Origin of the sequence: Pseudomonas sp. TWR1-1-3, from assembly GCF_049896805.1 — a bacterium.
Lineage (GTDB): Bacteria > Pseudomonadota > Gammaproteobacteria > Pseudomonadales > Pseudomonadaceae > Aquipseudomonas > Aquipseudomonas bubulae.
On the sequence record NZ_JAFCUZ010000004.1, the window covers coordinates 512,838 to 599,077 of the forward strand.

General features: G+C 57.7%; 80 protein-coding genes, 3 tRNA genes, 1 rRNA gene and 1 pseudogene (1 of these 85 only partly in view). 44 read left to right on the forward strand and 41 right to left on the reverse strand.

From position 1 onward, the window contains the following. Both ACP7BE_RS18080 and ACP7BE_RS18085 read right to left on the reverse strand, forming a co-directional pair. On the reverse strand, window positions 1-190 hold the start of the coding sequence (locus ACP7BE_RS18080) for an AEC family transporter (RefSeq protein WP_095023081.1). The gene continues 752 nt to the left of window position 1, outside the view; 190 of the gene's 942 nt are visible here — the first part of the coding sequence; it begins with the start codon at window positions 188-190; its stop codon lies beyond the left edge, outside the window. A gap of 64 nt (window positions 191-254) precedes the next feature. Then, a complete protein-coding gene (locus tag ACP7BE_RS18085) occupies window positions 255-812 on the reverse strand; it encodes a hypoxanthine-guanine phosphoribosyltransferase (RefSeq protein WP_426106733.1) in 558 nt (185 codons plus the stop codon). Between the two features lie 164 nt (window positions 813-976). On the opposite strand from ACP7BE_RS18085, the gene upp reads away from it, so the two are divergent. Beyond that, window positions 977-1,615 (forward strand): uracil phosphoribosyltransferase, encoded by a 639-nt coding sequence (gene upp, locus ACP7BE_RS18090; protein WP_095001117.1) that lies wholly within the window; start codon window positions 977-979, stop codon window positions 1,613-1,615. A 1-nt stretch (window position 1,616) separates the two neighbouring features. After that, a complete protein-coding gene (locus ACP7BE_RS18095; protein WP_095001116.1) occupies window positions 1,617-2,894 on the forward strand; it encodes a uracil-xanthine permease family protein in 1,278 nt (425 codons plus the stop codon). 106 nt (window positions 2,895-3,000) lie between these two features. Here ACP7BE_RS18095 and hemH read toward each other — a convergent pair whose 3' ends face one another. Both hemH and ACP7BE_RS18105 read right to left on the reverse strand, forming a co-directional pair. Then, on the reverse strand, window positions 3,001-4,026 hold the full coding sequence (hemH, locus tag ACP7BE_RS18100) for a ferrochelatase (RefSeq protein ID WP_095001115.1): 1,026 nt from the start codon (window positions 4,024-4,026) through the stop codon (window positions 3,001-3,003). Between the two features lie 13 nt (window positions 4,027-4,039). After that, complete coding sequence (locus ACP7BE_RS18105) at window positions 4,040-4,942, reverse strand: TIGR01777 family oxidoreductase (RefSeq protein WP_095001114.1); 903 nt, start codon at window positions 4,940-4,942, stop codon at window positions 4,040-4,042. Window positions 4,943-5,134: 192 nt separating this feature from the next. Here ACP7BE_RS18105 and ACP7BE_RS18110 point away from each other — a divergent pair, with 192 nt between their 5' ends. The 10 genes from ACP7BE_RS18110 to ACP7BE_RS18155 all read left to right on the forward strand — a co-directional run bounded on the left by ACP7BE_RS18110 (window position 5,135) and on the right by ACP7BE_RS18155 (window position 14,764). Continuing rightward, window positions 5,135-6,121, forward strand: a complete 987-nt coding sequence (locus ACP7BE_RS18110) for an NAD(P)/FAD-dependent oxidoreductase (protein ID WP_095001113.1) — start codon at window positions 5,135-5,137, stop codon at window positions 6,119-6,121. A 172-nt stretch (window positions 6,122-6,293) separates the two neighbouring features. Next, window positions 6,294-7,262, forward strand: coding sequence for a YbgA family protein (locus ACP7BE_RS18115; protein WP_426106737.1), 969 nt, complete (start codon window positions 6,294-6,296; stop codon window positions 7,260-7,262). Window positions 7,263-7,264: 2 nt separating this feature from the next. Next, window positions 7,265-8,203 (forward strand): MerR family transcriptional regulator, encoded by a 939-nt coding sequence (locus tag ACP7BE_RS18120; protein ID WP_323165835.1) that lies wholly within the window; start codon window positions 7,265-7,267, stop codon window positions 8,201-8,203. Window positions 8,204-8,211: 8 nt separating this feature from the next. Continuing rightward, window positions 8,212-9,657 carry a deoxyribodipyrimidine photo-lyase gene (gene phrB, locus ACP7BE_RS18125; RefSeq protein ID WP_095018250.1) on the forward strand — a complete coding sequence of 482 codons (1,446 nt, stop codon included), beginning with the start codon at window positions 8,212-8,214 and terminating at the stop codon, window positions 9,655-9,657. After that, entirely contained in the window at window positions 9,650-10,420 is a 771-nt protein-coding gene (locus ACP7BE_RS18130; RefSeq protein WP_095001109.1) for an SDR family NAD(P)-dependent oxidoreductase, read from the forward strand. Before phrB ends, ACP7BE_RS18130 begins: the two co-directional genes overlap by 8 nt. After that, window positions 10,417-11,664: an NAD(P)/FAD-dependent oxidoreductase gene (locus ACP7BE_RS18135; RefSeq protein WP_426106740.1), complete on the forward strand. Its 1,248-nt coding sequence runs from the start codon at window positions 10,417-10,419 to the stop codon at window positions 11,662-11,664. Before ACP7BE_RS18130 ends, ACP7BE_RS18135 begins: the two co-directional genes overlap by 4 nt. Then, window positions 11,661-12,461 carry a DUF1365 domain-containing protein gene (locus ACP7BE_RS18140; protein ID WP_426106742.1) on the forward strand — a complete coding sequence of 267 codons (801 nt, stop codon included), beginning with the start codon at window positions 11,661-11,663 and terminating at the stop codon, window positions 12,459-12,461. Before ACP7BE_RS18135 ends, ACP7BE_RS18140 begins: the two co-directional genes overlap by 4 nt. Beyond that, window positions 12,448-13,719 carry an SAM-dependent methyltransferase gene (locus ACP7BE_RS18145; RefSeq protein WP_150628590.1) on the forward strand — a complete coding sequence of 424 codons (1,272 nt, stop codon included), beginning with the start codon at window positions 12,448-12,450 and terminating at the stop codon, window positions 13,717-13,719. The genes ACP7BE_RS18140 and ACP7BE_RS18145 overlap by 14 nt, the downstream gene beginning before the upstream one ends. Continuing rightward, window positions 13,712-14,218, forward strand: a complete 507-nt coding sequence (locus tag ACP7BE_RS18150; RefSeq protein ID WP_133144317.1) for a DUF2878 domain-containing protein — start codon at window positions 13,712-13,714, stop codon at window positions 14,216-14,218. Before ACP7BE_RS18145 ends, ACP7BE_RS18150 begins: the two co-directional genes overlap by 8 nt. Window positions 14,219-14,458: 240 nt before the next feature. Beyond that, complete coding sequence (locus tag ACP7BE_RS18155) at window positions 14,459-14,764, forward strand: YkgJ family cysteine cluster protein (protein WP_095001104.1); 306 nt, start codon at window positions 14,459-14,461, stop codon at window positions 14,762-14,764. A 10-nt stretch (window positions 14,765-14,774) separates the two neighbouring features. On the opposite strand, the gene ACP7BE_RS18160 is transcribed toward ACP7BE_RS18155, so the two are convergent. The 6 genes from ACP7BE_RS18160 to hemA form a co-directional block, all read right to left on the reverse strand. Continuing rightward, complete coding sequence (locus ACP7BE_RS18160; RefSeq protein WP_095001103.1) at window positions 14,775-15,293, reverse strand: acyloxyacyl hydrolase; 519 nt, start codon at window positions 15,291-15,293, stop codon at window positions 14,775-14,777. 82 nt (window positions 15,294-15,375) lie between these two features. Further along, the gene (murI, locus tag ACP7BE_RS18165; RefSeq protein WP_426106745.1) at window positions 15,376-16,167 is read right to left on the reverse strand and encodes a glutamate racemase; all 792 of its coding nucleotides are present in this window, start codon (window positions 16,165-16,167) and stop codon (window positions 15,376-15,378) included. Next, window positions 16,160-16,915: a molybdopterin-synthase adenylyltransferase MoeB gene (locus ACP7BE_RS18170; protein WP_426106747.1), complete on the reverse strand. Its 756-nt coding sequence runs from the start codon at window positions 16,913-16,915 to the stop codon at window positions 16,160-16,162. The genes murI and ACP7BE_RS18170 overlap by 8 nt, the downstream gene beginning before the upstream one ends. Next, entirely contained in the window at window positions 16,909-17,739 is an 831-nt protein-coding gene (gene prmC / locus ACP7BE_RS18175) for a peptide chain release factor N(5)-glutamine methyltransferase (protein WP_095003172.1), read from the reverse strand. Before prmC ends, ACP7BE_RS18170 begins: the two co-directional genes overlap by 7 nt. Next, the gene (prfA, locus tag ACP7BE_RS18180; protein WP_095003173.1) at window positions 17,740-18,822 is read right to left on the reverse strand and encodes a peptide chain release factor 1; all 1,083 of its coding nucleotides are present in this window, start codon (window positions 18,820-18,822) and stop codon (window positions 17,740-17,742) included. It abuts the gene before it with no gap. Window positions 18,823-18,824: 2 nt separating this feature from the next. Next, window positions 18,825-20,108: a glutamyl-tRNA reductase gene (gene hemA / locus ACP7BE_RS18185; RefSeq protein WP_095003174.1), complete on the reverse strand. Its 1,284-nt coding sequence runs from the start codon at window positions 20,106-20,108 to the stop codon at window positions 18,825-18,827. Between the two features lie 201 nt (window positions 20,109-20,309). Here hemA and ACP7BE_RS18190 point away from each other — a divergent pair, with 201 nt between their 5' ends. The 18 genes from ACP7BE_RS18190 to hrpT all read left to right on the forward strand — a co-directional run bounded on the left by ACP7BE_RS18190 (window position 20,310) and on the right by hrpT (window position 34,945). Continuing rightward, window positions 20,310-22,034, forward strand: a complete 1,725-nt coding sequence (locus ACP7BE_RS18190; RefSeq protein ID WP_426106750.1) for a tetratricopeptide repeat protein — start codon at window positions 20,310-20,312, stop codon at window positions 22,032-22,034. A 3-nt stretch (window positions 22,035-22,037) separates the two neighbouring features. Beyond that, window positions 22,038-22,664, forward strand: coding sequence for a lipoprotein insertase outer membrane protein LolB (gene lolB / locus ACP7BE_RS18195; RefSeq protein ID WP_095023089.1), 627 nt, complete (start codon window positions 22,038-22,040; stop codon window positions 22,662-22,664). A 1-nt stretch (window position 22,665) separates the two neighbouring features. Next, window positions 22,666-23,526, forward strand: a complete 861-nt coding sequence (ispE, locus tag ACP7BE_RS18200) for a 4-(cytidine 5'-diphospho)-2-C-methyl-D-erythritol kinase (protein WP_426106753.1) — start codon at window positions 22,666-22,668, stop codon at window positions 23,524-23,526. Window positions 23,527-23,563: 37 nt separating this feature from the next. After that, window positions 23,564-23,638 (forward strand) — tRNA-Gln (locus ACP7BE_RS18205). A 45-nt stretch (window positions 23,639-23,683) separates the two neighbouring features. Further along, window positions 23,684-24,625, forward strand: a complete 942-nt coding sequence (locus ACP7BE_RS18210; RefSeq protein WP_019825119.1) for a ribose-phosphate pyrophosphokinase — start codon at window positions 23,684-23,686, stop codon at window positions 24,623-24,625. Between the two features lie 139 nt (window positions 24,626-24,764). Continuing rightward, window positions 24,765-25,352, forward strand: a complete 588-nt coding sequence (locus tag ACP7BE_RS18215) for a 50S ribosomal protein L25/general stress protein Ctc (protein WP_426106755.1) — start codon at window positions 24,765-24,767, stop codon at window positions 25,350-25,352. A 166-nt stretch (window positions 25,353-25,518) separates the two neighbouring features. After that, entirely contained in the window at window positions 25,519-26,103 is a 585-nt protein-coding gene (pth, locus tag ACP7BE_RS18220; RefSeq protein ID WP_426106757.1) for an aminoacyl-tRNA hydrolase, read from the forward strand. A 23-nt stretch (window positions 26,104-26,126) separates the two neighbouring features. After that, entirely contained in the window at window positions 26,127-27,227 is a 1,101-nt protein-coding gene (ychF, locus tag ACP7BE_RS18225; RefSeq protein ID WP_086798695.1) for a redox-regulated ATPase YchF, read from the forward strand. 136 nt (window positions 27,228-27,363) lie between these two features. Next, on the forward strand, window positions 27,364-28,428 hold the full coding sequence (locus ACP7BE_RS18230; protein ID WP_095003178.1) for an FUSC family protein: 1,065 nt from the start codon (window positions 27,364-27,366) through the stop codon (window positions 28,426-28,428). Between the two features lie 250 nt (window positions 28,429-28,678). Next, window positions 28,679-29,596 carry a sigma 54-interacting transcriptional regulator gene (locus tag ACP7BE_RS18235; RefSeq protein ID WP_133144320.1) on the forward strand — a complete coding sequence of 306 codons (918 nt, stop codon included), beginning with the start codon at window positions 28,679-28,681 and terminating at the stop codon, window positions 29,594-29,596. A 296-nt stretch (window positions 29,597-29,892) separates the two neighbouring features. Further along, a complete protein-coding gene (locus tag ACP7BE_RS18240; protein ID WP_095003180.1) occupies window positions 29,893-30,120 on the forward strand; it encodes a hypothetical protein in 228 nt (75 codons plus the stop codon). 97 nt (window positions 30,121-30,217) lie between these two features. Continuing rightward, window positions 30,218-30,586: an EscI/YscI/HrpB family type III secretion system inner rod protein gene (locus ACP7BE_RS18245; protein WP_218723674.1), complete on the forward strand. Its 369-nt coding sequence runs from the start codon at window positions 30,218-30,220 to the stop codon at window positions 30,584-30,586. A gap of 8 nt (window positions 30,587-30,594) precedes the next feature. Further along, complete coding sequence (gene sctJ / locus ACP7BE_RS18250) at window positions 30,595-31,350, forward strand: type III secretion system inner membrane ring lipoprotein SctJ (RefSeq protein ID WP_095019656.1); 756 nt, start codon at window positions 30,595-30,597, stop codon at window positions 31,348-31,350. Further along, on the forward strand, window positions 31,347-31,892 hold the full coding sequence (locus ACP7BE_RS18255) for a type III secretion protein (protein ID WP_426106762.1): 546 nt from the start codon (window positions 31,347-31,349) through the stop codon (window positions 31,890-31,892). Before sctJ ends, ACP7BE_RS18255 begins: the two co-directional genes overlap by 4 nt. Further along, the gene (sctL, locus tag ACP7BE_RS18260) at window positions 31,870-32,484 is read left to right on the forward strand and encodes a type III secretion system stator protein SctL (RefSeq protein ID WP_426106764.1); all 615 of its coding nucleotides are present in this window, start codon (window positions 31,870-31,872) and stop codon (window positions 32,482-32,484) included. The genes ACP7BE_RS18255 and sctL overlap by 23 nt, the downstream gene beginning before the upstream one ends. 21 nt (window positions 32,485-32,505) lie before the next feature. Continuing rightward, window positions 32,506-32,724 (forward strand): type III secretion protein HrpF, encoded by a 219-nt coding sequence (locus ACP7BE_RS18265; protein WP_095019658.1) that lies wholly within the window; start codon window positions 32,506-32,508, stop codon window positions 32,722-32,724. Window positions 32,725-32,792: 68 nt separating this feature from the next. Beyond that, a complete protein-coding gene (gene sctC, locus ACP7BE_RS18270; protein WP_426106766.1) occupies window positions 32,793-34,745 on the forward strand; it encodes a type III secretion system outer membrane ring subunit SctC in 1,953 nt (650 codons plus the stop codon). Continuing rightward, complete coding sequence (hrpT, locus tag ACP7BE_RS18275) at window positions 34,742-34,945, forward strand: HrpT family type III secretion system protein (protein ID WP_095003187.1); 204 nt, start codon at window positions 34,742-34,744, stop codon at window positions 34,943-34,945. The genes sctC and hrpT overlap by 4 nt, the downstream gene beginning before the upstream one ends. A gap of 132 nt (window positions 34,946-35,077) precedes the next feature. Here the strand turns inward: hrpT and ACP7BE_RS18280 are convergent, their stop codons facing one another. From ACP7BE_RS18280 to sctW, 12 genes are read right to left on the reverse strand one after another with little or no spacing between them, the layout of a single operon-like run. Beyond that, window positions 35,078-39,439 (reverse strand): AvrE-family type 3 secretion system effector, encoded by a 4,362-nt coding sequence (locus ACP7BE_RS18280; RefSeq protein WP_426106769.1) that lies wholly within the window; start codon window positions 39,437-39,439, stop codon window positions 35,078-35,080. A gap of 26 nt (window positions 39,440-39,465) precedes the next feature. Beyond that, on the reverse strand, window positions 39,466-40,563 hold the full coding sequence (gene sctU / locus ACP7BE_RS18285; protein ID WP_095003188.1) for a type III secretion system export apparatus subunit SctU: 1,098 nt from the start codon (window positions 40,561-40,563) through the stop codon (window positions 39,466-39,468). Then, window positions 40,560-41,357 (reverse strand): type III secretion system export apparatus subunit SctT, encoded by a 798-nt coding sequence (gene sctT, locus ACP7BE_RS18290; protein WP_095003189.1) that lies wholly within the window; start codon window positions 41,355-41,357, stop codon window positions 40,560-40,562. The genes sctU and sctT overlap by 4 nt, the downstream gene beginning before the upstream one ends. A gap of 12 nt (window positions 41,358-41,369) precedes the next feature. Next, window positions 41,370-41,630 carry a type III secretion system export apparatus subunit SctS gene (gene sctS, locus ACP7BE_RS18295; RefSeq protein ID WP_095003190.1) on the reverse strand — a complete coding sequence of 87 codons (261 nt, stop codon included), beginning with the start codon at window positions 41,628-41,630 and terminating at the stop codon, window positions 41,370-41,372. 7 nt (window positions 41,631-41,637) lie between these two features. After that, window positions 41,638-42,291: a type III secretion system export apparatus subunit SctR gene (gene sctR / locus ACP7BE_RS18300; protein WP_095003191.1), complete on the reverse strand. Its 654-nt coding sequence runs from the start codon at window positions 42,289-42,291 to the stop codon at window positions 41,638-41,640. Beyond that, the gene (locus tag ACP7BE_RS18305; RefSeq protein ID WP_426106773.1) at window positions 42,288-43,277 is read right to left on the reverse strand and encodes a FliM/FliN family flagellar motor switch protein; all 990 of its coding nucleotides are present in this window, start codon (window positions 43,275-43,277) and stop codon (window positions 42,288-42,290) included. The genes sctR and ACP7BE_RS18305 overlap by 4 nt, the downstream gene beginning before the upstream one ends. Beyond that, the gene (locus tag ACP7BE_RS18310) at window positions 43,277-43,663 is read right to left on the reverse strand and encodes a type III secretion system HrpP C-terminal domain-containing protein (protein ID WP_426106775.1); all 387 of its coding nucleotides are present in this window, start codon (window positions 43,661-43,663) and stop codon (window positions 43,277-43,279) included. Before ACP7BE_RS18310 ends, ACP7BE_RS18305 begins: the two co-directional genes overlap by 1 nt. Further along, the gene (locus tag ACP7BE_RS18315; protein ID WP_095003193.1) at window positions 43,642-44,088 is read right to left on the reverse strand and encodes a YscO family type III secretion system apparatus protein; all 447 of its coding nucleotides are present in this window, start codon (window positions 44,086-44,088) and stop codon (window positions 43,642-43,644) included. The genes ACP7BE_RS18310 and ACP7BE_RS18315 overlap by 22 nt, the downstream gene beginning before the upstream one ends. Next, window positions 44,075-45,433 (reverse strand): FliI/YscN family ATPase, encoded by a 1,359-nt coding sequence (locus ACP7BE_RS18320; RefSeq protein ID WP_426106777.1) that lies wholly within the window; start codon window positions 45,431-45,433, stop codon window positions 44,075-44,077. Before ACP7BE_RS18320 ends, ACP7BE_RS18315 begins: the two co-directional genes overlap by 14 nt. Beyond that, window positions 45,430-46,347 (reverse strand): FHA domain-containing protein, encoded by a 918-nt coding sequence (locus tag ACP7BE_RS18325; protein WP_426106779.1) that lies wholly within the window; start codon window positions 46,345-46,347, stop codon window positions 45,430-45,432. Before ACP7BE_RS18325 ends, ACP7BE_RS18320 begins: the two co-directional genes overlap by 4 nt. Before the next feature lie 35 nt (window positions 46,348-46,382). Then, window positions 46,383-48,476, reverse strand: a complete 2,094-nt coding sequence (sctV, locus tag ACP7BE_RS18330) for a type III secretion system export apparatus subunit SctV (RefSeq protein WP_426106781.1) — start codon at window positions 48,474-48,476, stop codon at window positions 46,383-46,385. After that, window positions 48,473-49,504: a type III secretion system gatekeeper subunit SctW gene (sctW, locus tag ACP7BE_RS18335; RefSeq protein ID WP_426106783.1), complete on the reverse strand. Its 1,032-nt coding sequence runs from the start codon at window positions 49,502-49,504 to the stop codon at window positions 48,473-48,475. Before sctW ends, sctV begins: the two co-directional genes overlap by 4 nt. A 330-nt stretch (window positions 49,505-49,834) precedes the next feature. Between sctW and ACP7BE_RS18340 the strand changes: the two genes are divergently transcribed. Next, window positions 49,835-50,359 carry an RNA polymerase sigma factor gene (locus ACP7BE_RS18340; RefSeq protein ID WP_095019668.1) on the forward strand — a complete coding sequence of 175 codons (525 nt, stop codon included), beginning with the start codon at window positions 49,835-49,837 and terminating at the stop codon, window positions 50,357-50,359. A gap of 80 nt (window positions 50,360-50,439) precedes the next feature. On the opposite strand, the gene ACP7BE_RS18345 is transcribed toward ACP7BE_RS18340, so the two are convergent. Next, window positions 50,440-51,657 carry an MFS transporter gene (locus tag ACP7BE_RS18345; protein ID WP_095003198.1) on the reverse strand — a complete coding sequence of 406 codons (1,218 nt, stop codon included), beginning with the start codon at window positions 51,655-51,657 and terminating at the stop codon, window positions 50,440-50,442. A gap of 172 nt (window positions 51,658-51,829) precedes the next feature. On the opposite strand from ACP7BE_RS18345, the gene ACP7BE_RS18350 reads away from it, so the two are divergent. Together ACP7BE_RS18350 and ACP7BE_RS18355 are read left to right on the forward strand one after the other, a co-directional pair. After that, a tRNA-Met gene (locus tag ACP7BE_RS18350) sits at window positions 51,830-51,906 on the forward strand. 349 nt (window positions 51,907-52,255) lie between these two features. Further along, the gene (locus ACP7BE_RS18355) at window positions 52,256-53,698 is read left to right on the forward strand and encodes an ArnT family glycosyltransferase (RefSeq protein ID WP_426106786.1); all 1,443 of its coding nucleotides are present in this window, start codon (window positions 52,256-52,258) and stop codon (window positions 53,696-53,698) included. Here ACP7BE_RS18355 and ACP7BE_RS18360 read toward each other — a convergent pair. From ACP7BE_RS18360 to ACP7BE_RS18375, 4 genes are all read right to left on the reverse strand, one after another. Next, window positions 53,695-54,039 (reverse strand): cupin, encoded by a 345-nt coding sequence (locus ACP7BE_RS18360; protein ID WP_095019690.1) that lies wholly within the window; start codon window positions 54,037-54,039, stop codon window positions 53,695-53,697. The genes ACP7BE_RS18355 and ACP7BE_RS18360 overlap by 4 nt on opposite strands. Before the next feature lie 156 nt (window positions 54,040-54,195). Then, window positions 54,196-54,271 (reverse strand) — tRNA-Phe (locus tag ACP7BE_RS18365). Window positions 54,272-54,370: 99 nt separating this feature from the next. Then, window positions 54,371-55,771, reverse strand: a complete 1,401-nt coding sequence (locus ACP7BE_RS18370; RefSeq protein ID WP_095019670.1) for an FAD-binding oxidoreductase — start codon at window positions 55,769-55,771, stop codon at window positions 54,371-54,373. Between the two features lie 102 nt (window positions 55,772-55,873). After that, the gene (locus tag ACP7BE_RS18375) at window positions 55,874-59,128 is read right to left on the reverse strand and encodes a response regulator (RefSeq protein ID WP_426106789.1); all 3,255 of its coding nucleotides are present in this window, start codon (window positions 59,126-59,128) and stop codon (window positions 55,874-55,876) included. Between the two features lie 281 nt (window positions 59,129-59,409). Here ACP7BE_RS18375 and ACP7BE_RS18380 point away from each other — a divergent pair, with 281 nt between their 5' ends. The 6 genes from ACP7BE_RS18380 to ACP7BE_RS18405 all read left to right on the forward strand — a co-directional run bounded on the left by ACP7BE_RS18380 (window position 59,410) and on the right by ACP7BE_RS18405 (window position 65,378). Beyond that, window positions 59,410-59,991 (forward strand): fimbrial protein, encoded by a 582-nt coding sequence (locus ACP7BE_RS18380; RefSeq protein WP_095019672.1) that lies wholly within the window; start codon window positions 59,410-59,412, stop codon window positions 59,989-59,991. Between the two features lie 75 nt (window positions 59,992-60,066). Then, entirely contained in the window at window positions 60,067-60,765 is a 699-nt protein-coding gene (locus ACP7BE_RS18385) for a fimbrial biogenesis chaperone (RefSeq protein WP_095019673.1), read from the forward strand. 35 nt (window positions 60,766-60,800) lie between these two features. Then, window positions 60,801-63,422, forward strand: a complete 2,622-nt coding sequence (locus ACP7BE_RS18390) for a fimbria/pilus outer membrane usher protein (RefSeq protein WP_095031443.1) — start codon at window positions 60,801-60,803, stop codon at window positions 63,420-63,422. After that, window positions 63,415-64,341, forward strand: coding sequence for a fimbrial protein (locus ACP7BE_RS18395; protein WP_426106792.1), 927 nt, complete (start codon window positions 63,415-63,417; stop codon window positions 64,339-64,341). Before ACP7BE_RS18390 ends, ACP7BE_RS18395 begins: the two co-directional genes overlap by 8 nt. Window positions 64,342-64,360: 19 nt before the next feature. Then, window positions 64,361-64,852, forward strand: a complete 492-nt coding sequence (locus tag ACP7BE_RS18400) for a fimbrial protein (protein ID WP_095019676.1) — start codon at window positions 64,361-64,363, stop codon at window positions 64,850-64,852. A gap of 7 nt (window positions 64,853-64,859) precedes the next feature. Next, on the forward strand, window positions 64,860-65,378 hold the full coding sequence (locus tag ACP7BE_RS18405) for a fimbrial protein (RefSeq protein ID WP_232527630.1): 519 nt from the start codon (window positions 64,860-64,862) through the stop codon (window positions 65,376-65,378). Window positions 65,379-65,387: 9 nt separating this feature from the next. Here the strand turns inward: ACP7BE_RS18405 and ACP7BE_RS18410 are convergent, their stop codons facing one another. The 7 genes and pseudogenes from ACP7BE_RS18410 to ACP7BE_RS18440 form a co-directional block, all read right to left on the reverse strand. Further along, window positions 65,388-66,032, reverse strand: coding sequence for a response regulator (locus ACP7BE_RS18410; protein ID WP_095019691.1), 645 nt, complete (start codon window positions 66,030-66,032; stop codon window positions 65,388-65,390). A gap of 36 nt (window positions 66,033-66,068) precedes the next feature. Then, window positions 66,069-66,716 (reverse strand): response regulator, encoded by a 648-nt coding sequence (locus ACP7BE_RS18415; protein WP_095003207.1) that lies wholly within the window; start codon window positions 66,714-66,716, stop codon window positions 66,069-66,071. A gap of 90 nt (window positions 66,717-66,806) precedes the next feature. Beyond that, window positions 66,807-68,003: an EAL domain-containing response regulator gene (locus ACP7BE_RS18420; protein ID WP_095021239.1), complete on the reverse strand. Its 1,197-nt coding sequence runs from the start codon at window positions 68,001-68,003 to the stop codon at window positions 66,807-66,809. An 11-nt stretch (window positions 68,004-68,014) separates the two neighbouring features. Then, window positions 68,015-70,783 (reverse strand): ATP-binding protein, encoded by a 2,769-nt coding sequence (locus ACP7BE_RS18425; protein WP_095021246.1) that lies wholly within the window; start codon window positions 70,781-70,783, stop codon window positions 68,015-68,017. A 96-nt stretch (window positions 70,784-70,879) separates the two neighbouring features. After that, complete coding sequence (locus ACP7BE_RS18430; RefSeq protein ID WP_130871970.1) at window positions 70,880-71,761, reverse strand: Dyp-type peroxidase; 882 nt, start codon at window positions 71,759-71,761, stop codon at window positions 70,880-70,882. Between the two features lie 97 nt (window positions 71,762-71,858). Beyond that, window positions 71,859-72,290, reverse strand: coding sequence for a methyl-accepting chemotaxis protein (locus tag ACP7BE_RS18435; protein ID WP_371928120.1), 432 nt, complete (start codon window positions 72,288-72,290; stop codon window positions 71,859-71,861). Between the two features lie 108 nt (window positions 72,291-72,398). Then, window positions 72,399-73,388, reverse strand: a pseudogene (locus tag ACP7BE_RS18440) (PAS domain-containing protein); the annotation flags it as partial. Between ACP7BE_RS18440 and ACP7BE_RS18445 the strand changes: the two are divergent. Then, a complete protein-coding gene (locus ACP7BE_RS18445) occupies window positions 73,387-74,805 on the forward strand; it encodes a short-chain fatty acid transporter (RefSeq protein ID WP_095003210.1) in 1,419 nt (472 codons plus the stop codon). The pseudogene ACP7BE_RS18440 and the gene ACP7BE_RS18445 sit on opposite strands and share 2 nt — an antisense overlap. Window positions 74,806-74,925: 120 nt before the next feature. On the opposite strand, the gene can is transcribed toward ACP7BE_RS18445, so the two are convergent. Next, the gene (gene can / locus ACP7BE_RS18450) at window positions 74,926-75,570 is read right to left on the reverse strand and encodes a carbonate dehydratase (RefSeq protein ID WP_095003211.1); all 645 of its coding nucleotides are present in this window, start codon (window positions 75,568-75,570) and stop codon (window positions 74,926-74,928) included. Window positions 75,571-75,721: 151 nt separating this feature from the next. Between can and ACP7BE_RS18455 the strand changes: the two genes are divergently transcribed. Then, a complete protein-coding gene (locus tag ACP7BE_RS18455; RefSeq protein ID WP_169916771.1) occupies window positions 75,722-76,105 on the forward strand; it encodes a serine kinase/phosphatase in 384 nt (127 codons plus the stop codon). 114 nt (window positions 76,106-76,219) lie between these two features. Here the strand turns inward: ACP7BE_RS18455 and rimI are convergent, their stop codons facing one another. Both rimI and ACP7BE_RS18465 read right to left on the reverse strand, forming a co-directional pair. After that, complete coding sequence (gene rimI / locus ACP7BE_RS18460; protein WP_016781701.1) at window positions 76,220-76,672, reverse strand: ribosomal protein S18-alanine N-acetyltransferase; 453 nt, start codon at window positions 76,670-76,672, stop codon at window positions 76,220-76,222. Continuing rightward, window positions 76,665-77,438, reverse strand: a complete 774-nt coding sequence (locus ACP7BE_RS18465) for an energy transducer TonB (RefSeq protein WP_426106799.1) — start codon at window positions 77,436-77,438, stop codon at window positions 76,665-76,667. The genes rimI and ACP7BE_RS18465 overlap by 8 nt, the downstream gene beginning before the upstream one ends. A gap of 144 nt (window positions 77,439-77,582) precedes the next feature. On the opposite strand from ACP7BE_RS18465, the gene mksB reads away from it, so the two are divergent. The 3 genes from mksB to mksF are packed head-to-tail and all read left to right on the forward strand — an operon-like array spanning window position 77,583 to window position 82,334. After that, window positions 77,583-78,860, forward strand: a complete 1,278-nt coding sequence (gene mksB / locus ACP7BE_RS18470; protein ID WP_426106801.1) for an Mks condensin complex protein MksB — start codon at window positions 77,583-77,585, stop codon at window positions 78,858-78,860. Continuing rightward, entirely contained in the window at window positions 78,850-79,497 is a 648-nt protein-coding gene (gene mksE, locus ACP7BE_RS18475) for an Mks condensin complex protein MksE (RefSeq protein WP_095003214.1), read from the forward strand. The genes mksB and mksE overlap by 11 nt, the downstream gene beginning before the upstream one ends. Then, window positions 79,494-82,334 carry an Mks condensin complex protein MksF gene (gene mksF / locus ACP7BE_RS18480; protein ID WP_426106803.1) on the forward strand — a complete coding sequence of 947 codons (2,841 nt, stop codon included), beginning with the start codon at window positions 79,494-79,496 and terminating at the stop codon, window positions 82,332-82,334. The genes mksE and mksF overlap by 4 nt, the downstream gene beginning before the upstream one ends. Window positions 82,335-82,391: 57 nt before the next feature. Here the strand turns inward: mksF and ACP7BE_RS18485 are convergent, their stop codons facing one another. From ACP7BE_RS18485 to rrf, 4 genes are all read right to left on the reverse strand, one after another. Further along, window positions 82,392-84,695 carry a PqiB family protein gene (locus ACP7BE_RS18485; protein WP_095003216.1) on the reverse strand — a complete coding sequence of 768 codons (2,304 nt, stop codon included), beginning with the start codon at window positions 84,693-84,695 and terminating at the stop codon, window positions 82,392-82,394. After that, window positions 84,688-85,311: a paraquat-inducible protein A gene (locus tag ACP7BE_RS18490; RefSeq protein WP_095003217.1), complete on the reverse strand. Its 624-nt coding sequence runs from the start codon at window positions 85,309-85,311 to the stop codon at window positions 84,688-84,690. The genes ACP7BE_RS18485 and ACP7BE_RS18490 overlap by 8 nt, the downstream gene beginning before the upstream one ends. After that, window positions 85,298-85,957, reverse strand: a complete 660-nt coding sequence (locus ACP7BE_RS18495; RefSeq protein WP_095003218.1) for a paraquat-inducible protein A — start codon at window positions 85,955-85,957, stop codon at window positions 85,298-85,300. Before ACP7BE_RS18495 ends, ACP7BE_RS18490 begins: the two co-directional genes overlap by 14 nt. A gap of 189 nt (window positions 85,958-86,146) precedes the next feature. Next, window positions 86,147-86,240 (reverse strand): 5S ribosomal RNA (rrf, locus tag ACP7BE_RS18500); the annotation flags it as partial.

Consider the following 86,240-nt stretch of genomic DNA (forward strand, 5'->3'; position numbering starts at 1 on the left):
CAGCCCTGAGGTCGGCGTGCAAAATACCCAAAAACAACAACGCCGGCATGGTGACGTTAAACACCAATGCCGACGCCGTATGGATAAAGTTGTCATTGATCCAGCCCACGCGCTTGAGCACCACGCCTAAAAACAGCATGGCAAACACGGGAGCCGTAATGGAGAGCGTCTGAAGGAATATAGCCAGCATGTCGGCGCTCTCGTGAAGACAGGACAGGTTGAAGCCTTCCAGGGGTCAGCTTCAACGACCTTTATTACATACCTTTGACGGCATAAATGCCGGCAGCATTACGCCAGTAGCCTTTGTAGTCCATACCATAGCCAAACACGTAACGGTCAATGCAAGGCAAGCCCGTGTAGTCGGCCTTCAGGTCAGGACGCGCCTTGCGGTCATGTTTCTTGTCGATCAATACCGCGGTATGCACCTGACGGGCACCGGCGTGTTTGCAGAAATCAACGATCGCGCTCAGGGTGTGACCTTCATCGAGGATGTCATCGATGATCAGTACATGACGGTCTATAAACGAGACTTCAGGCTTGGCTTTCCAGAACAGGTCACCACCCGTGGTTTCATTGCGATAGCGTGTCGCATGCAAATACGACGCTTCAAGCGGAAATTGCAGATGGGTAAGCAGCTTGCCGGAAAAAATCAGGCCGCCGTTCATCACACAAAATACCACTGGATTGGTCTCGGCCATTTCAGCCGTGATTTGCGCGCCAACGCGGGCAATGGCTGCCTCGACTTCAGCTTCGGTGTACAGGCAGTCAGCCTCTCGCATGATTTGACGGATATGCTCGAGATCAGCAGACATGACGCTCTCCAGGGGGTGTTGTGCAAGAAAAGCGGGCAAAGGTACGCATCCGCTTGGCTCAGATCAAGCATTTATGGACTAACGTGCAGTAATGTCTGTAGGACATCACCCCGGATTAGATTAATCTAGGCCGGTTTTTTTGCCTGCCCCCGGAGTTTTTCCCTATGCCTATCCGTGAGATACGCCATCCGCTAATCCGTCACAAACTCGGCCTGATGCGTCGTGCTGACATTAGCACGAAGAATTTCCGCGAGCTCGCTCAGGAAGTCGGCGCGTTGCTGACCTATGAAGCCACCAGTGACCTGACCCTCGAAACCTACGATATCGACGGCTGGTGTGGCACTGTTCAAGTTGAAAAAATCGCCGGTAAGAAAATTACCGTCGTCCCGATCCTGCGTGCAGGTATCGGCATGCTTGAAGGCGTCCTTAGCCTGATCCCGGGCGCCAAGGTCAGTGCTGTCGGCATTGCCCGCAATGAAGAAACCCTCCAGGCCCACACTTACCTGGAAAAACTGGTACCGGAAATCAACGAGCGTCTGGCGATGATTATCGACCCGATGCTGGCCACCGGTTCCTCGATGGTTGCCACCATTGATCTGCTGAAAAAAGCAGGCTGCAAGGAAATCCGCGCCATGGTGCTGGTTGCTGCGCCTGAAGGGATTGCAGCTGTTGAAGCCGCTCACCCGGACGTGACCATCTACACCGCCTCCATTGATGAGCGTTTGAACGAGCACGGCTACATCATTCCGGGCTTGGGTGATGCCGGCGACAAGATCTTCGGCACCAAGCAAAAGGACATTTAACATGCAGGACGAGTTCAACGACCCGCTCTGGCGCCAGATCATATCTGGCGCGCAGATGCTCTTCGTGGCCTTTGGCGCGTTGGTGTTGATGCCTTTGATTACAGGCCTGGACCCTAACGTTGCGCTGTTCACGGCGGGTCTCGGGACTCTGCTGTTCCAGATCGTGACCCGGCGCCAGGTGCCGGTCTTTCTGGCTTCGAGTTTCGCTTTCATTACTCCGATCATTCTCGCCAAGGGTCAGTTCGGCCTGGCCGCGACCATGGGCGGCGTGATGGCAGCCGGTTTCGTGTACACCTTTCTCGGTTTCGCGGTAAAGCTCAAGGGCACCGGTTTTATTGACCGCCTGCTGCCACCCGTGGTGATTGGCCCGGTGATTATCTCGATCGGCCTCGCGATGGCACCCATTGCCGCACACATGGCCATGGGTCGCGCTGAAGATGGCACCGAGCTGATTCACTATCAGACGGCCATGCTGATCTCGATGCCAGCACTGCTGACCACCTTGATCGTGGCCGTATTCGGCAAAGGGATTTTCCGTCTGGTGCCGATCATTGCCGGCGTGCTGGTAGGTTTTGGCATGGCGTTCTACTTCGGTGTTGTCGACACCGCCAAGATCGCCGCCGCCCCCTGGTTTGCGCTACCGCACTTCACCGCGCCCGAGTTCAACTGGCAGGCGATTCTGTTTATCGTCCCCGTGGCACTTGCCCCGGCCATTGAACATATCGGCGGTGTCATTGCCGTAGGCAGCGTAACCGGTCGCGACTACCTGAAAAAACCGGGCCTGCACCGCACACTGTTCGGTGACGGCATTGCCACCACTGCAGCCGGCTTGCTGGGTGGCCCACCCAACACCACGTACGCCGAAGTGACAGGCGCGGTGATGCTGACCAAGAACTACAACCCGAAAATCATGACCTGGGCGGCGATCTTCGCCATCAGCCTGGCATTTATCGGCAAGTTCGGCGCACTGCTGCAAAGCATTCCAGTGCCGGTGATGGGCGGGATTCTGTGCCTGCTGTTCGGTTCGATTGCGGCGGTGGGCATGAACACCCTGATCCGCCATCAAGTCGACCTGAGCGAAGCACGCAACCTGGTAATCGTCTCGGTGACCCTGGTATTCGGGATTGGCGGCGTACTGATCGGTACGGGGATGGGGCCTGAGGACTTCGGTCTCAAAGGCATCGCGCTGTGCGCCATTGTGGCGATTGCGCTGAACCTGATCCTGCCGGGCAATGACAGCTGGAAGCACAAGAAAAAAGGTGACGGGCCCGTCATCTGACCTGTAATCCTTGTGGGAGCGGGCTTGCTCGCGATGGCATCACCTCTATCCAACAGATAGACCGCGTTGACTGCATCGCGAGCAAGCCCGCTCCCACAGGGGTTTCCTACAGGGCCAGCGGCGCCCTCTCACACAACGTGTTCAACGCCTGCGCCCACTGCGGGTGGTCATTGAGACACGGCACCAGCACCAACTCCTCGCCCCCCGCCTCGATAAACTGCTCGCGTCCGCGATCGCCAATCTCTTCCAGGGTTTCAATGCAATCGGCCACAAACGCCGGGCACATCACCAGAATTTTCTTCACCCCTTGCTTGGCCAACGCATCCAGACGCGCCTCAGTGTAGGGTTCAATCCACTTGGCCCGGCCCAGACGGGACTGGAACGCCACCGACCACTTCCCTTCAGGCAAGCCCATGCGCTCGGCAAAGGCCTGTGCGGTGCGCAGACACTGCGCCCGATAACAGGTGGCAAGTACCGCAGGCGATGCATTCTTGCAGCAGTCATCATTTTTGAAGCAGTGATTGCCGGTCGGATCGAGCTTGTGTAAATGCCGCTCGGGCAAGCCGTGAAAGCTCAGCAGCAAGTGATCGTAATCCTGCTCCAGATGCGGTTGGGCACTTGCCACGAGAGCATCGAGGTATTCGGGCTGATCATAGAACGGTTGCAGGATGGAGAACTGGACAGGCAGCTTTTTGGCCTTTACCACCCGCTTGGCCTCTTCAATCACCGTGGTCACGGTGCTGTCGGCGAACTGCGGGTAAAGCGGCGCCAGAGTGACCTTTTTGATGCCCTGCGCAGCAATACGGGTCAACACGGTTTCAATCGATGGCTCGCCGTAACGCATTGCCAGCTCGACCGGGCCCTGGCTCCACTCTTTGGTCATGGCCTGTTGCAAACGGCGGCTCAGTTCCACCAGCGGCGAACCTTCCTTCCACCAGATCGAGGCATAGGCATGGGCCGATTGCTCGGGCCGCTTGATCAGAATCAGCGACACCAGCAAGCGTCGCACCGGCCACGGCAGATCGATGACGTACGGGTCCATTAAAAACTGATTCAAGTAGCTGCGTACATCCGCTACCGAAGTAGACGCCGGCGAACCCAGGTTAACCAGCAACAGCGCGTGATCGGTCATGCAACTTCCTATTTCAGGGGCGGGCGGCGACATCTTCGAGCGCCGCACGCAAATCGGTGAACTGAAAAGTAAAACCCGCTGCCAGCAGTTTTGCCGGTTGAGCCCGCTGACCACCCAGCAACAAACCGGCCATCTCGCCGAGCAGCACACGTAACACAAAGGCAGGCATGGGCATAAAGGCCGGGCGGTGCAACACGCGACCCAGCACCTGAGCAAATTCGCCATTGCGCACCGGATGCGGCGCGCAGGCATTATAAGGACCGCTTGCGGCATTCTCATGCACAAGAAAATCAATCAGGGCGATTTGGTCATTGATATGAATCCACGGCATCCATTGCCGACCATTGCCTATCGGCCCGCCCAGCGCCAGCTTGAACGGCAACAACAGGCGCGACAAAAAGCCGCCTTCGGCCGCCAGCACCAGCCCCGTGCGCACCAGGACCACGCGCACCCCCAGAACCTGTGCCCGCTGAGCAGTCTCTTCCCAGGCAATACACAAGTGGCTGGCGAAATCCTCACTCACCGTCGGCGACTCTTCTGTCAGCTCGCGCTCACCACCGTCGCCATACCAGCCCACCGCCGAACCCGATACCAGCACTGAAGGCTTTTGCGCACGACTTTGCAACCAACCCACAAGGGTCTCGGTCAAGGTGATGCGGCTGCTCCACAACAAAGCCTTGCGCTTGCGGGTCCAGGGCCGATCGGCAATCGGCGCGCCGGCCAGGTTGATCACCGCATCAATCGGCTCCTCACCAAGCTCTTCAAGCAGGGCAATCCCTTTGACCTGGGCACCGCATAATTGAGCCACCTGTTCGGGGCGACGGCTCCACACACTGAGGCGATGGCCTTGCGCCAGCCAGTGACGACAGAGCTGACGCCCTATCAAGCCTGTACCGCCGGTCAGCAAAATGTGCATGAGTTGATCCTCACAAGGAGTTTTATCGGGAGCACTGGTCTATTTTTATATAAAGACCTTTTATCGGTCGTTGAGCTGATTTAAGAATAGGCCACATGGATCTGGAACAAACACTAAAACCTATACTAAAAAACATAATTGTACAGGTATTGCCGACGGCGTAGTCTGTGCAAACAGAGATCGGGGGCCACAATGACTGTACCCATCGCAATTATCGGTGCCGGCATAGCCGGGCTGTCAGCCGCAAATGCCCTGCACAAGGCGGGGCACGCAATTCAACTGTTCGATAAAAGCCGGGGCAGCGGTGGACGCATGTCGAGCAAGCGCAGTGATGTCGGAGTACTGGACCTGGGGGCTCAGTATTTCACCGCACGCGACCGCCGTTTTGTCGATGAAGTCCAGCAATGGCAAGCCGAAGGCTGGGCCGCCGAGTGGGAGCCGCACCTGTACCACTATAAAAATGGCCTGTTAAGCCCCTCACCCGACGAGCAAACCCGCTGGGTGGGCACGCCGCGAATGAGCGCCATTACCCGAGGCCTGCTGGGCCATTTGCCCGTGAGTTTCTCCTGCCAGATCACCGACCTTATACGCGGCGAAAAACGCTGGCACTTGCTGGATGCCGAAGGTGAGGAACACGGCCCGTTCAGCCACGTCATCATCGCCACTCCGGCACCACAAGCCACGTCCCTGCTGGCCAGCGCACCCAAGCTCGCAAGCGCTGCTGCCGGTGTGAAAATGGAACCGGCCTGGGCCGTGGCACTGGCGTTCGAATCCCCCCTCGACACGCCCATGGAAGGCTGCTTCGTGCAAGGCAGCCCGCTGGACTGGCTGGCCCGTAACCGCAGCAAACCGGGGCGCGACAGCCAGCCTGACACCTGGGTCCTGCACGCCACCAGTGCCTGGAGCAAACAGAACCTCGACCTGCCCAAAGAGTCGGTGATCGAACATCTGCACGGCGCATTTGCCGAGTTGATGCACTTCCCTACTCCCGCACCGATTTTCAGCCTGGCCCACCGCTGGCTCTACGCCCGCCCTGCTGCGGCGCATGAATGGGGCGCGCTGGCCGACTCCGATCTGGGCCTGTATGCCTGTGGTGACTGGTGCTTGTCAGGTCGCGTGGAAGGCGCCTGGCTCAGCGGCCAGGAAGCTGCGCGACGGCTGATCGAGCATCTGGATTGAAGCCGCAACACGCGCCGCAGCAGCTGCCGCAGGAACGAGCAGCTGCTACGCGGGATTAACAACCCTCCAAATACCTGTACAAGAAATTTGACTTGTACAACATCTGGCATATGATGAACTCAAGTTGTACATCACCAAAAAGATGTACAAGTAATTCTTGGAGGTTCGTCACATGTCCAGCCCCGCATCTGCCCGGCACAAACCCAAAATAGCCGTCAGCGCCTGCTTGTTGGGGGCTGAAGTGCGGTTCAACGGCGGGCATAAAGAGTCACGCCTGTGCAGCCAGGCCCTGACCCAACACTTCGAATTTGTCCCGCTTTGCCCCGAGGTCGCCATCGGTCTGGGTATTCCGCGCCAGCCGGTGCGATTGGTGGGCAACCCCTTACAACCCCAGGCTGTCGGCACGGTCGACAGCACGCTGGACGTGACCCGGCCCCTGCACGACTACGGCGTGGAAATGGCCGCGGCGCACACCGATATCTGCGGCTACATCTTCATGCAGAAGTCACCGTCCTGTGGCCTGGAGCGGGTCAAGGTGTATCAGGACAGCGGACGCCCTGCCGAACTGAGCGGGCGCGGCATCTACGCCCGGGCATTCTGTGACGCTCAACCCGATTTACCCGTGGAAGAAGACGGCCGTTTGAACGACCCGGTGCTGCGGGAAAACTTCATGACCCGGGTGTACGCCTACAGCGCCTGGCAGGCACTGCTCAAACAGGGCGTTACCCGCCGCTCACTGACCGAGTTTCATGCCCGCTACAAATATCTGCTGATGGCCCATCATCCGGTGCAGTACAAAACCCTCGGCAACCTGCTCGGCAGCCTTGGCAAGCAAGACCCTATGGGCATCGCACCGCAGTACTTCAGCGAACTGATGAAAGCCCTGAAAAAATGTGCCACCCGCCGCACCCACACCAATGTGCTGCAACATATCAGTGGCTACCTCAAGCAAGCCATCAGCGCCGAAGACAAGCAGGAAGTCCAGCAACTGATTGGCCAGTACCTGCACGGCATCGTGCCACTGGTGGTCCCGCTGACCCTGCTCAAGCATCACTTTCGCCTGCACCCCCACCCGTACATCTCGCGCCAGGTTTACCTGCAGCCGCATCCGGAAGACCTCAGCCTGCGTAATGCCATCTGACCATGAATGATGACCTGATCATGTCCAACACCCCTGGTACGGACTACAGCCAGGCACTGGCCGAAGGCTGGTTGCCCATCCGCGAAGTATCGCGCATCACCGGAGTGAATGCCGTGACCCTGCGTGCCTGGGAACGCCGCTACGGCTTGATCGTGCCGCACCGCACGGCCAAGGGCCATCGCCTGTTCTCGACCGAGCATATCCAGCGCATCCAGCAGATTTTGTTGTGGCTCAACCGTGGCGTGTCGGTCAGCCAGATCAAGCCGCTACTCAACGCGCCGCCTACTCTCGCCCCGGCACCTGACAGCGACTGGCAGGCGTGGCGGCAAACCATGATTGAAGCCATCAGTGAGCTGGCCGAACGCCGCCTCGACGACTGCTTTAACCAGGCAATGTCGCTCTACCCTGCCCGCCCGCTCTGCGAACAACTGCTGCTGCCTCTTTTGAGCGAGCTGGAACAACGCTGGCAAGGGCAGTTCGGTGCGCAATTGGAGCGGGTGTTTTTCCACTCCTGGCTGCGCAGCAAGCTGGGGGCACGGATTTATCACAACAACCGTTCGCTCAAGGGCGCGCCGGTACTGCTGATCAATCATTCCGACCTGCCCTTCGAGCCGCAACTGTGGCTGACCGCCTTGCTGGTCAGCAGCAGCCACTGCCCGATCGAAGTCTTCGACGCACCTGTGCCCGGCGGCGAACTGGGCCTGGCTGTCGAGCATTTGAAGCCCCGCGCCGTGGTGCTGTACTCCAGCAAAACCCTCAATACCCATCAACTGCCCCGACTGCTGCAGGGTATCGACTGCCCGATCCTGATCGCCGGACCGACGGTATGCATCCACTTCGACCAGTTGTCCGTAAGTACAACCGAGATCGCAGGATTGTATCTGGCCCACAACCCGGTAGAGGCCCATCAACGCCTCAGCCAACTCGGCCTTTATCGCTAGGAAATGATATGCAACTGATCTGGCTGCGCACCGACTTGCGCCACGACGACAACACCGCCCTGAGCGCCGCTGCCAAACGCGGCCCCACCCTGGCCGTATACCTGATCAGCCCCGAGCAATGGCTGGCCCATGACGATGCGCCAAGCAAGGTAGACTTCTGGCTGCGCAATCTGCGCACGCTGAGCAACAGCCTGCAACAGCTCAATATTCCTTTGCTTATTCGTACTGCGCCCAGCTGGGACCAGGCGCCTGCGGTGCTCCTTGAGCTTTGCCAGCAGCACGGAGTTGAGGCGGTACACACCAACCAGGAATATGGCATCCATGAAACCCGCCGCGACCAGGCAGTTGCCCGGGCCCTTGAAGCCCAGGGCATCGAGTTTCACGGTTACCTCGACCAACTGTTGTTCCAGCCGGGCAGCATCCTCACGCAGTCGGGCTCGTACTTTCAGGTCTTCAGCCAGTTTCGCCGCATCTGCTACAACCGCCTGCACATGGCCTTGCCCAAGCTGGTTGCCAGGCCTGAAAAACAATCACCGCTGAATATCCAGAGCGACGTCATACCCAAGTCTGTCAGCGGTTTCGCCGTACCCAGCGATTCGCTGCGCGCATTGTGGCCAGCAGGCGAGGATCAGGCTCGCCAACGCCTGGCACAGTTTGCCGATGAGCAGATCCACTACTATCAGGACGAACGCGACCTGCCCGCCAAACCCGGTACCAGCCAGCTGTCGGCCTACCTCGCGGCAGGCGTGATCTCACCCCGCCAATGCCTGCACGCCGCATTGCAAAGCAACAACGGCGAGTTTGAAAGCGGCAGCCCGGGGGTCTTTACCTGGATCACCGAGCTGCTGTGGCGCGAGTTCTACAAACATATCCTGGTGGGCTACCCAAGGGTCTCACGTCACCGCGCCTTTCGTCCGGAAACCGAATACCTGCCCTGGCGCCACGCGCCGGATGAACTGGCCGCCTGGAAACAGGGCCGCACTGGCTTCCCGATTATCGACGCGGCCATCAGGCAACTGCTGGAAACCGGCTGGATGCACAACCGCCTGCGCATGGTAGTGGCTATGTTCCTGACCAAAAATCTGCTGATCGACTGGCGCGAGGGCGAGCGCTTTTTTATGCAGCATCTGATCGACGGTGATCTGGCCGCCAACAATGGCGGCTGGCAGTGGAGTTCATCCACGGGAACCGACTCGGTGCCGTATTTCCGTATTTTCAACCCGATCACCCAGTCCGAACGCTTCGACCCCGAGGGTAAATTTATCAAGCACTGGCTGCCCGAACTGGCCGAGCTGAACAAAAAACAGGTGCACAACCCCGCGTCGGTGGGTGGGCTGTTTGGCGTGGCCAATTACCCGGCGCCCATCGTCAACTTGAGCCAAAGCCGCGACCGCGCCTTGAGCGCCTTCAAAAATCTGCCCTCCCGGCAAATGCTGGAGGCCAGCCATGGCTGATCGGCGGCGGATCTGGCTCACGGGCGCGAGCAGCGGCATTGGTGCGCAAATGGCCGAAGAGTTGCTCAGTAGTGGCGCCCGGCTGGCATTGACAGCCCGCACGCTGGCGCCTTTGAAAGCCTTGTCCGACCGTTACCCCGGACAGGTCTTGCTGGTGCCCGGCGACCTGACCGACAGCCTGCAGGTACGCGAAATTGGCAAGCGCATCATCCAGGCCTGGGGCGCGCTGGACACCGTAATCCTCAATGCAGGCACCTGTGAGTATGTTGATGCCCGCCACTTCGACGCCGCACTGGTCGAGCGCGTGGTGCGCACCAACCTGCTGGCCAACAGCTATTGCCTGGAAAGCGCACTGCCACTGCTGCGCGCAGGCTCGCGCCCGCATCTGGTGGGAGTGGTCAGCTCGGTCACCTTATGGCCATTGCCACGGGCCGGGGCCTACGGTGCGTCAAAAGCCGGCCTGCGCTACTTGCTCGAATCGTTGCGCATCGATCTGGCCCAGGAGCAGATCGATGTCACTTTGGTCAGCCCCGGCTTTGTCGATACCCCGCTCACTGAACACAATGACTTCCCGATGCCCATGCGCTGGCCTGCACACAAGGCGGCACGGCATATTTGCCAGCGCCTGGAAAAACGCCCGCTGGAGATCGCCTTCCCGACGCTGTTCATTGCCTCCTTGCGGCTGCTGGCAAACCTGCCAAAGCGCCTGCAAGTGGCGTTAGGCAAGCGTCTGGCACGTACATCCGACGGTAATCCATCATGAAAATAGCGATCATTGGCAGCGGGATTTCAGGGCTGACCTGCGGCTACCTGCTGCATAAAGAACATGATGTCAGCGTGTTCGAGGCCAGCGACTGGATCGGCGGGCACACCCATACCGTCAATGTGAGCGTCAAAGGCCAAACCTATGCCGTGGACACCGGCTTTATTGTGTTCAACGATTGGACTTACCCTAATTTCATCAAATTGATGGAGCAATTGGGTGTTGGCTCCAAAGCCACTGAAATGAGTTTTTCAGTCCACGACACCGACAGCAACCTCGAATACAACGGCAATACCCTCAACAGCCTGTTCGCCCAGCGCAGCAACCTGTTGTCGCCCAGGTTCTGGGGCATGTTGCGCGATATTTTGCGTTTCAATCGCGAGGCCATTCGCGACCTGGACGAACAACGTATTGCCAGCAACACCCGGTTGGGCGACTACTTGCGACTGCGGGGTTATGGCTCGCGCTTTATCGAACACTATATCGTGCCGATGGGGGCTGCGATCTGGTCGATGTCACTGGTCGAGATGCAGGCCTTTCCATTGCAGTTCTTTGTGCGCTTTTTCAAGAATCACGGCCTGCTCAGCGTCAGCAATCGCCCGCAATGGCGTGTGATTGAAGGCGGTTCCAGTAGCTACCTAAAACCCTTGAGCGCAGGATTTGCCGACAGGATTCGCCGCAACTGCCCGGTTCTCCAGGTTGAACGCAATGCCGAAAGCGTTCTGGTGCACAGCGTTGGTGGTACTGAATCTTTCGACAAGGTGATCTTTGCCTGTCACAGCGACCAGGCCCTGAAGCTGCTGGCCAAGCCCTCGGTTGCCGAACAACAGATTCTGGGAGCCATGCCATACGCCGACAACGAGGTCGTGCTGCACACCGATACCCGATTACTACCCGACCGAAAGCTGGCTTGGGCTAGCTGGAATTATCGCCTGGGCGGTGCAGGGCAAAAACGTGCAGCCGTAACCTACGATATGAACATCCTGCAAGGGATTCAGAGCGAGACCACTTTTTGCGTCAGTCTCAACCAAACCGCAGCAATTGACCCGCTCAAAGTGCTGGCCAGCTACACCTATGCCCACCCGCAATACAGTCTGGACGCCGTCGCCGCGCAAGCGCGCTGGCAAGAACTGCTGGGCGCACAGCACAGCTACTTTTGTGGCGCTTATTGGGCCAACGGCTTCCATGAAGACGGCGTGGTCAGCGCCTTGCGCGTGGCCCAGGCCTTTGGTCAGCAATTATGAACAGCGCCCTGTACAGCGGCTGGATCGGCCATCGGCGCTTTGCTCCAAAGCCCCATGCCTTTCGCTATCAGATCGGCCTGTTGTATCTGGATCTGGATGAGCAAGACGCTGTACTGGGGCTTTCACCACTGGCAGGCAAAAGTCGCTTTGCGCCCTTCTCGTTTCGTGAAACCGATTACCTGAAAACCTTCACCGCAACCGGCATGCGCCTGATTGATGCGGTACGCCAGCAAGTTTCCAGCGCTTTGGGGTATACGCCGCAAGGCCAGATATGCGTGCTCACACAAGCCCGCAGTTGGGGGCTGTCCTTCAACCCGGTGAGCTTCTTCTATTGTTACGAAGCTGACGGCAAACTGGCCGCCCTCCTGTGTGAAGTCACCAATACGCCTTGGCGCGAACGTTATCACTATGTGCTTCCCGCCAATGGAGACGGTCTTTCCCACGTTGCCGTGGCCAAAGCCTTCCACGTATCACCTTTTCTGCCACGGGATCTGGAATACCACATGAGCTTCAGCCCGCCCCAGGCCCGGCTCGGGGTGCATATGGCCGACTGGCAAGGTGATCTGAAACTGTTTGATGCCACCCTCAACCTGCAACGCACTCCCCTGGACCGCCCGGGCCTGCACCGCTATCTGCGGCAGTTCCCGTGGATGACCGCCAAAACCTGCCTGGCCATTTACTGGCAAGCCTTGCGCCTGTTTCTTAAACGCACACCGATTTTTTCCCACCAGGCCGCCGACGGCGCCTTTCGCATTGCCGCCCTGCAACCCAAGGATCAACGCCATGAAGAGCCCTAGCCTGGTGAGCAAAACCTCACTGTCGACTACCCACAACCTGACCAGCGCACTACTGCGACGCGGGGTGCTGCGCCAGCTCAGTCAATTGAAAAGCGGGCATCTGGTGGTCACCGAAAACGGTGAACGCCTGATCTTCGGTGACAGCGGCGCGGGCCTGGTCGGCGAGGTGCAGATTCACGATACAAGCGTCTGGGGCATGATCGCCAGCAACGGCTCGATTGGCGCCGGCGAAGCCTTTATTCATGGCTACTGGAGTTCACCTGACCTGACCAAAGTGATCCGCGTACTGGTCAGCAACCTGGACGTGCTTGATGCCATGGAAGGTGGCCTGGCCCGCCTGGGTCGCCCGCTGATTCGCGGCTTGCACTGGATCAATCGCAACACCCGCAAGGGCTCGCAAAAAAACATTGCTGCGCATTACGACCTGGGTAATGACATGTTCGAGCAATTCCTCGACCCGACCATGATGTATTCCGCCGCGCAGTTCTTAACGGCTGACGACACCCTGGAGCAAGCCCAGCTTAACAAGCTGCAGCGCATCTGCCAGAAGCTCGACCTCAAGCCCGCAGACCATTTGCTGGAAATCGGTACCGGCTGGGGCAGCATGGCGTTGTATGCAGCGCAACATTACGGCTGCAAGGTGACGACGACTACATTGTCCAAAGAGCAATTCGACTACACCCAAGCCCGCATCGAGGCGCTAGGCTTACAAGAGCAAGTAACGTTACTGCTGGAGGATTACCGCGACCTGACCGGGCAATACGACAAGCTGGTGTCGATCGAGATGATCGAAGCAGTCGGCCATCACTTCTTGCCCAGTTACTTCAAGCAATGCGCCCGCTTGCTCAAGCCCCACGGCCTGATGCTGCTGCAAGCCATCACCATTCGCGAGCAGCGTTACGAGCAGGCAAAAAGTAGCGTGGACTTTATCCAGCGCTACATCTTTCCCGGTGGTGCACTGCCCAGCGTGCAAAAAATGCTCGAAATTGTCGGCAAGGACACCGATATGAATCTGATGCATATGGAGGATTTTGGCCTGCACTACGCCAAAACCCTGCGCCTGTGGCATGAGAACTTTCGCCGCGCCCACGGTCGCCTTACGGAGTTGGGTTACGACGAATATTTTCTGCGCCTGTGGGAGTTTTACCTGTGCTACTGCGAGGGCGGCTTTCTCGAGCGCAGCATCGGCACCGCACAATTGTTGCTGGCCAAGCCGGCGGCCATGCCCGAACCATTGCTTGGTCGCTTCAATGCCTAAAAACCTGGTAAATGCCGGGCTGTTCCAGCTCGGCTGGTTTGCCTGTGTACTGGGAGGCAACAGCCTGTGGTTGCTGCTGGCCGCGGGCGCCCTGCTGGTGCATCTGCTGTTTATCAGCCGCTCATTGGCAGAAGTGCGCCTGGTAGTGGTCGTGTGCGTGCTCGGCAGTACGGTGGACAGCCTGTTGCTCAATGCCGATGTTTTCGCCTTCAAGCAGCCCGGCATAGTGATTCCGTTCTGGCTGATGTTGCTTTGGGCCCTGCTGGCCATCACCTTGAACCACTGCCTGGCGTGGACTGCCAAGCCCTGGTGGCGTGCTGTTTTGCTGGGAGCCATCGGTGGACCGCTGTCGTATTACGCCGGGCAACGTCTGGGCGCGGTGCAATTCCCGCTGGGCCTTTGGCCGACGCTGGCCGGGTTGAGCCTGTTGTGGGCTGGGTTGTTTGCGGTCCTTGTAGCGATTGCCGACAGGCTACGTCCGGTTGCGCAGCAAGCGTAAATCCTGAGAGCGAGTTTCATCTGGCAAACCGCAATGGCTGACTTTACGACGGCTGCGGCAGCTGCAAGGTCTGAAGGAAATTTTAACTGTGGGAGCGAGCCTGCTCGCGAAAGTCGTTCGCGAGCAGGCTCGCTCCCACAGGGAGGGTTGACCGGCAACAGAGTATCTACGGGGGGTTATACATCTGCGTTCATCAGCACATTCACACCTGATGCCAGCACTGCCTTACACTGCACGCCTATGACCAACATCCCCCTGACCGAAATTACCGAACCCGCCGTTACCTGTTCAACGTGCGCGGCATGCTGCTGCCAGCTGGAAGTGATGCTGATCACCGATACCGGTGTGCCCGAGCGTTTTATTGCAGAGGATGACTGGGGCGGCGAAGTGATGCTGCGCCTGGATGATGGTTGGTGTGCGGCTTTGGACCGCAACACCATGATGTGCACCATCTATGAGCTTCGACCACTGATTTGCCGCGAGTTCGAAATGGGCGAAGTCGAATGCCTCAATGAACGCCAGGGCATTGCCACGGCGTATCGCTAAATACCTGCCCCTACAGCGGCATGGTGTAGTGCAGCGCATAGCTTTCTACGCCGTCATTGGTGCTGGAGATCCCGGCATTGGAATAGTGGGTCGCACGTATCCCGACCTCATGACCACCGGCAAAGCGCAGGCCAAACCCCAAACGGTCTTCAAACTGGAAAGCTGTTCCCAGACGGTTGCCCTCCACTTCAGTGTGCGAGAACAACGCCACCCCGATCCCGGCTTCGAGATAGGGCTTTACGCTTCCACCGGCAAATTCGTACACCAGCACGGGCGAGAACGATAGGCTATTACTCGCGGATGACTTGTCACCTTCCCAGTAGGTATAAGCCCCATCCCAATAGCCGGTCAGACGCCCCACATCACTTTGTAGCCAGCTTTTGTCCCAATCAGATTTCAAGCCCAGACGGTAGGTCATGGTCGATTCGCTGGTGTGCCCCACCGCAAATTCAAGCCCGGCAGCCTGTGCAGTAAAACTTTGCCCCAGTGCAGCGGCTGCAAGCGCAGCCAAACAAAAAAGTCGCTTCATAAGAAAATCCTATTTTCATATGCCCATGTCAGTGGTTATGCGCTTCATCAGGCAGGTGTCATGAAGCATAAGTTCTGTTTTTTTACAGACCGAAGCTTCGCACAACGCCAGATTTATTCCACAACACAGGCAGGATATTTCCGAAGTGTTCAGGAGAAGCGCTGGTCCAGAACTGCGTTTCAGCAGGCGGGCCAGCTGCCAGCAAGCCGCGCTCAGCCAACAATCGCTTGAGCTGGCGCGCCACGGCGGCACCGGTGTCGATCAGGGTAATCGAACCAGGAAGCATCTGGCTTAGCAGAGGCTTGAGGAAGGGGTAATGCGTACAGCCAAGAATAATGGTGTCACAGCCCGCGGCCAGCAACGGTTCGACATAACCGCGCAACAAAGTACGCAAGGTATCGCTGTGCAGGTCGCCGGTTTCGATCAGTTCCACCAGGCCCGGGCATGGCTGAGTGACAACCCGCACATCGCTGGCAAAACGATCGAGCAAGGCGGCAAATTTGGCGCTCTGCAATGTGCCGGTCGTGGCGAGTACGCCTACCACACCACTGCGGGTGGCCGCTGCCGCCGGTTTGACCGCTGGCTCCATACCGACCATGGGCCAGGTCGGGTAACGCTGACGCAAATCCGCCACCGCAGCCACCGTTGCAGTATTACAGGCCAGCACCAGCGCCTTGGCGCCTTGCTGCTGGAAAAAATCAGCCATTACCGCGCAGCGCTGACGAATGAATTCGGGGCTTTTTTCGCCATAGGGGATATGCCCGCAGTCCGCCACATAAAGCAGCGACTCGTTGGGCAATAGCGCGTGGATCTCCTTGAGTACCGACAAGCCACCGACGCCGGAGTCGAAAACGCCAATCGGCGCCTCACTCATGGCCAGTACCGCATACGCTGCAGGCCGGGTCGCGCTTGACCCGCAATTCGCGAAAACGCGTGTTCGAGGCATCGACCAGCAACAGCCGCCCCACCAGTGGCTCACCAAACCCGGCCAATACCTTGAGCGCTTCAAGGGCCTGCAAGCTGCCGATCACCCCCACCAGGGGACCAATGACGCCGGCTTCGCTGCAGGTCAGCTCCTCTTCGCTGCCATGCCCGTACAGGCAGTGATAGCAAGGGCTGGCACTCTGGCGCGAGTCAAACACCGACAGCTGCCCCTCAAGGCGAATCGCCGCGCCACTGACCAACGGCTTGCGCGCCGCAACACAGGCCTTGTTCACCGCTTCACGGGTGGCAAAGTTGTCGCAGCAGTCGAGCACCAGATCCACCGCGGCAACGGCGTCGGCCAGCGAATCAGCATCCAGCGCCGAGCGGTGGGCAACCAGCTTGAGATGCGGATTGATCAGGCGCAGTCGGCGCAACGCCGAGTCCACCTTGCTCTCGCCAACATTGGCAGTGTCATGAATGATCTGACGCTGCAGATTGGTCAGGTCAACGCTGTCAAAGTCAGCCAGATGCAGCTCGCCGACACCGGCGGCGGCCAGGTACAGCGCGACGGGCGAGCCCAGCCCACCCAGCCCGACAATCAGCACACGGCTGTTTTTCAGCTTCAGCTGGCCATCGATATCAACCTGTTGCAACAGGATCTGTCGGCTATAGCGCAACAGCTCCTCGTCGGTCAGCACGGCAGGCGGCCCAATGTAATACGTTCGTGGCCGCCCAAGTCCGTGCGGCTTTCAACCTCGGCAAAACCTGCGTCCTGCAACAGTTGGCGCACAGCTGCAGCCTGATCGTAACCGTGCTCCAGCATCAACCAGCCACCTGCATTCAAGTGCTGCGCAGAAGCGGTAATGATCTGGCGGATATCGTCCAGGCCATCGGCACCGGCAACCAGAGCGCTTTCAGGTTCGAAACGCACATCGCCTTGCGCCAGGTGAACATCACCGGCAGCAATATAGGGCGGGTTGCTGATAATCAGGTCAAAACGCTGGTCGTCCAGCGCGCTGAACCAATGGCTGGTAAACACATTGACGTTGTCGAGCTGCAAACGCTGGCGATTGCGCTCGGCCAGAGCCACGGCCTCAAGCACGCGGTCAACTGCCGTGACGTGCCAGGCGGCACGTTCACTGGCCAAAGCCAGGGCGATTGCACCGCTGCCAGTGCCCAGGTCCAGCACTTTGGCCGGGGTTGCGGGCAGCAGGGCCAGCGCGGTTTCGACCAGCAGTTCGGTGTCCGGGCGCGGGATCAACGTATGCGGCGCCACTTCCAGATCAAGGTTCCAGAAACCCTGCTGCCCCAGAATATAGGCCACCGGCTCTCCGGCACGGCGGCGCAGCAAGTACTCGGCGAAGGTCAAGGCGGCTTCGCTGCTAACGATTTTTTCGGGCCATGTGTGCAGATAGCTGCGCGACTTGCCCAGGGCAGCGGCCAGCAGCAGCTCCGCATCAAGACGGGCCGTAGGTGAATCAGGCAGTTCAGCAGCACGCAACAAGCTGGCAATAATAGTCATTTATTCACCCAGGGCTGTCAGTTGATCAGCCTGAAACTCCGCCAATAAAGGCTCGATAACGGCATCAACGCCGCCAGCCAGTACGTCATCCAGGGAATACAGGGTCAGGTTGACACGATGGTCAGTCACTCGCCCCTGCGCGAAATTGTAAGTGCGGATGCGCTCGGAACGATCCCCCGAGCCCACCAGCGACTTGCGCTCGCTGGCAATGGCATTGGCCGCGGCGCTGGTTTGCTGGTCATTCAATTTGGCCGAGAGCCAGGACATCGCCCGCGCCCGGTTTTTATGCTGGGAACGCTCTTCCTGACACTCCACCACAATGCCCGAGGGCAAGTGAGTAATGCGGATGGCCGAGTCGGTCTTGTTGACGTGCTGGCCACCGGCTCCGGAGGAACGGTAGGTATCCACACGCAAATCGGCCGGGTTGATCTCGATGGCTTCCTGCTCATCGGGCTCTGGCAGCACCGCCACGGTACAGGCCGAGGTATGGATACGACCCTGGGATTCGGTTGCAGGTACACGCTGCACGCGGTGTACACCGGACTCGAACTTCAGCTTGGCGTAAACATTCTCACCTTCGACACGGGCAATGACTTCTTTATAGCCACCATGCTCGCCGATGCTTTCGGACAGGATTTCAACCCGCCAGCCACGGCGCTCGGCGTAGCGCGAGTACATGCGAAACAGGTCACCGGCAAAAATCGCCGCTTCATCGCCACCGGTGCCGGCGCGAATTTCCAGAAACACGTTGCGCCCGTCATTCGGATCCTTGGGCAGCAGCATGCGTTGCAGGTCTTTTTCCAGTTCGATCAATCGCTCTTTGGCTTCACGAACTTCCTCGACTGCCATTTCGCGCATGTCCGGGTCGTTGTCCTTGAGCAACGCCTGGGCGCCTTCAAGGTCGGCCTGCACTTTGAGCCACTGCGCGTAAGCGGCAACAATGGGTTCAACTTCCGAGTATTCCTTGGAATAGGCGCGGAATTTGGTTTGATCGGAAATGACTTCGCCATCGCCAAGCAATGCGGTCAGTTCTTCAAAACGGTCCTGGAGGATGTCCAGTTTATTAAGCAGTGACGCTTTCATTACTATTTTTTATCCGCAGAGCTATGCGATGAGCCCTCACCGAGGGCAAAAAGTTCTTGGGCCATGGCCAGCGCATCGAGGCGGCCTTCGGCGGAAAGTTTTTTCAGTTGTACGCTGGGGGCATGAAGCAATTTGTTGGTCAGCCCGCGCGCCAGTTGTACCAGCACATCTTCCGGATTGCTGCCGTTGGCGAGCATGCGCTGGGCCTTTTGCAGCTCTTCGTCACGCAGGCGTTCGCTTTGCTGGCGGTAGGCCTTGAGCACATCCACAGCCGCCAGTTCACGCAGGCGCACCATAAAATCGTCAGCGCCGATGCTCACCAGCTCTTCTGCCGCCTGGGCCGCGCCCTGACGGCTCTTGAGGTTTTCCGCAACCACTTCGTGCAAGTCGTCGACGGTATAGAGGTACACGTCGTCCAGCTCACCGACTTCAGGCTCGATATCCCGGGGAACGGCAATATCGACCATAAAGATCGGTTTGTGCTTGCGCAGTTTCAGGGCGCTTTCGACCGCGCCCTTGCCCAAAATCGGCAATTGGCTGGCCGTGGAGCTGATCACGATGTCGCTGTGTACCAGCTCCTGGGGAATATCCGACAGCAGTACCGCGTGGGCGCCAAACTGCTCAGCCAGGGTACTGGCGCGTTCCAGGGTACGGTTGGCCACCACGATACGCTTTACTCCCAGGTCATGCAGGTGGCGGGCGACCAGGGTAATCGTCTCGCCCGCACCGATCAGCAAGGCCTGGCTGCGCTGCAGATCGCTGAAGATCTGCTTGGCCAGGCTCACCGCGGCAAAGGCCACCGAAACCGGGTTTTCACCGATGGCGGTGTCGGTGCGCACCTGTTTGGCCGAGTTGAACGTGGCCTGGAACAAGCGCCCCAACAACGGCCCGACCGTGCCCGCCTCACGCGCCACGGCATAGGCAGACTTCATCTGGCCGAGAATCTGCGGTTCGCCCAACACCAGCGAATCCAGGCCTGAAGCCACGCGCATCATGTGACGAACGGCTGCGTCGTCTTCATGGATATAGGCGCAGGCACGCAGTTCATCGAGGCTCAGGTCATGATAGTCCGCCAGCCATTGCAGCACACGGTCTGCCGAAAGGTGGTCCTGCTCTATATAGAGCTCGCTGCGATTGCAGGTGGAGAGGATCGCAGCTTCGCGACTGTCGGTTAGGCGGCAGAGCTGCTGCAAGGCCTCAACCAACTGCTCCGGAGTAAAAGCCACGCGCTCGCGGACGTCTACTGAAGCAGTCTTGTGGTTAATACCGAGTGCGAGGAAGGCCATTCAAGATCGCTGATGATGACAAGAAGCCGACAATTGTCCTACTTCGCCAGATTCAGAACAACCATTGCTGACTATTGTCTCTATAGTTAACGTCTGTTGAACACATCATCAGCCCCGGATATCGATAGTCGCACCTGTTATGGTTTGCACCATTGCATGTGTCATGATGCCCAGACCGCAGGTAAGTCGCCCATCTCTTATATGAATAGATCCTCCGCGTTGCTCCTCGCTCTCGTCCTTCTCAGTGGCTGCCAGGCTCTGGCCCCCACGTCCCCGGATGACTCATCCGCGGCAGAAGACGTTTCCTCCACCCCGGAAAAACCCACGGTCTACAGTTCGTTCAGCGAAGACACGCTGTACAGCCTGTTGAGCGCCGAGCTGGCCGGCCAGCGCAATCGTCTGGATATCGCCCTCGATAACTACGTGACGCAAGCGATCAACACGCAGGATCCGGGAGTTTCCGAACGCGCTTTCCGTATCGCCGAGTATCTGGGCGCCGACCAGGCCGCACTGGATACCTCGCTGATCTGGGTGAAAAACGCCCCGGACGATATCGAGGCGCAACGTGCTGCAGCCATTCAGCTGGCGCGCAACGGCCGTTATGACGAATCCCTGGTCTACATGGAAAAAGTCCTGCAGGCCAAGGGTGATACTCACTTCGATTTCCTGGCCCTGGCGGCCATAGAAACCGATGCGGATACCCGGGCAGGTCTGCAAAAAAGTTTTGACAGCCTGCTGGCCAAGCACCCGGACAACGGTCAGCTGATTTTCGGCAAGGCCTTGTTGATGCAACAGGACGGTGATGCCGAAGGCGCGCTGAAGCTACTGGAAAAGAACCCGCCGCAAAACGGCGAAGTCGCCCCGATTCTGTTGCGCGCCCGTTTGTTGCAAAGCCTCAACCGCGGTGATGAAGCGTTGCCCCTGCTGAAAAAAAGCGTCAGCCAGTACCCCGATGACAAGCGCCTGGGCCTGACCTATGCGCGCACCCTGGTCGAGCAGAACCGCATGGCCGAGGCAAAAGTGCAGTTTGCCAGCCTGGTGGAGCAATACCCCGAAGACGATGAGCTGCGATTCTCGCTGGCACTGGTTTGCCTGGAAGGCAAATCCTGGGACGAAGCCGAAGGCTATCTGCAAGAGCTGATCGAGCGCGACAGCCATGTCGACTCGGCGCATCTGAACCTGGGCCGCATCGCCGAAGAACGCAATGATCCCGAGGGCGCACTGGTTGAGTACGCATTGGTAGGTCCCGGCAGCGAATACCTGCCCGCACAACTGCGCCAGGCGGACATCCTGATCAGCCATGGTCGCGGCGCCGAAGCCTCGAAAAAACTGGCCTCGGCCCGTGGTGCACAGCCCGACTACGCCATCCAGCTGTACTTGATAGAAGCCGAAACCCTGGCGGCGAACAACCAGACTGATCGCGCCTGGAGCACGTTGCAACAAGCACTCAAGCAATACCCAGACGATCTCAACCTGCTGTATTCACGCGCCATGCTGGCCGAGAAACGTAACGATCTTGATCAGATGGAGCGGGATTTACGCGCCATCATCAAGCGTGAACCTGACAACGCCATGGCATTGAACGCCCTGGGCTATACGCTTTCGGATCGAACCACTCGCTACACGGAAGCCAAGGCGCTGATCCAGCAAGCCTATGATCTGAACCCGGACGACCCTGCTGTGCTCGACAGCCTGGGCTGGGTGAATTATCGCCTTGGCAATCTGGATGAGGCCGAACGCTTGCTGCGCCAGGCGCTGGAGCGTTTTCCTGATCAGGAAGTAGCCGCTCATCTGGGCGAAGTGCTGTGGGCCAATGGCAAGCAGCGTGAAGCCAAAACAATCTGGGGCACTTTTCTTAAAGAAAATCCTGACAGCCCTATTCTGCGCAAAACCATTTTGCGCCTGACCGGATCAGAGACTCTTTAACTCATGTTTTATCGTCACTTGCGCCATCTCGTGGTTTTCAGCCTGATTGCCGTGCTCGCCGGTTGCGCGGGCTTCGGCGCCCGCGAATCCGTAGAAGGCCACGGCAGCCCTGCCCTGTGGTCAGCCCACAAACAGCAATTGACCCGGCTCGACGGCTGGCAAATCAGCGGCAAAGTCGGCATTCGCGCCCCTAAAGAATCGGGCAGCGCCACGCTGTTCTGGCTGCAGCGCCAGGACTATTACGACATACGCCTTTCCGGTCCGCTGGGCCGCGGAGCCGCTCGCCTGACCGGGCGCCCGGGCAACGTGCTTCTGGAAGTGGCCAATCAGGGCCGCTATGAAGCACCGACCCCTGAAGCGCTTTTGGGCGAACAATTGGGCTGGAGCCTGCCAGTGTCACATCTGGTCTGGTGGGTACGCGGCTTGCCTGCGCCCGGCAGCAAAAGCCGGGTAACATTGAATGCTGACAGCCGCCTGGCCAACCTGGAACAGGACGGCTGGAAAATCGAATATTTGAGCTATGTCGAGCAAAACGGCTTCTGGCTGCCTGAGCGGGTCAAGCTGCACGGCCCGGATCTGGATGTCACGCTCGTGGTTAAAGATTGGCAACCTCGCTTGTTGGGTCAATAAGATGCAAGACCGTCTGAATCGAAACACTCTGGTTTTGCCCTCCCCGGCAAAGCTTAATCTGATGCTGCACATTCTCGGTCGTCGCAAAGATGGCTATCACGAACTGCAAACGCTGTTTCAATTTCTCGACTACGGCGATGAAATGACCTTTGCCGTGCGTGACGACGGAGTCATTTGCCTGCACACCGAATTCCCCGGTGTTGCTCATGACGACAATTTGATCGTCAAGGCCGCAAAAAAGCTTCAGGCACAATCCGCTTGCCCTCTGGGGATCGATATCTGGATCAAAAAAGTGTTGCCCATGGGCGGCGGCATCGGTGGCGGCAGTTCCAATGCCGCCACCACACTGCTCGCGCTCAACCATCTTTGGCAACTGGCCTGGGATGAAGACCGGCTGGCAGCGCTGGGCCTGACTCTTGGGGCCGACGTCCCGGTTTTCGTTCGTGGCCACGCCGCATTTGCTGAAGGTGTCGGCGAAATTCTTACGCCTGCCGAGCCAGAAGAACCCTGGTATCTGGTGCTTGTCCCGCAAGTATCTGTAAGTACTGCAGAAATATTTTCAGATCCGTTGTTGACACGTGACTCTTTGCCCATTAAAGTGCGCCCCGTTCCCAAGGGAAACAGCCGAAACGACTGCGAAGCAGTAGTGAAGGAGCGTTATCCAGAAGTACGTAACGCTTTGAATTTGTTAGGTAAATATACCGAAGCAAAATTAACTGGAACTGGAAGTTGTATATTTGGGGCCTTCCCAAACGAAGCAGATGCTGATAAAGTGCTGCACCTTCTTACAGAGACCCTTACAGGGTTTGTAGCAAAAGGAAGCAACGTTTCGATGTTGCATCGCAAGCTGCAAAATTTGTAAAAGGAAACGGGTACACGGTACTCGTAGCAACAGATACAGGGGCGTCGCCAAGCGGTAAGGCAGCAGGTTTTGATCCTGCCATGCGTTGGTTCGAATCCAGCCGCCCCTGCCATTTCTTATACTCATCCAGGTTACCCTCAGCCTTCAGGTACTGCGCGTGTCCAAGATGATGGTCTTTACGGGGAACGCTAACCCCGATCTGGCTCGGCGTGTCGTACGTCAGCTGCATATCCCACTCGGTGACATCTCTGTCGGCAAGTTTTCCGACGGCGAAATTACCGCTGAGATTAATGAAAATGTCCGCGGTAAAGACGTTTTCATCATTCAGCCGACTTGTGCTCCGACCAACGATAACCTGATGGAACTCGTCGTGATGGCTGATGCCTTCCGCCGCTCCTCAGCGACTCGTATTACTGCTGTTATTCCTTACTTTGGTTATGCCCGTCAGGATCGCCGTCCGCGTTCCGCACGTGTGGCTATCAGCGCAAAAGTTGTTGCTGACATGCTTACCGTAGTCGGCATCGATCGTGTTCTCACGGTTGATTTGCATGCTGACCAAATCCAGGGTTTCTTCGATATTCCTGTAGATAACATCTATGGCTCCCCAGTTTTGGTGGATGACATCGAAGATCAGCGCTTTGAGAACCTTATGATTGTGTCCCCGGATATCGGCGGCGTCGTGCGTGCACGTGCTGTTGCCAAATCCCTGGGCGTCGATCTGGGTATCATCGACAAACGCCGTGAGAAAGCCAATCACTCTGAAGTGATGCATATCATCGGTGATGTCGAAGGGCGTACCTGTATTCTGGTTGATGACATGGTCGATACCGCCGGCACGTTGTGCCACGCGGCTAAAGCCTTGAAAGAGCATGGTGCTTCCAAAGTGTTCGCCTACTGCACACACCCTGTGCTGTCGGGTCGGGCAATCGAGAATATCGAAAATTCCATGCTGGATGAGCTGGTGGTGACTAACACCATCCCGCTGTCCGCTGCCGCACAAGCCTGTTCGCGTATCCGCCAACTGGATATCGCACCGGTTGTGGCTGAAGCGGTTCGCCGCATCAGCAACGAAGAATCGATCAGCGCGATGTTCCGATAAGGGCCCTGCCCTTTCAGGACTTCTGCTGACGAAAAGCGCCCCGCCCCAGCAATCCGTTGGGGCGGGGCTTTTTTGCCCATACCGTCCATGGCGCTGGTCGCAAACGCCAGGGCGGATGTGGTTATTTTGGAGATACAACATGAACGATTTTACTCTGAATGCTGAAGTGCGTTCCGACCTGGGGAAAGGTGCGAGCCGCCGCCTGCGTCGTCTCGCAAGCCTGGTTCCAGGTGTAGTTTACGGTGGCGAAAAAGCCCCTGAATCCATCAGCATGCTGGCTAAAGAAGTTGCCAAACTGCTCGAAAACGAAGCTGCTTACAGCCACGTTATCGAACTGACCGTTGGCGGCGTTAAGCAAAACGTGATCATCAAAGCTCTGCAACGTCACCCGGCTAAAGGCCACGTGATGCACGCTGACTTCGTACGCGTTGTTGCTGGTCAAAAACTGACTGCAATCGTACCGGTTCACTTCGTTGGTGAAGCGGCTCCGATCAAGAAAGGCGGCGAGATCTCCCACGTTGTTGCGGAAATCGAAGTTTCCTGCCTGCCAAAAGACCTGCCTGAATTCATCGAAGTTGACCTGGCTAACGCTGAAGTCGGCTCGATCATTCACCTGTCGGACATCACCGCTCCTAAAGGCGTTGAGTTCGTAGCTCTGGCACACGGTAACGACCTGGCAGTAGCCAACGTTCACGCTCCACGTGTTGCACCAGAAGCAGCAGAGTAATTCATTACTCTGTCGTTGGAGTCTTGAGAAACATCGCGAGCTAACACGCAGCGAGTAAAGCGGACAAGATCGCGAAGTTTACTCACGTAAACCCGCTTTCTTGTCCGTTTTCGCCGCTAACCGTTAGCGGCGATGTTATCCACAACTCCATAGAAGGGCCCTTGTCGTGACCGCCATAAAACTGATCGTTGGCCTGGGAAATCCAGGCACCGAATACGAACAGACCCGGCATAACGCAGGGGCCCTTTTTGTTGAGCGTCTCGCGGCAGCCAATGGGGTAAACCTCGTTGCAGACCGCAAATATTTTGGCCTGACCGGGCGCTTCAGCCACCAGGGTCAGGATGTTCGTCTGTTGATTCCCACCACCTATATGAACCGAAGCGGCCAGGCCGTTGCGGCGCTTGCCGGTTTCTACCGCATTGCGCCGGAATCCATATTGGTGGCCCACGACGAACTCGATCTCCCGCCAGGCGTTGCCAAGCTCAAGCTGGGCGGCGGCCACGGAGGTCACAACGGATTGCGCGACATCATCGCGCAACTGGGGAACAACAAAGATTTCTACCGTCTGCGGCTTGGCATTGGCCACCCGGGCGTCGCCAGCATGGTGTCCAACTTTGTCCTCGGTCGTGCGCCACGCGCCGAACAGGAAAAACTGGGTGCCAGCATCGATTTTGCCCTCGGCGTGCTGCCGGATATCCTCGCCGGGGAATGGAACCGTGCGATGAAAAACCTGCACAGCCAGAAGGCCTGACTCTTTTTCCGAGGGGAAACACCATGGGATTCAACTGCGGCATCGTCGGCCTGCCTAACGTCGGCAAGTCCACCCTGTTCAACGCCCTTACCAAGTCCGGTATCGCGGCCGAGAACTTCCCCTTCTGCACGATCGAGCCGAACACCGGTATCGTGCCGATGCCCGACCCACGCCTGGACGCGCTGGCTGCCATCGTCAAGCCACAGCGTATCCTGCCGACCACCATGGAGTTCGTTGATATCGCGGGCCTGGTGGCTGGCGCATCGAAAGGTGAAGGCCTGGGTAACAAGTTCCTGGCCAACATCCGTGAGACCGATGCCATCGCTCACGTGGTCCGCTGCTTTGAAGACGAAAACGTTATTCACGTTTCCAACAGCGTTGACCCGAAACGCGACATCGAAATCATCGACCTTGAGCTGATCTTCGCCGACCTCGACAGCTGCGAAAAGCAACTGCAGAAAGTCGCGCGCAATGCCAAAGGCGGTGACAAGGAAGCCGTAGCCCAAAAAGCCCTGCTGGAACAGCTGATCGCCCACTTCACCCTGGGCAAGCCGGCACGCAGCCTGATCAAGAACATGGACGCAGATGAGAAAGCCATCATCAAAGGCTTCCACCTGCTGACCACCAAGCCGGTGATGTACATCGCCAACGTGGCTGAAGACGGTTTTGAGAACAACCCGTTGCTGGACGTTGTGCTGGCTATCGCTGAAGAAGAAGGCGCGATCGTTGTTCCGGTCTGCAACAAGATCGAAGCAGAAATCGCCGAGCTGGATGACGGCGAAGAGAAAGACATGTTCCTGGAGGCCCTGGGCCTTGAAGAGCCTGGTCTTAACCGTGTGATTCGCGCCGGTTACGAAATGCTGGACCTGCAAACCTACTTCACCGCCGGCGTGCAGGAAGTTCGCGCCTGGACAGTAAAAGTAGGTGCGACCGCCCCTCAAGCAGCCGGTGTGATCCACACCGACTTCGAAAAAGGCTTTATCCGCGCTGAAGTTATCGCCTACGACGATTTCATCAAGTTCAACGGGGAAGCGGGCGCGAAAGAAGCCGGTAAGTGGCGTCTGGAAGGCAAGGAATACATCGTTAAAGACGGTGACGTCCTGCACTTCCGTTTCAACGTGTAATACAGCACACGTATAAAAAACCGCGCCCAGGCGCGGTTTTTTTTGGCCTGGCGTTTGTGGCGCACTCCGGGGCGCACTCCGGGGCGCAACAACGGTCTATGGTTAACGCCATCTCACCTCATGATCGGGAGCCTCAATGATTCCCCGCGCCAAATTCCTCAGCCGCTATACCGACCCCATAGTCGAAAAAATCAAGGCCCGCTGGTCCCTGGGCTGGCGAGACGCCCTGGCCTCAGCCATTGCCGCCGCACTGGCGTGGATTATCGCCCGGCATTTTTTCGGTCACATACACCCCGTGTTTGCCGCAATCAGTGCCGTGGTGTGCCTGGCTCCAGGCCTGCCCAGTCATGGCAAGCAAGCGGTGGGCCTGATGGTGGGTGTCGCCACCGGGATCATCGTAGGCGAAGCCGCCTTGTGGTTGCCGGATGCTTACCCGTTGGTGCGTATTGGCTTTGCCACCTTCTCTGCCATCGCCATCGCGGCACTCTATGGCCTGGGGGCCGTGGTGCCCATCCAGGCCGGTGTATCGGCGGTGCTGATGCTGGCCGTAGGCCCGGAAAGTGCTGGCGTGGTACGGATGCTTGATGTGGTCGTGGGCTCATGCGTCGGGCTGGTTTTCAGCCAGATACTGCTGACCCCCAACCCGATCGGCATTATCGACAGCTCCGCCAAGGAGTTGCTCGAAAAGTTGGCGTCGGGATTCGGTAAAAGCCTGCAAGCTCTCGAAGGACAAGATGCGGCCAAGGCTCAAAATGCCGTGCAGATATTTTCCAGGGCCCACGACAGCCTTATTGCCCTGGAGAACGGCATCAGCATGGCCCGCAATACCGCCCGCTGGACCTTGCGCGGGCGCTTTGTATCACGGGAAGTCAAAGACATTGCCAGCCGTTACGAGCGCCACGCCGTGCGTTTATACGCCAGCTCCCTGTTGTTTGCAGAAGCCTTTGCCGATGCCTTGCGCAAGGAACAGGGCCCGGCACCGTCCTCCCTCCACGAACGGCTGGCAAACGTTGCTTCAGGCTGCGCCTCGATCGCCAGCGACGATGAACACCCGGTACTCATCCCCGTAGCCGGCGATGAATCGGCCGATGTTGTGTCAGCACCGTGGCAGCTGTGCATGCAGCACTTGAGCACCGTTGAAAGCGCCCTTCTGACCTTCGGATTTACGACTCAGGGCGATAGCAGAAAAAACCCTGAATAAAAATACGAATAAATACCCGTTTACCCTTACCTCCACGAAGTTCGATCCATGGAGGTAAGGCACGCTATCCCTACGCCAATAAATACTAATCCTTACCGTGTCTATGTGTTTTAGCTCTCGACAGGCGGCCAGTTCAGGCCTTGGTTTAAACCGTCAACACCTTCAAACTATAAAATAAAAAGCGTTGTTTATACCTGTTTAACATTGCGAATTTCCCCTCACAAAAAAACATGGCGCCGGAGTATATTCAATGGGATCCTTTCGCCCGGACAAAGAGCCTTCAAGCCTATATTTTTTCGATGACACACAACTTCACGCTACTGTCAGAAATGCGGCAGCACAAAATATCGACATAATGCTTCATGGTGAAACAGGCACAGGCAAAGATACATTGGCCGAGCATCTGCATACCTTATCCGGGCGCCGTGGTCGTTATATCGCACTCAATTGCGCGGCCATCCCCGAGAGTCTGGCGGAAAGCCAGTTATTTGGTGTCACCCAGGGCGCATTCACCGGCGCCCTGCAATCACGAGCAGGATTTATAGAAGCTTCAGATAAAGGCACTCTGTACCTGGATGAAATAGACAGCATGCCGCTGACTTTGCAGGCCAAATTGTTGCGCGTTCTGGAAACCCGTGGTGTTGAGCGATTGGGCTCGACAACATTCATCCCCGTGGACATGCGTGTGATTGCCTCGGCCCAAACCTCCCTTGCGAAGTTGGTGGCACAAGGTCATTTCAGGTGCGACCTGTACTATCGCCTGAATGTCGTGAACCTGCACTTGCCGCCTTTGCGAGAACGACGCGAATACATTACCCCCTTGTTTATGGAGTTTATTCAGCGCGAGGCCCGGCATTTCAACTCATCCATACCGGTACCGAACACTTCGCTGCTACAACAGATCATCTGTCACGACTGGCCGGGCAATGTCAGGGAGTTGCGCTCCGCAGCAAAGCGCTTTGTGCTTGGGCTACCCCCGCTGGATACGTCTCCCTGTGAACATGAATCCACAATTCTAAATTTAAAAATGCGCCTGCAACAAATAGAAAAGCAGTTGATCGCAGACTGCATGCGACGCCACTTTAATTGTATCGATTCTGTGGTAATCGAACTTGGGATTGCCAAACGCACGCTGTACCACCGAATGAAACAATTAGACATTTACTGAGCAACCCCCACTGGAACTGCCCACATTGATATCGACACTTAAATAGCGAACAGACGTTCTGTTGCACTCCCGATACCGAACCAAAGAGGTACATACATGCTCCCTTTACTGTCACTTGTAATGCCCTTTGCGAGCCAGGTCCTCAACGCACTTGGCGGATTTGGAAAAACAAGAATGCCCCCTGCAAACCCGGCAAATACTCACACCAAAAACATCGATCCTGCTCCAACGAACATATACATAAATAATAAAATTTCGTTCTGACCTTCCTAAAAAAAACCAAGAGGATACAGACCATGCTTGGAGCACTATTTGGACTCTTTGCAGGAATGGCGCGCGGTGCTGGCGACGACCCCCTCCAAGCGCAAAAAAACTTTGCGCGCGAACAGGAATGGAAAGCCGCCGCGGCCGCCATGCACAAAACGGGAGTTGACACGAGAAACGGCATAGCCGCCGGAGTAATGGACTCAAGTAGCAAGTCAATGAATGCAACCTTTGCAGCTGCCAAGGCCATCTCGTACTGATTTTATTCATACCGCCCCATCTCGAATGGGGCATCCGGCCAATCGGGGCGTGCAGCCACACAAGCATGCAACTACAACTCACAGCTTGAGGTTTCAAATGAAAACCCACTTTCCTTCGAAGCTCCCCCAGGCCGTCTTGAGTGCCTCTGAACTACCCTCGCACACCCCCGAACTGGCCGATATCCATTGGTTCAACGCCTCCTTGCTTGCCACGGCAACTAAAGCAACCAATACCGAGATATCCGATAAATTGACCAGCCACCCACTCAAACAGCGCTCTGCACTTTTAGCGGGTCTGTCGAGTACCGCCGCAAGGGCCCTGCAAAAAGCCAGTACCAGCACCGACCCCCTCGACATGCTCAAATCCACCCGGGCCCTGTCGGCGCTCCACCTTGAGACCGTGCTGAGCGCCAAGATGATCAGCAAGACGTCACAAGCCATCGAAAAACTCACCAATCTGTCTTAGGTAACCGCATGGCAGCGCGCCTGATCAAGAGCGTGTGTTTCCTGCTCGTGCTGGCCGTCACCGGTTGTGGTGAAAGCGTGGTGCTTCACAGCCAGCTCTCCGAACAGGAGGCCAATGCAGTCATTGCTGAACTGGCAGACAAACAGGTCCACGCTCAAAAAGTCCCCGATAAAAATGGCATTTCCATTCGTGTCAGAACAGAAGCTATCAGCCGGGCGATTAACTCGCTGTCGGCGGCTGGCCTGCCCAGAACAAAGCGCTCCACACTGGGTGATATTTTTCGCAAGGAAGGTGTCATTTCTACGCCACTTGAGGAGCGCGCCCGTTACATCTATGCGCTGTCACAAGAGCTTGAAGCCACACTGTCGAGCATTGACGGGGTGATAGTCGCGCGCGTGCATGTGGTACTGCCCGAGCGTGTGGCGCCAGGTGAGGCCGTGCAGCCCGCATCCGCTTCGGTGTTTATCAAACACGATGCCAGACTGGACCCCGACGGCATCCAGTCGCGGGTACGGCGGATGGTTGCCAGCAGCATTCCGGGCATGGCAATGGCAATCGACAACCCGCACAAAATAACCACGGTTTTTGTTCTTGCCGCCGCGTTTCAGGACAACCAGCAACTGCTGTTCTTCGGACCTTTTCTGGTGCCGCAGCAAGACCTGGGGTTCTGGAAAAGCCTGTTCGCTGCACTGGTGACAGGGTGCCTGCTGGCAATCATTACGCCAGTTGTATGGTTAAAGCTGCGCAAAAAGGGCTCTGCATGAATGACATTGATGCCTGGGTACAGTGGTGGGCCTTGCCATGGCGCTACGCTCATCCGCACTGGCAGATCCTTGACGCATCGCCCGCCTTGCTGCGCAACCAGCATGCAGGCGCCAGCAAGAGCTTGGGTATCGCCCCCTGCCTGCCCTGTGCGCCCACAACCAGCCTGATGCAGCTGGCACTGGCGCAACCGGCGCACTATGACGCGTTGCTGCAAAGGGTCGAGCGTATCTGCCGCACTACACCTTCCGCTGCACGGGATGACACGCAGCGTTTGTGGTGCCAGCGCCTTGCCAGGGCTTTGCACCCGCAGGACTGGCTCGAGCCCGCCGACGATCCCTTGCAACTGCTCAGAGCATGGCTCGAACCACCGGTCTGGCAGAGGTTGCGACTGCGCTTTGCCCCTGCACGGATCGAAACGCTGGAGCAAAAACCGGTGCAGGCCATTTCACCGGCCAAACTCCGAACGCTCTGGCAAACAGTGTTGTGGCACACACGAGCCGGCGACGAGGGGCACAACCATGCTGACACGCCGCACGATTGAGCTGCAGCCAGGCGCAACCGGGCTGCCCCAGGTACTGATCAGCAGCCAGACCCTGATCGATTGCGGCCTGGCCAATGAGGTGCTGGCCCAGGCACGTGCCCAGGCAGACGAACTGCTGAGTAACGCTGAAAACGCTGCCGAAACGCTGCTGCAAAAGGCCCACAGCGAATTCTGGCAACAGGCCAATGCCCATCTGGCGCGTTGGCAACAGGAACATGGCGGCTTGTGCCAAGCGATTGAAACCAGCGCCTCGCAAGTGGTCAATCAGGCTCTGGAGCGATTGCTCGGTGAGGTGCCACCACAGATGCGAATCAATGCCTTGCTGGCGCAACTGCTGCCAGCCCAATGTCCGCCATTGAATGCAACCCTGCGCTGCCACCCGCAGATGCTTGCACCTGTACGGCAGTGGCTAAGCACCCGCCCGGATACCGCATGGCAACTGCAAGCAGATGAACGCCTCGACCCCTTCGCTCTGGTGCTGGTCACTGCGCAACACGACCTGCGCATTGACTGGGCCACAACGCTCAAGGCGCTGCTGATCCCCATGACCACTGATGGAACTGATCCAGCAGGAGCTACCACTGAGTGGTGAGTATTGACTGATGGAGGTTCTATGGCTTCGTTCGAAAGCATCCAGCGTCGCATTGACACCCGCTTTATCCAGGCCCAAAAAAAACTGGAGGAGATCGCCCTGAACAATCAAGCAAGCCCCGAAGACATGCAGCGCTTCCTCGACGCTTCACAAAAAATGGCCATTGCCAGTTTCTCGATCAACGAGCAAACCCGATTCAAGCACAGCCTGACCAAAAGCATTATTGATGCCGTGCAGTGATGCTCGGGTTCAAGCACTCCCTGCAACGGGCCCTGTTGCCAGCTCTTTTTTTGCTAGCCAACGGGGCGATGGCCGCCGTTCCACAGGAGTGGCAAAAAACGCCTTATGCCCATGAAGCCAATAACCTGTCAGTGCCTGATTTTCTAGGGGCCTTTGCCCATACCGTGGGCCTGCAACTACAGATTGATGGCGCGCTTCAAGGCGTCGTAAACGGCAAGCTGCGCGCCGACACGCTCACCGGTTTAATGGAGCGGCTTGCACTGGAACACCGTTTCCAGTGGTTTGTGCATAACAACACGCTCTACATCAGTTCGCTTGACCAGCAGACCACGAGCAGCCTTGAAGTTGCGGACGATACCATTGCCGATCTGAAGCTGGCCCTGACCCGGATAGGCCTGCTGGATGAGCGTTTCGGCTGGGGCGAGTTGCCGGATATCGGCGTGGTACTGGTGTCCGGGCCCAAACGCTATATCGAGCAGATCAGGCAGTTCAGTCGCAAACGGGCAGAACCCGCCAATAAACAGGATGTGCTGACTTTCACACTGCAGTTCGCCAATGCGGCAGACCGGCAGATCGATTATCGGGGCGAAAAACTGAGTGTGCCCGGTATCGCCAGCCTGTTGCGCGGGTTGCTCGATACCAAGTCATCGAGCCCGTTCGCTGCTCCCTCCCCCGGCCCCTCGCCAGTATCCGGCACGGCCTCCCGCATGCCTTATTCAAGCAATCCACCACCGCCCGCGCTCACCGCCGATTTGAAATCATCAGGCCTGAACGCCATCCGCGTGGAGGCCGATGTGCGTAACAACAGCGTGTTGATCTACGACGCCAGCGAACGCCGGACGCTCTATCAGGCACTGATCGCCAAGCTCGATGTCCCGCGCAAACTCGTGGAAATAGACGCCGTGATTCTCGATATCAACCGCACCCAACTCAACGAACTGGGGACGAAATGGGGCTTTCAGAGCGGCCGTTTCGGGATGGCTACTGGGTGGTCGGGCACTTCCCCGACAACCGTGTCCATGATCCAGACTGACCGTTTTACAGCCGAGATCAAGGCGCTTGAAGCCCGCGGGCTGGCAACGGTGGTATCCAACCCCTCGATCATGACCCTGGAAAACCAGCCCGCTGTTATCGATTTCAATCGCACGCAATATATCCAGGCCGTCGGTGAGGGCGTGGCCAACATCATGCCGGTCACCACCGGCACCAGTTTCCAGGTCATACCCCGGGTAATCGAAGCCAGTGGCGCCAATCAGATTCACCTGATCATCGATATCGAAGACGGCACCTTTGCCGATAACACAGGGCAGCATTCCACACCGGATGTTCGCAAAGGCAACATCAGTACCCAGGCAGTGATCCACGAAAAACAATCCCTGGTCATCGGCGGTTTTCATGTCGCTGAAGAGGTCGACAGCCGCAATCAAGTCCCTGTATTGGGAAATATCCCCTGGCTGGGCAAGCTGCTGTTTTCGTCCACGCAGAACACTAAAAATCGCCGTGAGCGGCTGTTTATCCTGACACCCCGCCTGATTGGCGACCAGACCAACCCTGCCCGCTACCTGCCACAATCGGATCAGGCGCAACTGGAGGCAGCGCTGACCCGATTGAGACGGCGTGATGCGAAGCAGCCAGTGATTCAGCGCTCCGATATTACCCGGGTGTTCCGTCAACTGGTCACGGGCCACGTGCCTGGCCGGTTCACAGCGATGCCGATGCCGCCCCGGACGGGCAGCCTGTGCAAAGCGTTCACGTCTCTGAAAGTCGATACCGAGCGTCATCAGTGGTACGAAAGTGAGGACTACAACGTGGCCGTACTGGTATTGCACAACCAGAGCCAGAGCCGGGTGCGCGTCGATGAACGTGATTGCAGCACTGCCGGCACCCTGGCGGTGAGTGTCTGGCCGACTCCGTGGCTGGCGCCCGGCGAACGTGCGGAGGTGTTTATCGCGACACGAGCACCCGAGCCCGACGAACAATCAAGCGTGTCTCGGCCATCATTGCTGGAGGCCACGCCATGACTCGGCTGATCGCAGTTGCCATGGCGGCGGCCATGGCTGGACTGTTGCAAGGCTGCACCTCGGATTGCCGTGCAGACCTGTGCGCGCGCCCGGCCTCCAGCGCCAGGACGCTGGTGATCTGGTGGCCACCACACATGCGTACAGAAACAGGCTCGTATGCTGAACGTTCAGACCATCACGTTGTGCCTCTGGAACCCTAGATCAACCGTGCAACGACCCATTGCCCCGGTGATCTGAAGACATTCAAACCCACGCGTCCAATCCTGCGCAGGGTCTTTGCCCTCACCCCCATGTACCGGCCTGTCTGATTATCAGCCAGGCCGGTATTGTCATTACATCAAAGGGCTGCGGCCATGCCGGATCTTTTGGTCAAGCTGCTCGGGATTCAGCTCCCGAATACGAGCCGAGGGCAACGTATCCTTGAACTCAACGCGCAAGGGAGTGTTCTGATCCATACCGTATTTCAACTCAATGTTGAGGAGTTTGCAGGAATTGCTCAAGGCTGCCCTGCTGGAGTAGGCCACAAGAGGAATGGGGGTCTTCATAGCGTCGGTTCTAGTTGCCGTATAGCTTACAGCCAAGGTTTTAATCCGCAGGTTGTCCGGGTTTTCCAGGGCCTTTTGCACATCATTTATGGCGTTAGGCCCATCCCCGATCTGATTGTCAATCATGCGCAGTACCTTCGGCTTGACCTCCAGCCCGATCACTACCGAGGTGCCCTGGCTGCTTTCCAGGTCGTTGATGATCCGCTCGAATTGTGGCTGCTGGGCAAACAGCCGGAGAATTGCCGCCTTGTTAGCAGGCGCAGCGTCATTCAGCCACTCATGGTCAGGGCCACCTTTTACCCCCACATAGGAAACCGTTCTTTCAACTGATTTGAGTACTCGCCGACCTTGTGCGGCCAGCGCCTGCTGGTGAAGGCAGGTTTGCAGCTGTTCATTGAGGGCATGGTGCTCTTCAGAACGGGTAGCCGGTGACGGTAGCTGAATGAATAGACGATGCAGATGTTGCAGTTGCTCCACCAGTGGGCCCTCTGCTGCAAACGAGGCCAGGTGTTGCTTGAGTGGCGCAGAATGCCGGGACAAGGCATCGCGTAACCCATTGACTTGCGCCTGATCGATCACAGCAGGCTGCTTGAAGGTAAAACGCATGCTGCGGGCAACACTGCGATCAAACCCCAGGGTGAACGAAGAATCACTCGTGATATAAGGCACCCACGTAGGCCCATCGGAACCGAGCTGAGTCCACAAGGCGCCATTGGCCGGCGCCGCGCCTAAAGAGGCACTGCCTCTGGCTAACCATTGGGTATTCACGCTTTGGGCCCGGGTTGTCTCATCCTGCCCCAAGGCGACAGCCTTGCGCTGGTCCGCATGAAACAGCTGAAGATTCCCCCCCGCATTTACCATGGTACGTAGCAGGGCACCGGGGGCATTCGAGGTTTCCGGGATTATATGAAAGCGCGCCTGCACATGAGCTGACACACTCCAGCCCAAAGCATTTTTCGAGCTCGTGCCGCTCTTGTGATTGCTGCCAAGATCCAGCAAGTCGAAAACGTTCCCTTTCTCCCCGGTGAGGATGGCCATCATTGCGGGAAAATCTGCCTCCCTGATATCAAAGCTGACGCTTTGCTCGTTTTCATGCGTCAACGCCAATGTAGTCTCAGCCCCTACCCTGAGCCGGCCTTCGAGTGGCACCTCGGAGGGAAGCAACATGTTACCGACGCCTACAGAACCAGTGACGGTATGGCCAGTGCCCATATTGATGTCAACGCTGACCCCCTGATCGGTTCGAGTCAGCGTTATGCCGTTGGTATTGTCTCTAGAAACACCCCCTATGATTTCAAGCAACGGGACTGGAAGTAAGAACAGGGATGCCGATAAGGTTTTGCTCCGGCTCGATGCAACTGACTGGCCGCTTTCAGACTTTTGAATGCATTGCAGCAGAGCCTGCTTGACCGTCTCTTGTGGATTGAGCCCCAAGGTAGTGGTTATATGAAAATTGAGCGCTGATCCCGGGGTACCCAAGTCCCTGGCCAACAACTTGAAGTTGTTATAGAGCGTTTCTGCCTGCTTCAATCCATTGATGTTCTGCGATGTTTTCTTGTGTACCGGGCTGTTTTGATAGTTCTCTATCGCACTCTCCAGGCGGGCTGTTATTTCGGCCTGATCAGGCGCTTTACCCTCCAGCCGATCGACCAGTTTGAGCAGCCTGAAAAGTGTGCGGGCGTGCTGAATCAAATCGCTCTCGATCAGCCCGGTCGAATTGCTCAAATCACGTTTCAGACCAGCGTCGTGCAACGACAAACAAACACCCTGTTTTTCGTAACTGCGCAGCAAGGCCGCTGTGATATCAGACTTTGAAGACCCCATATTCTCGAAGGACTGGCGAATTCGGGACAGGTTGCTCGCTGAGCCTTCAGTGGGTTTGCCACTCGTTGTGGGCAGATAATCCGGGATCACACGGGCTCCCTTGATCTCGCCCAATCGCCTGGCCAATTGCACGCTGCACTCTTCTACCTGACTCAGAAAACGCTTGAGTTTTGTGGCCAGGGCCTGGGTTGGCTGGCCCTCGCCCAGGCGGTCAAGGCGACTTGAAATATCCATCGTACGGGGTGTCACGCTCGCCAGCGTACGCAATAGCCCCTGCAGTTCCCGCACATCCGCGTAGAGGTCTGCCAGCCCGCGTCGCCCTTTAACATCATGCTGGATACCAAGGCCGATATTCTTGATCCCCTGAACAGGATGAAAATGGGCTAAAGCACTTTTAATAACCCCACGATCAACCGACAGGGCTTCAGTCTTGTGGCCAAAACAATCGGAGGTCACGGCCCAGGAGGTGCCGTTGTCCTGACTCTTCAACTCAGCGTTGCCCAACACCGTACCCAGTGATCTCGCGGGGGTGTTTGAGTGTGCCGTTAAAGGTTTCCATTGCGGGTCGCCATCCGCTGAAACAATCAACTGCCGATAGTGTTCACCCCATCTTTTTTGTTGCGCATTGTTTTCACCCCAGCTGACGATCAATTGCTGACCTGCTCCCATACGCAACGACTTGACCGGCGCATTGTCCGGCACCGGCACGGGAGTCCAGGTGAGCGCTGAGGTGCAAGGGGTTTGCCAGTGAGCCTTGTCGAGCTTGAGCAGTTCGCCGGCGCCGGTCTGTGCATACAGATCTCCCTGACGGTCAAGTGCCAGCGCCACAAGCTCTTTAGGCCGGGTAAAGGTCAAGACCCTGGCCTTTCCGTTGACGTGGGCAATCAGCTTGTTTTCAGCATCAAGCGTTACAAATTGCCTGGCGTTATCGATAGCAAAACCGGTGATCTTTCGCTCGTTATTCTCAACCATGGCGCCACCAAGGTTGATATGGGCATGAGCATCATTAACAGGTGTCAGGTCATAACTGGCACCGCTGTACGCAGCATCCCGCGTTTTATGGATTGCCAGCGCTTTCAGCTCTGCACCTTGCAATACATAAGCGCGACCATCCAGGCCACGCTCCAGTCGCTCCACATTGTGGTGAGCGCTTTTATCCCATTGCTGTGAGCGCTCGTTCCAGCACAGCAATGTGTTGCCCTCAAGCGCAACCTTGCCCCGCGGCCCAAGGTCCACACGACCGGCGAGTGTCTGCAGCCCGGGCTCGGGCAAACCTGTGTCGTTCACTCTGAGGATCACATCACTGAGGTTCCAGCCCGATGCCTGATCAGGGCCATGGCTTAAAGGGGTGCTGTGTAACTGGCGGCGGGAGTCTAGGACAAGGGCGTTGAGCCGGCCTTGATCATCATGCATAAAGCCCTTGATGCTGACTGCGCCCTGATGCAGTTGCTCAAGATTATCGAGTGACTCAGGGCGCATGACCAATTGCCCGCCCTCGGCATTGCGCAGGTTCGCGCACAAAAATTCACCCTGAGGTGTCGAGGCGTACAGCACATCGCCCGCCAGCCCCAGATGCGCCAGTTGCACCGGTTTACCCGACTCGTTGACGGGAACAAGACAAAGGACAGCATCGGCTGTGTCGCGACTGATTTTTAGCGTGGAACCCTCAAGGCTCGCCTGCGTTTTACCATCAATGCTCATGTCCGACACACCCTGCGGCACTTTCATCAGTTGCCCTTGAGCACTCAAGCCAATACGCCTGTATCGAGCCTCGTCCTTGTCGGGCAACCAACGAAGCGTCTGTGCTTCAAACCGGCACAGGCGTTGGTCGACCACACGAAACTGGCCGCCTTCGGCGGTTGTTTGCACACCGCTTATCTGCCCCAGATGGGCACGCCCGGGATTGATCGGGGGCGACGGGTAAAAACTCAGGGGAAGACTGCTTTTAAGTACTGCAGCGGCGGCAGGGGTGGACTGGATATGAAATACATTAAATTTGTCGTCCCTGATTCGCAGGTTCCGGGCAGGGCCTGCGTAAGGGGCATCTTGCTTAAACGGCCTGGACAACTGATTCAGTTGGTCGGCAATGTCCTGGCCCACATACGAGCCTTGGGTCACGACTTTTCCTTCAGCCAGGCTGGCGCTGAATGCCAGAGAGGGCTGCTGATAGTGACGAAAACCGGTCATTTGCACCGATTCGGTGGGGCCAGAAGTGTTCGGGGAGGCTGTGCCGCGCATTTCTGACGGCGCTGGCTTTGCGGGTTCAAAAAAATTGACGTCCATGACTGCTCTACTCTGACTGGCTGATGAAGAGTGAGTGACCATGGAATAGCGCCCGGTTCCTGCCCCGATCAGCGTTGTTCAAGTTCCTCCAACTCGATGACTTCACGGCGCTCGTCATCATCCAGTTCTCGCAGAGTGCGGTAGACCAGCGCAACCGCCTGCAGGGTCTCGCGGTTGATGCAATGCCCGGTCTCGATGCCATACAGCGTGCGAGCCAGCCACACACACTGAATCACCGGAACATCTGCTGCCCGTGCCCTGTCGATCATTCGCCGAGCCCGGGCATCAGCCCCCTTGGCAATCACGGTCGGCAAAGGCGTCTGTGGCGGCCGGTAGTACAGCGCCACGGCAAAATGCGTAGGGTTGATCAGCAGCATGTCGGCCTCTTCCAACGGCGGAGTCGGGGCCACAGGCTCTTCATGGGCCAGCTCCTGGGCCAGTGCCCGACGCAGCATCTTGGTATGAGGATCACCTTCCATGCCTTTGTACTCCTTGACCACTTCGACATGGGTCATGCGCATGCGCCGGGCAAAAAAATACCGCTGCAACGCCAGGTCAACCACTGCGAGCACCAGCAGCAGGCCAAGGCACACATGCAGCAAATGCCGGAACAAGGCGATCAGCGCGACGATATAGCCCGGCAAGCCAGCGTTGACCAGCCCGACCAACGCCCCCAGGGAAGGCCCGATCACTCGGTAAAGCACCGCACAGATCAGCAGTGCCTTGATCAGGCCGGTGAGCAGGGTCAACAGTGACTGGGCCGAAAACATCTGCCGGGCCTGATTGACCGGGTTGAGCCGGTTGAAGTCCGGGATCAGGACTTCAGGGGCAAACAGAAAGCCGAATTGCAGCCAGCTGCTGATTAATTTCATCAAGACTGCAACGCCGGTCATCAGCAAGGCGAAGCCAAAAAACAGGTAACCCGCCTCGACGAACACGGCCTGCAGCGAATGACCAAAGGGTTGCCCGACCAGTGAAACGGGCAGCATCAGCAATTGGCCAAAACGCTGCAGGCTGTTCTGGGCCGTGATCAAGGCGACCTCACTGATAACCGCCAGCGTCAGCAGTTTGGCGATGTCCTGACTTTGCGCAACCTGGCCTTTTTTGCGCTGGTCCTGCAGTTTTTTCTGGCTGGCGTCATATTTCTTCTCAGCCGAATCGCTCATGACTCACCTACTTTGAAGAGCTGGCCCAGTGCGTGCCCAAGATCCCCCAGCAGACTCATCCGGCCCACGATCAACTCCTCCAGTTGTGGCAGGTAGAGCAGCAGAAAGCCCAGCCCGGCCAGGCTTTTGGCCGGCATCGACAGCACAAACACCTGCAACTGCGGGCTGTAGAGGCTCAACAGGGCAACAGCGAATTCGATCAACAACAACAGCGCAATAAAGGGCGCGGCGTAGAGCAGCAGATGCGTGAAGGTATCGCCGAGCAAAGAAAGAAACACGGCAAAACCATCCGCAGTAATCGTCGGTAACCAGAGCGTGGGGGGCCAGATCAGGTAGCTGTCCCAGATCACCCGGGTCAAGCTGCCCAGCCCGAGGGTGACCATCAGCACAAAAATGCTCAGTTGCTTGAACAGGTGCCCGACAGGTGTGGCATCCGCCCCCAGCGAAGGGTTGAGCTGCCCGCCGATCAGGGCACCACGCTGGTTATCGAGCAAAGCTCCTACCGACTCGAACAGCCAGAACGGCATGGACAGCAGCATGCCCAGCAAAAAGCCCAGCATGGCCTCTTTGAGCATCAGACCGCCGAGCGCCAGCAGGGTGTAATTCACGCCCGACAAGGCGTGATAAATACCCGGAGCAGGTATCAGGGCCAGCGCAAAAACGATGACATGCCGGGGCATGCCGCGCACATGTTCGAAGCAGAATGCCGGGATCAGAAAAAAACAGGGATACAGGCGCGCCATCGCAATGGCGAGGCTGGGCAGGTATTCGAGAAACGCAATCTGTGCGGCCATCGGGTGTTCCCTCTACAGCGCCGAGCGGGCGACCATGTCAAAGGTGAGGTTGATCAATTGAATCAGTTCAACCCCGATCCAGCGCCCCGTCAGCGCCAACGTGACGCCCACTGCAACCAGCTTGATGCCGAAGGGCAGTGTCTGGTCCTGTACCTGCATCAGCGCCTGCACCAGCGAGGTCAGCACTCCCACCGCTACAGCCACGATCAGCGGTGGCGCAGACAGCACCACCACCAGCAGCATGCCCTGCTTGAACAGCAAAATCGGCTCCATGGACGCCTCACAGATAGGACAGGAACAGACTGTCGAGCAGACGTGTCCACCCCGAAACCAGCACAAACAGCAACAGCTTGAGCGGCAATGAAAGGGTCATGGGCGAGACCATCTGCATGCCCAGCGCCAGCAACAGGTTCGAGACGATCAGGTCGATCACGATAAAGGGGATGTAAATCAGAAAACCGATTTCAAACCCTGCCTGTAGCTGCGACAGCACAAATGCCGGTACCAGCAGGATAAGGTCGTCACGCTTGACCTCTTGCGCCAGTTGCGCAGGCCATAGACGCGCAGTGTTATCCAGCAGATGGGTCAGCACATCGGGAGCAGTGTTGCGTGCCATAAAGGCCCGCAAGGGCTTTACTGCCTCCTCCCCGCTCTCCTGCAAGGCTTGCACACTGCTCATATCCAGCGGCGTCTGCTTGAGGGCCTGGGCGGTTTCATACCCCACCGGTGCCATGACAAACATCGTTGCAGCCAGGGCAACTCCATAAAGGGCCATGCTCGGCGGCACCTGCTGCACACCAATGGCGTTGCGGGTAATCATCAACACAATGCAGATTTTCAGGAAGGCGGTGCACACCATCAGCAGCATGGGCATCAGTGACAGGCCGCCGAGAAACAGCGCCAGCAGAAAGGGATCGATCCCTTGAACGGTCATTGCGAAAAACTGATGCGCGACAGTTGCAGGCCAAGGCGCCCCTCAACCTCCACCAACTGCCCGTGACCGATCGGCCGGTCGCCGTAATACAACCCGGCCATGCCCGTGTCATAGCCCTCGATGTTCAACACCATGCCGGGGGCCAACTGGCGCAGCTCACCCAGGCTCAACTTGAGTGCGCCACAGCGCACGCTCAGCTCTACCTGCAAGGTTTCAAACGGCTCATTGCCTTTATGCCGTTCAACGTCCGTACCCGCAAACATCACCTCTTCCACAGCCGACTCCTCGAGAGCACACACGGTCAGGCAGCGACGCCCGCCTTCATCATCAATTTGCGATGTGATCCGCCACCGCCCAATCCTCAACTGCCCCACGCCATCACCGCTGAACAACAGGCGCTCCGGCACCAGCACGTCGCCTGGCCGTACCCTGCGCAACTGCTCAACCGTCAACGGCAGATAGCCAAGCACCACGGGCACAGGCACGGCAAAGCAATCGGGCAACGGCGCCTTGACTGCCTGCCATTGCCCCGCCTCGCAAAGCGCCAACAGGCTGTGGGCCGCCAGCATCAATCGGCCGACACTTCGCGATGGGCCCAGCACTACACTGAGGCAGCACTCGAGTGCGCCCACCTGCCTGTCGGCAAGGGGCCGCAGATAGCCAAAAAGCGCCCTCAACTGCGCACTCATGCGCTGCTCAAAATGCGCCCAAAACCATGACTGGGGATCGTTGCCGGTCTCGGCCAGCACCACCGGGCACTCGCCAAACAGGCTAAGCAAGGGCCCTGCATCACTGAGCGTAAAGACCCCACAGCGGCTCTCGAACGAGACACACGCACCACCCCCTGGCGCCCGCCCCGGTTCCAGCAAAAGCTCACCGGGCTCGCCTGCGACCTGAAATGAATAGCGCAGGCCACGACCCAACCGCCAACAGGCCTGGACCGTGGTTGCGTCCAGCCGTGGCAAGGTGATCGGCGCTACCGTCATCACTGGCACTCCTGCAGTAACCGGATCCTGACGGCCTGCCCCAAGGCACGGGCCAGACGCCGTTGACAGGGTTGCTGCTGACGGGCGAGCCATTGTCGGGTGGCGGATTGCTGCGCCTTTAAAATGATCAGCCAGCCATGATGTTCATAACGGGCGCTGACACTGACCCGCCCGCGATGTGCCAGATGCAGCACAAATTGCACTGGCCATGGCCCTGCCCCCGTTGCACGGGGCATCAGTGCCTCGGACAACACCTGTGCCAAGCCCCTATCCGCGCCTGCCAGGCTGTCTGCAAACAGTTTGCAGTCGGCTGCGCGCGCCGGGGCGGCAGGCTGATACCGGGCCAATAGCAACGGCACCGGGTTTACTCCTGATGACTCGGCCATCCCGCCTCCTCTGCCAGCAACATCGACATTTCCAGAAGTTTTTCGACCTTTCTCTGGCATTCACCCGCGTACTGGCGGGCACTCTCGACATGGATCGCAACCACGCGCTGCTGCTCGAGCAGCGCTTGCAAGGCACTTGCCTGCTGCGCTGTTTGAGCCGCCCACTGGCGCTGTGACTCGTCCCAGCCCGACAGGGTCCTGGGCGACACCACCTGCCCCTGATAGCGGCCGGTCAGCTCGGCTTGCTGCCGGTTTTCGTTTTGCCTGGCCTGCTCAACCGCCGAACGGGCCTGCTCAATGTTCAGGCCAAGGGCTCGCAGCTCCATACGTTTGATGTGCAACAAACGCTCAGCCCGATCGGCCCGATGTTGGCGCAGGCGCCGCAAGGGCTCGGTGGCAGGCGGGCGGTTTTCAGAAGGGCACATGGGCAGTCAACTCGCTCAAGTGCTCCAGGGTTTCCTGAAACGTTGCAGGCTCGCGCAAGTCCTGACGCAAAAAGGCCTCCACACGCTGGCGGCTCTCGACGGCCAGGTCGGTCAGGGCATCGTTGCCCGCCTGGTACTCACCCAGCCTGAGCAGCAGTTCGATCTGCTGATGCGCGCTCAGCAATCGCCTGAATGCGGCCATGTTTTGCATATGTTCTGGCGCAGCCACATTGCTCAGGATCCGTGACAGGCTGCCCAGCACATCTATCGCCGGATAGTGACCGCGCTCTGCCAGTTTGCGGGACAACACAATGTGCCCGTCCAGCAAGGATCGAACCTCATCGGCTACCGGATCGCCCATGGAGTCCTGCTCGATGAGTACGGTATAGATCGCGGTGATAGCCCCCTCGCGAGTCAGGCCTGCACGCTCTACCAGACGTGGCAACAGGCTGTAAACCGAGGGCGGCAACCCGCCTCTGCCCAAGGGTTCGCCAGCGGCCAGACCGATTTCCCGCTGAGCGCGGGCAAAGCGCGTCAATGAGTCGATCAACAATAAAACCCGCCGGCCTTTGCGTCGGAAACCTTCGGCCAGAGCAGTTGCGGTAAAGGCTGCCCGCGCACGCTCCATGCTTGTGCGATCAGAGGTTGCGCACACCAGCACGGCTTTGCCCCGCAGCCCCTCATCCAGCTCATGGTCAAGAAACTCACGCAGCTCGCGACCGCGCTCGCCAACCAGGCCAAACACGATCACATCGCACTCGACGTTGCGGGCGATTTCGGCCAGCAGTGTGGTCTTGCCACAACCGGCACCGGCAAACAGCCCGACCCGCTGGCCCTCACCCAGGGTCAACAACCCGTCGATGGCCCGTACCCCTGTTGGCAAAGCGCGACCGATGCGCGGCCTCTGAGTGGCCAAGGGGGCTTCGCATACAACTGCATTGGCCTCCTCACAAGGCCGCCAGGCAAAGCCCCCCCCGTCGCCCCCGGCAAGCGGTCGGCCAAACCCGTCGAGCACTTGCCCCAGCAGATCATTGCCGACGCGAACCTGATGCACAGCCCCCAAGCGTTCAACGGCCGCCCCTGCGCTTATACCTTCGAGGCTCGCCAAAGCACTGAGGGTGGCGTCCTGCTGATCGCAGCCGATGACCTCTGCCAGTATCCATGCGCTGCCCACCGTCTGAACCCGGCACAGCTCGCCAATGCGGGCCTGGGGCAGGCGGCATTGCAGCAGCATGCCATTGATCCGCAGGAGCCGACCGCTCAGGGTCACCGGTGAAAAACCCGCCAGGTGCGTGAACTGGCGTTGCCGCCAGCGCTCAAGGCGCTCAGCAATCGTGCCGTTCACCAGCTCACCTCATAGCGCTGCGCGCCTTCAAACAGTACTCGGCGGTTGTCGATCGCAGTCAGGCGCACACCCTGCGCTTCGTCACCAAAAAACAGCCGACGCCCGTCTGCCAGTACAACATGGGCCTTTTGGCCACCGATTATCTGGACGATCCTGAAGGGCAGTGCCGTGCTGATTTCCTGGACCTGATTAATGATCGCAACCGGCGTTTCAAATTGCGCCTCGAAGCGATCGAGCATCCGTGAGACCAGTGCCAGCGAGTCTTTGCCGACATCACCGCCCAGGATGATTTGCTCATCAACCATCTGCAGCCGGATGGCGTTGTCCAGATCACGCTCGATCAACATCTTGAGTAATTGCTGATGGACCTGATGCGTTGTTGCAAGCTGACGCCTGCCACTGACAGCGAATGGCTTCGGAGAAAGTGCCTGTGCCGTGTTTGAAGGCTGACAGGCCTGTGCCGCCAATATCAGCACCGACACGCTCAGGGCCAGCGCCAGCCACTTGCCAGGGCGACGCACAGGCACCATGCCCGAGCGCGCGGGGGCCGTTTCGCTCTGCACCCTGGTTACTTCTGCCAGCTCATCCACCCAGGCACTTTGCGTATTGGCGATGCACAAGCGTATCCCGCCAATGGCAAACGCCTTACCCGCAGCCAGATCGGCAATCTGTGCCCGGGCAGTGCCGGTTTCATCCTGCAAGAGACCTTCCTGCGCCTGCACTGTCCAGCGCCCGTCCACACAGTGCAACCGGGCATGCCTGGCTTCAACGCCAGGGTCGTACAACTCCAGGTCGGCATCTTGATGGGCACCGATGCTCCAGCATTCACCGAACAAAGGCAGTGCAGCCCCCTCATGCAAACCGCTCAGCACTCGCAACTCGAACAGCTGGCCAGGCTGCTGCGAATCGAACACCACGGTTGCGCCATCAGGTAAGCCATGCCCCGGACTCAAGACACGGCCTCGCGCAGCACACCGTCGAATTGCAGATCAAGACGCCCGAGCACCTTGACCTTGGCCGAGCCGGTCAACTCGGCGAAAGACATGACCGGCACATGGTTGAATTCATCGAACAACAGCGTGCGCAACGGGCTGCGCAGATCCTGCGCCACCAGCAATACGCTTGCGTCGCACTTGCGCGGTGCAAAAGCCTCCTTGAGCAACGCCACAAGTTGCGTACTGTGCTCATTGTCCAGGGCAAAGAACACGCCCGATTGGGTTTGGCGCAATGCCTCGCGAAAAAGGTTTTCGCTATGGGCAGACAACAGCCAGGCATGCAGACCGTCAGCCTGACTGTACAGATGATAGATCTGCGACTTCAGGGCAATCCGCGCATAGTCCGCCAGCGCTGACACTTCGCGCTCGTGCTGGCCATGTTCGGTCAGCACTTCGACAATCAGGCGTACCGCCCGCAGGGGTACGCCTTCACTGGCCAGGCGCTGCAGAACGGCAGAGAACCGGGACAGCGGCATGATCCGCTGCAACTCTTGAACCAGCTCAGGCTGGGTTTGCTCAAGCCAGCCGAGAATCGACTTGCTCTCCTGCAACCCCAAAAATTGCGGCCCGCTGATCATCATGGCTTGACGCATGCGCTCAACAATCAAGGCATGGGCACTGAACGACTCGACGCCCTCACGGGCCAGCAGCGGATCACCGGGGTTCAGCCATAGCCAGTCCCGTTCATCTCTTTGCTCGCTGCCTCTGAGAGCACTCTGAGGAGCATCCGTGACACTGTCCCGTGCCACGGCCCGTCGTTCATCAAAAGTCGCCTTGAGCGTGGGCACTTCGTGAACACAAAAGCGAAACTCATCCTCGGGCAGCACGTCGCTGTATTCGATTTCAAAACTGGGAAGTGTCACCCCGATACGGGTGACGATACTGTTGCGCACCTGACGAATCCCGTGAATCAGCCGCTCAGTAAGCTCCAGGCTTTGATGGGCACTGGCGAACTGCAACAGATAGGGGCGTGTCGGATCAAACACTCTCAGATCTTCGTCGCCGTTGTGATCAGGGGCCACCTGCACTGCTTGCGCCGGCTCCAACGCCTCAGCCTTGCGGCTTCGCGACCACCAGTAAAATCCCGGCGCAAACGTACACAGGGCAATCAAGCCAAACACCGGGGCGGGCATTCCCGGCAGGGCGGCGAAGGCCAGCATGGCCGCCGATGCGATCATCCAGCTCTTGGGTTCACGGGTTATCTGCTGGCCGATTTGTGCCCCGACATGGCTGCCTGGCGATTGGTCGTCGGGGGCGACACGGGTGATGATCATCCCCGCGGTCAAGGCAATCAACAGCGCCGGAATTTGCGCGATCAGACCATCACCGATGGTCAATACCGAATACAGCGTGATGGCCTCGCCAGCACTCATCCCGTGTTGCACTACCCCCGTGGAAAACCCGCCGAGGATATTGATCAGCACAATCACCAGGCCTGCGATGGCGTCTCCTTTGACAAACTTCATGGCGCCGTCCATGGCACCGAACATCTGGCTTTCCCGGGACAACTGGTCACGTTTGTATCGGGCCTGTGCACCATCGATCAACCCGCCACGCAGGTCACTGTCGATGGACATCTGCTTGCCCGGCAGCGCATCCAGGCTAAAGCGCGCCGCCACTTCAGCGACACGTTCCGAACCCTTGGTAATCACCAGGAAATTGACGATGGTGATGATCAGAAAAATCACCAGCCCCACCGCCAGATTCCCCCCCACCACAAAGTTGCCAAAGGCCTCGACGATCTCGCCCGCATCCTGCTCCAGCAGGATCAGGCGGGTCGTGGCAATCGACAACGCCAGACGAAACATCGTGGTCAGCAGCAAAAGTGCAGGAAATGTGGAAAATGCCAAAGGATTGGGCAGATAAAGCGCCAGCACGATCAACAGGCTGGCCAGGCACATATTGAGCGCGATCAGCACATCCACCAGCCAGGTCGGCAAGGGCACGATAAAGATAAAAACAATGCCCAGCACCGCCACGGCCCCGAGCACTTCGCCCGGGCTTGCCACACTGCCAGGGCCTTTACTGAGCCATTTGACGAGCCTCATCGAATCGGTCTCGTCAGCCCTGCCGACAGCTGGACGATACCTTCGCTCTGAGTGTGTTCACCCATCAGGCTCAAAAAAGACTGCAATGCGTCCTGACGGCTTGCAGGGTCACTCCAAACGGCCAACGGGAGACGCTGAATCAACGGATAAACTTGATTGAGCAAGACCAGTTGACTGGAAAGGTTTTCGCCACCCAACTCACGACTCAGGCTTTGCACCTCATCGCTATCGATGCCCGTGCCCGCATACCCCAGCAGACGTTGCAACAGGCAGACTGGCGACAGTTCGGCCTGCCGTTCGCGGGATGACAATCGCTCAATAAACCAGCGGCAGCTGTGCAAAAGGCTGCTCAACTGGGTGCAGCCTTGAAGCCCGCTCAACAGAGTACGCAGCGTGATGCTCGGCACCGAGGGCCGGTGGGCGGCGATATCATCCGCCAGCGCGCGCGCCATCACGCGCAACCCGTCGTTGACCCTCTCTTCATCGAATAAAGCCAGCAAGGCCAGGATAATGCTCGGCAGTGATTGTTTGCGCACCACACTGGAGTAATACAGCGTGCGAACAGCCTGGCGCAGCGCGGCATCGCCTTCGGCTGCTGCCAGCGCCAGCGCAATATTCAGGCCCGCCTGAATTTGCCGGTCATAGCGGGTATGCAACTGTGCCTGAACCTTCTGCACCCGCTCGATATCACCTTCACGCCCTTGTGCCCGGGCCTGAGCAACCATGTACTGCAAGACAACACTGGTGCGGGCCGGGTCGTCGCCGGTCAACGCCAGCAAGGCTTCGACCCCTGAGTCTGACGCCAGTGCCAGACGAACGTGCCGGGTCAGCAGCCCCAGGCTGAGCTGAGCGGGATGCCCCAGTTGCTCATAGAGCTCGTTTAACTGCTGGATACCCTCAACCTTCTGCACCCGGTTATCTACCGTGCGCAGCACGCGCTGAGCCAATGCCTTGCTGCTGCTTTCGGCTTTCTGGCTGAACAACATGCCAACCTCTTCAGCGGCACTTTGCGCAGAAGACTGGGGCATCTGCCCCTCAACGCTCCGAGAAGAGAGCAGGAACTGCGCGGTGTCGTTTCGCCCTTCAACTTTCATAGCGCTGCCAAGTCAGGAGGTTTCATTGACCTGTGTGGTTGATCACAGGCAAGCGGTTCCCTGGCAGTACCATTGGCATGTTTTTGAAAAAACTGGCGCACGCACAAGGTCCGCTACGCAAGATCCGGCACAACCGCGCCTGTTAAAAACCTGTAAAGCTCATATAAATCAGATGGCTATATTCGATCCGCAAATTGGCACAGGCGATGCTTGGGAGGTCCTTGTCGAAACCATTTTCGATAGCACTCACCCTGAGGATAAAAAATGGATCACCTTGATAAGGCTTCCCCCCCTGCCCCTGACTTTCTGGATCTGTCGACTGAACTTCAAAAAAAACTTAAAGCGTTTATCCACAAGCGCGTACTGAACCCCGAAGATGCAGAGGATATTTTTCAGTTGACCTGCCTGGAGGCGTGGCGCAGCAAAGCACGCTTCAACGGCCAGGCAACGCTCAGCACATGGATGTGCGGCATTGCCCAGAACCTCATTCGCAATCATTTTCGTCGGTTGCACGCAAGGCCGGTGCATTGCGAGTTCGACGAGACGCAGTGCCATGAGCAGGACCACAGCCCCGACCTGTATGGTCAATTTGAGACTCACCGCAGGCTTGAGCTCACGCTGATTGCCTTCAACCGGCTGCCCATCGAAATGCGCGACACGTTGTATGCATCGGTGCAAAGCGGCAGCAGTTATCGCGACACCGCCAGCGCTCTGGAAATCCCTATAGGGACAGTTCGCTCACGCATCTCGCGAGCTCGCGAACAACTCAAGATGGCCACCCACTGCTAGTGCCCGCCACGGATGCTCAGAGGGGTCCATGATTGAGGGCACGCCCGGAGCAAGGCCAGGGAATGGCCCCCACTACCGACTCAGACTTTTTTCGTTCGCGGCAGCAAAATCGCCAGCACGCCGAACAACGGCAGGTAAGAGCACAGGGTGTACACATACTCGATGCCATGAATGTCCGCCAAATGCCCGAGCAAGGCCGCACCAATCCCGCCAAAACCAAACATCAGGCCGAAGAAGATACCGGCAATCATCCCCACATTGCCCGGCACCAGCTCCTGGGCATACACCACAATGGCCGAGAATGCCGACGCCAGGATAAAACCGATGATCACGCTGAGCACACTGGTCCAGAACAGGTCGGCATAGGGCAGCAGCAAGGTAAACGGCGCCACCCCGAGAATTGAAAACCAGATCACCGCCTTGCGGCCGATACGGTCACCGATGGGGCCGCCAAAGAACGTGCCCGCCGCAACTGCGCCCAGGAACAGGAACAGGTACAACTGCGAGGTGGACACTGACACGTCGAACTTTTCGATCAGGAAGAAGGTGTAGTAGCTGGTCAGACTCGCCATGTAGAAGTACTTGGAGAACACCAGCAAGCCGAGCACCGCCAGGGCACCGAGTACCCGCTGCTTCGACAACCCATGAGTCGCCTGCTGCCCGGCCTTGAGCTTGAACAGATTCAAATGGTTGCGGTACCAGCGACTGATGACATACAGCAGTCCAACGGCGAACAGGGCAAACAGGCCGAACCAGGCCACGTTACCCTGACCGAAGGGAATGATGATGGCCGCAGCCAACAACGGGCCAAAGGCCGAGCCGGCATTGCCACCTACCTGGAAGGTCGATTGCGCAAGCCCGTAACGCCCGCCCGAAGCAAGCCTCGCTACACGGGAAGCTTCGGGGTGAAACGTAGAAGAGCCAATACCCACCAGGGCGGCGGCCAGCAAAATCAGCGGAAAACTGCCGACCTGAGACAACATCAAAATCCCGATCAGGGTGCAAACCATCCCGGCAGGCAACAAAAGCGGATTGGGATGACGGTCGGTGTAGTAACCCACCCACGGCTGCAATAGCGAAGCGGTCATCTGAAACGTCAGGGTTATCAGTCCGATCTGAGTAAAGGTCAGGTCATATTTGGCCTTGAGCATCGGGTAGATCGACGGCAGTACGGCCTGGATCAGGTCATTGATCAGATGCGCCAGGGCCACGGCGCCGATAATGCGCATGACCAATGGGCTTGACTGAGGGGCTGGAGGGGACGCGATTGTAGTTGTTTGAGCGTTGCTAAGAGCCATTTGGGTTTCCGTACGACAGGTGAATGCGCGCTTGCAGATCCGTCAATGTGCCATTCTTTTACAAGATCTTTCCATGCAAACGCCGTAAAACCTTAAGCAATTGATAGAACGAAGAATTTTTTTAGATATTTGCTTGACACACCCCCCGTACGAGGGAATAATGCGCGCCATCGGCTACATAGCTCAGTTGGTTAGAGCATAGCATTCATAATGCTGGGGTCCGGGGTTCAAGTCCCTGTGTAGCCACCAAACGCTTGTTTACAGAAGTCTCCATGAGTCTGCAGACAGTACAAGAAGCCCGCCTAGTGCGGGCTTTCTTGTGTCTGGGGGTTTCTTATTGTCTCCTCCCAAATCTCCCCGTCGCATCCTGCGAGCCCTCGGCCAATAACCTGGCAACTGGGTCCAGAAATCGCCTACCCCCTTACGTCATGACCGATCCGGATCAGTCTGCTTCACACCTGTTCGCAGCCCATGATCTGAAATGGACAGGTAGCCCCACTATTCCCTGACACTTTTAATATAATAAATATTTACTTTTTAAATCTGGGTTACCTAAAAAAAACAATGCTAGCCTGCGCGTTTTTGGAGAGCCGCTTATATGAAGGCACTTAAAGACGTCACTTTCAAATACCCCTGCTCCGTTATTTTTATAATGTCTTTTTTCCTATTTGCCGCCCTGCAATACAGGCCCGCAGTGCTCAATTACACAACACGCTTCGTCGACTTCGCCCACTATATGTTCCAGAACGGATTGACGCTTTTTCCAATCTCTGATGACCTGCAGCCCTATCCCGACTACACAGTGACCCATACGCTCCTCGTTTATCTGATTTCACTGCCATTTGGCCAAGTATCCCTTCTCTCACTGGCGACGCCTTTTTGTATTGCTGCCGCCTTGACACTGGTATTCATATACAAGCTGGGTGAACGGCAGGAAAAGAAATGGGGCGCATATGGTGTTGTGTTCGCGCTATTCACCTGGTCATTTCTGGACGGCGTAAACTCCTTATCAATGGATATATACCCTGCACTTTTTACCGTGATATGTTTTTATCTGGCCTGTGCAGGAGACGAGCATAAACAAACATCCCGATTGCTGCTTATACTCGCAGCCCTGGCGCTGGGCTTTGCATTCCGTGGCCCTGTTGGCCTGATCGTACCAGCCAGTGTAGTCGCCTCTTATTACCTGCTGAGCCGGCAATGGCGCAGGCTCGTTATGTTCTGCCTGCTCGCCGGCCTGGTCCTGGGCGCTGCCCTTTTGCTGCTGATAGCGGCTGCCTACGCACAAGGTGGACATGCTTTCTTGCAGGAGGTATTGGTCAAGCAAGGGCTGGGGCGGTTTGACAGTAACCAGGCACCTCGTTATTACTTCTACTTCTCTGCCGGCTTGCTGACCTACGGTGTAACCGTTTTTATTGCCTTGAACGTCATCATCAGAAAGGGCAAAGATTTTTTTGCACCGTCGCCTCTACCGTCGACAAGCATGCTCTTGTATCTCTCGGCCTGGTTTCTTGTCGTGGTCGTACTGCTGACAATTCCAAGTGCCAAGAAAGCGCGTTACATACTTTCAATCACACCCGCGATTTCCTTGTTAGCGGCCTATATCTTTGTAGATCGAAGCCAACGATTCGTCAATACCAGAGACAAACTGCTGAAGTTCTGCTTGAGGCTGCCCGTTATTGGCCTCGGGATACTTCTGTTTGCATTTATTTATAGTCACTTTGCGGCGCCCCCTGTTCAACCGAACTACCTCGGTGCAATGACGGGCTTGATTATTCTTGCCGCCGCTCGGCCCTGGATGGAGTCACGCCTTTATTCACATCCACATCGCGAGTTTTTGACATTCTCTTTTGGGGCGGCGGCTTTTCTCGTACTGGACATGTTTTCTTTAACGCCATTACCTACCATCTGGAATTGGCCAATGAACCGACCCCCAAGTTCCTGCCTTATTGGTTTTGGTGACGCGCGCGCTCACAACGTCACCCATTACGGATTCCGCTCGAATGAGCGGCTATCAAGCAGCCGCCTGATGCGGGCTTAGTCTTGCCTGACGATATCGACTGAAATCTCCACCGCCTCAATCACTCCCCGGTTTTCAAGCCAGTGCGTGGTGTGCCTGTCTTCAGGCCAGCCCACACCCGGGCCATACTCCGTGGCGATACCATTTCTATGGTCAGTGATAACGCCGTGAAGGATATAGACGGTGCCAGGCCTGTCTGTATGGTTGTGAACCGGCCCGAAAACGCCCCCCGGCTCAATCGTCACCTTACGCATGCGAAGCTGGCGCCCTGCCATTCCCTCGATCTCGGGGCCAAGGTCGATGGTGGCCAGCAACGTGACCGTAACGCCTTTGGTCTCGGGTACTGCCTGTTCATTGCTCATCGCACCCACCTCTTCAAAAGACAAAGCCTTATTGAAAGTAAACACCCTGAAAGGCGTAACGAGTGACGAGGCGACAAAGGGATAGGCAGAACAGATTTGCTCCACCCGAAAACAAAAAACCCCCGAAGCCATAAGGCATCAGGGGTTTTGCTGTTGTGGTGCCCAGAGACGGAATCGAACCGCCGACACGGGGATTTTCAATCCCCTGCTCTACCGACTGAGCTATCTGGGCAAGGCGGCAATTAAACGTGTTTTACCGTCGGGGCGTCAAGCACGAAATAAAAAAAAGACCAATGATTACCTGCGCTTACATCACCGCCCAGGCCTGATATCACCCCTGGGGCAGGATTTTCCCCGGGTTCATCAGCCCAAGAGGGTCGAGAGCCTGCTTGACCAGGTGCATGACACCCAGTGCGGCGCCATGCTCCAGGGGCATGAACTTTATCTTTCCCGAACCAATGCCATGCTCTCCGGTGCAAGTGCCCTCAAGGGCAATGGCGCGCTCGACAACCCGCTCATTGAGCGCTTCGGCTTCAACCAGTTCTGCGGCATTGCCCGGGTCGACCACCATCCCCAGGTGAAAGTTGCCATCCCCGACATGCCCGACCATGCCTACGAAAAATGAAACCCTGGCCACATCTTCAGCCGTTTCGGCAATGCACCGGGTCAGCGCCGAAATCGGTACGCAGACATCCGTGCTCCAGATCCGACCATTCGGCCGCATGGACTGCATTGCATAGTGGACACTGTGCCGGGCACGCCACAGGGCATTGCGCGCATCAGCATCGCCAGCCGCCTGGAAACCCAATGCACCATTGCTTTCAACAATCTCCCGGGTCAGTTCCACCTGCTCCGCCACACTGGCCGGGGAACCGGCGAACTCGAAAAACAGCGTCGGCGTTTCAACCAGGCCCATGTGCGAGAAACGGTTGACCGCCTGCACCGTGCGCGCATCGAGCAATTCGACCCGTGACACTGGAATGCCATATTGAATGATCGACACCACCGAACTGACCGCCGCCGCTATCGTCGGGAAGGTACACACCGCCGCGCAGGTGGTTTCCGGAATACCGTAAAGGCGCAGCGTGACTTCGGTGATGATCCCCAGCGTGCCTTCCGAGCCGACAAACAAGCGCGTGAGGTCGTAGCCAGCGGATGATTTTCGCGCCCGCCCACCGGTCTTGATCACCTGGCCGTCAGCCAGCACCACGGTCAGGTTCAACACGTTTTCGCGCATGGTCCCGTAACGCACCGCATTGGTCCCTGAAGCGCGGGTCGCTGCCATGCCTCCCAGGGTGCTTTCACCGCCCGGGTCGACCGGAAAGAACAGCCCGGTGGTACGCAGTTCGGCATTCAGCTGCATGCGGGTTACCCCGGCCTCCACAGTGACATCCAGATCATCCGGGCGCACGGCGATGATTCGCTGCATGCGGCTCAGGTCGATACAGACCCCGCCCCGGGTAGCGCCTACATGGCCTTCCAGTGAAGTGCCACCACCAAAGGCAATGATCGGCACTCGCTGCGCTGCGCAGAGTTTGACGATGGCCGCCACCTCGGCCGTGGACTCGGCGTAACACACCGCGTCCGGCGGCAAGGTCGGGTGGTATGACTCACCTCGGCCATGTTGCTCGCACTCGGCTCGGCCAGTGCTCAGGCGCTCACCGAGCAGCTCGCGCAGGGCATCGAGCAGGGTGGGCATGGGAGAAGCGTGAAATGCAGGGTTAGAGGCCATGGAAACGTCCATATTATTGTTGGGAGGGACGATTCCAAGGTACAACAAACGGCCACTGTGATCACCGGCAGATCCGCACGCCCGCTGAACGTGGCCGTAACGTTACTGGCTGCCGGGATATAACGCCCCGTCAACCAGCCTCGCGACCACCCTGCGCAAACGTTCGAGCAACACCTCATTGGCCGCGACGGAGGCCGGGTTCAAGGGCTCACGCAACAAGGCAATTTCGCACTGATTGCAGGCCTCAGCCAAATTGACAGCGCCCACCGTGGCAAATGAACCGTGCATCCGGTGCACATAACTGATCAGTTTCGAGGTATTGCCCTGCTGCAACGCCAGCTGAGCCTGCGCCAGATCCTCCTGCATGGTGGCGATAAACAGCCGATGCATGGCTGGCGAAAGGCTGATCCAGTCTTGCAGATCATCCGTCTGCAGGGGTGCATCGGGGGCATCATGGACGCCAACAGGCAGCTCGGCAGGGGCTGCGCACAAGGCGGACAAGGTCTGGCGCAATGTGGTCAGGCTCAGGGGCTTGACCAGCCATACATTCATTCCCGCTTCCAGGCAGCGCTCCCCTTCTTCACGCAGGGCATTGGCGGTCACACCAATAATCGGCACCCGCGGGTCAAGCTCACGCAAGCGGCGCGTCAGCTGATAGCCATCGAGTCTGGGCATATTGACGTCGGTGATCAGCAGATCAAACGACGCTTCCTTCCAGCGCGACAGGGCCTGCTGCCCGTCGTCTGCCAACGTAACCCGGGCCCCCAGGGCCTCCAGCTGCTCCCTGAGGATCTCCTGGTTGACGGGATTGTCCTCGGCGACCAGGACATTCAACTCCAGCTTTGCGGCATAGGGCACCACACTGGCGGACGCCTGGGGGACAGCCCCATGGGCGATCTGCATCAGCGTTCTGCCAATGGCGCGAATATCATAGGCATTGACCTCCCAGCCGCGGGCAGTTCTTTGCGGCTGGCTGCCCCCCGACTCGGTCGCCAGCAGCCGCTCACCTTGCCAGGGCACTGTCAGCGGTTGGTCAGGGTCCAGATCCAGCAGGATTGCAGGGTAGTCGGGAGGAAGCGCTGCCGGCATAACCTGGGCGCGAGCGCCCCAATGGTTTAACCAGTCTGCCAGGATCTGCCCTATATCATTGCGCGCAGCGCGCACGTAAACACGGACCCCCTCAAGGTCGATATCGGCACAACTACCCAGTGAGCCGGCGATAACCGGTAAGCTCATATGCAACGAAAAGCTGCTGCCAAGCCCCGGTTCACTGACCACCCGCAAATTCGCGCCCATCATCTCGCTCAAGCTCGCACAAATGGACAGGCCCAGCCCCGCACCGCCTGCACGTTCGCTGCCACCCACCTGGGAGAACGGCTTGAACAGACGCGTCAGTTGCTCTTCGCTGATCCCCACGCCGGTATCGGAAACCTGCCACTGCAACGCGGCCTGCCCTTGTTCGATGCCAATCACCTTGAGCCTGAAGACAACCCAGCCGGTGTCGGTGAACTTGATTGCGTTACTCAGCAAATTATTGATGATTTGCCGAATACGTACCGCATCGCCACTCAACAATGGCGGCAACTGCGCGTCGGCACAGGCAAAAATCTTCAAGCCCTTATTGCTCGCCGCGGCTGAATAACTGCGCACACAGTCTTCAAACAAGTCCAGCGGACAGAAGGACTTGGCCTCGACAGCCATTTGCCCGGACTCGATCTTGGAGACGTCCAGCACATCACTGATCAACTGAAACAACACCGTAGACGACCGCTGAATGGTCTGCAGGTATTCACGCTGGCGCTCATTCAGAGACGTAAGGCCCAGCAGTTCAAGATTGCCCAGTACCCCGTATAAAGGCGTACGAATTTCATGGCTCATGGTTGCCAGAAACAGAGTCTTGGCTTTGCTCGCTTCGTCAGCCGAACGCCGCTCCTGCTCCATCAGGTTGGCGTCATCCACATGCCGGGTGACGTCGTTGAAACCACAGAGCACCACGTTCTTGCCCTTGTAACGGGTAAAGACAAAACAGGCCTGCAGATAGCGCCCCGCGACTTCCAACTGGACCTCTCCCAGTTCGTGCTCACCATAATCGCGCTTCAGCAGGGCAATCAGTTCAGGGGTACCCTGCCACTCATGCGCCCTCTGGTTTTCCAGCAGGATCTCTCCCGTGCTGCGCTCGACCACGCACAATCCCACGGGTGCGCTGTCGAGCATGGCCCGATTGAATTCTTCGCTCTCGGCCAGGGACTGGCTGGCACGCTGGGCAGGTTCGATGATTTGCTTGCGGTACCAGCGGTTGAAGCGCCAGCCGATCAGCCCAAACAACACCAGCAGGCCCGCCGCGCCGGCCAAAGGCCATTTGGCATAGCCAAAGAAGTTCTGATAACTGATCGCGTACAACCCGACCCAGGGCGTGGCCCCGCCCGAACTCAGCTTGAAGCGCAGACCATCGCGGGTAATGCTCAAGCCCAGGGGCAGATCCTCGACATCCCCGGCGTCCCCCAGCAATACATCGCCGGCAGGCGAGATCAAGGTCAAACGGCTGTTGGTGGGGTGCATCAGCAAGCGCTCCAGATCACCGATATCGCTGACGTCCAGTAACGCGTTCAGGATCACCAGGTCATTGGCTTCAGCCCCAGGTGGCATGAAGTTGCGCGACAGATTCAGCCCGACGGCGCCGACAATGTACTTGCGCTTTTGAATCAGGTCCTGCGGAGCTTTTATCCAGATCAGTTCATCACTGCCAAGGGCATGGCGATGCACCATAAGTTCATCGTACAAACGTTTGGTCACATCGAAAAAGTTGCTTTTGAGCAACAGGGGGGACTGCCGCGTGCCCTCAATACCGGGCACCGCAATAGTGAATTGATCGCTGGGGGAAAAAACAAATACCTGCGGCGCCACATAGTGGGAATCGGACCAGTAAGCCGTGAAAAGGTCGGTCAACTGCACACCGAGCGAGTAGACACCCTGCATTTCGGCATGGGTGAACTTGTCTCGCTGGCTCACCGTAAAGGGCAATGACTTGGCCGTGTCACGGTTCTGGAACAAGCGCTCATCGCCCTGACGGATCAGTACCTCGTGCGAGTGCGGTTGGCTATCTATCAGCAGGTTTTCATTGGCCTGACTGTAGCTTTGAACGGCAATACGCAAAAAGGTCTCGTGCTCATGAATGCTTTCCATCAGCCGCGCGAAATGAAAATCCGTCTTCTCGCCCTCCTCCTTCAGCACTCGATTAACCGCCCAATAGCTCATGCTCACCAGCAGCAGGGCAAACCCGGTGAGCAGGAGCAATAGTTTGTTAAGTCTGAGTGAGCTCAGTGCCAGCGCACCGAGACGTACCTTAGCTTGCTTCATGATTTAGCGCCGTCGATGACCTGGGAGGAAATAGGCAAGCCTGTTGCTAGCCAAAGGGTTACACATTGCACTATCCGCCAGCCCCCACTGCGCTCGCCACGAGCCTTGAGCCGCCACTTCTGCGCCCTCGAAATGGCCTGAGCAAGCCGAACAGGAATTGTCTGATGGGGATTCTCCTCTGGCAATTGCATCCTTTGCATCACCTGCCGCGGCGAGCCGTTGGCAGGGGGGGCATTAAATAATGGAAATCACACATCATTGGTTTGTAGAGGGCTTCTCTCATGTTTCATAAATTTGGCAAATACACCGCGCTTTGTGGCTCTTCGCTGCTGATCGTAATGGCTGCTGCTACCGCTCAAGCGGCTGATGGTCAGGTTGAATTCACCGGCACTATCAACGACAACGCATGCACCATCAACAGCGAAAGCGTTAAAAAAGCGGTTGATATGGGCCAGGTCCGTATTGCCGACTTCCCTAACACTGTAGGGGCTGTCGCCACTGCTGGCGCCACACCATTTTCGATCTCGCTGGAAAACTGCAGCGGCTCGACCCTGAAAAACGCCTCCATCAAATTCAGCGGCCAACAAGCTGGCACTGATGCAACCGTGCTGGGCATGACCGGTGACAACCAGGTACCCGGCGTTGGTATCCAGATCAACGACGCGCGCACCGGTAACAAGTTGCCACTTAACACGGCCAGCAACGATTACGTTCTGCGTCCGCAGTCCAACACCTTCGACTTCACCGCATCCTATGTTCGCCTGGTTGCCGACACCGCAGCTTCGGGTGAGACCCCGGGTGTGCGTGGCATCGGCACCGGTAAAGTCAATGCATTGGCCAGTTTCGACGTTACCTACAAGTAATTTATGCATTTAACGAAGAGCTCGCGGTTGATCGCGATTGATCGCGAGCTCTGGCGTTAACCAGAGGACATCTTAATGCGTTTAAAAGTTGCAGCCTTTTTGGCACTGGCAGCAAGCTTCTGGCTGCCCCAGGTTCATGCAGGCGTCAACGTGGGTTCTACGCGCGTTGTGTATCAAAGCAAGGAGAAAGAAGCCAACCTTGCACTTTCAAACTCGGGTGATGACGGTGTGCCGTATCTCGTGCAGTCGTGGGTCAGCCCGTTCGATGACCGCGACGCCAGCGCCGATGAGTTTATTGTCACACCGCCGTTGTTTCGCCTGGATGCCAAGGGCCAGAACCTTCTGCGGATCATCGCCACCAACGCACAGAACCTGCCCGACGACAAAGAAAGCCTGTTTTTGCTCAACGTCAAAGCCATCCCGGCCAAGAGTGAGGAACAGCGTAACCAGAACGTGCTGCAAATAGCACTCAAGACCACGATCAAACTGTTCTATCGCCCTGCCAACCTCAAGGGCACATTGCCCGAAGCTGTTGAAAAACTTCAGTGGCGGACCGAAGGCGGGAAATTGGCGGTGCATAACCCGTCAGGCTACAACGTAGTGGTCAGTGAGTTGCTGGTCAACAACAGCGCCAGCAAAGGCATGCCCGAGGTTATCAAGCCCGGCAGCACCGTCACCACTCCAATAGCGCTGAAAAACAGCGACAGCCTAGAACTTAGCTACATCAACGAGTACGGCAGCACAGTCAAGGCCGCACCCGTTACCCCACATTGATCACTGAATAATCCGCTGAATGGAAGGACCCCCTCATGCTGCGATTGCGCATGTGCGCCTTCGCGCGCCGAGTAAAGTGCTGGAGCACGATGACCGTTGCGGCTACAGGTCTTGCAACAACCGCAGTGCATGCAGACTACAGTTTTGACTCTTCTTTTCTGGAAATTGGCGGCGGCAACGCTTCGAGCGAAGTGGCAGAGCAAGTAAAAGCCATGAGCCAGGGTCAACTTCCGGGGATCTACCGGGTAGACCTGTCAGTGGATGACCGGCTTGTGGAGCAGCGCGACCTGCACTTTGTGCGAGAAACCGCGAGCCAGATATCGACTCCCAACGGCCTGTTCCCCTGCTTCAGCCTTCAGGCCCTGATGGATTTGGGAATTGACCCCACACGCCTGAAAAATGCGGACATCAGCGCCGACAATTGCGTGTACTTCAACCGTGACCTTACCGGCGTCACCTACGATTACGACTTCAACAAGCAGCATTTGAGCCTGCAGGTTCCCCAGGCGTATATCGGCAGCGTGCCGTTTGAAACCCGGCGCAAGACCTGGAGCGATGGCGAGCAGGTGGCCTTCGCCAACTACAGTTTTTCCGGGAGCGACTACGAGAACCAGTTCGGCAGCCGCCAATCCCAGTTCGGCAGTGTTCATAGCGGGTTCAACAGCGGCGCCTGGCGCTTTCGCAATTTCTCGACCTGGCAAAAAGGCACTAACGTCGACGGCAGCTGGAAATCGGTGGACACCTATGTCCAGCGCGACCTGGGCAACCTTATGGCCATTGCCACGGTGGGTGAAAGCGCCACCGACAGCGATCTGTTCGACACCATCTCTTACCGCGGCGTGGGGATCGCTTCTGATCTGGACATGCTGCCCGATGATGCGCGTAATTTTGCCCCCGTAGTGCGTGGGGTTGCCAACGGCCGCTCGCTGGTGACATTGCGCCAGCGCGGTTATGTCATCAGTGAACAGTGGGTGCCGTCAGGTCCGTTCGCCCTCAAGAACCTGTACTCGACCGCGGGCAACGGCGATATCGAAGTCACCATCGAAGGCCCCAATGGCGAGCGCCAGGTCTACATCCAGTCATTTGCCTCTGTGCCTTACATGTTGCGCGAAGGCCAGCAAAGCTACGCTGTGACCGCAGGCCAGTATCGCCCGGCAGAAGGCGCGCAGAATTCGCCCAAGCCCAGTTTTGTACAAGGCACCTATCGCCGCGGCCTGACCGAGGGCACCACGCTGTTCGGTGGCAGCATCGTCAGCGAACAATACAAATCGGCGCTGCTTGGCTTTGCCCACGACTTTGCCGGCTTTGGTGCGATTTCCCTGGACGTGACCCATGCCATCAGCGAAGACATGGGCGCAGACGCCAAAACGCTGTCGGGCCAGTCATATCGCTTCCGGTACTCCAAATCCATCGATCTGACCGATACCAGCTTCAGCCTGATTGGCTATCGCTACTCCACCAGCGGCTATTACAGCTTCAACGAGGCAATCAACGCACGCTCCAACAACTCGCTAGAGCCCTATGTCGATGAAACCCTGAATAACAGTGCGGCGTTTTCCCCCTATTTGACCGGCCATATGAAAAGCAGCTTTACCGCCAACGTATCGCAACAATTCGGTACCTGGGGCGGCATGTACGCCAACCTGACCAAAACCGATTACTGGAACCGGGCCAAGAGCAATACCTCCATTCAGTTGGGCTACAGCTTCAGTGTTGCCAGCGCCTCCTACAACCTGGGGCTGTCACAGAACAGCGGCATGGGCGACGACATCCGTAGCGTGTCGCTGAGCGTCAGCCTGCCGCTGGGCAGCCCGGGCAGCAGCAGCCGCATCGGCCTGAGCACCAACCAGGACTCCGCCGGCAATGCCAGCCGCAATGCCACCTTCAGCGGCTCGCAACTGCAGGACGATGCCCTGTCGTACAACCTGGGCATCAATCAGCAGATCAGTGACGATGACCGCGTGCTCGGCGGCTCGGTGGCGGCCCGCTACAACGCGGCCAATGCCATTTGGCACGGCTCCTATAACAAGGATCAGAACACCCGTCAGATGGACTATGGCGTGGAAGGCGGCGTGGTTGCCATCCGCAATACCGTGATGTTCACCCAGCCATTGGGCGAGACCAACATCATTGTCGCCACCCCCGGCGCCGCCGATGTGGGCGTGCTGACCAAGAGCGGGATCAAGACCAACGGCAGTGGCTACACGATTATTCCCTCGGCGCAGCCGTACCGCAAAAACAAGGTATCGCTCAACACTGACTCACTGTCGGACAACACCGACATTGCCAACCTGGTACAGGAAGTCACCCCCAATCGTGGTGCCTTTGTCCTGGCCAACTTCGAAACCCATAACGGCCGCCGCCTGCTGGTCAGCGTCAGCTCAAGCACTGGCAAGCCCGCCCCTTTCGCCGCCGAAGCGCAGCTGTATGACCCCAAGGGCACTCTGCTGAGCAGCGCGATGGTAGCCGACAAGGGCCGGGTATTTATGACTGGCGTGCCGGACAAGGCGCGGCTGCTGATCAACGTCAACGGCCAGCCTTGGTGCGCCAAGGACCTGGACCTGAACACCTACAACCTGTCAGAGACTGGCATCGGGCAACTGACCATCCGTTGCGATGCCAAATCGCCAGACACTCAAGGTACTCCCGATGCATGAATCAAACGTCAAATCATCTCGTCCGGGGCTGGTCAAAGTCTGCTTGTTGCTGCTCTGCCTGTTGCTGGGACTTGTCAGTCAGCAAGCGTTTGCACTGATTGAAAACAACTTCGCATGCACCCCTACGGGCACCACCGGCATCATTCAGCTGGGCGACCTTGCGCCATCCACCAGCTATACCGCCAACATGACAGCCAACTGCCGGGTTACCCGTTGGTTTCCCTTTGGCGCGTCATTGCAGCACAGCCAGTTCTACAACCAGGGCAGAGGCAGCAAGGTCCAGGTGTTTCATACCAACTCTGGACTGATGGTTCCCGAGCTGCCCATCGGGACTGCGACCACTACATGCATGCCGTGGAGCTGTGTGCAGCTGTACGTGGGCAACACCTTTTCCTACAACGTTCTGCTTTATGGAACGGCGCCCGTCACGCCTGGCAACTACATGGTCAGTGTCACGCTCACAGACACCTCTATCCAAGGTTATGAGGCTTACGGCGACTACTTGCAGACCGTCATTCTCAGCTTCCGGGTCATCCAGCCCGCCTGTTCGATGGGCTCGGCAAAAACCCTCAACCTGCCCTTTGGCACACTCAGCAGCAATGACTTCGCCAGTTCGCAGCAAATTGCCAATATCACCATGAATTGCACTCGCGGTACGCAAGCGACCGCCACGCTGGTACCCACCCAGGCGGCCATCAGCGGCAGCCCGGGCGTTTCAGCCACAACTCTGGCCGGTCTGTCGATGGCTGCCACCTGGGCTGACACCAACACGGCAGTGAGCTTCAACAGCCCACGCACGCTGGCGCTGACCAATGGCAGCAACAACATCAGCCTTGGTTTTCGCCCGCGCCTGAATACCAGTGTTTCGCCTACCGGAAATTTTTACAGTCAGTACACCCTCAACATCACCTATCTCTGATCAAGTAAGGAGCTCAACCATGAAATTATCCCTGACATTGGCTGCGACACTGTTCGCAGGCCTGCTCAGCTCGACCGCCAACGCCGTAACAGACACTGTGACCATCAACCTGAGCGGCACCCTGACGCGTCCGCCCTGCAACCTGACCAGCAGCAAGACGCTGACCGCCAACTTCGGCAGCCTGCGTTATGACCAGGTGGCCGATGCCGCGCTGATCGACATCCCCCTCACCATGACCTGCCCGGCCAACTCGGTACTGGCGGTGAGCATTCTGGCAGCCCGCACGATTCAAGGCTCAACCACACAGGCCTCAACGGGCAAAACCAATCTGGCTTATTCATTGCTCTGGAACAGCGACAGCACGGCGGCCAACATTACCGGGACCAAACGCAACCTGACCAACCAGAGCGGCACGGTCGACCTGAGTATGAAAGCAAAGTTGATTGCCCTTGGTGCGTTGACCGAGGGTGCATTCAGCACTTCGGCTGTTATCAGTATCGAGTACCTGTGAGATGTCCATGCTCGCCAGAGTGAGCCTGTGGGTGGCGATGCTGTCCACCGCAGCGCTGTTGCTCAGCCCGGCCATCTGTGCAGAGGATGCCGCCCTGATAGAGGTGGGCGGCACTCTGATAAAACCACCCTGCACAGCCAACTTCCCGGCCTCGCAAAGCGTGGATATCCCCAAGACAAACCTCAACTCGCTGAACTCGGACATCACCGGCTGGACCGATGTCAGCCTGGACTTTCAATGCATCAAAGGCAGCCAGGTACACCTGCGTTTCAGCGCCGGCAATGGTGCTTTTGACAGCAGCACACTGCGCACCACGCTCGACAGACTGGGGCTGAAAACCCGCCTGAGCGACATGACCAGTACGTTGAAAGTGATTGACCTGAAGCTGGGCGAGCAATTGATCTTCCCGGTTGAAGAAACGCGGCTCAAGCTCCAGCTCTCAGTGCGGCCGGTCAAGACCGGGGAGGAGTTGCCCGCAATCGGCAGTTACAGCTCAACGCTATTGATGGAAATGATCTATCTGTAAACCGCTGCGTCAGGCAAAAAGATTGGCCTTGACGCACAAGATCAGCAGCGCTTGATCATTGTCGACATTGAGTTTGCGCATCGCCGAAATCTTCAGGGTACTGATGGTTTTAATGCTGCGGTTCAGGCTATGCGCGACATCGCTCACACTCACCCCCGTAGAGAACAGACGCAGGACCTCGAACTCCTTGACCGTCAGTTGGCTGAGCCTTTGCGAAAGGTCATCGGCGCCCTCACTCAAGTCCCCTTGCGGCTGGTCCTGCTGGTAGTGCCCTTGGCGATAGAACGCGTCCAGCGCCACCAGGATCTGCTCAAGCCCAGCGCTCTTTGAAATGACACCGCTGATACCCAGCTCATACAGCCAGGTCAGTACTTGTGCATTGGTTATAACGGTCAGGATCAACACCTTGGGTTCGGGAAAATGCCGGCGCAGGTACTCCACCAGGCGAGTGCCGTCACCATATTGATCGTCACCCGGCATGTTGTAGTCGGTAATAATCACATCAGGCTTGAGTAACGAAATTTTGTCGATCAACTCCGAGGAACTCATTGCTTCGCCCACAACCTTGAAACGCGGGTCACGCTCAATGATTTCACGCACGCCCATCAACACAATCGGATGGTCGTCGGCCAATAAGACTTTCATTTGCGGCATGGCAAACATGACTCCTGCACTGGAAGAGCAATACAGCTATTCGAAGGGGTCCGCTTTGATGCAATAGGTCAGCAAGGCATGGTCGTTAAGCACTTCCAGCTTCTGCATCGCAGCCACCTTTTGGGTGCTCACGGTTTTAACGCTGCGGTTCAATTGGCGGGCGATATCACCCACGCTATTGCCCGCAACAAACAGCCTCAGCACCTCAACTTCACGGGGTGAAAGTGTGGAGAAACGTTCATCAATGACTTTGGGGTTAGTCACCACAGAGATGGCTGGAGCAGCCGGGGCCGTATAGTCCCGATCGTTGGCCAACGCACTTAGGGCCTTGCCTATTTCTTCGCGGATATGGCTTTTAGCAATCACGCCTGCCACACCCAGCTCCAGCAAGCGCGAGATAATCAGATGATTGCTCATGACTGTCAGCACCAGGATCTTGACCCCGGGGAAATGCTCAATGATGTACTCGATCAGTTGCAGACCGTCGCCATAGGTTTCATCCCCTGGCATGTTGAAATCAGTAATCAGCAGTTCGGGTTGATGCAACTGCAACTGCTCGACCAACTGCGACGAGCTCAGCGCCTCGCCTACCAGGGAGAAATACTCATCACGTTGAATCATTTCCCGAAGCCCCAGTACCACCACTGGATGATCGTCGGCAATCACTACCTTTAATTCGCGCATTGCCTGGCTCCACATTGATGACATGGCAAGTCCGGCGCCCCCGGTTTCTACAGATCGAGCGCAGAACAAGACCCGTGGCGCCGCACTCAGCTACCCCGGTGATGGCTTAGAGCTATCGTCCAGTAAAAGAGTTTCAAAGTCGGCGCACGATATAGCGCCGCAAATAAGGAAACCTTGCACTTGATCACACTGGATGCTGCGCAGAAACTCGAGCTCGGCCTGTGTCTCGACGCCCTCGGCGACAACTGTCAGGCCCAGCTTGCGGCTCAGTTCAACAAGGCTGCGCAGTGCTGACGCCAGATTCTCGTTTTCGACACAGCCATGTACCAGCGACCGGTCAATCTTGAGCTCACTGAATGGAGTGGAAACCAGATTGAAGTAAGAGCTGAATCCCTTGCCAAAATCATCCTGGGCCAAGCCAAAGCCCATCATGCGCAAACGACAAGCTCCCGCATAGTAATTACTGAGCTCTTCTGTGGTTGAACTCTCCATCAGTTCAAAAACGATACTGCGTGGCTCGCCACCATCAGCAATCACAGCGTCGCGCAGACGGTCGGCGAGCGCATGGTTATCCAGCAAATGCGTGGGCAAGTTGATTGAAACCGGAATATCCCAGCCCTGCTCTCGCCATTGTCTTTGGGCTTGAAGTGTTTGCTCCAGCATCAGCCACAACAGCCGCTCTTCAAGACCGTGGCTGATCAACAAGGTCAGAAAGTCCTTGGGCAATAACAAGCCGGCCTCGGGATGCACCCAACGCACCAGGGCTTCTGCACTGAGAATATTGCCGTTGCGCAGGGATTTCTTGGGCTGGAACCATGCTTGAATCTGCCCGTTGGCCATGGCCAATTCGATACTCTGCGGGTCGACTTCAATGGCCAGTGAGGGGTCCGTATCACCGTTAAGGCGGAAAAGCTCCATTCGCTCTTTCAAGCGCTGTACCGCATTGAACTCGACCGGTTTGGAGATCAGGCCAATCACTGAAATACCCAGGTTTTTTGCTGCCAACCCCGCACTAATCAGCATGCGCCGGGACGAGGCGCTCATCAGTGCCAACGCCGGTTTATTTTTCAGGGCGGCAACTCTCTGGATCAGTTGCACACCATCCATCACAGGCATCAGCAAGTCACTGAGCAGCAAGTCATAGTCATGACGCGCCAGACACTCCAGCGCGCCATCGCCATCCCAAACGGTGTCAACTGTAAAGCCACCCACCTCATTGAAAACGTTCAGCAAATACTCATGCTGAAAAGGGTGATCCTCAACGACCAGTACACGATAGGGCTTCACTGGATCCTCCTTTAGAAGTGCTGAAGACAGTTGTATAGGGTGTGCAGCGTAAAAGGCTTGATCAGGCAGTGATTCATCCCCGCATTCAGACAGCGCTCGCTCTCCTCACGCATGGCATTGGCCGTTGCACCAATGATCGGCAGCGTTATGTTCATGGCCCGCAACCGGGCCGCCAGCTCATAACCGTTCATTTTCGGCATGTTGACGTCGGTCAGCAGCAGATCAAAATCGTCGTCGCGCCAACGCTCGAGTGCTTCCAGTCCATCGCTGACCAATGTCACTGTGCAACCCAACTCTTCAAGTTGATCACGCAGAATCAGTTGATTGATCACATTGTCTTCGGCAACCAGAATGCGCAAACCGAGCTTGAGTTCCGTCTTCACCGTACCCGGTTCAAGATCGCTTCCAATACCCATGCCCTGGGCCTTGCACAGGGCACGATAGACGTCCTGCAAGCTGCTCAGGTCCGCTTGCCAGCAAGGGTTTTCAACGGCGGGAGCTACCGACATGTCACTGGCGGCTACCACCAGCGGTCCTGTCCAGCCAGGTTCAAGCAATTGCCGGGCAGCGCCGGGATGCAGCTCCAATAAAACAGCAGCATCGGATGCATCCCCTGGTTTCGGCGCCCCAAGATGAGCCCGCGCACCCCAACGGCGTAACCAGGCGCAATAACACTCGGCCAGTTCGCGCACGGGGGAAACCACATAAACAACGCGGGCAGCCAACTCGCCAAAAGGGCTAAAACGCGCCGGTTCGCTAACCTGCACCAAGGGCAGATGCAGGGTAAAACTGCTACCCAATCCCGGCTCACTGACCAGACGCATGGTGCCGTTCATCAAGTGCATAAGGCGCTTGCAGATGGACAGGCCCAGCCCGGTGCCGGCGACCACGTTTTTCGCAGACTCCACTTGATAAAAAGGCTCGAACAGATGAGCCTGCTCTTCATGGGCAATACCTTTGCCAGTATCGGAAACCTGCCAGTGCAACATCACGCGCTCATCATCACGGCTGTCCATTTTCAGACGCAGGACAATTTTTCCGTAGTCCGTGAACTTCAGGGCGTTGTTGAGCAGGTTATTCAAGATCTGGCGGATGCGGGTGACATCACCGCTGAGCCACTCGGGCACCGTTGAATCAATCAATGCAAACAACTGCAGGCCCTTGGCCTGGGCTGCGCCACTGTAGCCCAGGACCACCTCTTCTATCAGCTCAAGAGGGCTGAAGGTGTTGAGTTCCAGTTGCAGCTGACCCGCCTCGATACGCGACACATCCAGCACGTCGCAAATCAGCTGCAACAAGTTGCCGGATGAGCGTTCGATAGCCTTGAGATAGTTGTTCTGCTGATCGTTAAGTTCGGTACGCGCCAGCAGTTCCAGCGTGCCCAAAACACCGTACAGGGGTGTACGGATTTCGTGGCTCATGGTTGCCAGAAACAGAGTCTTGGCCTCATTGGCCCGGTCCGCCAGTTGCCGGGCACGTTCGAGGGTTACTTCAATCTGTTTACGTGCGCTGATGTCGCTGAACGCGCAAATCAGCACGTCCTGACTTTTGTAGCGCGTAGGGGCAAAGGCCAGGTACAGAAGACGGCCATCCTCCATTTCGATCTCATCACTGTTGCGCAAGTCACATTCATCGAACGCGCGTGAAATCCAGCCATGGCATAGCTTGCTGCGCTCAGTGCCGTTACCCAGCCACTGTTGTGACAAGGAGTTTTCCAGTACCACGGTGCCGTCTGTGCGCCGGATTACACACAGGGCCATCGGTGCAACTTGCAATACGGCACGACTGAACGCCTCACTTTCAACCAGCGCCTGAATGCGTTTCTCACCCGGGGTGATCAGGCGCCGATCAATGCGCACAATCAGTAATCGCAAGCCGATGCAGACGGCAATAAACAACAAAACACAGCCCAACAAAGGCCCGCCCAAAACTGGCAATAGAGATTTGATATCTAAGGCATAAACGATTTGCCAGCCCGAATAGCCCAGCTTCTTCGTGATTGCCAGGCTATCGGGCAACCAGCCACTACCGATAAAGCCAAATGAATTCTTGGGTTCCAGCGTCTGCAATGAATTGACGAGAGTGGATTGTGCGGCGTTGGTGAACAGAATCTGGCCTTGACCGTTGAGCAGCATGAAGTCACCGGCACTTTCACTGCGCAAGGCCTCTACCAGATCCGGAACCTCGACCTCAATGCCCAGCCAGCCGGAAGACAGGTTACGGTTATCGAGTCGGGAAAATAAATAAAAGGGGGCATTCAGGACCTTGCTGTCGGTCAGCCACAGATCATCACCAAATGAATAGGCCTTGGCCCCTTCATCAAGCAGCCGCTGCAACACCACTTTGGGCAGCGGTTCAAGGTTGCCTGAAGAGTCGAACAAACACACCACTTTGGGCTTATCCGTCTGCGGCACATACAACAGATTGACTTTGCTTTCGTGCAAATAATCCATCATCCGCCGGGTCAGCCAAAGGTTCCAGTGGCCAGCCTCACTGCCCAGGCTGATGTTGACCTCTTCTTGTGGATCAATACCGGCGACCGTTTGGCCTGCCTGATGATCAGGCACAGTGGCCAGCACCAGGCTCTTGAGAAGCGTCTGGCGGCTGACGAAAAAATCCTGGGCATTGAACACCGCCTCGTTCATAAAACTGCGGCGCTGCGAGACCTCTTCGTTGAACACGGCACGCAAGTATACGAACGACCCCGCAAGGAGTCCGACGATCAGGCCACAGGCAAATAAGTGCAGGAGTTTTCGAGCGGCTTGGGGGGTCGATTTCATGCCGCAAGCCTGAGGCTGCGGCATGCAAAAAATAATCAGACAATTCCTGAAACCAGTCGTCGCTGACTCCGCTCTGCTACGGGGGAGTGACGCTTATTACGGACGCACCGCACTCAAATCCATCCGCCCGTCTTTCATCGGCGGGCACCAGTAGTAGCCACCGTTAAGTGGACGGCTGTAACGATACAAGCCATCGATGATGCCGTCTTCCAGACCGCTCATGCGCCGCAGTTGCACTTCAAAGGCATTCAAGGTGCGACCGAAGGCAACAAACATCAGCCCGGACTTGCCGTTTTCTGTCCACGGCATGGAGCGACGCACAATAAAGGCTTCCGGGGTGAAGCTTTCCTGGGCAGTACGTTTGACGTGGGCAGACTCCGGCGCATCGTCCAGCTCTTCGTTGTCGCTCTTGCGACGACCCATGATGTTGTCCTGCTCCTCGGACGGCAGTGCGGCAAAACCGTTCAGGTCATGCTGCCACTGCTGAATGGCAACAAAGCTGCCACCGTCCAGCCCGGCGCCAGCATTGGCAACGATGGCCGCGTCCACAGCCGCTTCGTCCACCGGGTTTTCAGTGCCGTCTTCGTAGCCGGTCAGGTCACGATCAGTGCCGTAACGGAAGCCTTCGGTCACTTGCAGCAGGTTGAACGCAGGCGTCAGGGCAGTCTCGATGGCCTGGCTGCGGTGCAGCAACTCGCCACGGTCTTCGCCCAGCAACCACAGCCACAGGGCGTGCTGGGTCGACGGGTTTTCAACCATGGCATTGATCGCAGGAAACACCCGCAACCCCGGGACTTTCGCGCCAAGGGCCAATACCAGCGGCGAACCAAAACCGGCCACCACGCTTTTGCCATCCACCCACTGCGACAAGGTGTCGAGTGCAGCCGGCAAAGCTTCTACTGACTTGAGGGCGAAAAACATGTAACGCGCTTGCGAAGGTATCGGTTTGGCAAGAATGCTCGACTGGTAGAGACTCATAGAAACTCCTTTGGAAAGCCTGGAGTTTACTCCTACCAGTACTTTTTCCGTCACCTCAGAGGGATTTTTCTTAAGTTCAACCCCTGCATATCAAGGCTCATGACGACAGCTGGTTGGCAAACTGACCCACGGCATCGACCACTTTCTGCGCGCCATCCTGGATTTCGACAATCACCGTGCCCGCTTCGGCGGCCAACGCCAATCCTGCTTCGGCCTGAAGCTTGCCATCGGCCATCAGGGTCACGGCGCTACGGGCCATGTCCTGGTTCTGCCGCACCACACCGATGATTTCTTCAGTGGCCTTGCTGGTGCGCGACGCCAATTGGCGCACTTCGTCAGCCACGACGGCAAAGCCACGACCTTGTTCACCGGCACGCGCGGCCTCAATGGCGGCGTTAAGCGCCAGCAAGTTGGTCTGGTCGGCAATCGAGCTGATGGTCTTGACGATGCTGCCAATCACTTGCGACTGATCGCTCAAGGCTTCAATGCCGTCACCCGCCTGCTGCATGTGACGGGCCAGATCACGCATCACTTGCACCGCTTCGGTCACCACTTTGGTGCCGCGCTGGGCACTGCTGTCGGTTTGCAGCGAAGTGCTGTAGGCAATGCCTGCCGCTTCGCAGACGGCCTGTTCCTGATGAACCTGATCGGTGATCACCGTGGCGAACTTCACCACTTTGTACAGGTTGTCATTGGCGTCGCGCACCGGGTTGTAGGTGGCCTCAAGCCATACATCACGGCCGTGACTGTCAATGCGCTGAAAGCGTGCCGCGACAAACTCACCCGCATTTAAACGCTGCCAGAAGGCCTGGTATTCGGCACTGTTCTGTTCTTGCGGGGTGCAGAACATGCGGTGATGTTTGCCCTGGATCTGCCCCAGGGTATACCCCATGCCGGAGAGAAAGCGCTCATTGGCGGTCAGCACTTCGCCCTTGAGGTTGAACTCGATCACGGCGGTAGAACGCATCAGCGCACTCATCAGGTTTTCATGGTCGCGGGAAGTTTCGATGGTGCGCGTCAGGTCACTGGAGAAAATCGAAATGCGCAGCACCCGCCCGCTGGAGTCCAGAATCGGCTGCATGATCGAGCGCAGCCACGCTTCCTGGCCATTGCCGCGCAGCAAGCGCACGGTGCCACTGTAATGTTCATTGCGCTTCATGGCGCTCTTGAAACGAAGGCTGTGTTCGTCGTTTTTCAGGTGCGCGGGCACCAGTTCATCAATATGCAGACCCAGCAACGCAGTACCGGTGTAGTGCATCTGTTGGGTGAAGTTATGGTTGGCTGTCTCGATGCGCCCATCCGCGCCCAGAGACAGCACCAGCATTTCGCTGTCCAGGCTCTCCCGAACCTGCTGCAGGCTGGATATTTCTTCGCGAAGAGCCGACAGCTCTTGCTTCAAGCGTGTGTTGAACATGGGGTACCCGGAGCAATGAAAGAATGCGTGCAACAGAATCGGCTTTAGGCGAATTTTCTGGAGCGCCGAAAACGACCGTTCATCCAAAACCGAGGCCACTGAATAACCCTGCACATTCATGGCCACACGCAGCGGGCCATCGGAATTGCTCCCGCTTTGATTTACTGTGCTCGGGCCATCCCATAACCATAAGAAAACCGAGGTACATTTCATGGCCGCCGAGATTACAGACAGCCGCTCTGCCCGCTTTGCCCTGCGCTGCTCGAACTTTGCCGAGCGCTGGTTTCCCGATTCGTGGGTGTTCGCAGCTGTTGCGGTAATAACCGTGGCACTGGCCACGATGCTGATGGGCGCCAAACCCACCGATGCCGCCATGGCATTTGGTGACGGCTTCTGGAGCCTGATCCCGTTCACCATGCAAATGGCCTTCGTGGTGATTGGCGGCTATGTGGTGGCCAGCTCGCCGCCCGCCGTCAAATTGATCGACAAACTGGCCCGGGTACCGAAAAACGGCCGCCAGGCCGTGTGCTGGGTAGCGTTGATTTCAATGGTCGCGTCATTGCTCAACTGGGGGCTGTCGCTGGTGTTTGGCGGCTTACTGGTACGGGCACTGGCCCGGCGCACCAACCTGCGCATGGACTATCGCGCCGCCGGCGCTGCGGCCTACCTGGGGCTGGGCGCGGTGTGGGCACTGGGGTTGTCGTCTTCGGCTGCACAGTTGCAAGCCAACCCCGCCAGCCTGCCGCCGTCGATTCTGGCGATTACCGGGGTTATCCCCTTCACTGAAACCATCTTTCTCTGGCAGTCCGGGGTGTTGCTGGCGGCGCTGGTTGTGGTGTCGTTGATTGTCGCCTACGCCACCGCACCCGGCGCTGAATCGGCCCGCGACGCAGCTGCCTGCGGTATCGACCCGAGCTTCAGCTCACCGAAGCTCCCCCCGCGCACACGCCCCGGTGAGTGGCTGGAATACAGCCCGCTGCTGACCATTTTGCTGGTGCTGCTGGCTGCTGGCTGGTTGTTCCATGAGTTTTCGACCAAACCGGCGATCAGCGCCATCTCCGGGCTCAACACTTACAATTTTCTGTTCCTGATGCTCGGTGCCCTGCTGCACTGGCGCCCGCGCAGTTTTCTCAATGCCGTGACCAGCGCCGTGCCAACCACCACCGGAGTGATGATCCAGTTTCCGCTGTATGGCTCGATTGCCGCATTGATGACGGTGGTCAAGGGCACCGACGGGCAAACACTGGCCCACCATATTTCGACGTTTTTCGTGCAGATCGCGTCCCATGACACCTATGCATTATTGATGGGCGTGTATTCGGCGATTCTGGGCTTTTTTATCCCGTCGGGTGGCGGCAAGTGGATTATCGAAGCGCCGTACGTGATGCAGGTGGCCAATGATCTGGGCTATCACCTGGGTTGGGCTGTGCAGATCTACAACGCCGCCGAGGCGCTGCCCAATCTGATCAATCCGTTTTACATGCTGCCGCTGCTGGGCGTACTGGGTTTGAAGGCGCGGGACTTGATCGGCTTCTCGTTTGTGCAACTGTTGGTGCACACGCCGCTGGTGCTGTTTTTGCTGTGGGCATTGGGGACGACGCTGGTGTATACCGCGCCGGTGATGCCGTAAGCGAACTCGTAACTAAATGTGGGAGCGGGCTTGCTCGCGATTCAGGCGGCGCGGTAAAGCAGGAAAACCGCGTCGATACCATCGCGAGCAAGCCCGCTCCCACAGGTTATGCATGCAACTTTATACTGCGCCCACCGGCCGCAAACGATACTGCGGCGGCAACTGGTCAAGGCCGCTGATGGTGGTGTTCAGGCTTTTCCAGCGACCGTCCTTGATCCCGTAGATGCAGCCATGCACCGACAGCTTCTGCCCGCGGTGCCAGGCATTTTGCACAATATTGGTATGCCCGACGTTCGCCACCTGCTGGATCACGTTCAATTCGCAGAGGCGGTCAACCCGCTCTTCCTCGGTGGGCAACAGCGCCAGCGCTTCACGATTCTCGTAATACAGGTCACGAATCGAACGCAGCCAGCCATCGATCAGCCCCATCTGCTGGTCCTTCATCGATGCGCGTACACCGCCACAGCCATAGTGGCCGGTCACCAGAATATGTTTGACCTTCAAAACGTCGACCGCGTACTGGATTACCGACAGGCAGTTCAAGTCAGTGTGCAACACGACATTGGCCACGTTGCGGTGCACAAAAAGATCGCCGGGCAACATGCCGACAATTTCGTTGGCCGGCACCCGCGCATCCGAACAACCAATCCACAGGTATTCCGGTGTTTGCTGGCGGGCCAGCTTGGCGAAGAAGTCGGGATCTTCCTGCTTGATCGCATCGGCCCAACGCTCATTGTTATCAATCAGATCTTGTAGTTCGTTCATGCTGTGGAGCCTCAAGAGTTGATGCGCTGTTCTGACAGCCGACCAGCGGTCGGGGTCACTTGCCCCATGACATTCCGGCGGTCAGTTGGGTGGAATCTTCAGCAATGGCTACAGTCATCGTATTAAAGCACCCAGAGTATGAGGAATTACCATGACTGATTCACGTCGCCCCTACGGGGCACCACAACCCGCACCTATCGACGATATCGAGGACGCCATGGGTTCGGTGGAGCCGCTGGATTTTGATGATGACGATACCTATGAGCCCGTCAGCGACTTGTTTGTCGACGATACAGGCTCCAGGCACAGAGCCGCGCTGGATGACGAACTGGATCTGGGCCTCAACGACGACGACCTGGAGCAGGAGATGCTGATCCGCGAGGACGGCGCCCGCGATGCCAAGGAGGCTGCCCAGGGGCCGGACGGTGCCGCTGACTGGGATCTGAGCCTGGTTGATGAAGACGAAATCGGCGCCGGCAAAGGGCTGGATGAAGCCGAACTGGCGGAAATTGACCCGGTGGGACGCAAGCGTTGAAAGGTAAACCCTGTGGGAGCGGGCTTGCTCGCGATCGGATCAACACGGTTTACCTGATAAACCGCAGCGCCAGCATCGCCAGCAAGCCCGCTCCCACACAACGACTTTTCGCCGTCAGTCGACCAGCGTGCAGGCCATCACCACCGCATCTTCACGCCCACCCACAGCCGGGTAGTAGTCACGGCGACGGCCGATTTCATTGAAGCCATAACGCTCATACAACTTGAACGCCGCGGTATTGCTGTCGCGCAGCTCAAGGAAGCATTCGCGCGCCTCATGCTGATAGGCAATCGACATCAAGTGCTCAAGCAGCTTGAGCCCCAGGCCACGGCCCTGGCTCTCGGGCTTGACGGTGATATTGAGCAGATGGGCCTCGTCGAGGATGATCTGCACCACGCCATGCCCTACCTGCTGCTCACCTTCAAACATCAGCCAGATATGGTACTTGCCCAGGCCGTCGAGAAATATGCCGCGGGTCCAGGGGTGACTGAAAGCGGCGTATTCAATTTTCAATACCGCATCAAGGTCCGCCTCGGTCATCGGGCGAAAAGTTACCGCATCACTCATCGTTCTGTTTCCAGCGCGCCATTAGCCGGCGCATGGCTTGCCACACATGCGCTTTGCGTTGTGGCTCATCCATTAAGAGTTCCAGGCCCGGCAACGCCCATGCGCTGCCCAGCCCTTCAATTTGCAGTTCAGTGTTGAACGCCTCGGCATCGGCCTCACCGGCAAAACGCACCGCAGGCAGCCCGATCAGCCACAAACAGGCACATTCGGCCTCTTCCAGGCGGGCCATAAGAAAGCCCTGCACAAACTCACGCGCAGCCTCGGGCCCTTGATCGACATTGCCACGCCGCAGCAACGGCCAGCGCACCGGCTCGCCAATGATTTGCGGGCTGTCGGGCAAGCCGGCAGCGCGCAACATGTCCTTTAACAATAAATAGGCCGGATCGCGGCTCTGGAATGCACCACCTGTGGGTAACTCCACCAGCACCAGGCAACGTCCGGCCCGCAGTAACTGCAGGGCAAAACGCGGCGGTGGCAGTTGCACGACCTTGGCCGGTACAGGTGCCAACTCGGCTTCGACCACCGGTTTGCTGACCGGGCGACTGACCGAAGGCCGGGGCACTTCGATTTTTGGCCGCTCGACAGGTTTGCTCGGTGCAACCGCCGCCTTGACCGCAGGCCTTGTGATCACAGGCTCCGCGGGCGGCTCGGGGAGCACCAGCAGTTCTGGCCGCGAAGGGGCGGCAAACGGCAGTTCAGTGCGCGGCAACCAGCTGACCACTTGCATGGCAGTCAAGAAAGCGCGGCGGCGGGACTCATTCAACAAGGGTCGGCCATCTGTGGATTACTAAAGTGTGGGGATTCTACCGCCCTTCTGCCCTTCCCGCCCGCAGTTGATCTGCCAAGTGATGACTCGACAGCACGTTGCAGTACAATCGCGGCCTTTACTTGCCAATTGACCGGCCCTCCCATGATCGAACCCAAGCGCGTTTTACGTGCCCTCGCCGAGCACTGGGCACTCCTTGAGCCTTTGTGTGAACACTTCGACCAAGGCACCCTGAGCCTGAACGAATTACGCCTGCAACTGGCCGTTCATCAGATGGACAGCACGCCGCAAGACATCACCGCCGTGCTCGATGCCTGGATTCGTCTGGACATTCTGGTGCCGGTCGCCAAAAGCCCGAACCGTTTCGAGCTAAACGCCCAGATTCACGACTTTCTGGCTTATTTGCGCCACGAGCACCGACTTGGCCTGTGCCTGGAAATCGAAGCCTACCTGCGCCATCTGGAGCGGCTGGCAGGTTATATCCAGGATGCCTTCGACATTCGAGACGGCCATGACCTGGCACGCCAGCTGCGTTTACTCGATATGCGGGTACGCGATGTATTGAAAAAACTCGCCAACGATGAACAGGCGCTGGTGGCCGTAGCCGAACGGGCCAAGACCAGCGACCGGCAAATTCCGTTGCGTCAGCGCTATGCCGAAGTGCTGGCAACCTGGGATGAATACGTCGAACCCATGATTCAGCTGGTCAACGCCGACGGCGCTTTCGAGCAAGGCGTACGCAAGGTCGAAGTGGTGCTACTGCGCATGCTCAGCGAACAGCAACGCCTCGGCCACTTGGTAGACGACGACATGCTGCTGCGCACCCATGCGCGCATCCTTGAGATGCAAACCAGCGCCCAGATGACCCTGCGCCATGCCCGTGAGTTGCTACTGCCGCTGCGTGAAGAAGCCCGCCGGCACAATGCCGTGACCCGTGGTGCCGCGCTGGCACTGGCAGCCATCCGCCGCAAAGGCCTGGACGCAGTGCCGCAAGCAGCCATGCCGATGTTCACCCGCCCGCAAAGCACCTTTTTGGGTAGCGCCAGTCAGGTTGAGGCTTATGTCTATGCCCTGGCCCGCTTCGAAGCCAAACCGGCGAAATTTCCCAAGGCGCATAAGGTCCACCGCGGCGAAACGCCCAAGGCCCCGCGCACGGTCAAGGAAATGCTCGACCGCTGCAGCGATGCGCTACCGATGCCGGACTTGATGTGCTGGCTGCTGGCACAAGAGCCAGACAGCGACACCGATGAGCTGCTGTACTGGTTCTCACGCCTGTCCCGTGAAAAACGCTTCGTGCGCGAACGCCTGGAGCGCCGCGATTACCACACCCACGAACATTTGGTCAGCCTGCGCTCCTTCGCTCTGCTTTCTCACAGCGAAGATGCGACCCAGACTACTGCGAGCTCTCTGCATGCATCTTGATCTTTCTGAACTGTCCCAGCTGGCACCGATTTTTCGTGAGCTGTTCAAGGGTTATCACGTCAGCCGCCGCGACCCGGAGCTGTACGCGCAACTGTCGAACTTCCAGGATCAATACCGCGCCCTGTTTAAAGCCCTGGGCTTTGAACTGGTGTGTGATACCCGCGGCTTCTATTACTTTGTGCCCGACACTGCCACTGCGCAGGTCAACAAGACCGCACAGCGCCTGGCGCTATTCACGTTTATCATCGTCGAGCATCTGGCCGATCAGGGCCGCGATCCGATTGCCGTGCTCGACGGTGGCAGCCTGGGCCGCGACGAATTGCCCGCGCTGCTGGAAAAATACCGCGACCTGTTTGTACAGGCTGAAGTCACCAGCCAGGACGAACTGGAAGAAAAGATCATGCGCCGCATGACCCAGCTCGGTTTTGCCAGTGAAGAACCCGGCATCTATCGCTTTCTGCCACCGATGCACCGTTTTCTCGATGTGTGCCTGTCGGTGCAACAAGACCGCGACCTGGCCGCCAGCCTGCACAGCATCCTGCCTTTGCCCACGCCGGTGCTGGCCGATGACGACAGTGATGACGAGGCCGCATTGGCCCGCGCCATTGCCGACGAACAACAGGAGATGGACGCATGAGCCAGGAACGCTACGGCATTCGCCGCTTTGCCCTGTTGAACACCGCCGGTTACAGCCTGGGGCTGTTCCCGCTGGAACACCCGCTGTCGGTCTACGGGGCGAACAACCTCGGCAAATCGGCATCAATCAACGCCCTGCAGTTCCCGATTCTGGCGCGCATGTCCGACATGAGCTTCGGCAAATACAGCCTTGAGCAGTCGCGACGCTTCTACTTTGCCTCGGACACCAGTTACATCCTGGTCGAAGTGTCCCTGCCCCACGGCCCCCATGTGATCGGTGTTGTCGGTCGCGGCCCGGGGGGCGGCTTCGGTCACCAGTTTTTTGCCTACGCGGGCAAACTGGACCTGGCCCACTACCAGAAAGACGACACCTGCCTGCGCCAGAAAGAGCTGTTCAACAATCTGGAGCGTAATGGCCTCAAAGCCTACGAGCTCAAGCCTGATGAGCTTCGGCGTCTGCTGGTGGGCGGCCATACGTCGATCCCCCTGGACCTGACCCTGATCCCGCTGCGCTCCACCAGCGAGCAGAGCCTGAAGACCTTCCGCGCGCTATTTATCAACCTGCTGCATATGCGCGAAATCACTGCGGCCAAGCTCAAGCAACTGTTCCTCGATGCGTTCGAACACAGCCTGCGTTCGGGCAGCGTTGATTACATTGCCGCGTGCGAAGAAGCTTTCCGTGATGTACGACGCATGGAGCAGGACTACAACGCACTGGTCGGCGCCGGGCCGTTGGTCGAGGCATTGGCCGCAGGTGTACGCCAGCGCGACCTGCTGCGTGGCAAGCTGCACCGCCTGTCACCGCTGCTCGATTCCTTGCTCGGTACCTGGCAGGACTACGCCGGGGCCCGCAAGGAAGAGCTGCTGATCCAGTCCGAGCACTACCGCAACGAACAGGACGCCCTGCAAAACAACCAGCGCAGCAGCACTCAGGAGTTGATGCGTCTTGAGCGGGAAATTTCCGGTATCCAGCGCTGGCTCGGCGAGTTGTCAGTGCTCAAACATCGCTTCGCCCTGGTCGACGACGTAAAGGTGCTTGAGCAGCAATTGCTGAGCGCCAAAGACGCCCACGACGAACTGGCGGGGGCGCTGGCGCAGTCGCGTCAGTTCAGTGCCGAGGATCTGCACGAGCGACTGCGCGATCTGGAAAAGCGCCTCAAGTCGGTCAAGCAGCAGCTCGATCACGCCGACAACAACAGCTATGCCCGCTTGCGCGAAGAGTTTTCGCAGCAGGATGTGGAACGCCTGATGCGCCTGTTCAACAGTGCCCTGTTCAGCCTGCCCCTGGGTGAGCACGGGATTGCGCTGGATGACAGCGATGCCTGGGTCAAATCGCTGGAGCTGATCCTCGATGGCTTTAAAGGCGAGCGTTTTGAAGCCCCGGGCCTGTCCATCGACTTGAGCCATATCGAGCCCCCTGCCCTGCAGGCACTGGCGGACCGCGCGGCTTTGCGCGAGCAGAAAGAGCGTCTGGAAAAAGAGCTCAAGCAACTCAAGACCCAGCAGGCCGTGACCTCTGACCGCGCCGCAAGCAAGAGCGAAGCCGAGTCCCTGTATCAGCAGGTGCTGGATGCGCAAAAGGCGCTGGAAGATTTCCGCCGCAGCCAGACGCTCAGTGTAGAAGAAGGCGAAAAACTCGAGCAACTGGCTCAGGCCGAAGCTGCGCAGGACGAGTTGAAACGCTCCAGCGATGCCTTCACCGAGCGCGTCCAGCAGTTGTCGGCCAAGTTGCAACTGGTCGGTCGCCAGATCGGTGATATGGAAGCCAAGCAGCGCACCCTGGATGACAGCCTGCGTCGACGCCAACTGCTGCCCGCCGACTTGCCGTTCGGTACGCCATTTATGGATCCGGTCGACGACTCGATGGACAACCTGCTGCCGTTGCTCAACGACTATCAGGACAGCTGGCAGGGCTTGTTGCGTTGCGACGGCCAGATCGAGGCGCTGTACGCTCAGGTACGCCTCAAGGGTGTGGCCAAGTTCGACAGTGAAGACGATATGGAGCGGCGCCTGCAGTTACTGATCAACGCCTACGCCCACCGCACCGAAGAAGCCCTGACCCTGGGCAAGGCGCGCCGGGCCGCAGTCACCGATATCGCCCGCACGCTGCGCAATATCCGCAGCGACTACGACAGCCTCGAGCACCAACTGGCATTGTTCAACCGCGAAATCAACAAGCGTCAGGTGTCCAACCTCAAAAGCTTCCGTATCGTGCTGGCCCCCAACAAGGAGGCGCTCAAGCATATCGATCAGATTATCCACAGCGCCGGCCAGTACGAAGAAGGCGAGACGCTGTCGGTGTTTGACCTCAGCCAGAGCACCGAACAAGACAACAAGAACGAAGAGGCCAAGGAGTATCTGGCGCGCCTGGTGGCAGCCAACCATAACCAGTTGGGGCTCAAGGACTTGTTCGAGCTGGCGTTCGAGATCACCAAGCTCAATGGCCAGCCGGTGATCCACACGGATATCGATGGCGCTGCGTCCAACGGTACGACCATGACGATCAAGGCGCTGACCAACATGTATTTGTTGCTGCACTTGATGGACCGCGATCAGGCCGGGCGTATTCGCTTGCCGTACTACCTGGACGAAGCTGCCGACATTGACGAGAAAAACCAGACAGCTCTGCTGGAGACCAGTTTGCAGCTGGGCTTTGTACCGATTCTGGCCAGTGTGAAGCCGCAGGTCTGCGCCCATGTGGCCATCGACCTGGAAGGCGGCAGCGGCCCTAACGGGATCTATATCGATGAAGACGACTGGAAGTACATTCGTCGCCATGACGAGGTGAAACCTGATGCGTTGACGGCGGTGGAAGAACGCGAACTGGATGAAGTCTGAGACTGAACCCCGTACATAAAAAAACCGCGATCATTGATCGCGGTTTTTTTTTGCAGCTTATTTGCCTAACGGAATCTTCGGTGCCCACTGCAGCCATTCGTCTTCGAACTTGTCAAAGAGCGGGAAGGTTTGCTCAGGGCGAGCCTGGGTGCCCAGCTTGTCGCCGTCCGGTGTGGCGAAGGCAATGCCACCCTGCACCAGGGTTTCCAGGGATTCAGTGCGAATCGTTGCTCCTTTGAACAAACCGAAGTCGACACCAAAACCGCTCGTATTCCAGAAGCGGCTACCGCTACGCACCAACGGCGCGTAACGCGGCTCGATCAGGATATGTACCAGCACCCGGTCGGCACTGTTGCCCAACTCATACCCCGTGACTTTACCCACGGTGACTTCACGGTAGGTAACAGGCACGCCCTCCTTGAGCGAACCACGACGGGCAGCGCTCAATACCAGGCTCAATCCGGCCTGGGAAACGGCGGCATCCGGCGCTTGCTCCAGGGCTACAAAACTGGTCTGGCGTCCCAGTTGTTTGCTCGCCGGTTGCACCTCCAGGTACTGGCCGGTGACCAGGGTTTCGAGGTTGGCCGTTTTCATCAAACCAAGCTCCGGCTTGACCACCCAGAATTGGCTGCCAACCCGCGCAATCCGCTCAGGCACTTCGGTGATGCGGGCCTTGAGCAGAACCGATTGCAGGTCCTCGCTCAGGTCAATGCTTTCGATCTTGCCAACATCCAGCCCCTTGAAGCGAATCGGCGTACCCTCGCGCAGGCCATCGGCACGCGGCACCTTGATCGTAACGGCGACTCCCTGCTGCATGGCTGCGTCACGGTCAGTAAACAGACGGAAACGCGGGATACGTTTTTGCAGCGGAGCCTTGGCTTCCGGTGTTTCAAAAGCAATCCCGCCTGCCATCAGACTTTGCAGGGATTCGCTTTTAACCTGGATACCGCCGGTCAAACCGCCGGTCAACGTGATGCCGCTGGCATTCCAGAAACGGGTCGAAGCATTGACCAGATTCTCGTATTCCTTCTCGATATGGACACCGATCACCAACTGCTTTTTGGTGCGGGAGAACTGATAGCTCTGCACCGAACCGACCTTGACCTGCTTGTAGAGGATCGGGCTGCCGACATCCAGCGAGCCCAGGTTCTCGGTAAAGAGCACCATATGCAGGCCCGGTGAGCGCAGATCCAGCGGCGGAGCCTTTGGCCGGGCGACGAATTCGCGTTCGGGGGTGCTGCCCTTGTCACCCGGGCGAATGGCAATGTAGTTGCCTTTTACCAGCGCCTCCAGCCCGGTAATGCCGGCCAGGGAGATGGACGGCTTGACCACCCAGAACTGGGTGCCCTGCACCAGGTAGTCTTCTGCCAACGGGTCCAGAGTCAGCTCGGCACTGGCGCTGGTCAGATCAGGGTCCACCTTGAGACCCTTGAGGCTACCGACCTGGATACCTTTGTACATGACCGGCGTACGACCGGCCTGCAGGCCCTCGAAGTCGCTGAGTTTGACTTTGACCTTGATCCCCGCCTGCGCGGCATCGAAGTCTTCATAAAGACGGAACGGCAGGCTCGAATCGGTGGGCGGGCTGTCTTTGCGGTTCTCTGGAGTGGCGAAGGCAATACCACCGGCCACAATACTGGCCAGAGATTCGCTGCGCAGTTTCACACCCGACAGGTTGGCGTCGATGCTGATACCGCTGGCATTCCAGAAGCGCGTATGTTTGCGCACCAGATTGGCGTAGGTCGGCTCGATAAAGACTTTGATTTCAACAGTGCTTTGGTCTTCGGAAAGCACGTAGCTTTTGATCTGCCCTACCTGGATCTGCTTGTAGAACACCGGGCTACCACGGTTCAACGAACCGAGACGCTCAGCTTTAAGCGTCAGGTGCAGGCCTGGTTTGGCATCAGACAAGGGCGGTTCTTGCGACAGCGCCTTGAACTTGCGTGCAGGCTCGCCATCGGCGGGACTGACCGCAATATAGTTGCCGGACACCAGCGTTTCGAGCCCGGTGATACCGGCCAGAGTGACACTGGGTTTGACCAGCCAGAAACGGGTATTGGTTTTCAGGTATTGCTCAACGTCCTTGTCCATTTCGACGGTAGCAATCACCCCTTTGCTGGGGCCAGACTCGTCGAGGGCGAGGGTTTTCACCTTGCCCACGGGCATGCCTTTGTAGACCACCTCGGTCTTGTTGGCGACGATGCCTTCGCCGCTCTCGAAACGCACCTGAATATCGATGCCGGTTTCGCTGTAGGCACGCCACCCCAGCCAGCCACCGATGACCAGGGCAATAAGCGGAAGGATCCAGATCGCCGACCAGTTGGAAGCCGGGCGGGTTTTAGCGGTAGGCAAGTCACTCATGGTCGTCGTCCGACTCCGTGTTGTCCCAAATCAGTCGGGGATCAAAAGTTACAGCTGCAAGCATCGTTAGCACCACCACACTGGCAAATGCCACTGCGCCAAGATTGGCTTCGATGCTGGCTATGCGTCCAAAATTCACCACGGCCACCAAAATGGCAATGACGAAAATATCCAGCATTGACCAACGGCCAATGAACTCGATAAATCGGTACATGATGATACGTTGCCGGGCAGAAAGAGGCTGATGGCGTTGTACCGAAAACAACAGCAAGGCGATGCCGACCAGCTTGAAGGTGGGCACCAGAATACTTGCCACAAACACCACGGCAGCAATCGGGATCATGCCGTGCTGTACCAGTTCGATGACACCCGCCATGATCGTACTCGGCGAGCCCTGGCCCAATGAGTTGACTGTCATGATCGGCAACAGGTTGGCCGGGATATAGAGAATGGCCGACGTCAGCAGCAATGCCCAGGTGCGCATCAAACTGTCGGGGCGACGCGCGTGAACCAGAGCACCGCAGCGAGTACAGGTTTGCTCGTCGGTTTCGGGGTCTTGCCTGTTCAGTTCGTGGCATTCGCCACAGATCAAGATACCCGCATCAATCGCCCGCATGAGCATCCTCCCCGGATAACGCCTGCCAGATCTGGTGAGGTGACATCACCACTTCCAGCCAGACCTGTACCAGCAACAGGCTGACAAAACAGACCAGGCCCAGGCCAAGACTCAGCTCAGCCAGATCGGACAGTTTTACGATGGCCACCAGCACGCCCATGAAGTACACCTCAAGCATGCCCCAATCACGCAGATGGTGATAAATGCGGTAAATCAGCAAACCGTAGCTGCGCCCGATATTCCAGCGAATGCTCAGCAACACAGCAAGCTGGCAGAGCAACTTGAGCAGCGGGATGCCCATGCTGCACAGGAACACCACCACCGCGATGCCTTGCATGCCGGTGTTGTACAAACCGAGCACACCACTCCAGACCGTGTCTTGCGACGCCTGGCCCAGTAGATTGAGCTGCATGATGGGTAAAAAGTTCGCAGGTATGTAGAGCAGCAAAGCAGCAATCACAAGCGCAAGGCTGCGTTCAACCACCTTGTACCTATGAGCGTAGAGTTCATAGCCGCAGCGCGGGCATTGGGCTTTCTCACCGAGGGCGAGATGCGGCTTGCGCATCAGTAGATCGCACTCATGACAGGCCACCAACTCGTCCAGCGGTAATTCTGACACCCTGCGGGGGTCAACCGGATCTGGCATATAGGGAGTCTCAGGCTCAGAAAATGACTGGGCCTATTCTAGTGCGCGGGCTACAAAATAACTGTGCCTATTTGCAGGACTTTAGCTGCAGGCGATCTGAAGAACGATACGCTCAGGCGGGTCATAACTTTTTTCGCCACAAAAACAAACCCCCTGTCTGCGTTAGCAGACAGGGGGTTTGGAATTTAATCTTGACGATGACCTACTCTCACATGGGGAAACCCCACACTACCATCGGCGATGCATCGTTTCACTACTGAGTTCGGGATGGGATCAGGTGGTT

Excerpts from the sequence above, each read along its gene's own strand:
- mksB (WP_426106801.1), top strand. The coding sequence starts at position 77,583 with ATGATCGAACCCAAGCGCGTTTTACGTGCCCTCGCCGAGCACTGGGCA.
- hemA (WP_095003174.1), bottom strand. The coding sequence starts at position 20,108 with ATGGCCTTCCTCGCACTCGGTATTAACCACAAGACTGCTTCAGTAGAC.
- hemH (WP_095001115.1), bottom strand. The coding sequence starts at position 4,026 with ATGACCGATCACGCGCTGTTGCTGGTTAACCTGGGTTCGCCGGCGTCT.
- ACP7BE_RS18240 (WP_095003180.1), top strand. The coding sequence starts at position 29,893 with ATGCTTGGAGCACTATTTGGACTCTTTGCAGGAATGGCGCGCGGTGCT.
- ACP7BE_RS18235 (WP_133144320.1), top strand. The coding sequence starts at position 28,679 with ATGGGATCCTTTCGCCCGGACAAAGAGCCTTCAAGCCTATATTTTTTC.
- ACP7BE_RS18415 (WP_095003207.1), bottom strand. The coding sequence starts at position 66,716 with ATGCGCGAATTAAAGGTAGTGATTGCCGACGATCATCCAGTGGTGGTA.
- ACP7BE_RS18490 (WP_095003217.1), bottom strand. The coding sequence starts at position 85,311 with ATGCGGGCGATTGATGCGGGTATCTTGATCTGTGGCGAATGCCACGAA.
- ACP7BE_RS18340 (WP_095019668.1), top strand. The coding sequence starts at position 49,835 with ATGGATCACCTTGATAAGGCTTCCCCCCCTGCCCCTGACTTTCTGGAT.
- sctC (WP_426106766.1), top strand. The coding sequence starts at position 32,793 with ATGGCCGCCGTTCCACAGGAGTGGCAAAAAACGCCTTATGCCCATGAA.
- ACP7BE_RS18230 (WP_095003178.1), top strand. The coding sequence starts at position 27,364 with ATGATTCCCCGCGCCAAATTCCTCAGCCGCTATACCGACCCCATAGTC.
- sctV (WP_426106781.1), bottom strand. The coding sequence starts at position 48,476 with ATGAGGCTCGTCAAATGGCTCAGTAAAGGCCCTGGCAGTGTGGCAAGC.
- ACP7BE_RS18390 (WP_095031443.1), top strand. The coding sequence starts at position 60,801 with ATGCTGCGATTGCGCATGTGCGCCTTCGCGCGCCGAGTAAAGTGCTGG.
- murI (WP_426106745.1), bottom strand. The coding sequence starts at position 16,167 with ATGAGTGAGGCGCCGATTGGCGTTTTCGACTCCGGCGTCGGTGGCTTG.
- ACP7BE_RS18140 (WP_426106742.1), top strand. The coding sequence starts at position 11,661 with ATGAACAGCGCCCTGTACAGCGGCTGGATCGGCCATCGGCGCTTTGCT.
- ACP7BE_RS18160 (WP_095001103.1), bottom strand. The coding sequence starts at position 15,293 with ATGAAGCGACTTTTTTGTTTGGCTGCGCTTGCAGCCGCTGCACTGGGG.
- ACP7BE_RS18115 (WP_426106737.1), top strand. The coding sequence starts at position 6,294 with ATGTCCAGCCCCGCATCTGCCCGGCACAAACCCAAAATAGCCGTCAGC.
- ACP7BE_RS18280 (WP_426106769.1), bottom strand. The coding sequence starts at position 39,439 with ATGGTCACTCACTCTTCATCAGCCAGTCAGAGTAGAGCAGTCATGGAC.
- sctS (WP_095003190.1), bottom strand. The coding sequence starts at position 41,630 with ATGGAGCCGATTTTGCTGTTCAAGCAGGGCATGCTGCTGGTGGTGGTG.
- ACP7BE_RS18410 (WP_095019691.1), bottom strand. The coding sequence starts at position 66,032 with ATGCCGCAAATGAAAGTCTTATTGGCCGACGACCATCCGATTGTGTTG.
- ACP7BE_RS18095 (WP_095001116.1), top strand. The coding sequence starts at position 1,617 with ATGCAGGACGAGTTCAACGACCCGCTCTGGCGCCAGATCATATCTGGC.
- ACP7BE_RS18435 (WP_371928120.1), bottom strand. The coding sequence starts at position 72,290 with ATGCGTGATCTGGCCCGTCACATGCAGCAGGCGGGTGACGGCATTGAA.
- ispE (WP_426106753.1), top strand. The coding sequence starts at position 22,666 with ATGCAAGACCGTCTGAATCGAAACACTCTGGTTTTGCCCTCCCCGGCA.
- ACP7BE_RS18155 (WP_095001104.1), top strand. The coding sequence starts at position 14,459 with ATGACCAACATCCCCCTGACCGAAATTACCGAACCCGCCGTTACCTGT.
- ACP7BE_RS18150 (WP_133144317.1), top strand. The coding sequence starts at position 13,712 with ATGCCTAAAAACCTGGTAAATGCCGGGCTGTTCCAGCTCGGCTGGTTT.
- ACP7BE_RS18395 (WP_426106792.1), top strand. The coding sequence starts at position 63,415 with ATGCATGAATCAAACGTCAAATCATCTCGTCCGGGGCTGGTCAAAGTC.
- sctT (WP_095003189.1), bottom strand. The coding sequence starts at position 41,357 with ATGGCCGCACAGATTGCGTTTCTCGAATACCTGCCCAGCCTCGCCATT.
- ACP7BE_RS18265 (WP_095019658.1), top strand. The coding sequence starts at position 32,506 with ATGGCTTCGTTCGAAAGCATCCAGCGTCGCATTGACACCCGCTTTATC.
- ACP7BE_RS18105 (WP_095001114.1), bottom strand. The coding sequence starts at position 4,942 with ATGCACATTTTGCTGACCGGCGGTACAGGCTTGATAGGGCGTCAGCTC.
- prmC (WP_095003172.1), bottom strand. The coding sequence starts at position 17,739 with ATGACTATTATTGCCAGCTTGTTGCGTGCTGCTGAACTGCCTGATTCA.
- ACP7BE_RS18310 (WP_426106775.1), bottom strand. The coding sequence starts at position 43,663 with ATGGCCGAGTCATCAGGAGTAAACCCGGTGCCGTTGCTATTGGCCCGG.
- phrB (WP_095018250.1), top strand. The coding sequence starts at position 8,212 with ATGCAACTGATCTGGCTGCGCACCGACTTGCGCCACGACGACAACACC.
- ACP7BE_RS18405 (WP_232527630.1), top strand. The coding sequence starts at position 64,860 with ATGCTCGCCAGAGTGAGCCTGTGGGTGGCGATGCTGTCCACCGCAGCG.
- ACP7BE_RS18145 (WP_150628590.1), top strand. The coding sequence starts at position 12,448 with ATGAAGAGCCCTAGCCTGGTGAGCAAAACCTCACTGTCGACTACCCAC.
- ACP7BE_RS18190 (WP_426106750.1), top strand. The coding sequence starts at position 20,310 with ATGAATAGATCCTCCGCGTTGCTCCTCGCTCTCGTCCTTCTCAGTGGC.
- sctW (WP_426106783.1), bottom strand. The coding sequence starts at position 49,504 with ATGCCCCAGTCTTCTGCGCAAAGTGCCGCTGAAGAGGTTGGCATGTTG.
- ACP7BE_RS18110 (WP_095001113.1), top strand. The coding sequence starts at position 5,135 with ATGACTGTACCCATCGCAATTATCGGTGCCGGCATAGCCGGGCTGTCA.
- ACP7BE_RS18425 (WP_095021246.1), bottom strand. The coding sequence starts at position 70,783 with ATGAAATCGACCCCCCAAGCCGCTCGAAAACTCCTGCACTTATTTGCC.
- ACP7BE_RS18245 (WP_218723674.1), top strand. The coding sequence starts at position 30,218 with ATGAAAACCCACTTTCCTTCGAAGCTCCCCCAGGCCGTCTTGAGTGCC.
- sctL (WP_426106764.1), top strand. The coding sequence starts at position 31,870 with ATGCTGACACGCCGCACGATTGAGCTGCAGCCAGGCGCAACCGGGCTG.
- mksF (WP_426106803.1), top strand. The coding sequence starts at position 79,494 with ATGAGCCAGGAACGCTACGGCATTCGCCGCTTTGCCCTGTTGAACACC.
- sctJ (WP_095019656.1), top strand. The coding sequence starts at position 30,595 with ATGGCAGCGCGCCTGATCAAGAGCGTGTGTTTCCTGCTCGTGCTGGCC.
- ACP7BE_RS18375 (WP_426106789.1), bottom strand. The coding sequence starts at position 59,128 with ATGAAGCAAGCTAAGGTACGTCTCGGTGCGCTGGCACTGAGCTCACTC.
- ACP7BE_RS18255 (WP_426106762.1), top strand. The coding sequence starts at position 31,347 with ATGAATGACATTGATGCCTGGGTACAGTGGTGGGCCTTGCCATGGCGC.
- rimI (WP_016781701.1), bottom strand. The coding sequence starts at position 76,672 with ATGAGTGATGCGGTAACTTTTCGCCCGATGACCGAGGCGGACCTTGAT.
- ACP7BE_RS18445 (WP_095003210.1), top strand. The coding sequence starts at position 73,387 with ATGGCCGCCGAGATTACAGACAGCCGCTCTGCCCGCTTTGCCCTGCGC.
- ACP7BE_RS18360 (WP_095019690.1), bottom strand. The coding sequence starts at position 54,039 with ATGAGCAATGAACAGGCAGTACCCGAGACCAAAGGCGTTACGGTCACG.
- ACP7BE_RS18400 (WP_095019676.1), top strand. The coding sequence starts at position 64,361 with ATGAAATTATCCCTGACATTGGCTGCGACACTGTTCGCAGGCCTGCTC.
- ACP7BE_RS18135 (WP_426106740.1), top strand. The coding sequence starts at position 10,417 with ATGAAAATAGCGATCATTGGCAGCGGGATTTCAGGGCTGACCTGCGGC.
- sctU (WP_095003188.1), bottom strand. The coding sequence starts at position 40,563 with ATGAGCGATTCGGCTGAGAAGAAATATGACGCCAGCCAGAAAAAACTG.
- upp (WP_095001117.1), top strand. The coding sequence starts at position 977 with ATGCCTATCCGTGAGATACGCCATCCGCTAATCCGTCACAAACTCGGC.
- ACP7BE_RS18130 (WP_095001109.1), top strand. The coding sequence starts at position 9,650 with ATGGCTGATCGGCGGCGGATCTGGCTCACGGGCGCGAGCAGCGGCATT.
- ACP7BE_RS18315 (WP_095003193.1), bottom strand. The coding sequence starts at position 44,088 with ATGTGCCCTTCTGAAAACCGCCCGCCTGCCACCGAGCCCTTGCGGCGC.
- ACP7BE_RS18485 (WP_095003216.1), bottom strand. The coding sequence starts at position 84,695 with ATGAGTGACTTGCCTACCGCTAAAACCCGCCCGGCTTCCAACTGGTCG.
- ACP7BE_RS18455 (WP_169916771.1), top strand. The coding sequence starts at position 75,722 with ATGACTGATTCACGTCGCCCCTACGGGGCACCACAACCCGCACCTATC.
- ACP7BE_RS18085 (WP_426106733.1), bottom strand. The coding sequence starts at position 812 with ATGTCTGCTGATCTCGAGCATATCCGTCAAATCATGCGAGAGGCTGAC.
- hrpT (WP_095003187.1), top strand. The coding sequence starts at position 34,742 with ATGACTCGGCTGATCGCAGTTGCCATGGCGGCGGCCATGGCTGGACTG.
- ACP7BE_RS18370 (WP_095019670.1), bottom strand. The coding sequence starts at position 55,771 with ATGGCCTCTAACCCTGCATTTCACGCTTCTCCCATGCCCACCCTGCTC.
- ACP7BE_RS18430 (WP_130871970.1), bottom strand. The coding sequence starts at position 71,761 with ATGAGTCTCTACCAGTCGAGCATTCTTGCCAAACCGATACCTTCGCAA.
- ACP7BE_RS18355 (WP_426106786.1), top strand. The coding sequence starts at position 52,256 with ATGAAGGCACTTAAAGACGTCACTTTCAAATACCCCTGCTCCGTTATT.
- prfA (WP_095003173.1), bottom strand. The coding sequence starts at position 18,822 with ATGAAAGCGTCACTGCTTAATAAACTGGACATCCTCCAGGACCGTTTT.
- ACP7BE_RS18215 (WP_426106755.1), top strand. The coding sequence starts at position 24,765 with ATGAACGATTTTACTCTGAATGCTGAAGTGCGTTCCGACCTGGGGAAA.
- lolB (WP_095023089.1), top strand. The coding sequence starts at position 22,038 with ATGTTTTATCGTCACTTGCGCCATCTCGTGGTTTTCAGCCTGATTGCC.
- sctR (WP_095003191.1), bottom strand. The coding sequence starts at position 42,291 with ATGACCGTTCAAGGGATCGATCCCTTTCTGCTGGCGCTGTTTCTCGGC.
- ACP7BE_RS18385 (WP_095019673.1), top strand. The coding sequence starts at position 60,067 with ATGCGTTTAAAAGTTGCAGCCTTTTTGGCACTGGCAGCAAGCTTCTGG.
- ACP7BE_RS18120 (WP_323165835.1), top strand. The coding sequence starts at position 7,265 with ATGAATGATGACCTGATCATGTCCAACACCCCTGGTACGGACTACAGC.
- can (WP_095003211.1), bottom strand. The coding sequence starts at position 75,570 with ATGAACGAACTACAAGATCTGATTGATAACAATGAGCGTTGGGCCGAT.
- ACP7BE_RS18495 (WP_095003218.1), bottom strand. The coding sequence starts at position 85,957 with ATGCCAGATCCGGTTGACCCCCGCAGGGTGTCAGAATTACCGCTGGAC.
- ACP7BE_RS18380 (WP_095019672.1), top strand. The coding sequence starts at position 59,410 with ATGTTTCATAAATTTGGCAAATACACCGCGCTTTGTGGCTCTTCGCTG.
- ACP7BE_RS18345 (WP_095003198.1), bottom strand. The coding sequence starts at position 51,657 with ATGGCTCTTAGCAACGCTCAAACAACTACAATCGCGTCCCCTCCAGCC.
- ychF (WP_086798695.1), top strand. The coding sequence starts at position 26,127 with ATGGGATTCAACTGCGGCATCGTCGGCCTGCCTAACGTCGGCAAGTCC.
- mksE (WP_095003214.1), top strand. The coding sequence starts at position 78,850 with ATGCATCTTGATCTTTCTGAACTGTCCCAGCTGGCACCGATTTTTCGT.
- ACP7BE_RS18305 (WP_426106773.1), bottom strand. The coding sequence starts at position 43,277 with ATGACGGTAGCGCCGATCACCTTGCCACGGCTGGACGCAACCACGGTC.